The sequence below is a fragment of the Methyloferula stellata AR4 genome (assembly GCF_000385335.1).
GTDB lineage: Bacteria > Pseudomonadota > Alphaproteobacteria > Rhizobiales > Beijerinckiaceae > Methyloferula > Methyloferula stellata.
This window is the reverse complement of sequence record NZ_ARWA01000001.1, coordinates 455,656-570,998: the sequence shown is the minus strand read 5'-3', so window position 1 is coordinate 570,998 and position 115,343 is coordinate 455,656. Positions and strand designations below refer to the sequence as shown.

102 protein-coding genes and 3 tRNA genes (1 of these 105 running past the window's edge) are annotated in these 115,343 nt (G+C 59.2%); 66 read left to right on the top strand and 39 right to left on the bottom strand.

The features are described 5' to 3' along the window. Nucleotides 1-125: 125 nt before the first annotated feature. Genes A3OQ_RS0102830 through A3OQ_RS0102820 form a run of 3 tightly spaced genes read right to left on the bottom strand, consistent with a single transcriptional unit; the run spans nt 126 to nt 2,164 of the window. Nucleotides 126-737, bottom strand: a complete 612-nt coding sequence (locus tag A3OQ_RS0102830; protein WP_020173839.1) for a TPM domain-containing protein — start codon at nt 735-737, stop codon at nt 126-128. Beyond that, a complete protein-coding gene (locus tag A3OQ_RS0102825; RefSeq protein ID WP_020173838.1) occupies nt 737-1,558 on the bottom strand; it encodes a TPM domain-containing protein in 822 nt (273 codons plus the stop codon). Before A3OQ_RS0102825 ends, A3OQ_RS0102830 begins: the two co-directional genes overlap by 1 nt. Before the next feature lie 6 nt (nt 1,559-1,564). Continuing rightward, complete coding sequence (locus tag A3OQ_RS0102820) at nt 1,565-2,164, bottom strand: LemA family protein (RefSeq protein ID WP_020173837.1); 600 nt, start codon at nt 2,162-2,164, stop codon at nt 1,565-1,567. A 356-nt stretch (nt 2,165-2,520) separates the two neighbouring features. On the opposite strand from A3OQ_RS0102820, the gene A3OQ_RS0102815 reads away from it, so the two are divergent. Next, on the top strand, nt 2,521-3,282 hold the full coding sequence (locus A3OQ_RS0102815; protein WP_020173836.1) for a DUF1223 domain-containing protein: 762 nt from the start codon (nt 2,521-2,523) through the stop codon (nt 3,280-3,282). Nucleotides 3,283-3,486: 204 nt separating this feature from the next. Continuing rightward, nucleotides 3,487-4,149, top strand: a complete 663-nt coding sequence (locus A3OQ_RS0102810) for an invasion associated locus B family protein (protein ID WP_020173835.1) — start codon at nt 3,487-3,489, stop codon at nt 4,147-4,149. Nucleotides 4,150-4,203: 54 nt separating this feature from the next. Here A3OQ_RS0102810 and A3OQ_RS0102805 read toward each other — a convergent pair whose 3' ends face one another. Beyond that, the gene (locus tag A3OQ_RS0102805; RefSeq protein WP_020173834.1) at nt 4,204-4,704 is read right to left on the bottom strand and encodes a hypothetical protein; all 501 of its coding nucleotides are present in this window, start codon (nt 4,702-4,704) and stop codon (nt 4,204-4,206) included. Between the two features lie 220 nt (nt 4,705-4,924). On the opposite strand from A3OQ_RS0102805, the gene A3OQ_RS0102800 reads away from it, so the two are divergent. The 8 genes from A3OQ_RS0102800 (at nt 4,925) to A3OQ_RS0102760 (ending at nt 13,299) form a co-directional block, all read left to right on the top strand. Then, a complete protein-coding gene (locus tag A3OQ_RS0102800; RefSeq protein WP_020173833.1) occupies nt 4,925-5,602 on the top strand; it encodes a Crp/Fnr family transcriptional regulator in 678 nt (225 codons plus the stop codon). A 434-nt stretch (nt 5,603-6,036) separates the two neighbouring features. Beyond that, nucleotides 6,037-7,977 (top strand): acetate--CoA ligase, encoded by a 1,941-nt coding sequence (acs, locus tag A3OQ_RS0102795; RefSeq protein ID WP_020173832.1) that lies wholly within the window; start codon nt 6,037-6,039, stop codon nt 7,975-7,977. A 170-nt stretch (nt 7,978-8,147) separates the two neighbouring features. After that, nucleotides 8,148-8,690: a L,D-transpeptidase gene (locus tag A3OQ_RS0102790; RefSeq protein ID WP_020173831.1), complete on the top strand. Its 543-nt coding sequence runs from the start codon at nt 8,148-8,150 to the stop codon at nt 8,688-8,690. Nucleotides 8,691-9,111: 421 nt separating this feature from the next. Then, complete coding sequence (locus A3OQ_RS0102785) at nt 9,112-9,381, top strand: acyl carrier protein (protein ID WP_020173830.1); 270 nt, start codon at nt 9,112-9,114, stop codon at nt 9,379-9,381. After that, on the top strand, nt 9,382-10,605 hold the full coding sequence (locus A3OQ_RS0102780) for a beta-ketoacyl-[acyl-carrier-protein] synthase family protein (RefSeq protein ID WP_020173829.1): 1,224 nt from the start codon (nt 9,382-9,384) through the stop codon (nt 10,603-10,605). Between the two features lie 274 nt (nt 10,606-10,879). Continuing rightward, nucleotides 10,880-11,344, top strand: a complete 465-nt coding sequence (locus A3OQ_RS0102770) for a hypothetical protein (protein ID WP_020173828.1) — start codon at nt 10,880-10,882, stop codon at nt 11,342-11,344. Next, nucleotides 11,341-11,787 (top strand): MaoC family dehydratase, encoded by a 447-nt coding sequence (locus A3OQ_RS0102765; RefSeq protein ID WP_020173827.1) that lies wholly within the window; start codon nt 11,341-11,343, stop codon nt 11,785-11,787. Before A3OQ_RS0102770 ends, A3OQ_RS0102765 begins: the two co-directional genes overlap by 4 nt. Nucleotides 11,788-12,054: 267 nt before the next feature. Then, nucleotides 12,055-13,299 carry a glycosyltransferase family 2 protein gene (locus A3OQ_RS0102760; RefSeq protein WP_244427080.1) on the top strand — a complete coding sequence of 415 codons (1,245 nt, stop codon included), beginning with the start codon at nt 12,055-12,057 and terminating at the stop codon, nt 13,297-13,299. A gap of 3 nt (nt 13,300-13,302) precedes the next feature. Here the strand turns inward: A3OQ_RS0102760 and A3OQ_RS0102755 are convergent, their stop codons facing one another. The 3 genes from A3OQ_RS0102755 to A3OQ_RS0102745 all read right to left on the bottom strand — a co-directional run bounded on the left by A3OQ_RS0102755 (nt 13,303) and on the right by A3OQ_RS0102745 (nt 17,019). Further along, nucleotides 13,303-14,346 carry a fatty acid desaturase gene (locus A3OQ_RS0102755; RefSeq protein WP_020173825.1) on the bottom strand — a complete coding sequence of 348 codons (1,044 nt, stop codon included), beginning with the start codon at nt 14,344-14,346 and terminating at the stop codon, nt 13,303-13,305. Between the two features lie 139 nt (nt 14,347-14,485). Then, nucleotides 14,486-15,622, bottom strand: a complete 1,137-nt coding sequence (locus A3OQ_RS0102750; RefSeq protein ID WP_020173824.1) for a hypothetical protein — start codon at nt 15,620-15,622, stop codon at nt 14,486-14,488. A gap of 167 nt (nt 15,623-15,789) precedes the next feature. Next, nucleotides 15,790-17,019, bottom strand: a complete 1,230-nt coding sequence (locus tag A3OQ_RS0102745; RefSeq protein WP_020173823.1) for an aminotransferase class I/II-fold pyridoxal phosphate-dependent enzyme — start codon at nt 17,017-17,019, stop codon at nt 15,790-15,792. Nucleotides 17,020-17,902: 883 nt separating this feature from the next. On the opposite strand from A3OQ_RS0102745, the gene otsA reads away from it, so the two are divergent. From otsA to ruvA, 11 genes are all read left to right on the top strand, one after another. Beyond that, nucleotides 17,903-19,474 (top strand): alpha,alpha-trehalose-phosphate synthase (UDP-forming), encoded by a 1,572-nt coding sequence (otsA, locus tag A3OQ_RS21195; RefSeq protein ID WP_083931464.1) that lies wholly within the window; start codon nt 17,903-17,905, stop codon nt 19,472-19,474. A 22-nt stretch (nt 19,475-19,496) separates the two neighbouring features. Continuing rightward, complete coding sequence (gene glgX / locus A3OQ_RS0102735) at nt 19,497-21,596, top strand: glycogen debranching protein GlgX (protein ID WP_020173821.1); 2,100 nt, start codon at nt 19,497-19,499, stop codon at nt 21,594-21,596. A 56-nt stretch (nt 21,597-21,652) separates the two neighbouring features. Further along, a complete protein-coding gene (malQ, locus tag A3OQ_RS24605) occupies nt 21,653-25,891 on the top strand; it encodes a 4-alpha-glucanotransferase (RefSeq protein ID WP_020173820.1) in 4,239 nt (1,412 codons plus the stop codon). Next, a complete protein-coding gene (gene treS, locus A3OQ_RS0102725) occupies nt 25,888-29,145 on the top strand; it encodes a maltose alpha-D-glucosyltransferase (protein ID WP_020173819.1) in 3,258 nt (1,085 codons plus the stop codon). Before malQ ends, treS begins: the two co-directional genes overlap by 4 nt. Next, complete coding sequence (glgB, locus tag A3OQ_RS0102720) at nt 29,142-31,406, top strand: 1,4-alpha-glucan branching protein GlgB (protein WP_020173818.1); 2,265 nt, start codon at nt 29,142-29,144, stop codon at nt 31,404-31,406. The genes treS and glgB overlap by 4 nt, the downstream gene beginning before the upstream one ends. 138 nt (nt 31,407-31,544) lie before the next feature. Continuing rightward, nucleotides 31,545-32,093, top strand: a complete 549-nt coding sequence (locus tag A3OQ_RS0102710) for a Dps family protein (RefSeq protein ID WP_020173817.1) — start codon at nt 31,545-31,547, stop codon at nt 32,091-32,093. 190 nt (nt 32,094-32,283) lie between these two features. Further along, on the top strand, nt 32,284-33,057 hold the full coding sequence (locus A3OQ_RS0102705) for an enoyl-CoA hydratase (RefSeq protein WP_020173816.1): 774 nt from the start codon (nt 32,284-32,286) through the stop codon (nt 33,055-33,057). Nucleotides 33,058-33,182: 125 nt separating this feature from the next. After that, on the top strand, nt 33,183-33,449 hold the full coding sequence (gene rpsT / locus A3OQ_RS23905) for a 30S ribosomal protein S20 (RefSeq protein WP_083931462.1): 267 nt from the start codon (nt 33,183-33,185) through the stop codon (nt 33,447-33,449). 933 nt (nt 33,450-34,382) lie between these two features. Continuing rightward, nucleotides 34,383-35,864: a chromosomal replication initiator protein DnaA gene (gene dnaA, locus A3OQ_RS0102690; protein ID WP_020173813.1), complete on the top strand. Its 1,482-nt coding sequence runs from the start codon at nt 34,383-34,385 to the stop codon at nt 35,862-35,864. A gap of 305 nt (nt 35,865-36,169) precedes the next feature. Then, the gene (gene ruvC / locus A3OQ_RS0102685; RefSeq protein ID WP_020173812.1) at nt 36,170-36,682 is read left to right on the top strand and encodes a crossover junction endodeoxyribonuclease RuvC; all 513 of its coding nucleotides are present in this window, start codon (nt 36,170-36,172) and stop codon (nt 36,680-36,682) included. Then, nucleotides 36,679-37,287, top strand: coding sequence for a Holliday junction branch migration protein RuvA (gene ruvA / locus A3OQ_RS0102680; RefSeq protein ID WP_020173811.1), 609 nt, complete (start codon nt 36,679-36,681; stop codon nt 37,285-37,287). The genes ruvC and ruvA overlap by 4 nt, the downstream gene beginning before the upstream one ends. 140 nt (nt 37,288-37,427) lie before the next feature. On the opposite strand, the gene A3OQ_RS0102675 is transcribed toward ruvA, so the two are convergent. Further along, entirely contained in the window at nt 37,428-38,282 is an 855-nt protein-coding gene (locus A3OQ_RS0102675) for a hypothetical protein (protein WP_020173810.1), read from the bottom strand. Nucleotides 38,283-38,477: 195 nt separating this feature from the next. Here A3OQ_RS0102675 and ruvB point away from each other — a divergent pair, with 195 nt between their 5' ends. Then, nucleotides 38,478-39,524, top strand: coding sequence for a Holliday junction branch migration DNA helicase RuvB (gene ruvB, locus A3OQ_RS0102670; RefSeq protein ID WP_026595427.1), 1,047 nt, complete (start codon nt 38,478-38,480; stop codon nt 39,522-39,524). On the opposite strand, the gene A3OQ_RS0102665 is transcribed toward ruvB, so the two are convergent. Together A3OQ_RS0102665 and efp are read right to left on the bottom strand one after the other, a co-directional pair. Then, nucleotides 39,525-40,523 carry an MBL fold metallo-hydrolase gene (locus A3OQ_RS0102665; protein ID WP_020173808.1) on the bottom strand — a complete coding sequence of 333 codons (999 nt, stop codon included), beginning with the start codon at nt 40,521-40,523 and terminating at the stop codon, nt 39,525-39,527. 181 nt (nt 40,524-40,704) lie between these two features. Next, nucleotides 40,705-41,274, bottom strand: coding sequence for an elongation factor P (efp, locus tag A3OQ_RS0102660; protein ID WP_020173807.1), 570 nt, complete (start codon nt 41,272-41,274; stop codon nt 40,705-40,707). Between the two features lie 142 nt (nt 41,275-41,416). Between efp and epmA the strand changes: the two genes are divergently transcribed. The 5 genes from epmA to A3OQ_RS0102635 all read left to right on the top strand — a co-directional run bounded on the left by epmA (nt 41,417) and on the right by A3OQ_RS0102635 (nt 49,404). Continuing rightward, the gene (gene epmA, locus A3OQ_RS0102655) at nt 41,417-42,502 is read left to right on the top strand and encodes an EF-P lysine aminoacylase EpmA (RefSeq protein ID WP_026595426.1); all 1,086 of its coding nucleotides are present in this window, start codon (nt 41,417-41,419) and stop codon (nt 42,500-42,502) included. Continuing rightward, nucleotides 42,499-43,566 carry a lysine-2,3-aminomutase-like protein gene (locus A3OQ_RS0102650; protein WP_020173804.1) on the top strand — a complete coding sequence of 356 codons (1,068 nt, stop codon included), beginning with the start codon at nt 42,499-42,501 and terminating at the stop codon, nt 43,564-43,566. Before epmA ends, A3OQ_RS0102650 begins: the two co-directional genes overlap by 4 nt. Before the next feature lie 159 nt (nt 43,567-43,725). Further along, complete coding sequence (locus A3OQ_RS0102645; RefSeq protein ID WP_020173803.1) at nt 43,726-44,922, top strand: efflux RND transporter periplasmic adaptor subunit; 1,197 nt, start codon at nt 43,726-43,728, stop codon at nt 44,920-44,922. Between the two features lie 40 nt (nt 44,923-44,962). Continuing rightward, nucleotides 44,963-48,145 carry an efflux RND transporter permease subunit gene (locus A3OQ_RS0102640; RefSeq protein WP_020173802.1) on the top strand — a complete coding sequence of 1,061 codons (3,183 nt, stop codon included), beginning with the start codon at nt 44,963-44,965 and terminating at the stop codon, nt 48,143-48,145. Then, entirely contained in the window at nt 48,142-49,404 is a 1,263-nt protein-coding gene (locus tag A3OQ_RS0102635; protein ID WP_020173801.1) for a lytic murein transglycosylase, read from the top strand. The genes A3OQ_RS0102640 and A3OQ_RS0102635 overlap by 4 nt, the downstream gene beginning before the upstream one ends. A 149-nt stretch (nt 49,405-49,553) precedes the next feature. On the opposite strand, the gene A3OQ_RS0102630 is transcribed toward A3OQ_RS0102635, so the two are convergent. Then, the gene (locus tag A3OQ_RS0102630) at nt 49,554-49,973 is read right to left on the bottom strand and encodes a hypothetical protein (RefSeq protein ID WP_161607290.1); all 420 of its coding nucleotides are present in this window, start codon (nt 49,971-49,973) and stop codon (nt 49,554-49,556) included. Between the two features lie 245 nt (nt 49,974-50,218). On the opposite strand from A3OQ_RS0102630, the gene A3OQ_RS0102625 reads away from it, so the two are divergent. Both A3OQ_RS0102625 and A3OQ_RS0102620 read left to right on the top strand, forming a co-directional pair. After that, the gene (locus A3OQ_RS0102625; RefSeq protein WP_244427079.1) at nt 50,219-50,923 is read left to right on the top strand and encodes a hypothetical protein; all 705 of its coding nucleotides are present in this window, start codon (nt 50,219-50,221) and stop codon (nt 50,921-50,923) included. 52 nt (nt 50,924-50,975) lie between these two features. Next, nucleotides 50,976-51,800 carry a transporter substrate-binding domain-containing protein gene (locus tag A3OQ_RS0102620; RefSeq protein ID WP_020173798.1) on the top strand — a complete coding sequence of 275 codons (825 nt, stop codon included), beginning with the start codon at nt 50,976-50,978 and terminating at the stop codon, nt 51,798-51,800. A 152-nt stretch (nt 51,801-51,952) separates the two neighbouring features. Here the strand turns inward: A3OQ_RS0102620 and A3OQ_RS0102615 are convergent, their stop codons facing one another. Next, complete coding sequence (locus tag A3OQ_RS0102615) at nt 51,953-52,486, bottom strand: SCO family protein (RefSeq protein WP_425280300.1); 534 nt, start codon at nt 52,484-52,486, stop codon at nt 51,953-51,955. A gap of 281 nt (nt 52,487-52,767) precedes the next feature. Here A3OQ_RS0102615 and A3OQ_RS0102610 point away from each other — a divergent pair, with 281 nt between their 5' ends. The 5 genes from A3OQ_RS0102610 to A3OQ_RS24600 all read left to right on the top strand — a co-directional run bounded on the left by A3OQ_RS0102610 (nt 52,768) and on the right by A3OQ_RS24600 (nt 57,070). Continuing rightward, nucleotides 52,768-53,850: a CobW family GTP-binding protein gene (locus A3OQ_RS0102610; protein WP_020173796.1), complete on the top strand. Its 1,083-nt coding sequence runs from the start codon at nt 52,768-52,770 to the stop codon at nt 53,848-53,850. A 44-nt stretch (nt 53,851-53,894) separates the two neighbouring features. Next, entirely contained in the window at nt 53,895-54,908 is a 1,014-nt protein-coding gene (locus A3OQ_RS0102605; RefSeq protein WP_020173795.1) for a WD40 repeat domain-containing protein, read from the top strand. 147 nt (nt 54,909-55,055) lie between these two features. Then, entirely contained in the window at nt 55,056-55,592 is a 537-nt protein-coding gene (locus A3OQ_RS21185) for a DUF2937 family protein (RefSeq protein WP_020173794.1), read from the top strand. Nucleotides 55,593-55,865: 273 nt separating this feature from the next. Next, nucleotides 55,866-56,666, top strand: coding sequence for a bifunctional hydroxymethylpyrimidine kinase/phosphomethylpyrimidine kinase (gene thiD / locus A3OQ_RS0102595; protein WP_020173793.1), 801 nt, complete (start codon nt 55,866-55,868; stop codon nt 56,664-56,666). A gap of 185 nt (nt 56,667-56,851) precedes the next feature. Continuing rightward, a complete protein-coding gene (locus A3OQ_RS24600; RefSeq protein ID WP_161607289.1) occupies nt 56,852-57,070 on the top strand; it encodes a hypothetical protein in 219 nt (72 codons plus the stop codon). Nucleotides 57,071-57,259: 189 nt separating this feature from the next. Here A3OQ_RS24600 and A3OQ_RS0102585 read toward each other — a convergent pair whose 3' ends face one another. The 3 genes from A3OQ_RS0102585 to A3OQ_RS0102575 form a co-directional block, all read right to left on the bottom strand. Further along, nucleotides 57,260-58,528, bottom strand: coding sequence for a glycerate kinase type-2 family protein (locus A3OQ_RS0102585; protein WP_020173791.1), 1,269 nt, complete (start codon nt 58,526-58,528; stop codon nt 57,260-57,262). 4 nt (nt 58,529-58,532) lie between these two features. Beyond that, the gene (locus A3OQ_RS0102580) at nt 58,533-59,492 is read right to left on the bottom strand and encodes a D-2-hydroxyacid dehydrogenase (RefSeq protein WP_020173790.1); all 960 of its coding nucleotides are present in this window, start codon (nt 59,490-59,492) and stop codon (nt 58,533-58,535) included. A gap of 271 nt (nt 59,493-59,763) precedes the next feature. Then, nucleotides 59,764-60,954 (bottom strand): aminotransferase class V-fold PLP-dependent enzyme, encoded by a 1,191-nt coding sequence (locus A3OQ_RS0102575; protein WP_020173789.1) that lies wholly within the window; start codon nt 60,952-60,954, stop codon nt 59,764-59,766. A 562-nt stretch (nt 60,955-61,516) separates the two neighbouring features. Between A3OQ_RS0102575 and A3OQ_RS0102570 the strand changes: the two genes are divergently transcribed. Continuing rightward, entirely contained in the window at nt 61,517-63,403 is a 1,887-nt protein-coding gene (locus A3OQ_RS0102570) for a potassium transporter Kup (protein ID WP_020173788.1), read from the top strand. A gap of 134 nt (nt 63,404-63,537) precedes the next feature. Here the strand turns inward: A3OQ_RS0102570 and A3OQ_RS0102565 are convergent, their stop codons facing one another. From A3OQ_RS0102565 to A3OQ_RS21175, 4 genes are all read right to left on the bottom strand, one after another. Then, nucleotides 63,538-64,245: a 4'-phosphopantetheinyl transferase family protein gene (locus A3OQ_RS0102565; protein ID WP_020173787.1), complete on the bottom strand. Its 708-nt coding sequence runs from the start codon at nt 64,243-64,245 to the stop codon at nt 63,538-63,540. Between the two features lie 20 nt (nt 64,246-64,265). Continuing rightward, nucleotides 64,266-64,922 carry a CoA transferase subunit B gene (locus A3OQ_RS0102560; RefSeq protein WP_026595423.1) on the bottom strand — a complete coding sequence of 219 codons (657 nt, stop codon included), beginning with the start codon at nt 64,920-64,922 and terminating at the stop codon, nt 64,266-64,268. 67 nt (nt 64,923-64,989) lie between these two features. Further along, on the bottom strand, nt 64,990-65,697 hold the full coding sequence (locus A3OQ_RS0102555; RefSeq protein ID WP_020173785.1) for a CoA transferase subunit A: 708 nt from the start codon (nt 65,695-65,697) through the stop codon (nt 64,990-64,992). Nucleotides 65,698-65,942: 245 nt separating this feature from the next. After that, the gene (locus A3OQ_RS21175; RefSeq protein ID WP_020173784.1) at nt 65,943-66,662 is read right to left on the bottom strand and encodes a class I SAM-dependent methyltransferase; all 720 of its coding nucleotides are present in this window, start codon (nt 66,660-66,662) and stop codon (nt 65,943-65,945) included. 210 nt (nt 66,663-66,872) lie between these two features. Here A3OQ_RS21175 and A3OQ_RS0102540 point away from each other — a divergent pair, with 210 nt between their 5' ends. Together A3OQ_RS0102540 and A3OQ_RS23895 are read left to right on the top strand one after the other, a co-directional pair. Further along, nucleotides 66,873-68,213, top strand: a complete 1,341-nt coding sequence (locus A3OQ_RS0102540; protein WP_152428297.1) for a hypothetical protein — start codon at nt 66,873-66,875, stop codon at nt 68,211-68,213. Beyond that, complete coding sequence (locus A3OQ_RS23895; RefSeq protein ID WP_083931456.1) at nt 68,162-68,944, top strand: Imm52 family immunity protein; 783 nt, start codon at nt 68,162-68,164, stop codon at nt 68,942-68,944. The genes A3OQ_RS0102540 and A3OQ_RS23895 overlap by 52 nt, the downstream gene beginning before the upstream one ends. A 75-nt stretch (nt 68,945-69,019) precedes the next feature. On the opposite strand, the gene A3OQ_RS0102530 is transcribed toward A3OQ_RS23895, so the two are convergent. Both A3OQ_RS0102530 and A3OQ_RS0102525 read right to left on the bottom strand, forming a co-directional pair. Then, nucleotides 69,020-71,335, bottom strand: coding sequence for a xanthine dehydrogenase family protein molybdopterin-binding subunit (locus A3OQ_RS0102530; protein WP_020173781.1), 2,316 nt, complete (start codon nt 71,333-71,335; stop codon nt 69,020-69,022). Continuing rightward, nucleotides 71,332-71,793 carry a (2Fe-2S)-binding protein gene (locus tag A3OQ_RS0102525; RefSeq protein WP_020173780.1) on the bottom strand — a complete coding sequence of 154 codons (462 nt, stop codon included), beginning with the start codon at nt 71,791-71,793 and terminating at the stop codon, nt 71,332-71,334. Before A3OQ_RS0102525 ends, A3OQ_RS0102530 begins: the two co-directional genes overlap by 4 nt. Nucleotides 71,794-72,556: 763 nt before the next feature. Here A3OQ_RS0102525 and A3OQ_RS0102515 point away from each other — a divergent pair. Continuing rightward, nucleotides 72,557-73,288 (top strand): hypothetical protein, encoded by a 732-nt coding sequence (locus tag A3OQ_RS0102515; RefSeq protein ID WP_020173778.1) that lies wholly within the window; start codon nt 72,557-72,559, stop codon nt 73,286-73,288. Between the two features lie 35 nt (nt 73,289-73,323). Here A3OQ_RS0102515 and A3OQ_RS23890 read toward each other — a convergent pair whose 3' ends face one another. Beyond that, nucleotides 73,324-73,662, bottom strand: a complete 339-nt coding sequence (locus A3OQ_RS23890; RefSeq protein ID WP_026595422.1) for a hypothetical protein — start codon at nt 73,660-73,662, stop codon at nt 73,324-73,326. A 163-nt stretch (nt 73,663-73,825) separates the two neighbouring features. After that, a complete protein-coding gene (locus tag A3OQ_RS0102505) occupies nt 73,826-74,398 on the bottom strand; it encodes a hypothetical protein (RefSeq protein ID WP_152428296.1) in 573 nt (190 codons plus the stop codon). A gap of 490 nt (nt 74,399-74,888) precedes the next feature. On the opposite strand from A3OQ_RS0102505, the gene A3OQ_RS0102495 reads away from it, so the two are divergent. Continuing rightward, a complete protein-coding gene (locus A3OQ_RS0102495; RefSeq protein ID WP_020173774.1) occupies nt 74,889-75,113 on the top strand; it encodes a hypothetical protein in 225 nt (74 codons plus the stop codon). 106 nt (nt 75,114-75,219) lie between these two features. Then, nucleotides 75,220-75,687: a hypothetical protein gene (locus A3OQ_RS0102490; RefSeq protein WP_020173773.1), complete on the top strand. Its 468-nt coding sequence runs from the start codon at nt 75,220-75,222 to the stop codon at nt 75,685-75,687. 58 nt (nt 75,688-75,745) lie between these two features. On the opposite strand, the gene A3OQ_RS24595 is transcribed toward A3OQ_RS0102490, so the two are convergent. After that, a complete protein-coding gene (locus A3OQ_RS24595; RefSeq protein WP_020173772.1) occupies nt 75,746-75,907 on the bottom strand; it encodes a hypothetical protein in 162 nt (53 codons plus the stop codon). A gap of 237 nt (nt 75,908-76,144) precedes the next feature. Further along, nucleotides 76,145-77,422, bottom strand: coding sequence for an MFS transporter (locus tag A3OQ_RS0102480; protein WP_020173771.1), 1,278 nt, complete (start codon nt 77,420-77,422; stop codon nt 76,145-76,147). Nucleotides 77,423-77,817: 395 nt separating this feature from the next. Between A3OQ_RS0102480 and A3OQ_RS0102470 the strand changes: the two genes are divergently transcribed. From A3OQ_RS0102470 to A3OQ_RS0102440, 7 genes are all read left to right on the top strand, one after another. After that, nucleotides 77,818-79,446: an NAD(P)-binding protein gene (locus A3OQ_RS0102470; RefSeq protein ID WP_026595421.1), complete on the top strand. Its 1,629-nt coding sequence runs from the start codon at nt 77,818-77,820 to the stop codon at nt 79,444-79,446. 16 nt (nt 79,447-79,462) lie between these two features. Continuing rightward, nucleotides 79,463-83,110: a pyruvate:ferredoxin (flavodoxin) oxidoreductase gene (nifJ, locus tag A3OQ_RS0102465; RefSeq protein WP_051116011.1), complete on the top strand. Its 3,648-nt coding sequence runs from the start codon at nt 79,463-79,465 to the stop codon at nt 83,108-83,110. A gap of 17 nt (nt 83,111-83,127) precedes the next feature. Continuing rightward, entirely contained in the window at nt 83,128-84,126 is a 999-nt protein-coding gene (locus A3OQ_RS0102460; protein WP_020173767.1) for a dihydroorotate dehydrogenase-like protein, read from the top strand. A gap of 478 nt (nt 84,127-84,604) precedes the next feature. Beyond that, nucleotides 84,605-85,078, top strand: coding sequence for a nuclear transport factor 2 family protein (locus tag A3OQ_RS0102455; RefSeq protein WP_020173766.1), 474 nt, complete (start codon nt 84,605-84,607; stop codon nt 85,076-85,078). Between the two features lie 90 nt (nt 85,079-85,168). Beyond that, nucleotides 85,169-85,372, top strand: a complete 204-nt coding sequence (locus A3OQ_RS24785) for a hypothetical protein (RefSeq protein WP_020173765.1) — start codon at nt 85,169-85,171, stop codon at nt 85,370-85,372. Nucleotides 85,373-85,384: 12 nt separating this feature from the next. Next, entirely contained in the window at nt 85,385-85,990 is a 606-nt protein-coding gene (locus tag A3OQ_RS0102445) for a sulfite oxidase-like oxidoreductase (RefSeq protein ID WP_020173764.1), read from the top strand. Next, nucleotides 85,983-86,738 (top strand): FAD-binding oxidoreductase, encoded by a 756-nt coding sequence (locus A3OQ_RS0102440; RefSeq protein WP_020173763.1) that lies wholly within the window; start codon nt 85,983-85,985, stop codon nt 86,736-86,738. Before A3OQ_RS0102445 ends, A3OQ_RS0102440 begins: the two co-directional genes overlap by 8 nt. A gap of 11 nt (nt 86,739-86,749) precedes the next feature. Here A3OQ_RS0102440 and A3OQ_RS0102435 read toward each other — a convergent pair whose 3' ends face one another. Then, nucleotides 86,750-87,319: a hypothetical protein gene (locus A3OQ_RS0102435; protein ID WP_020173762.1), complete on the bottom strand. Its 570-nt coding sequence runs from the start codon at nt 87,317-87,319 to the stop codon at nt 86,750-86,752. A gap of 14 nt (nt 87,320-87,333) precedes the next feature. Then, nucleotides 87,334-87,795, bottom strand: coding sequence for a hypothetical protein (locus tag A3OQ_RS0102430; RefSeq protein ID WP_020173761.1), 462 nt, complete (start codon nt 87,793-87,795; stop codon nt 87,334-87,336). 327 nt (nt 87,796-88,122) lie between these two features. On the opposite strand from A3OQ_RS0102430, the gene A3OQ_RS0102425 reads away from it, so the two are divergent. After that, on the top strand, nt 88,123-88,791 hold the full coding sequence (locus A3OQ_RS0102425; protein WP_026595420.1) for a YoaK family protein: 669 nt from the start codon (nt 88,123-88,125) through the stop codon (nt 88,789-88,791). Between the two features lie 23 nt (nt 88,792-88,814). Here the strand turns inward: A3OQ_RS0102425 and A3OQ_RS0102420 are convergent. Beyond that, nucleotides 88,815-88,890: transfer RNA gene (locus A3OQ_RS0102420), tRNA-Glu, on the bottom strand. Between the two features lie 146 nt (nt 88,891-89,036). Here A3OQ_RS0102420 and A3OQ_RS0102415 point away from each other — a divergent pair. After that, nucleotides 89,037-90,461 (top strand): cytochrome P450, encoded by a 1,425-nt coding sequence (locus A3OQ_RS0102415; protein ID WP_051116071.1) that lies wholly within the window; start codon nt 89,037-89,039, stop codon nt 90,459-90,461. Between the two features lie 39 nt (nt 90,462-90,500). Here A3OQ_RS0102415 and A3OQ_RS0102410 read toward each other — a convergent pair whose 3' ends face one another. Beyond that, complete coding sequence (locus A3OQ_RS0102410) at nt 90,501-91,256, bottom strand: hypothetical protein (RefSeq protein WP_020173758.1); 756 nt, start codon at nt 91,254-91,256, stop codon at nt 90,501-90,503. Nucleotides 91,257-91,632: 376 nt separating this feature from the next. Here A3OQ_RS0102410 and A3OQ_RS0102405 point away from each other — a divergent pair, with 376 nt between their 5' ends. Next, complete coding sequence (locus A3OQ_RS0102405) at nt 91,633-92,886, top strand: cupin domain-containing protein (RefSeq protein ID WP_020173757.1); 1,254 nt, start codon at nt 91,633-91,635, stop codon at nt 92,884-92,886. A gap of 18 nt (nt 92,887-92,904) precedes the next feature. Here the strand turns inward: A3OQ_RS0102405 and A3OQ_RS0102400 are convergent, their stop codons facing one another. The 4 genes from A3OQ_RS0102400 to cysQ form a co-directional block, all read right to left on the bottom strand. Then, nucleotides 92,905-93,552, bottom strand: coding sequence for a TetR/AcrR family transcriptional regulator (locus A3OQ_RS0102400; protein WP_020173756.1), 648 nt, complete (start codon nt 93,550-93,552; stop codon nt 92,905-92,907). Between the two features lie 268 nt (nt 93,553-93,820). Further along, complete coding sequence (locus A3OQ_RS0102390; RefSeq protein ID WP_026595418.1) at nt 93,821-94,912, bottom strand: coiled-coil domain-containing protein; 1,092 nt, start codon at nt 94,910-94,912, stop codon at nt 93,821-93,823. 93 nt (nt 94,913-95,005) lie between these two features. Next, nucleotides 95,006-95,593: a DUF1134 domain-containing protein gene (locus A3OQ_RS0102385; protein ID WP_040580451.1), complete on the bottom strand. Its 588-nt coding sequence runs from the start codon at nt 95,591-95,593 to the stop codon at nt 95,006-95,008. A gap of 105 nt (nt 95,594-95,698) precedes the next feature. Beyond that, a complete protein-coding gene (cysQ, locus tag A3OQ_RS0102380) occupies nt 95,699-96,589 on the bottom strand; it encodes a 3'(2'),5'-bisphosphate nucleotidase CysQ (protein WP_020173752.1) in 891 nt (296 codons plus the stop codon). A 343-nt stretch (nt 96,590-96,932) separates the two neighbouring features. On the opposite strand from cysQ, the gene chpT reads away from it, so the two are divergent. The 4 genes from chpT to A3OQ_RS0102360 all read left to right on the top strand — a co-directional run bounded on the left by chpT (nt 96,933) and on the right by A3OQ_RS0102360 (nt 101,146). Next, nucleotides 96,933-97,601: a histidine phosphotransferase ChpT gene (chpT, locus tag A3OQ_RS0102375; RefSeq protein ID WP_020173751.1), complete on the top strand. Its 669-nt coding sequence runs from the start codon at nt 96,933-96,935 to the stop codon at nt 97,599-97,601. A 106-nt stretch (nt 97,602-97,707) separates the two neighbouring features. Then, nucleotides 97,708-100,245, top strand: coding sequence for a hybrid sensor histidine kinase/response regulator (locus A3OQ_RS0102370; protein WP_026595417.1), 2,538 nt, complete (start codon nt 97,708-97,710; stop codon nt 100,243-100,245). Next, nucleotides 100,242-100,763, top strand: coding sequence for a chemotaxis protein CheW (locus A3OQ_RS0102365; RefSeq protein ID WP_020173749.1), 522 nt, complete (start codon nt 100,242-100,244; stop codon nt 100,761-100,763). The genes A3OQ_RS0102370 and A3OQ_RS0102365 overlap by 4 nt, the downstream gene beginning before the upstream one ends. A 17-nt stretch (nt 100,764-100,780) precedes the next feature. Then, the gene (locus A3OQ_RS0102360) at nt 100,781-101,146 is read left to right on the top strand and encodes a response regulator (RefSeq protein ID WP_026595416.1); all 366 of its coding nucleotides are present in this window, start codon (nt 100,781-100,783) and stop codon (nt 101,144-101,146) included. 80 nt (nt 101,147-101,226) lie between these two features. Here the strand turns inward: A3OQ_RS0102360 and A3OQ_RS24590 are convergent, their stop codons facing one another. After that, nucleotides 101,227-101,379 carry a hypothetical protein gene (locus A3OQ_RS24590; protein WP_020173747.1) on the bottom strand — a complete coding sequence of 51 codons (153 nt, stop codon included), beginning with the start codon at nt 101,377-101,379 and terminating at the stop codon, nt 101,227-101,229. Between A3OQ_RS24590 and A3OQ_RS0102350 the strand changes: the two genes are divergently transcribed. Then, nucleotides 101,378-102,319, top strand: coding sequence for a CheR family methyltransferase (locus tag A3OQ_RS0102350; RefSeq protein ID WP_020173746.1), 942 nt, complete (start codon nt 101,378-101,380; stop codon nt 102,317-102,319). The two genes, A3OQ_RS24590 and A3OQ_RS0102350, sit on opposite strands and share 2 nt — an antisense overlap. A 170-nt stretch (nt 102,320-102,489) precedes the next feature. Here A3OQ_RS0102350 and ctrA read toward each other — a convergent pair whose 3' ends face one another. After that, a complete protein-coding gene (gene ctrA / locus A3OQ_RS0102345; RefSeq protein ID WP_020173745.1) occupies nt 102,490-103,191 on the bottom strand; it encodes a response regulator transcription factor CtrA in 702 nt (233 codons plus the stop codon). 516 nt (nt 103,192-103,707) lie between these two features. Between ctrA and A3OQ_RS0102340 the strand changes: the two genes are divergently transcribed. Beyond that, a complete protein-coding gene (locus A3OQ_RS0102340) occupies nt 103,708-104,109 on the top strand; it encodes a hypothetical protein (RefSeq protein ID WP_020173744.1) in 402 nt (133 codons plus the stop codon). Between the two features lie 375 nt (nt 104,110-104,484). Then, complete coding sequence (locus A3OQ_RS0102330) at nt 104,485-105,522, top strand: putative bifunctional lysylphosphatidylglycerol flippase/synthetase (RefSeq protein WP_020173743.1); 1,038 nt, start codon at nt 104,485-104,487, stop codon at nt 105,520-105,522. A gap of 112 nt (nt 105,523-105,634) precedes the next feature. Here the strand turns inward: A3OQ_RS0102330 and sciP are convergent, their stop codons facing one another. Continuing rightward, entirely contained in the window at nt 105,635-105,910 is a 276-nt protein-coding gene (gene sciP, locus A3OQ_RS0102325; protein ID WP_020173742.1) for a CtrA inhibitor SciP, read from the bottom strand. A gap of 340 nt (nt 105,911-106,250) precedes the next feature. Here sciP and mnmA point away from each other — a divergent pair, with 340 nt between their 5' ends. From mnmA to A3OQ_RS0102295, 5 genes are all read left to right on the top strand, one after another. Continuing rightward, on the top strand, nt 106,251-107,474 hold the full coding sequence (gene mnmA / locus A3OQ_RS0102320) for a tRNA 2-thiouridine(34) synthase MnmA (RefSeq protein ID WP_425280276.1): 1,224 nt from the start codon (nt 106,251-106,253) through the stop codon (nt 107,472-107,474). Nucleotides 107,475-107,481: 7 nt separating this feature from the next. Continuing rightward, nucleotides 107,482-108,171, top strand: coding sequence for a class I SAM-dependent methyltransferase (locus A3OQ_RS0102315; protein WP_020173740.1), 690 nt, complete (start codon nt 107,482-107,484; stop codon nt 108,169-108,171). A gap of 75 nt (nt 108,172-108,246) precedes the next feature. Beyond that, nucleotides 108,247-108,323: transfer RNA gene (locus A3OQ_RS0102310), tRNA-Met, on the top strand. Nucleotides 108,324-108,615: 292 nt separating this feature from the next. Next, nucleotides 108,616-108,691, top strand: a tRNA-Thr gene (locus A3OQ_RS0102300). Between the two features lie 164 nt (nt 108,692-108,855). After that, nucleotides 108,856-110,073, top strand: a complete 1,218-nt coding sequence (locus tag A3OQ_RS0102295) for a tyrosine-type recombinase/integrase (protein ID WP_020173739.1) — start codon at nt 108,856-108,858, stop codon at nt 110,071-110,073. Nucleotides 110,074-110,180: 107 nt separating this feature from the next. Here the strand turns inward: A3OQ_RS0102295 and A3OQ_RS0102290 are convergent, their stop codons facing one another. The 3 genes from A3OQ_RS0102290 to A3OQ_RS24780 all read right to left on the bottom strand — a co-directional run bounded on the left by A3OQ_RS0102290 (nt 110,181) and on the right by A3OQ_RS24780 (nt 111,111). Continuing rightward, nucleotides 110,181-110,420: a hypothetical protein gene (locus A3OQ_RS0102290; RefSeq protein ID WP_020173738.1), complete on the bottom strand. Its 240-nt coding sequence runs from the start codon at nt 110,418-110,420 to the stop codon at nt 110,181-110,183. A 174-nt stretch (nt 110,421-110,594) separates the two neighbouring features. Continuing rightward, entirely contained in the window at nt 110,595-110,825 is a 231-nt protein-coding gene (locus A3OQ_RS25310; protein WP_020173737.1) for a superinfection immunity protein, read from the bottom strand. A gap of 70 nt (nt 110,826-110,895) precedes the next feature. Then, on the bottom strand, nt 110,896-111,111 hold the full coding sequence (locus A3OQ_RS24780; protein ID WP_020173736.1) for a hypothetical protein: 216 nt from the start codon (nt 111,109-111,111) through the stop codon (nt 110,896-110,898). Between the two features lie 116 nt (nt 111,112-111,227). Between A3OQ_RS24780 and A3OQ_RS0102275 the strand changes: the two genes are divergently transcribed. From A3OQ_RS0102275 to A3OQ_RS0102260, 4 genes are all read left to right on the top strand, one after another. Beyond that, nucleotides 111,228-111,491, top strand: coding sequence for a helix-turn-helix domain-containing protein (locus A3OQ_RS0102275; protein WP_026595409.1), 264 nt, complete (start codon nt 111,228-111,230; stop codon nt 111,489-111,491). 245 nt (nt 111,492-111,736) lie between these two features. Further along, nucleotides 111,737-112,177, top strand: a complete 441-nt coding sequence (locus A3OQ_RS0102270; protein ID WP_152428294.1) for a very short patch repair endonuclease — start codon at nt 111,737-111,739, stop codon at nt 112,175-112,177. Continuing rightward, complete coding sequence (locus tag A3OQ_RS0102265) at nt 112,170-114,584, top strand: sensor histidine kinase (protein WP_020173733.1); 2,415 nt, start codon at nt 112,170-112,172, stop codon at nt 114,582-114,584. The genes A3OQ_RS0102270 and A3OQ_RS0102265 overlap by 8 nt, the downstream gene beginning before the upstream one ends. Continuing rightward, on the top strand, nt 114,581-115,343 hold the 5' portion of the coding sequence (locus A3OQ_RS0102260) for a DNA-binding transcriptional response regulator (RefSeq protein WP_020173732.1). Its footprint extends 167 nt past the window's final position; only the first 763 of its 930 coding nucleotides appear in the window; its start codon is at nt 114,581-114,583; its stop codon lies beyond the right edge, outside the window. Before A3OQ_RS0102265 ends, A3OQ_RS0102260 begins: the two co-directional genes overlap by 4 nt.

Here is a 115,343-nt window from a genome sequence, read left to right as displayed (position 1 = left end):
TCGAGACGCGTGCTGCGCACGCTCCTCAGGGTGAGGGTTGGGGGAGCCCTCATCCTGAGGAGCGCTCCGTTAGGAGCGCGTCTCGAAGGACGAGGGCTTCAAGCATTGCTGTGTTTTCGAACAACTCAGATCAAATAGATCCGGTCGGGCAGATCGTTGGTCGGTGCAGCGCTGACCGGAAAATGCTCGGCGAGCACGCCGGCGCATTGCTCCAAGGCGGCGATGAAACCGTCGGCGATCCTCTCTTCGCGCATATGCGAAATGAGCGCGTCGATTGCGCCGCGCCAAACCGACTGATCGACTTTCGCGGTAATGCCCTGATCGGCGACGATGCGGGCATAATGTTCTTCGAGCGAGACGAAGATCAAAACCCCGGCGCGATTGGCTTTGCGCGACATGCCGCGGATCATGAATTGCTCCATCGCGGCGCGATGGGCGCTAGCGCGCTGCACCGGCCGCGGCACCAAAAGACGATGTATGGCAGGCACCGAAAACAGGACATAAAGACCGAGGAATAAAAGCAGCTGGATGAGCAGGACCCGCTCGACGGACAGCGCCGTCAGAGTGACGAGGAGCCAGGGCGCGATGAGCGCTGCCAGTGCCGACCAGGCGAGCGGATAGACCGCGTAATCGGACGACGACTTGGCGAGCACGCAGACGATCTCGCCCTCGGTTCTGGCTTCGGCCGCGCGGATCGCGGCACCGATGCGGTCTTGATCCTCTTTCGTCAGAACCATCACCAATCTCCCGAGGCGCCGCCGCCGCCCGACGATCCGCCGCCGCCGGAAAAACTATCGTCCGACCCGCCGCCGCTCCATCCCCCGCCGCCTCCGCCTCCGCCGCTGCCGCCGCTCAGCAGCATTCCGGCGATAAAGGAGAGAATATCGCTGCGATGCGAGGAGCGCAGGATCAGGATGACGATGATCACGATGACGATGAGCGCGATCAGCGGCGTATATTGATCGGTCTGGCCTTGCTTGACGGCCCGCAGCTCCGGCCGTTTTTCCCATTCGGAGGAATCTGTCGTCAGCACGGTGATGATGTCGTCGACGCCGCGTTCGATGCCGGCTCCATAATCGCCGGTCTTGAAACGCGGGATCATCGCATTGGTGATGATCACCTTGCTCAGCAGATCGGTCAGCGTGCCTTCGAGCCCATAGCCGACTTCGATGCGGGTGCGGTGCTCTTTCGGCGCGACCAGCAGAAGCACGCCATTATTCTTGGTTTTTTCGCCGAGTTTCCAGGTACGAAACAATTCGTTGGCGTAAGGCTCGATCTCCTGGCCATCGAGCGAGGCGACCGTTGCGACGACGAGCTGAATGCCGGATTTCTGTTCGAGATCCTTGAGCTTCGTCTCTATTGCCGTGCGGGTCTGCGGCGGGATCACATTAGCCTGATCGACGATGCGTCCGGTCAACGCCGGAAAATTTTGTGCAAGGCTCAAGCCGCAAAAACCGACAAGCGCCAGGATCGCAAGGATAAGCCAGCGCGGCGGCGCGTGCCGATCTGTTACGACCGGCGGTCGCCGCTCTGCCGCCCGTTGCGGGATCGGGATCATTGTCTTTTAGAACTTCACTTGAGGCGGCGTCTGCGCGGCGTCATTGGCGGTGAAGTCCGCCATCGGCTTATTGCCGCGAAACACGGTCGAAGCCCAAAGGATGCCGGGGAAGGTCTTGAGTTCGGTATTATAGGCGCGCACCGCCTCGATATAATCGCGGCGCGCGACGGCGATGCGGTTCTCGGTGCCTTCAAGCTGCGATTGCAGGGCCAAAAAATTCTGGTTCGATTTCAAATCGGGATAATTTTCGCTGACGGCCAGAAGCCGGCCAAGCGCGCCCGACAATTGCGCCTGGGCATCCTGGAACTGTTTGATCTTGTCCGGATCGGTCAATTGCGAGGCGTCGATCTTGACGGAGGTCGCCTTGGCCCGCGCCTCGACGACTGAGGTCAGGACGTCCTTTTCCTGCTTGGCATAGCCTTGCACGGTCGAGACGAGATTGGGAATGAGATCGGAGCGGCGCTGATATTGGTTTTGAACGTCGGACCATTTCGCCTTCGCCTGCTCCTCAAGCGTCGGGATCGTATTATAGCCGCAAGCCGAAACGCTCAGGCTGACGAGAACGACCGCAAAGAGCGAACGCAGACGGGAAAAGGTCAAGCTCATGTATCAGTCCTTTTGAGTTCGGATCGGCCGCGCTTCGGCCTGAAGATTTAATCTTTGAAGAACGATTTCGTGGGGTCTTTCGAAGAAGATCGATGCTTTATCCGAGGGTCAAGGTAAAGCGTCTCGTAGGAGGAGGAAAGAGCGCTTTCTCAAGAGAATATAGGGTCTGGATGATAGGCCCGTGTCACATCGCGATTGCGGTTGAGCATGCTCAATGCGGCCTTTCCAAAAGTGGTATCGATGCTATCACAAGCTCATGAACTCACCCCGAATTGAAGTGCGTGTCGCGCGCTTATCACTACCTATGTGTCTCCGACGAACCCTGGGTATTCCTTGGCACCTAACTGGCACCTGACATGAAACCTTCGCTTCGACATTTCATTCCGACGGGCGTTTTCGCGGCCGCGCTCGCGGCTGGCACGCTTGCGCTCTATGCCGAGCCGCAGGCCGATACGGGTCCGAAAGGTGTCGTCGAATTATTCACGAGTCAGGGCTGTTCGTCCTGTCCGCCGGCGGACAGGCTGGTCAGCGCAATGGCCCGCAATCCCGGCCTGATCGCGGTCTCCTTTCCCGTCGATTATTGGGACTATATCGGCTGGAAGGATACTTTGGCTTCACCGCATTTCACGGCGCGGCAGAAGGCCTATGCTTCGGTTCGTGGCGACGGCCATGTCTATACGCCGCAAATCGTCGTCGATGGCCGTTCCGATGTGGTCGGCAGCGATGAAGACGGCGTCAAGGAAGCGATCGACGCCAACAAGGGTAGCGGCGGGGCGCTTACCGTGCCGATGCGGTTGAAAGATGCCGCCGGCACTTTGCATATCGAATTGGGCGCCGGCACGGGCGATCTGGCGCGGACTTCCGCCGGCGTCTTCATCTTGCGCGTCGCACATACGCGCACCGTGACGATCGAACGCGGCGAGAACAAAGGCCGCAGCATCACCTACACGAATGTCGTACGCGCCATGCGCAAGATCGGCGAATGGCACGGTGAGGCGGCGAGTTTCGACGTGACCGAATTGAAAGCCGAAGACGAAGGCTATGTCGTATTTCTCCAGCAAGGCACGCTGGAGCAACCGGGCACAATTCTCGCCGCAGCCAAGAGCACCGGCCTCTAGCGGCCCGCCGCCGTCGGCCCCCCTTGATCGAGACCGCAAACCCGTCTGAATTTTGCCGAGATCGGCGGCTTAATGCTTTTTGAACGCGAGCGGTGGATTTCTTTCAAGAGTCCACGGCTCGAGGATTTCAGGTTATAGGATGCCTGTCTTGCCCAGTTGCAGGTCCTCTCGCCTTCAACGGCCGGCAGGGAGTATTATTGTTCTATGATTCGCATGCACGCCTTGGCGCTTTCAGGCGCATTTGCCCTTATTTTTGGTTGCTTTTGCGCTGCGACGGCGGTGGCCGCGCCAAGCAATACCACCAGTACCAAGACGACAGTCGCCAAGGACAGCAAGGCCAAGGACACTAAAGCGAAGTCCAAAACCGACTCCAAGAAATCCGACGGCAAGAAAAAAGACGCGAAGGACAGCGACCACAAGGGCGGGGCAAAGCCCGTCCAGGTTGGGAGTTTTGGCGACTGGGGCGCGTTTCTGGCGCAGAGCGGCAAAGAAAAAACCTGCTATGCGCTTGCGAGCCCGAAAGACCGGGTGCCATCCGGCCTGCCGCGCGATCCGGCCTATGTCTTCATTTCCAACCGGCCGGCGGAAAATGTCCGCAATGAGATCTCGATCATCATGGGCTTTCCCATGAAGGACGGCGCCGAGGCGCGTGCCGAAGTCGGCAATCTTGGCTTCGATCTCGTCGCAAAAGGCCCGAATGCATGGGTCAAAAACCCCGCCGAGGAAGGCCAATTCATCGAGGCCATGAAGAAAAGCGCCAAACTCGTGGTCAAGGCGCCCTCGATAAAGGGCAATGTGACGACCGACAATTATTCGCTGACCGGCTTCTCGCAAGCCCTCGACAAGGTGCAGAAGGAATGTCCCTGAGCATGATCCCGAAAAGGTGCAGGCGTCAATTTTGATCCCGGTTCAGGGCCTGGGTCAGTGCAGCGTCGGACCGCTCAGATAGGGTTTGGTCGCCAGTTTTTCCCATTCGCCGGCCATCCGAAGGAAGTGAGCCTTTTGGTCGGGCTTGGACACATCCTGAGCCAAGCCCCTACACTGCGCGGCCAGGCGCAGGCACTCCAGAGCGTGATTTTGTAGATCTTGCGACTTGGACATAGTGACCGCCTGACATTCTGATGAGCGCGGCGCATTCCGGAAAGTCCGTGGCGAAATGGATTGAACCCACTTAAGCAGCTTCTGCAAGCGCCGCTTTATCTGATTCTGGAGCCTATTTGCGCGTTCCTCGGCATTGTCGAGAACACCGGCAAGTGTTTGCCGCAACGCGCTATTCATGCTCCTTAAGCCGCGAGAGGTTCGAGCGCTCATTAATGTGCTGTTTAGGTCGTCTGGTTGCATCTGCGTAAGATCGCGGCGCGTGCCGATACGCGTCTTCCAGGAGGCGTATGCAGGAACTCGCTCGCGCGCGATGAGCATCATCCTATGTATCTGGCGGAATTCTTGGTAGAGGCCGAGCCGGAACCGTCAGAAACCGTACATTTCGGATTTATGGGTTGTGCTCCGGCTCGTTCCGGCGCTACGTCGATCATCGCTTGGAAGTGATTAGGGCCTCAGCGGCAGAGAGAGACGTAAGCTCCCGCCCCAAAATGATGGGACGGTCATGTCTCCCCCGGATCAGGGCACTCTGCGAAATCGGCTATTGGCCGCTCTTTCGCCGGACGATTACCGGCTTGTTCAACCGCACCTTGAGCCGCTTGTGTTAGAGCGCGGTCACGTCCTCGTTCATCCCAACCAGCCAAACAGCCATGTGCATTTCCTCGAAAGCGGCCTTGCTTCGCAGATTGCCGTAACGCTGGATAATCGGAAACTGGAGGTGGGAATCTACGGCCGGGATGGCATCGGCCCGACCTCGAGTATTCTCGGCGTCGATCGCACGCCGCATCAGCACATCATCCAGATGGAGGGGGAAGGGTTTTTGATCGCCGTCAAAACCTTTGCTCTTATTCTTGAGAAGAGCCCGGCTCTTCGCGCCTTGCTCATGCGCTATATTCAAGCCTTCACGATTCAAACCGGCTACACAGCACTCTCCAATGGCAGCGGAGTCATTGGCGAACGCTTGGCCCGCTGGCTGCTCATGTGTCACGATCGAGTGGATGGTGATGATCTGACCATTACCCACGAATTTCTCGGCATCATGCTCGGTGTGCGCAGGTCCGGCGTGACAGACGCGATCCATATTTTGGAAGGCGTGAATATTATTCGTGCGACACGGGGCAAGATTCAGGTGCTCGATCGGGAGAGATTGGAAGAAACAGCAGGCGACAGCTATGGCGTCCCCGAAGCCGAATATCGAAGGCTCGTCGGCTCCTTCGACTGATGGGAAAATGGCGCGTCAAATTCGCCTTTCCCAGCTCGGAGGATCTCTAAGGCTGTGCTCTCAAGCTCCGCTAGCGCTCGTATTGCGGAGGAAGAAGCCGGGGCAAGTCATTATCCCGCGGCGCTTTCGTTCAATCGATTCCTCAGCCGTATCGCAATGCAGCAGGCCCTGAACCTGGCGGCGTGTCGCCCCGTTCTGAAAGGTTGTCTAAGCCATAATGGCTTGATTTCACGCCTATAATTGTTTCAATTGGCGTTCCGCCAGATGCGCGGGTCGATCTTTCCCGTCCATTTGAGTTCTTGCAGCGCAACACGACGCTATTTGACCAAAGGACAAGATCGCGGCGCTTGTTCGCGTCTCTGTGGCCCCGCATAATGGACAGTGAAAGCGCGCCCGAAATCCGAGTTTCAAGAGCGCCGCTGCGGGAGGAAGCTATGTCTGACACAGTGCATCCGGTCACGGCCGATTGGCAAAAGCGCGCTTTTATCGACGCGGCGAAATATAACGTCATGTATGCGCGTTCGATCGCCGATCCCGAAGGTTTTTGGGCTGAGGAAGGCAAACGCATCGACTGGATCAAGCCCTTTACGAAAGTGAAGAACACCAGTTTCGGTCCGGGCAATGTGTGGATCAAATGGTTCCAGGACGGCACCACCAATGTCGCGATGAATTGCCTCGACCGGCATCTCGCAACCCGCGCCGATCAGGTGGCGATCATCTGGGAGGGCGATGATCCGAAAGATCAGAAATTCATCACCTATAAGGAATTGCACGAGGCGGTGTGCCGCCTCGCCAATGTCCTGAAGGCGCATGGCGTCGACAAGGGTGACACCGTGACGATCTACATGCCGATGATTCCGGAGGCGGCTTACGCCATGCTCGCCTGCGCACGGATTGGCGCGATCCATTCGGTGGTGTTCGGCGGCTTCTCACCGGATTCGCTCGCCGGCCGCCTCATCGACTGCAAGTCCAAAGTGATGATCACATCCGACGAAGGTCTGCGCGGCGGCAAAAAAGTCCCGCTCAAATCGAACGCCGACGAGGCGATCAAAAAAGCCGACGACATCGTCAAGACCATGATCGTCGTCAAGCGTACTGGCGGTGCGATCTCGTGGGTCGAAGGCCGCGACATCTGGTATGACGACGTCGTCCCGCAGGCCTCGGCCGATTGTCCGCCGGTCGAGATGAATGCCGAAGACCCTCTGTTCATTCTTTATACGTCCGGCTCGACCGGCATGCCGAAGGGTGTCCTGCACACGACCGGCGGCTATCTGGTCTTCGCGTCGATGACGCATCAATATGTTTTCGACTATCACGACGGCGATATCTATTGGTGCACGGCCGACGTCGGCTGGGTCACCGGCCATAGCTATATTCTCTATGGACCGCTCGCCAATGGCGCGACGACGCTGATGTTCGAAGGCGTGCCGAATTACCCATCCGTGTCGCGCTTCTGGGAGGTGATCGACAAGCACAAGGTCAATATTTTCTATACGGCGCCGACGGCCATCCGCGCCTTGATGGGTGCCGGCGACGAGCCGGTCAGGAAAACGAGCCGCGCCAGCCTGCGGCTGCTTGGCTCTGTCGGCGAACCGATCAATCCGGAGGCCTGGACCTGGTACTATCACGTGGTCGGCGACGGCCGCTGCCCGATCGTGGATACGTGGTGGCAGACCGAGACGGGCGGTCACTTGATCACGCCGCTGCCGGGCGCAACGCCGCTGAAGGCCGGCTCGGCGACGTTGCCCTTCTTCGGGATCCAGCCGGAGATCGTCGATAGCAATGGCGTGGTGCTCGAAGGGGTTTGCTCAGGCAATCTCGTCATCGCCGATTCCTGGCCGGGCCAGATGCGCACCGTTTTCGGCGATCATGAGCGCTTCGTGCAGACTTATTTTTCGGCCTACCCTGGCAAATATTTCACCGGCGACGGCTGCCGCCGCGACGCCGACGGTTATTATTGGATCACCGGGCGGGTCGACGACGTCATCAACGTGTCGGGTCATCGCATGGGCACGGCGGAGGTCGAAAGCGCGCTTGTCGCCCACATCAAAGTGTCCGAGGCAGCCGTCGTCGGCTATCCGCACGACATCAAAGGGCAGGGCATCTACGCATATGTAACCTTAATGAGCGATGCCGAAGCCACGGACGAGTTGCGCAAGGAGCTCGTTGCCTGGGTGCGCAAGGAAATCGGACCCATCGCTTCACCCGATATTATCCAATTCGCACCCGGCCTGCCGAAAACGAGATCGGGCAAGATCATGCGCCGCATCCTGCGCAAGATCGCCGAAAACGAGTTCGGCGCTCTCGGAGATACATCGACTTTGGCGGACCCGACCGTCGTCGACGATCTCATTCGCAATCGCCCCGCAGGTTAATGCATAACCTTAAAAAGCCGCACCCTTTCGGGGTGCGGCTTGGATGTAACGGATACAGAGCATATTAACTCAAGTTGAGGTTTTCACTCGGCTTTATCCGCACCCTTGGTATTGTTCAACCTAGTGACGCGAGCATCGCGTCCGGTTGTTTCATTTGTTTCGAGGGTGTCATGGACAAGACTAGACATGGCCGCTGCCTCACTTGGCTTGTGGCAGGTTGCGCGGCGTCATTTGGGGTTTTTGCCGCTCTTTCGCCGGTCGTTGCCGAAGCGCGTGAATCGGTTTCTTTCCCAGCCAATTATCCGGCCGGCATGATCGTCATCAAGCAGCATGAGCGCCGGCTCTATCTGACCGAAGGCAATGGCACCGCCATCCGCTATCCGATCGCAATCGGCATGGCGGGCCGGGCCTGGAGCGGCGAGACTTCCGTCGAGGGCAAATACATGGCGCCGGATTGGAAAGCCCCCGCCGTTGTGCGCGCCGTCCATCCGAACCTCAAATCCGTCATCCCGGGCGGCTCGCCGCATAATCCGATGGGCGCCGCGGCGATCACCTTGAGATTGTCGGAAGTCGCGATCCACGGCACGACGGCGAGCATGCGCCGCTCCGTCGGCACGGCCGCCTCCTTCGGCTGCATCCGCATGTATAACGAGGATGTGCTCGACCTCTACCAGCGCGTTTCGGTCGGGACGCCGGTCGTCTCGATCCCCTGAATCCGGGCTGCCTTTTGAAATTCAGGCTTTGCCCCGGGCCAGGCCATTTGACCGAAAATGCTGCAAGGGTTTCCGTTTTCGCCAGAAACGGGAACCCTTTCGCATGTTTAGCCGCTATTTTGGCCGGCCGTTGGAAAACCTTTCCAGCTACCTTTGATTTTAATGATAGATTGGATTAACGAAGGGCTTCGCGTCTGACCCTGCGAGGGTCGCCGTGGGTTGGCTCGCACCCTTGTCCGATTTGCTGGCAAGTCATGGTGCGATCCCCTATGGTTCGGACATCGGAAATATGGGCTGGGCCAGTCCTAGGTCTTTCTGCCTTGGCCGGAGAGACATAATCTGTGGCCGGGCCTAAATGTGGCGGCAACAACGTGCTGCCAGACCTAAATCGCTGGGAAATCTTGCGTAACGGGAGTGACGGGTGGAAACCAAAGTTCTCGACCAAGCGGAACTCGTCAATCAGATCACCGAGGTGATCATTAGCGAAGGAATGGTGGATCGCGAAAAGGTCACTATGGACGCAACGATCGAGAGTCTGGATCTGAAATCGATCGATATCGTGATGATTTTGACGGCGATCGAAGAAAAATTCGACGTCTATATCCCGATGGATGGCCCGTTCCATGAAGCCAAGGACGTAAAGAGCCTGATCGACGCGATTGCCGCCTATATCATCAAAGAAAAAAGCTGAATGGATTCGACAAGACGGGTCGTTATCACCGGCATGGGCGCGGTTTCCGCGGCCGGTGTCGGGGCAAAACCTCTATGGCATGCTACGCGGGACGGGCGGTCGTGTGTGGCGGAAGCCCGGTTTCCACGGCCTCACAAGGGGCGCATTAAAATCGCGGCGCAGGTCCGTGATTTCGATCCGGCAACCTATCTCGACGCCAAGCTGATCGCGTTCCTGGATCCAGTCACGCAATATCTGCTCGTCGCCGCGGATGAGGCCGTTGCCCAATCGGGCATCCCGCGCGACATTCTCGCAGGACCGCGGACCGCCGCCATCATCGGAACCGGCATCGCCGGGATGACGACGATCGAAGAAGGCCATCATCAGATCTTCATCAATAATAGCCGGCCCGAACTTCTGACGATTCCGAAACTTATCCCGAGTTCCTGTCCGTCCAATGTCAGCATGCGCTTTGGAACGACGGGACCATGTCTCGCGGTCGGCAGTGCCTGTTCCTCGGCCACGCAGGCGATCGGCCTCGGCGCTCAGATGATCCGCTTCGGTCTCGTCGACCGGGCGATCGTCGGCGGTACCGAGGATTGCATCACGAGCGGCACCATGCTGGCCTGGGAGGCCTTGCGTGTCCTCAGCCCGGATTATTGCCGACCCTTTTCGAAAAACCGCAATGGCATGGTCATCGGCGCCGGCGCCGGCGTTTTCATTCTCGAAACCGAGGAACTTGCACGCGCGCGTGGTGCTGTGCCCATCGTCGAACTGGCGGGCTATGGCACATCGAGCGACGCCAAGGACCATGTCCGTCCGGATGCTTTCGGTGCCGCGTCCGCGATGCGCTATGCCTTGCAGGATGCCGGCATCCCCCCTGATGCGATCGACTACGTCAATGCGCATGGCACCGGAACCGTCATCAATGATCTGACCGAATCCGAAGCGATCGGGATGGTCTTCGGCAAGAAGGCGCCAGTGCTTCCGGTTTCGTCGACGAAACCCATTCATGGCCATGGATTGGGTGCGGGCGGCGCGCTTGAACTCGCGGTCACGATCAGCGCCGTTTTGGACAATGTGGCGCCGCCGACGATCAATTGGGCCGTGCCAGACGAAAAATGCCCGGTCGATGCGATCCCGAATGAAGCGCGGCCTCTGCCGATTCATTTTGCCATGTCGAATTCTTTCGCCTTCGGCGGGATCAATGCGGTCCTCGTCGTAAAGAAGATTGAGGCAGCATGATCCCGAAAAGTTGCAGACTTTTCGGGTGAGGTCATGCGGCGAGAGAAGACATGATCCCGAAAAGTTGGTTCGCTTTTTCGGAGAAGATCATGCGTTTAAAGAAACCCGATTTTGAAGTGGACTTGCCTTTTTAGGAAGGCTCATGCGCCGATGCATAAAGGCGCAGTGACTCTAAATAAGTCGCCGTCTCCCCTGTAAAATAAGGCGACACAACAATTTGAAGCATGGCGGCAGTCCGATATAATGCCGCGTAGCTTCAGACCGAGGACCGTCGATGCAGGACGCTACGAATATGCATTCCTCCGGGGCGCCGGACCCGGAGGGCTCGGGCGCTTTGCGGCTTGGTCCCTTTCGCGTCTCGACGGCCTGTGCCGATATCGAAGCCTTCCGCTGTGAGACGGGCTGGTCCGTCGACGACTGCTCTGCAGAGGGCCGGGCGAAGTCTATTCAGGTACCGCATACATTTCCGATGCGCTGGCTGACTGTGCCCGAGCTTTGGCGCGTCCTCGAAATAAAATTGAAGGAAGCCGGCGGCATCGCCGTTCATGAATCGCAAAGCTTCACTTACGAGACCCCACTCGATGCGGATCAAGATTATCTGATGACCGCCGACATCGATCATCAGATGAATCCGGAGCGCTTGATCGTGCGGACTTCGGTCGTCACCGCCCGCGATGAGCCTTGTCTTCGAATGGAGACGATCCTGCGGATCATCAGCGCGGCGGGGAGCGCGCCATGAACGCCAATCATGCGTGTGCCGCGGCGATCGATTGGCCGCAGGTCGGCGAGCAACTGCCCAAGCGCTGCTGCGGTCCCTTTGACGGTGATGCGCTCGCCCGCTATGCGCGTGCCTCCGGCGACGACAATCCTTTGCATCTCGATCCGGCCATCGCGCGAAGGGCCGGACTTGAGGAGCGGCCGATCCACGGCATGCTCATGATGGGCCATTTTGAGCCCTTGATTCTGGCATGGCGGCCGGATCTGGCGCTGGTCAATCTTTCCGCGAAATTCCTGCGGCCGGTTCTGGCTGGGCAGACTTTCGAGGTTTCCGGCCGCGTGATACGGGTCACCACGGGCGAAAGCCCCGGCATCATTCTGCGTTTGATGGCGCATGGCCAGGGACGCGATCTGGCGCTCGTCGCCGAGGCCAAGCTTTTGCCGCATCGCAGTCCGTCCGTGTGAGCATTGGCGCGCGCGTCAATGTGAATGGGCTCGCGCCCTGGACATGGTTATAATTGCGGATGATCGAGGCCCTATTCGGATCATCGACCTTTGTCGATGATCCGTGATATACCCCGGCGGAAGCCTGCGACGCAGGGACGAGAGCGGGATGAGGCAAAGTGCGAAGCGTTTCGCTCGCAGCCCGCGCTGAATTATCTAATCGGACCAACCGGGGGGTCGCGGCCGTTGATCGTAATTGAGCTCATCCGATTGGTTTTCGAGATCAGTTTGACGATTTCGATCCTCGGGCTTGTGATCGTAGCCGGTGCGTTTCTCGCACTGATCGGCATCAATCTGATGGAACTGGTCAGCGGCAGCGGATGGCGGAGCAAACCGCAGCCGAGCGGCTTGGCGGATGCGGATCTGCCGCATGTTCTCGTGCAGATTCCGGTCTTCAACGAACCGAATGTCGTCTCTGGCGCCTTGCGCGCGGCAGCGGCGCTCGATTGGCCGCAATCGAAACTGCATATTCAGCTTCTCGACGACAGTACGGATGAGACACCGAAAGTCGCCGCGGCTCTCGCGCAGGAATTGCGCGACAAAGGTTTCGACGTCCAGCATCTCTTCCGCACCGACCGGACGGGTTTCAAGGCGGGTGCGCTCGCAGCTGGATTGAAAGTCAGCGACGCGCCCTTCATCGCCATGCTCGATGTCGATTTCCGGCCGCCGTCCGATTGGCTGCGCACCATCGTGCCGGCGATGCTCGCGGATCCGAAGGCGGGCTTCGCGCAATCGCGCTGCGAATTTTCAAATTACAAAACCAATTGGCTGACGCGTGCGCAAGGCATGCTGCTCGATGCGCATTTTGCGATGGAGCAGGCGGCGCGCTTTCGCGGCGGCTGGCTGTTCCAGTTCAATGGGACGGGCGGCGTGTGGCGCCGCGCGGCAGTCGACGCGGCGGGCGGTTGGTCGGCGGATTCGCTTTGCGAGGATCTCGATCTCACCATTCGCGCCGGGCTTGCCGGATGGCATGGGCTCTTTCTGATGGAGCCGCCGGTTCCCGGTCTCGTTCCCGAACGCGTAAGGCATTGGCGGGTTCAGCAGAGACGCTGGTCGAATGGTTTCGTGCAGGTCGCGCATAAGTTGATGACGCCGATCTGGACAAGCACAAGCTGGTCCTTCGGCCGCAAGCTCTCGGCGACCTTTTTGATCCTCGTGCAGGCTTTCTATCCTTGCGTCGCGATCGCCACGGTCTCTCTTATCGCATGCCTGCTGCTGCGCGGTGGCGACCCGAGAGTCTATCTGCCGGTCATCGGCTTTCTGTTTGTCCTGATCTTCTTCGTCGCCGTCGGCCTGACGCTGATGCCCTATATCGTCCTGCGCCGCGGCACCTTGAAGGAATATGCGATCACCGCCGCGTCGCTGACGCCGTTGATGATCTATGTCAGCGTGTCGAATACGCCGAAAATCCTGCAAACGGCTTTCGGGCGCCGCGAGCAATTCAAGCGCACGCCGAAATCCACCCTGTCGTGATCTTTAAGGTTTCGGTCCGGCCGCTTGCGTTGCCTGGGCGCGCAGGCTGCTGCGATCGACCCGCGTGAATAGCGTGTAGCGAGGATCGACGATGAATTGCGCGAAGAGGCCGAACCAGGACGGATGCGTCCGCAGCCCGTCGTAATATTCCGGCGCGATCTTCTTCAAATCCGGCAGGCGGCGCCAGGGAATATCGGGAAAATCATGATGCTCGTTATGATAGCCGATATTGAGCGCGATGAGATTCAGCGGCCCGTAATAATCATTGGTTTCCTGCTCGGGATCGAAGGTGAAATGTTCCTGTACCCAGCGCGCCGCGAGCGGATGCAGCCCGCCGACTGAGAACCAGAACGACATGAACAGATAAAACAGCGCGTTCGGGCCAAAGAGCGCGAGGATCGCAACGTCATAGGCAATGATGCAGGCGCCGTTGATGAAGGTCCAGCGGCCCCACATCGGGACCGTGCCCCTGAGCCGGTTCAGACGAAACAGTTGCAGCGCCGGGAAGAAAAAGAACCAGGCAGCTTTTCCGAAGGCGCTATTGCCGAAGAAGCGGGCTTCCCAGCGGCTCGGCAGATCGGCATCATAATCATAATCGCCGAGATGCGAATGATGCTTCATGTGATAGCAGCGAAAGCCCATCGCGGTCGGAACCGCATTCGGCAGATCGGCGAGGATTGCGACCCATTTGTTCGCGGTATTGCCGGCGAAGACGCAATTATGGGTCGCGTCATGGATGACGACGAACATGGCGTGATTGGCGAAGGCGCCGACGCAATAAGCGAGGATCAGGGCCGCCCACCAATAGCCGGCGCCGAGATGACCGAGAAAGCCCGCGATCGCGGTTTGGCCGAGAACGACGGCGAGCGTGATGACGGCCGTGAGCGGGTCGTGGCCGATGAGGCGCTCGGCGTCGGGATGCGCCGCCAGAATCGCGCGCCGCCTTAAAGGGTGCGGGCGTTGCGGCTTCGCGGACAAAAACGTCAAAGCGGGCTTCGCGGCAGCCGCGCTGGGGGCAAAGTCAACGCTGTGAATGTTTGACTGCATTCTTCCGCCGCCTGTTTTCGGAGCCAATAAACATAAGACTCTGCGTAATCTTCTCCAACCGGGAGAGGGTTGCGCATCATCATTTCCTCGCTGGCACCATCAACCGAGAAAACCCTCCCGGGGATGATCTCGATCAAGGCTAGAGAGCCTTTTCGTAGACCCGGTGGATTTTGTCGGTCTTCCCGCCCGACATTTCGATCGGTTTGCGCATGCCCATATTGTTTTCAAGAATCCAGCCGAATTCGGCATGTTCGAATGAGACGTTCCTGCTGCGCCGCCGGCATTCCTCGATGAAAGCCAGAAGGACGACGCCGCCAATGGCTTTCTTTTGCAGGTCTCGACGGATACCGAAAAGGACAATGCGTCCGGACTTATACACGTGATTGCGCATTCGCGAGATCAGCCGCGGCAGTCCGAAGGGAAATAATTTGCCGTCGAGATCGGCCGTGATCTCATGCAGATTGGGAAGAAAGACGCCGAACGCTTGGGCTTCGCCGTCGAGCTCGATCATGAACCCGCCTTCGGGCGGCATGATATATTTCAATGAATCGGCGATCGACATAAATTCTTCGAGCGTGAAGGGCACGAAGCCCCAATTCTGGCTCCAGGCATCGTTGAAAATATCGACGATGATCTTGGATTCGGCCTTCAGGCTTTTCAAATCGAGCGTGCGGATCTTCAGCCTTTCGCGCCACTCCGGCCGTGCCATGATTTTTGATTCGGCTTCGCGATCGACCGGGCCGATATCATAACGATAGGAGACGACATCGCGCGCCTTGCGATAGCCTTGCCGTTCGAGCAAGGCCGGAAGATAGGACGGATGCCACGGGGTGAGAAACATGGGCGTCGCATCGAACCCTTCGACGAGCATGCCCATCTCGCCGTTGATCGACGGAGAAAAAGGTCCGTGGACGAGGGTCTCGCCGCGGGTTTTAAGCCAGGCTTCGGCCGTTGCCGTCAATTTGGCGACGACCTCTTCGTCTTCGATCGCATCGAGGCTGCCGAATTGCGCGCGCGAAGCTTCGCGCGGAACCATGCCATCCTTATAGACTTGTGCCGTGATGCGGCCGGCGAGCTTACCGTCGCGACGGGCAATCCAGGCTTGCTGATCGACGAGCTTGAAATGCGGGTTGAGCGGTTTGGCGTAAAGCGTCCAGCGTTCCGCATCGAGAGAGGGAGCGAAGCCGGTCATGCCGCGATAGATGACGCGTGGGACTTTGCAGAAGGCGAGAAAACTTCTCAGTCCATCGACAGGCGTGATCTCAATTATACTCATGTGCCGGTTTCGATCCTGCTCAAAGCTTCGGCTCGGACCCTTCACGCCTTTAGGCGCAAAATTATGTCAGCGCCAAGCATTTATGTGACGGCCGTAACATGGCAAAGACGGAAGGCTGCTTGGCCGCCGTCCGAGATCGCGGCCGTGCGGCAGAAATCGTCTCGCGGTCAGGTAGCGGCGTTGAGAGAATGGGTGGGCGCGGTATGGGCGCTCTCGCGTTTTGCGAGGAGGTCGATGACGCCGTGGATCTCGGCTTCCGTATGCTGCGCCGACAGAAAGAAGCGCAGACGCGGCTGATCTTTCGGAACGCCGATTTGGATGATCGGCGGCACGTAATAGCCATTGGCCATCAGATGGCGCGAGGCTGCGAGCGTCTCGTGACTATCGGAAAAGAGAATCGGAACGACGCCGCCGCCACCGATCGAGGGCCCCGTGTTCAACCCCGCCTCATGCGCCAATTCGATGAAGAGTTCGGCGTTGCGATGGAGCCGCGCGATCCGCCAGGGCTCCTTTTGCATGAGTTCCAGCGCGCATTTCGCCGCGGCGATGATCACGGGCGAGAGCCCGACGCTATAGACGAATCCCGGCAGTGTGTAACGCAGCCAGTCGATGACCTCGGTCTTGCCGGCGACGAAGCCGCCGCAGGAGGCAAAGGACTTGGACAAGGTGCCGATGATGAGATCGACGCGATTGGGATCGATGCCCGCATATTCGCAAAGGCCGCGGCCGTCGGCGCCGAGCACGCCGATCGAATGGGCCTCGTCGACGAGAAGCCAGGCCCCGTGACGCTCCTTGATCTCGACGAGACGGGCGAGATCGGTGATGTCGCCGTCCATGCTGTAGAGGCTTTCAGCGACGATGAGGACGTTCTTATAGTCCGCACGTTTCTGCGTCAGCAGATAATCGAGATGGTCGAGATCGTTATGGCGGAAGTGGATTTTGTCAGAAGAGGCGCTCTTGGCGCCGCTGACGATGCTGTTATGCGAGAGTTCGTCGAGGAAGAGGCCATCGCGCGAGCCCATGATATGGGCGATGACGGTCATGTTGGTCAGGTAGCCGCTGACTAGCGCCAAGACCGCCTCGGTGCCGACGAAGCTTGCAAGCGCATCCTCGAAAGGACGGTGGATCGACCGCTGGCCGCCGACGAGACGCGAGGCGAGGGCGCCTACGCCTTGCTTGTCGACAGCTTCGGTCGCGGCGGCCTTCACGGCCGGATGCGCGGAGAGCCCCAGATAATCGTAATTCGCGAAGCTGACGAAATGCGTTCCGCGCGCCTCCGCCGCCTGGCGCATACTGTCGATTTCCCAGAAGAACGGATCGCCCTTTTCGAGATAGGCTTTTCCGGCATGGCGAAAGCGTTTGTTTGCGAAGTCAGCGAGGCTGTTGATCTTGGTCACGAATATCCGCGTTCATTATAGAGGATCGGATGCGATTCCCGGCGATTACCTACCGCGCAATTGCCTACCGCGTTGGGGCCTTTTCAGGCGAAGGGCTCTGGCGTACCGTTCGAGATTTGCCCTTTCCGCAGGAAAGCGCGTTCGGACGAAACTCCCAAAGTCTTTGTCTGAATGTCTTTGTCTGAAAGCATCCCGGCGCCAGGGTTCGTGGCAAACCCATGACAACGCTCCAGCCATAGCATCCCCGAGTGGGCTCGGCAAAAGCTGATCGCCCAGCCATTCGTAAGAGGCCGCGCGCGGGACCCCTTTGTCGAAGCTGAACCGATTTGAAATCAAATGGTTAAGGCATTCTGTCAAATCACGTTACAAAGCGTTACACAGCGCCCGAACGGCCTTTTGCACGCGAGGTTTAGCAGCCGCGAATCTCTTTCGTCAAAGACGCGAACTGTGGCGCCCAAGTGGCAGAGGGGATCTGGAGTGGCGGAGGATCTGGCCGCGCGCTGCAGCTTCGCGCTTTTAAGCGCCGCTCCGGCGGGATGCGCGATCTAACGCTAGCGGCGATTGTTCATCGGGCCAGAAGGCCGATCACGCTACTTCCCTGCGGATTTCGCCGGAACGATTTATCGGGAATCCGTACCACACCGAGCCGGTGCGGCTGGTGTATAAGATCAAGTCGTTCGGAAAAGAAGCTTGGCCTTAAAAAGCCCGGTCGCGAGGGCAAAGAAGCATATCGGTTGAACAACCCGGAAAGTTCCCTGGTAAAAATAAAAATCTTCAAAAAAAACAATACGCTTTAGACAATTTTTCTTGGCCGGTTGTGGAAACGAAACTGCCTTAGCAGCGTTGGATTTCCGACCTTGTTCAGAAAAAGGCGTTCGCGACTATGGCTCATGTTGAAGCTTTGAAACAACTTCCGCTTACGGGCCGTGGCGGCACCAGTGGCAGATTGATTATAGTTTCAAACAGAGTCTCGGTTCCCTCAGCGAGCAGCGTGCCCGCTGCCGGCGGCTTGGCGGTTGCGCTCGAAGAGGCGCTGAAGACGCGCGGCGGGATCTGGTTCGGCTGGTCGGGTAAAATCGGCGCCGAAAACGATCCGCAACTGCAAATCCATACGCGCGGCGCGATCAATTACGCCGTCATGGATCTGTCACGCCGCGACGTCGACGAATATTACCATGGCTTTTCCAATCGCGTTCTTTGGCCGGTCTGTCATTACCGCCTTGATCTGGCGGAAATTTCGCGGCGCGATGTCGCCGGATATTTCCGGGTCAATGAAATGTTCGCCCGTAGGCTCGCCAAGCTGATCAAGCCGGAAGATATCGTTTGGATTCACGATTATCATCTGATCCCGGTCGCCGATTATCTGCGCCAGCTCGGCATCGCCAATCGCATCGGTTTCTTCCTCCATATTCCGTGGCCGTCGCACGAAATCGCGATGGCACTGCCGTCTCACGAGCGCATTCTCCGGGGCTTCGCCGCCTATGATCTGATCGGCGTGCAGACTCCCGGCGATGCGGAAAATCTCATCGGCTGCTTCACCCATGCAAAAGCGGGGCGCGTCATCGACGGCGGTCTCTGCGAGGCTTTTGGGCGGCGTTTCACCGTCGCGGCCCACCCGATCAGTATCGATACGGCCGGCTTCAGCCACGAAGCCCAGATCGCCGAACGCAATGCGATCGTCAGACGCATGCGCTCGAGCCTCGAAGGCCGCCAATTGGTGATCGGCGTCGACCGGCTCGATTATTCGAAAGGCATAAGGCGTAGGATCGATGCGTTTTCGACCTTTATCGAACGCTCGCCCGAAGCCGCCAAAGCGCGCATCACCATGTTGCAGATCACACCCAAGTCGCGTTCGGACATCCCGGAATATGTCGATATGCAGCGCGAAGTGGCCGAACATGTCGGCCATATCAACGGCAAGCTCGGCGATGTCGATTGGACGCCGATCCGCTACAGCAACAAGACAATGAGCCGCTCCGCCTTGGCCGGGCTCTTCCGGCTGGCGCGCGTTGGCCTTGTGACGCCTCTGCGTGACGGCATGAATCTCGTCGCCAAGGAATATGTCGCGGCGCAATCGCCGGACGATCCGGGCGTCCTCATTCTGTCGCGCTTTGCCGGCGCGGCCTATGAGCTGAAGAGCGCTTTGATCGTGAATCCTTACGATATCGAGGCGACGGCGACGGCGATCGCTCGCGCATTCGAGATGCCGCTCGACGAGCGCAAGGCGCGTTGGACCGAGGCGATTGAGATCTTGCGCCTCAACACGGTCGACACCTGGGTTCAGCGCTTTCTGGAGCAGCTTGGCGGAGATAGCAGCTTGGTTGGGCCTGTCGAACCTGCCGCGTTTCTGAAAGACGGTCTTGCGCCTGGAATCGCCAATGAAAATGGCACGGTGGAAGAAGGCGCCGGCTCCTGGCTCGCCAGCGCGCTTCACAGGTTCTCGCTGAGCCACTGATACCTCTCTCCGGATTGCCTAAATGCTGATGGTCGAGGAGGGCAGCCCCGCTCCGTTCGGAGCGGTGTGGGATGGTAAGGGCGTCAATTTCGCTCTGTTTTCGGCGCATGCGCAAAAGGTCGAGCTCTGCCTGTTCGAGCCTTCCGGCCGCCGCGAAACGAAACGCATCTCGCTGCCGGGCCGCACGGACCAAGTCTGGCATGCCCATGTGCGTGGGATAAGACCTGGTCAGCTTTACGGCTACCGCGTTTATGGTCCTTATGATCCCGCGGCCGGGCACAGGTTCAATCCGCATAAGCTCCTTCTCGATCCCTATGCGCGGCAGATTTTCGGGCGCATTCATTGGCACGATGCGCTTTATGGCTATCGCGTCGGCGCGCCGCGCGGCGATCTCGCCCCCGACCGGCGTGACAGCGCGGCCATGATGCCCAAAGCGGTCGTCGAAGATCCCGCCCAGACGTGGGATGGCGATCGCCGACGCCTGCTGCCGTGGCGCGATACGGTCATCTACGAAGCCCATGTCAAAGGGCTCACGCAACTGCATCCGGATCTGCCGGAGGAATTGCGTGGCACCTATTCGGCGCTTGGCCATCCGGCCGTGATCGATCATCTGGTCAAGCTCGGCATCACCGCGATCGAGCTCTTGCCGGTCCATGCTTTCGTCGATGACCGCTTTCTCGTCGAAAAGCAGCTTCGCAATTATTGGGGCTATTCGACGCTTGGCTTTTTCGCGCCGGAGCCGCGCTATTTCGGCGAGGATGGCGTACTCGGCTTCAAAGCCGCGATCGCGTCTTTGCATGAAGCCAATATCGAAGTCATTCTCGATGTCGTCTATAACCATACATGCGAAGGCAATCATCTTGGGCCGACGCTCAGCTTCCGCGGTATCGACAATGCGAGCTATTACAAGCTCGCGCCCGACAATCCCCGCTTTTCATGGGACAGCACGGGATGCGGCAACACGCTCGATCTCGCGCATCCCCGCGTGCTGCAAATGGTGCTCGACAGCCTACGCCATTGGGTCGAGGCCTATCACGTCGATGGCTTCCGCTTCGATCTGGCCTCGACGCTCGCGCGCGACCCTTATGACTTCACCGATCGCGCCGGTTTCTTACGCGCCATCGGTCAGGATCCGGTCCTATCGCGCGTGAAGCTTATCGCCGAGCCTTGGGATCTCGGCGAAGGGGGCTATCGCGTCGGCGGCTTTCCGCCCGGCTGGGGCGAATGGAACGATAAATATCGCGACACGGTGCGGACTTTCTGGCGCGGCGATCCCGGCAAGCTGCCGGATCTCGCGGCGAGGCTCGCGGGCTCGGCCGAGCTTTATGCCTATGCCGGGCGCAGGCCATGGGCCTCCGTCAATTTTATCGTCTCGCATGACGGTTTCACGACACAGGATCTCGTCAGCTACAACGAGCGCCATAATGAAGCCAATGGCGAAGATAATCGCGACGGCCATGGCAATAATCTCTCATGGAATTGCGGCGCCGAAGGCGAGACGGAGGATCCGGGCATTCTTGCCTTGCGAGCACGCCAACGGCGTAATCTTCTCGCGACGCTGTTGCTTTCGACCGGCACCCCGATGTTCGGCATGGGCGACGAGTTCGCGCGCAGCCAGAAAGGCAATAATAATGCCTATTGCCAAGACAATGAATTGAGCTGGATGAACTGGTCCGACGCCGGTGACTCCGAGCTCCTCGCCTATGTCCGCAATCTCCTGGCGCTGCGGCGCCGGTACGACGCATTTCGCCACCCCACATTTTTCACCGGCGAAACCCTGGCAGGCAGGGATCAGAGAGATATTTACTGGCTTGCGCCGGAAGGACGCGAGATGAGCCAGGACGATTGGCTGGCCGGGGATCGGCGCGTTTTGGGGCTGCAATTTGGCAATGATGCGCAAGACCGCGAACGTTTTCTGGTTCTCTTCAACGCGGCGCCCGAGGACGTGACCTTTCAACTGCCGGTGGACTTTCCCTGTGACGGTTTCATGCCGATTTTTCATTCAGCCGAGCCGGAAGGGCTCGTCAAGAAACCGGGAGCGCTTCTGAAGGCAGGCGGATCCTTTCCGCTCGCTTCGCGTTGCCTGATGCTCTTCCAGCATGTGCCCGCGGCACGGCCTTGAACGTCAGGCCGGAACACCCGAACCGGGCTTCGCCCGACAATGATCGAAAGCAGTGCGTGACCAACGAAACAGACCTTCTGTGGCGGCTTGCGGAACAGGCCGGCGTGGCGCGGACCTATAGGGACGCCTTTGGCGTCGGCTTCGATCCGGGCGAAGAAGGCGTCAGAGCGGTTCTTGCCGGATTGGGATTTGCCGTCGAGACCCAAAGCGACCTCGAGGACTCTATCGCGCGTCTGGAAGTATTCCGGAGTGCTTTGATCGCACGCGTCATTCCGTGCGAGGCCGGTGAAAGAACACGCGTCGCGGTGGTCAATCCGCCGGATGCGATTCTCTCCTGGCGGGTCACGCTCGAAACGGGAAAGACGAGCGAAGGTTTGGCGACGATCGCGTTCGAAGATGGCGCGGCCTCATTCGAGCTTCCGGGCTGCCCGGCCGGCTACCACGACCTTCATGTCGAAGCCGGGCGGCAGAAGGCCAAAGCGCTTTTGATCTCGGCGCCGCGGCGCGCCTATCTGCCGCAAGCTTTCATGGAAGGCGCCTGCGGCTTCGGGCTTGCCGCGCAAGTCTATGGTTTGCGCTCGGCGCGCGATTGCGGGATCGGCGATCTTACGGCCATCGCCTCGCTTGCCGAGGCGAGCGGAACCTATGGCGCGTCCTTTCTTGGGCTCAGCCCGTTGCATGCACTTTTTTCCGCCGATCGCACCAAGTTTTCACCCTATTCGCCGTCGTCGCGCCTGTTCATCGATCCGATCTTCATCGATCCGCGCGAGGTGCCGGGTTTCGCGCAAAGCGCGGCGGCTCATTATCTTCAGGAGCCCGATGTTGCGTTTCTCCTCGAACAGATTCGCGAAACACCTCTGGTCGATCATGCCTCCGTCTGGGCCTTGAAGCGGCAGTTGCTCAACCGGCTGTGGCGGGACTTTTCAGAAACCACGAATCCGGAGTTCGAAAGCTTCCGCCGCGAGGGTGGCGAGGGTTTGGAGCTTCATGCGACTTTCGAAGCGCTCGCGCACCGGTTTCGCGATGAAGGCCTGATGTGGCTCGGCGAATGGCCGGAAGAATATCGTCAGGCCCAATCATCGACCGTGCGCCAATACAGGAGCGAAGCAGCCTCCGACATCGCCTTCCACATTTGGCTGCAATGGCTGGCCGATCGGCAGTTGGGTGCCGCGCAGGCCGCTGCCAAGGCGAGCGGCATGGAGATCGGGCTTTACCGCGATCTTGCCGTCGGCGTCGATCGCGGCGGTTCGGAAGTCTGGGCTTCGCCCGAACGTTTCGCGACCAGTCTTTCGGTCGGCGCACCGCCGGATCCGCTTGCCACTCAGGGGCAGGATTGGGGTTTGCCGCCGCTCAATCCGCTCATGCTCGAAGCGGACGGCCTCGCCGCCTTCCGGAGTTTGATTGCCGCCAATATGCGTCATGCCGGCGCGATACGGATCGATCATGCGTTTCAATTGCAGCGGCTGTTTCTGATCCCGCTCGGCGCGCCGGCAAGGCTTGGCACTTATGTGGATTATCCGTTCGAGGCCATGCTTGCCGTTCTGCGGCTTGAAAGCCATCGTGCGAAATCGCTCGTGATCGCAGAAGACCTCGGCACCAGCCCGGAGCATTTCTCCGAAGCGATCATGCAGGCAGGCATTCTGAGCTATCGCGTGATGCCTTTCGAACGCGAGGCGGACGGCGCGTTCAAACGGCCCTCCGCCTATCCGCGCGACGCGATTGCGACATTCTCGACGCATGATCTGCCGACTTTTGCCGGCTGGTGGCACGGCGTCGATGTCGGTGTCCGGCAGTCCGTCGGTCTTTACGACCCGGCGACGGCGGAGCGTGAACGGGCTCAGCGGGCGCATGAATTGGAACAATTTTGCGAAAGTTTGAGTGAAGAAAATTTATTGCCCTCGCCCGCCGTTCCGGCCGATCCGCCCTTTGAAGCGGCCATGCGCTATCTCGCCCGGACGCAATGCTGCCTTGTCGCCGTGCAATGCGAAGACGTCTCGGCCGAGGTGAATCAGGCCAATCTCCCGGGCCGCGACCTTGGCCATCCCAATTGGCGGCGGAAATTATCGCATCCGATCGAAGGCATTATGCAAAAGGATGGTCCTTTTGCCCGGATCGCTGCGCTTCTGAAGATGGAACGGCAGAAAATCGCGCGAATGGTGAAGCCAAAGGCCGAGAATGTTTTATCAGGCGGTAACCTGGCTCTGCGAACCTTATTTCTCGGCGACACTGCGGCAGGGGTCATGAGCAAAGATAAAAAGGCCAAGGATAAGCCTGACAAAAAAGACAAGGGCAAGAAGACCAAGTCTTCGCCCGACGCGATGCGGCCCGTGCCCGATGCCGAAGGTCGCGTTGTCGTCGAGGCCGTCACGCCGGAGCTTGACTGCGGCCGTCACAAAATCAAACGCGTCGTCGGCGACCTTGTCGAAGTCTCCGCCGATATTTTCACCGATGGGCATGAAAAGATCGCCGCCGATATTTTGTGGCGCACGGTGGATGAGGCGTCCTGGCAGCGCGCGCCGATGCGTTTTATCGACAATGACCGCTGGGGCGGGACGTTCACGGTTCAGGCTATGGCCGAACATCGCTTCACGATCGAGGCTTGGCGCGATCCCGTCGCGACGCTGCTCGACGCGATGGAGAAGAAACGTGCCGCCGGGATCGCCGTCGATGTGGAAGCCGCGGAGATTCTGGCTTTGCTCGACACGCCCGAGGCGGACAACCGCGATGCGCAAACCCGCGATCCGCAAACCAAGGATAGATTGCAAGCGCTGCTTGCCAAAGCCGGAGCGGCTGATCCGGCCCGCATCGATCTTTTCTCCACGGATGAGACGCGCCTGCTGATGGCGAAGATCGGTCCGCGCAGAAACGTTTCGGTCTATGGCCACGAGATTGCCGTCGAGGTCGATCGTCGCAAGGCGAATTTCTCGGCCTGGTACGAACTCTTTCCGCGCTCCGTCACCGACGATGTCAATCGCCACGGTACGTTTCGCGACGTGATCGCGCATCTGCCTTATGTTCACGAGCTCGGCTTCGACGTGCTCTATCTGCCGCCCATTCATCCGGTCGGCAAGACGAACCGCAAGGGCCGCAACAATGCGCTTACCGCCGGCAAAAGCGACCCTGGCAGCGTCTATGCGATAGGCAATGAATTAGGCGGCCATGATGCTATCCATCCGCAGCTCGGCGGGATCGAGGATTTTCGCGCGCTCGTGCGGGCCGCGCGGGACTATGACATGGAAATCGCGCTCGATTTCGCGGTTCAATGTTCGCCCGATCATCCGTGGATCAGGCAGCATCCAGAATGGTTCGCCTGGCGCCCCGACGGCACGATTCAATATGCCGAAAATCCGCCCAAAAAATACGAAGATATCGTCAATGTCGATTTCTACGGCGCAGGCCTGCCGGCGCTGTGGGAGGCCTTGAAGGATATCGTCACGTTCTGGGTGCGTGAAGGCGTGCGGATTTTCCGGGTGGATAATCCGCATACGAAGCCTTTGCCCTTCTGGGAATGGCTGATTGCGGAGGTCAATCGAGAAGACCCGGATGTCATATTTTTGGCAGAAGCCTTCACACGGCCCAAAATGATGAAGAGCCTCGCGAAAATCGGCTTCCAGCAGTCCTATACCTATTTCACGTGGCGCAATACCAAGCCTGAGATCATGGCCTATATGCAAGAACTCGCGGGCGAGATGGCGGATTATTACCGGCCGAATTTCTTCGTGAATACGCCGGATATCAATCCCATCTATCTGCAGACGAGCGGCCGCGCGGGTTTCATCGTGCGCGCGACTCTCGCTGCGACCCTGTCGAGCAATTGGGGACTTTATAGCGGCTTCGAGTTTTGCGAGGCCCGCGCCTTGCCCGGCAAGGAAGAATATGCGGACTCGGAAAAATACGAGATCAAGCCTTGGGATTATGACCGTCCCGGCAACATCAAGGCGCATATATCCGCGCTCAATCGCATCCGCCGCGAAAATCCGGCGCTGCACGATTTCCGCCAGTGCCTGTTTCTCAATGCCTGGAACGATGCGATCGTCGCCTACGCGCGATTTTCACCGGATAAATCGAATTGCGTGATGGTGATCGTCAATCTCGACCCGCATTATCGCCAGGATTGCACCTATGAAGTGCCGCTTTGGGAATTCGGCCTGCCGGATCAAGCCTCGATCGAGGCGGAGGACCTTCTGAACGGCGGCCGGTTCACGCTCTATGGCAAGACCCATCAAATCGCGCTCGATCCGGCCGAACGCTCGGCCGTCATCTGGCGCATCATACCGCCGAGAGTTGCGCCATGATCGATCGCGACGATGTACAATGGTATCGCGATGCGATCATCTATCAATTGCACGTCAAATCCTTTTTCGATTCGGACAATGACGGCATAGGCGACTTCATCGGCCTGACGCAGAAGCTCGATTACATCAAGGATCTCGGCGCAACCGCGCTCTGGCTGATGCCGTTTTATCCCTCGCCCCTGCGCGACGACGGCTACGATATTTCGGATTATCGCGGGATCAATCCTTCCTATGGCACGATCCGCGACTTCAAACATTTCGTGCGCGAGGCGCATGAGCGCGGGCTTCGCGTCATCATCGAGCTCGTCATCAACCATACGTCGGATCAGCATCCGTGGTTTCAGCGCGCCCGCAAGGCCAAGGCCGGATCCGCCTTCCGCAATTTCTATGTCTGGTCGGATACGGATGAGCGTTACACCGACACGCGCATCATCTTTCTCGACACGGAGAAATCGAACTGGACCTGGGACGAAGAGGCCAATGCCTATTTCTGGCACCGCTTCTATAGCCACCAGCCGGATCTCAACTTCGACAATCCGCGCGTCATCGAGGCCGTCCTCGATGTGATGCGCTATTGGCTCGACATGGGCGTCGATGGGTTGCGGCTTGACGCCATTCCCTATCTGATCGAGCGGGAAGGTACGAGTTGCGAAAATCTTTTCGAGACCCATGCGGTCATCAAGAAGCTCCGGGCCGCCGTCGATGCCAGCTATCCGGATCGCATGCTGCTCGGTGAGGCCAATCAATGGCCGGAGGATGCGGCGCGCTATTTCGGCGATGGCGACGAATGCCACATGGCGTTTCATTTTCCATTGATGCCGCGCATTTATATGGCGCTGGCACAAGAGGACAGGCACCCGATCACCGATATCATGCGGCAGACGCCCGATATTCCCGAAGGCGCGCAATGGGCGATCTTTCTGCGCAACCATGACGAGATGACCCTCGAAATGGTGACCGACAAAGAGCGCGACTATCTTTGGACCTCTTATGCCGCCGATCAGCGCGCCCGCATCAATCTCGGTATCCGCCGCCGCCTATCGCCGCTGTTGCAGAAAGACCGCCGCAAGATCGAGCTTTTGAATTCGCTGCTCTTTTCCATGCCGGGCACACCGGTCCTTTATTATGGCGACGAGATCGGCATGGGCGACAATATCTATCTCGGCGACCGCGACGGCGTGCGCACGCCGATGCAATGGTCCGTCGACCGCAATGGCGGGTTCAGCCGGGCCGACCCCGCCAGGCTGTTTCTGCCGGCGATCCAGGACCCGATCTATGGTTTCAGCGCGATCAATGTCGAAGCGCAATTGGCGAGCACGTCGAGCCTGATCAACTGGACGCGGCGCATGATCGCGGTTAGGCGCAACTATCGCGCCTTCGGGCGCGGGACCTTGCGGTTTCTCTATCCCGCCAACCGCAAAGTGCTGACCTATTTGCGCGAATTCGAGGATGAACGCATTCTCTGCGTGGTCAATATTTCGCGCGCGCCGCAAGCGGTCGAGGTCAATCTCTCCGAATTCAAAGGCGCTACGCCGGTCGAACTGACGGCGGGCAGCGTCTTCCCTCCGATCGGCACATTGCCTTATCTGCTCACTTTGCCGGCCTATGCGTTCTACTGGTTCAACCTCGAACCGGCGACCACGGAGCCTATTCGCTACGGGCCCACACCGTCGCCCGAATTATTCACACTGGTTTTGACCGAAAAACTCGAAAGCCTGTTCTCCGGCCGCGAGTTGGTTGCTTTCGAGTCCACGATCGCGCCGGCATTCCTGGAGGCGCGGCGCTGGTATGCGGCGAAAGGCGCCCAGATCAAAGAGGTCAAGGTACGGGATTTCACCGTCCTGCGCGATGGCATGGAAGGCAGGTTCGTCTTGCCGCTTCTCGACATCGATCTCGCTCGCGACGGGCGGCAGACCTATTTCACGCCCTTGGCCGCCGAGGAAGACGGCGACAATGAAAATAAGCTCGCCTATGCCATCTCACTGCTGAGGCGGGGCGCGCGGACGGGCATTCTCTATGATGCCGACGCCAGTCCGGCCTTCGGCGTCGCCATGCTGGGCGCTATCCGAGATGGGACCGTCTTGAAAACCAATGCGGGCGGCCGGATCGTCTTTTCGCCCTCGCCCTCGTTTCCGGAAGAGGAACTGATTTCGGTCGCGGACGTCCAGCGCATGGGCGTCGAGCAGAGCAATTCCTCGCTCAATCTTGGCAGCCGCTTCGCACTCAAGATCTACCGGCGCTTGCAGGAGGGGGAGAATCCGGAAATCGATATCGGACGTTTTCTGACCGAGGTCGCGGGCTTTACCAATACGCCGCCCCTCTACGGCACGATCGAATATGTCGATGCCGAAGGCCATCACACGGCGCTCGGCGTGCTGCAGGGTTTCGTGCGCGGCCAGGGCGATGCCTGGCGATGGACGCTTGATGCCTTGAAGCGCCTTCTGGAAGATTTGACGCTTGCCCCGGCGGAGGCCGAGGCCGTGGTTCCAGACAGCTTTTCCTCTTATGTGCCGCATATGCAAAGGCTTGGTCTGCGCACCGCCGAGCTGCATAAAGCGCTTGCGACGCCGACCGACGACAAGGCTTTTGCCGTGGAGCCTTTGACCCATGCGGATCTTTTGGAGGCGGCCGACGATGCGCGGGCGATGGCGGAGCGCGCCTTCGGGCATCTGACCCGGCTGGGCGAGCGCGCCAACGAGACGGCTCATCTGCTGGCTGACCGGCTATTGGGCAGACGCAAAGAATGTTTCGCTTTGATCGAGTCGCTGTCCATCGAACCGATTGGCGCCGTCAAGACGAGAATCCATGGCGATTATCACCTCGGCCAGGTGCTTGTCGTCAAGGATGACGTGATCATCATCGATTTCGAAGGCGAACCGTCGCGGTCGCTGGCGCAGCGGCTGGCCAAGAGTTCGCCCTTGCGCGATGTCGCAAGCATGCTGCGCTCCTTCGCTTACGCTGTGGCGACGGCGAGGCGCGACTTGTCGCAACGTCTGCCGGACACATCGGCCACTGAACTGCACGACAAGCTGGTGCAATTTTCACATATTTTCGTCGAAACCTATATGGAAGCGGCGCGCGGCAGCCCGATCTGGATCGAAGATCAGCCGACACGCCAGCGTCTTCTGCTGTTTTTCATCCTGTCGAAGGCGCTTTACGAAATAAATTACGAAGCAAGCAACCGGCCCGACTGGATCGACATTCCCATTGAAGGGGTTCTCGCAATCCTCGATTTGGCACGGGAGATCGTATGAGCAAGACGGGCGGATTGGCGAAGCTTGAAAAGAATTCCGCTGAGCCTGCCACCCGCGGTCAGGCGGTCGCGGAGCTCGATAAGGGCGCCATCGAAGCGATCGTTTCGGCCTCGCATGGCGACCCTTTTGCCGTCCTTGGGCCGCACGAGGTTGCACCGGGCCTATGGGAAATCCGCGTCATGCTGCCTGGGGCCGAAAGCGCCGAGGCGCTCGCGGTATCGAACGGGGCTGTTCTCGCGCCCTTCGAAAAGCGCCATCCGGGCGGCTTTTTCATCGCCCGTTTTTCCTGCCAAAACCGGCCGCATTATCGACTGCGCATCAAGGATAAAGCCGGCGAAAGGCTGGCTGAGGATCCCTATGCCTTCGGCTCGGCGCTTGCCGGTTCGGATCTCTCGGCCATCAGGGATCGTATTAGCGACGCCTTTTATCGCGTCCTCGGCGCGCATTGCATGACGCACGGCGGCTGCAAGGGCGTGCGCTTCACCGTCTGGGCACCCAATGCGCATAATGTCAGCGTCGTCGGCGATTTCAACGGCTGGGACGGGCGGTGTCATCCGATGCGGCTGCATCACGCGGGCGGCCTCTGGGAGCTTTTCGTGCCGGGCCTTGAAAAGCGCGAGCATTATAAATTCGAGATCAAGGGACCGTCGGGCGAGCGCCTGCCGCTGAAAGCCGATCCTGTCGCTTTTTCAACGGAATGTCCGCCCTCGACCGCCTCTGTGACGCATGGCCTGCCGGCCTTCGATTGGCATGATGACGAGTGGATCATCGCGCGTGGCACCGGCGACCTCCGCAAAAAGCCGGTCGCGATCTATGAATGCCACCTTGGATCATGGACGCGCGTGCCCGAAGACAATTATCGCTCGCTCTCCTATCGCGAACTTGCCGAACAGCTCGTGCCTTATGTCCGCGATCTCGGTTTCACCCATATCGAACTCTTGCCGATTACCGAATTTCCCTTCGACGGATCTTGGGGCTACCAGCCCGTCTCGCTTTTTGCGCCGACGAGCCGGTTCGGGACCCCTGAGGATTTCGCCTCTTTCGTCGAAGCCGCACATAAAGCCGGTCTCGGAATCATCCTCGATTGGGTGCCGGGGCATTTCCCCAATGACGCGCACGGGCTAAGCCTCTTCGACGGGACCCATCTCTACGAGCATGCCGATCCGCGGCAAGGCTTTCATCAGGATTGGGGCACCTATATTTATAATTATGGGCGCGAGGAGGTCGCGGCTTTTCTCGTCACCAATGCGCGGTTCTGGCTGGAGCAATATCATCTCGACGGGCTGCGCGTCGACGCCGTCGCCTCCATGCTCTATCTCGATTATTCGCGCCGCGCCGGCGAATGGATTCCCAACCGCTTTGGCGGCAACGAGAATCTCGAAGCCATCGATTTCCTGCGGCACATGAACGAGATCGCCTATCAGGCGGCGCCCGGCGTCGTGACCATCGCGGAAGAATCGACCGCCTGGCCGGGCGTCTCGCGGCCGACCTATGCCGGTGGTCTCGGGTTCGGCTTCAAATGGAACATGGGCTGGATGCACGACACGTTGCGGTTCATGTCGGATGATCCGATCCACCGCAGCTATCACCATCACGATATGACTTTCGGGCTGCTCTATGCCTTCAGCGAGAATTTCATCCTGCCTCTGAGCCATGATGAAGTCGTCCACGGCAAAGGCTCGCTTTTAGCTAAAATGCCGGGTGACACATGGCAGCGTTTTGCCAATCTGCGGGCCTATTTCGGCTTCATGTGGGCGCATCCCGGCAAGAAGCTGCTCTTCATGGGCGGCGAGTTCGCCCAAATGCGCGAATGGAACCATGACACCGCGCTCGATTGGCATTTGCTTGACGAGCCGAATCATCGCGGCGTGCAGATTTTGGTGCGCGATCTCAATGTGCTTTATCGTACCACGCCGGCGCTTTACGAGCGCGATTGCGAGGCGAGCGGGTTTCGTTGGATCGTCGGCGACGATCGGAACAATAGCGTCTTTGCATTCGCGCGTTTCGGCGAAACGCCGGACACGGTCGCGATAGCGATCTCCAATTTCACACCTGTGCCGCGTGAGAATTACCGGATCGGGGTTCCATTAGAAGGTTTCTATCGCGAAGCCGTGAACACTGATGCTGCCCTTTACGGAGGCAGCAATATGGGCAATCTCGGTGGACTATATGCAGAAGCCCGGCCCAGCCATGGCGAGGCTTTTTCAATTTCTGTGACGCTGCCGCCGCTCGCCACTGTGATCTTGATCCGCGAGCCCTAATTCCAGGGGCGCCGTGTCAATTTGCGCTCCAAATAGGCAGCAAATGGCGGAACCTTGGCCGGGTCGCAGCGTTCTTCGCACGAACAAAACGGCAGCCACCGTTTATCGTAAAAATCCCCCGCAAAATGGAGTTTGATCATGGCCACCAGCACAGCAGTAAAACTGGAAAAGGCAGGCCGTCCGGCCGCCGCTCCGCTCGACACCCCGACCGATCTGCCGGCCGATGGGGTCGCCAAGATCTGCGCACAGCTCAATGCCATCATCGCAGATGGATTTGCGCTCTATCTCAAGACCAAGAATTTCCATTGGCATGTGAGCGGCCCGCATTTTCGCGATTATCACCTGCTGCTCGACGAGCAGAGCGATCAGGTTTTCGCGTCCATCGATCCGCTGGCGGAGCGGGTGCGCAAGCTTGGCGGCGAAACGCTCCGCTCAATCTCGCATATCAGCAAGATTCAAACGATCAAGGACAACAACGAGGAATTCGTTTCGCCCCTCGATATGCTCCGCGAGCTCATGGATGATAACAAGCACATCGCCGCTGCGATGAGGAAGTGCCACGAGTTGACCGATGACGTCGGTGACGCCGGCACCGCGGGTCTGTTGGAGACGACGATCGACGAAACCGAGCGCAGGACTTGGTTCCTCTTTGAGGCCAGCCGTGCTGGCGACAAGTCGGGCCACTAAGACCAGCTTGAATTCTGACGCGAATTGTAAAAGGCCGTCCTTCGGGGCGGCCTTTTATTGCGTCATAGCGCCTCGATCGGAATGCGTCCGCGCGCCGCCGTATAAAATAAAGCGAGTCTCGCAGCCTCTGTCTTTTGGCGGTGTTCGGGATCGCGTAACCATCACGCATAACATCCGGGGAGACAGCGCCATGGCCTATGAAAATATCGAAGTCGAGACGCATGGAAGGGTCGGTTTGATCCGTCTCAACCGGCCGCAGGCCTTGAATGCGCTGAGCCTGCCCTTGATCCATGACCTCAACGCGGCGCTCGACGCATTCGAGAGCGATCCGGGGATCGGCGCCCTTATTCTCACCGGGTCTGCTAAGGCCTTCGCCGCGGGAGCCGATATCAAAGAAATGCAGTCGAAGACATTCATCGAGGCCTATCTCGAAGATTTTATTGGTCAATGGGAACGGCTGTCGCGGGCCCGCAAACCGGTGATCGCGGCCGTCGCCGGATTTGCTTTGGGGGGCGGCTGCGAACTGGCCTTGATGTGCGACATGATCATCGCCGCCGACACGGCGAAATTCGGTCAGCCTGAGATCAAGCTCGGCATCATCCCCGGGTCCGGCGGTTCGCAACGGCTGACACGCATCATTGGCAAATCCAAAGCCATGGACCTCTGCCTGACCGGCCGGATGATGGACGCAGCGGAAGCCGAGCGGGCCGGACTTGCCGCCCGCGTCGTCCCGGCCGAACGGCTGATCGATGAGGCTTTGGAGGCGGCGGCGGCGATTGCGTCCATGTCCCTGCCTGCCACGATCATGGCGAAAGCCAGCGTTAACAGGGCCTATGAGACCACCCTGGCCGAGGGGGTGAGGTTCGAACGCCTTTCATTCTATTCCCTTTTTGGGACGGAAGATCAAAAGGAAGGCATGGCGGCGTTCCTCGAAAAACGCGCGCCAATATTCAAAAACCGTTGAGTTTCAACATGTCGTTGACGCACATGGCCTTTGCCGACTATAAGCCTCCCTTCTTGAGCTTTGGATGCTGTTTTCGTCGGCGTCATGCTGCTCACCTCAATCACCTCGTTGCCAGGATCTTTTAAATGGCGAATACACCATCGGCCAAAAAGGCCGTTCGTAAAATTGCGCGGCGCACTTCCATCAATCGGTCGCGCCGCAGCCAAATGAGAACATACGTCCGCAAGGTCGAGGAAGCGATTGCTTCCGGTGACCAGGAAGCCGCCGCCGCCGCTTTGCGGGCAGCAGAGCCGCTTGTGATGCGCGCAGCGCAAAAGGGAATCGTCCATAAGAATACGGCGTCGCGAAAGGTCTCGCGCTTGTCGCGCCGTGTCAGTGCCTTGGCGAAATAAACCTCTCTTTCGAGATATTTTTTCGGATAAAAAGCCCGGCACGTAGCCGGGCTTTTTTTATGATTCATTCGCATCAGTAGAAGTGCTCATTGGTTTCGTTCCTAACAGCTCTGTCGGGCGAACGTAGAAGTGCTGAGTGGTCACATTTGAACACACAGTCGTATATTTTTCCGTGCTGCATGCGGCCGCTCAATCAAATTCCAAACGAGTCAACGGCTTGCTCATAAAGCTCCGGAGGAGCACTGCAACATAGCGCTTGACGATAAGAGGCGACTCGTTTCGGCCGTCAAACGTCGGTTGGCGCGACTGTCATGTAGCCGATAAAAATCTGACGTGATGATCCCAGATTGGTGATGAATCAGATGCTTAACATCGGCGTCGGGAAGGTGCTCGGAAACCGCACGATTCGCACGATTCAGAGAAATGACGAATCCATAACGATGATGTTGCGCAAGGTCGAACCTATGCTAAAGTTTCTTCGTTGGGCACGCAGCACCGCCGTTGTCCTTCAACATCGCACATGTTCTCCTGCAATAGAGTTTCTCTAGCGTTTTTCTGCGCCTGGGAAACGTGTGCCCTGAGTTCTCCGGCGCGTTCTTGTCGGCGATGAAATGCGTTTGTTGGAGCGACCGTGGATGCGGCGAACCCGTTCCGGCATAAGGGGGGATCTGAAACTATGAAACAGTCCGTCAGAACTCCATTGGCCATCTCCTGCCTTGGAGGGACGCTCTGGTTGCTGGCGCAGATGGCCCCAATGCGATATCGAACGCGCCTCATAAACTAGCCGATCGGCACGATCGTTTTTCTTTCAGTTACAAATAGAATGGTCCGGCGTAAGCACGGCAGGCGAACTATTGTCTGCGGGGCGCTTTCTCCGGCTTGTTGATCGTCCTTTTTGATGTTGGAACGCAAATGTTAAAAGAGCAGCCACACATGGATGATACGCCTCACGAGGCATGGGCACGTATTTGCCGCCGCTTGCGCGCGGAGCTTGGCGAAGATGTTTTCACCTCTTGGTTCGGGCGTCTGGAACTTGATCGGCTCGCCGAACCGATCGCTTATCTTTCGGTGCCCACGAAATTTCTGAAGAGCTGGATTCAATCTCACTATACCGACCGCCTCGCGGCGGTGGTCGGCACAGAATTCAGCGGGATCAAGCAAATCGTCGTCGACGTGCGCTCGTCCTCGCGTCCCGGCGGCACGCGCTCCGTCCGTGCATCCGATTATCTGCGCGCCGTGCCGCTCGACGGCATGCAGGGTTCGCAGGAAGGGGCGGTGTCCCGTCCGTCCGATCCGCGCGCCGAGGCTTACGCGTCCGACGCGCATAAGCAAGGCACGCCGCATGCGCACGAGTCCAAGGACGTCGAGAGTCTCGGCGGTTCGCCGCTCGATAAAAGACTGAACTTCAATAATTTCCTTGTCGGCCGCTCCAATCAATTGGCGCATGCCGCGGCGCAACGCGTCGGTACGGCCTCCGCTGGAGAGCCGCTGCTTTATAATCCGCTTTACATCCACGCCTCCGTCGGGCTCGGCAAAACCCATCTTCTGCAGGCGATCGCCCACGCGGCAAGCGACGTGAAGCGCCGCGTCATCTATCTGACGGCGGAGAAATTCATGTATGGCTTCGTCTCCGCTCTCAAGGCGCAGACGGCGATCGCCTTCAAGGAAAAGCTCCGCGCGATCGATGTGCTCGTCATCGACGATGTGCAATTCCTGCAGGGCAAATCGATCCAGCAGGAATTCTGCCACACGCTCAATTCGCTGATCGACGCGCGGCGCCAGATCGTCATCGCGGCGGACCGGCCGCCGTCCGAGCTCGAATCCCTGGATGAGCGGGTCCGCTCACGTCTGGCCGGCGGGCTCTGCGTCGAAATGGGTCCGCTCGACGAGGCTTTGCGCATCAAGATCCTCGAAGCCCGCATCACGGCGGCCCGGCAGATCCATCCGAACTTCACCGTGCCTCCGGCCGTCGTGTCCTATGTCGCAAGCGTGATCGAAACCAATGGCCGCGATCTTGATGGCGCGATCAACCGGCTTCTCGCGCATACGTCCTTGACGGGGGCGGTGCTCACGGTCGAGACGGCCGAGACGGCGATCCGCGATCTCGTACGCACGCGCGAACCCAAGCGCGTGAAGATAGAGGATATTCAAAAGCTCGTCGCGACCCATTTCAATGTGAGCAAGGCCGATATCCTATCGTCGCGCCGCACCGCCAATGTCGTGCGTCCGAGGCAGATCGCCATGTATCTCGCCAAGGTCCTGACCTTGCGGTCCTTGCCGGAAATTGGCCGGCGCTTCGGCGGGCGCGATCATACGACGGTGCTTCACGCCGTGCGCAAGATCGAGGCCCTGTCCAGCTCAGACGGCAATCTGCATGAGGAAATCGAGCTTTTGAAGCGGATGCTGTTGGATTGAGCGCCATAGCTGGACTTGCTCGACGGCTGTCCGATCAAGAGAAATCGGGCGGCTTTCGCGTTCCAAAGGCTGCTATTCATCTCTTGGCGGCTAGCATGGCGAGCGGATCGCTTTAGTCAATGATCGCTTCGCGACCGCCTACGGCGGCGAGCCGAAGGCTCGTCATTGACAAAAGCGCATCCGCCTCGCCGAAAATGGCCGCTGTGGGATGAATGGCGAGATCTGCTCAGTGTCCGCCGGCCATCCACGCGGCGGCTGCCGTAATAGCTTCCCATCTCAGGCGGATCGAGCGTAGCTTCATCCGCATGAACTCTCCGATTCGCATCCTCGGCATTGATCCGGGCCTCCGCCATATGGGCTGGGGCGTCGTCGAGGTTTTGGGGTCGCGGCTTTCCTATGTCGCCTGCGGTGCGATCCATTCGGACGATAAGGCCGATCTTGGCCTGCGCCTGCGCGCGCTGCACGAGGGCCTCGCCGCGATCGTGGCCGAATATGCGCCTCAGGAAGCGGCTGTCGAAGAAACCTTCGTCAATCGCGATCCGCGCTCGGCTTTGAAGCTTGGACAGGCGAGGGGAATAGCTATCGTGGTGCCAGCCTTGGCCGGCCTGCTCGTCGCCGAATATGCCGCCAATCTCATCAAGAAGACGGTGGTTGGATCGGGCCATGCCGAAAAAGCGCAGATCGCCATGATGGTGAAAGTGCTTTTGCCGAAATGCGAGCCGGGCAGCGTCGATGCCGCCGATGCTTTGGCGGTCGCCATCACCCATGCGCAACATCGCGGCCAGACGGCCGCGGCCTTGCTGCGGGCTGTGCGATGATCGGGAAACTCACGGGCCTTGTCGATTCCGTAGGCGAGGATTTCGTCATCCTCGACGTCCATGGCGTCGGCTATGTCGTGCAATGCTCGTCGCGGACCTTGCAGCACTTGCCCGGCGCTGGCGAACCCGTGGCGCTCTCGATCGAGACGCAGGTGCGCGAAGACGCGATCCGCCTTTACGGTTTTGCGAGCGACATCGAGCGCGATTGGTTCCGGCTCTTGCAGGGCGTGCAGGGTGTCGGCGCGAAAGTGGCTTTGGCGCTGCTTGGCATTATGAGCGCGGCGGAGCTCGGCCAGGCCATCGCCTTGCAGGATAAGACGGCGGTGTCGCGTGCGCCCGGCGTCGGACCGAAGCTCGCGGCGCGGATTGTTGCCGAATTGAAGGATAAGGCGCCCGCGGCGGCGGCCTTCGAGCCCATCGCTTTGACGGCAGGCGTAGGGACGGCGCTGCCCAATGGCGCCGAGGATGCGGTCTCGGCTCTGGTCAACCTCGGCTATGGACGGCCGCAGGCCGTGGCGGCGGTGGCGGCCTCGGTCAAGGCGCTGGGCGCGGAGGCCGAGGTCGGCGCATTGATCCGGCATGGGCTGAAGGAATTGGCGCAGTAAGCGGACGTTGGACTCCAACTCCGGCCGTCATGCCCGCGCTTGTCGCGGGCATCCACGCGATGAAGCTACACCAATCAAAGACGTGGATGGCCGGGACAAGCCCGGCCATGACGGCGTTTATGGTTTTGCCAAGTCTGGTTCTACCGATACAGCTCGCTTTTGCCGTTCCCGAATGCGTCGAGAAAACGCCGCGCCTTCTTGCGATCGTCGCGCGCTGTCCCGTTCATCGAAAGATTGACCGCGCTTTGCTCCAAAGCCCGGAAATCGATGAGCTTCGACCAGCGCCGGACCGGGATCACGTCATATTCTTCCTCGGGCGTCGCGACGCGATAAACGATCTCGTCAAGCAAAGCCGGCAGCGCCTTGGCGTCGCCCATGGCGTCCTTGATAAAGGCATAGACGCGCTGTTCCTCGCCGCAGGCCCACCAGAACCAGAGGATGGCGGTGGGGGAGCCCTGGGTCCAGAGCGTGCCTTTCTTGGCTGCCAATTGGACGCGCGCAAAAAGCATGTCGCGCAAGGCCGCGGTCGAAGCGCCGAAATAGGTCTCTTCTGGCGGCCGTGCCGCGTGGTCGGCCGCCCAATTGCCTTCGACCATGCGGAACAGCTCGCAGATCAGCGAAATCTCCGCGAGGTCCGGCAGGACGGCGATGACGAGCGAACCGCGCTCGGATGCGGGTTTTGGGTCCAAAGCTTTGATAAGCAGCCGGCTCAAGCGCTCTTGGATGGTCGGCGCCTCGGGATCTCTTCGGGTTTCCTTGACGCGCAGATAGACGGGGCTGCCTTGAAGGAAGGTTCTGAGCCCTTCTCGGGTCGCGAGCGCTGCTTGAGTCGCCGCGGGCGTTGCCTCGAGCCCGTCGAGGATGGTCTGCCTGAGACCGGCGCGGTCCGGCTCGGGGCTTCTGGCCAGGACCGCGCCAAGCGCCGCGAAGGCCTGCGGCAGGCCGTCCGACCGCAAAAGGGCGGGGATATTAGGTGGATTGAGCGTGTCGGACATGGCCTCTGGAAATTGAAATAGAGTTCTAAGTGTGGAAGCTCATACCATGCCAATAATCCCGGGCGGCGCGTATAGCGAAATCTGATTTTTGGACCTCAAGGTCACGCTATTCGCCTGCCGACGTTCGTTCGGCCTATAGTCTTTGGAAAGTTGGTCGATTCGTGACCCGCTGCTTCCGCCGTCCGGGATGACCCTTTGCCGTCTCCGCCACCCCGCCTTGTGACCCCCGAAAAACGCGAAGACGACGCGGAGCTTTCGCTGCGTCCGCTCTCGCTCGATGATTTCACCGGGCAGGCGGCGGCGCGCGCCAATCTCAAGGTCTTCATCGAGGCCGCGAAAACCCGCCGCGAGCCCTTGGATCACGTACTCTTCGTCGGGCCGCCCGGTCTCGGCAAGACGACGCTGGCGCAGATCGTCGCGCGCGAGCTCGGCGTCAATTTCCGTTCGACCTCGGGCCCGGTCATCGCCAAGGCGGGCGATCTCGCGGCGCAATTGACTGCGCTTGAGCCGCGTGACGTGCTTTTCATCGACGAAATCCATAGGCTCAATCCGGCGGTTGAGGAAATCCTCTATCCGGCCATGGAGGATTTTCAGCTCGATCTCATGATCGGCGAAGGGCCGGGCGCCCGTTCGGTGAAGATCGATCTGGCCAAATTCACCCTGGTCGGAGCCACGACCCGCGCCGGCCTCTTGACGACACCTCTGCGCGACCGGTTCGGCATTCCGATCCAGCTCGATTTCTATAGCGTCGCGGAGCTTGAAGTGATCGTGCGGCGCGGCGCGCGCGTGCTCAACATCGGCATGACGGATGAAGGCGCGAACGAGATCGCCAAGCGCGCGCGGGGCACACCGCGTATCGCCGGGCGCCTGTTGCGCCGGGTGCGGGATTTTGCGATCGTCGATGGCGACGCCGAAATCACCCGCAAGAGCGCCGACCGCGCTTTGAGCCTGCTCGAAGTCGATCATATGGGCTTCGACAAGATGGACCTGCGCTATCTCAATCTCGTCGCTCTGTCATTTGGCGGCGGCCCGGTCGGGATCGAGACGATCGCCGCGGCCTTGTCCGAGCCGCGCGATGCGATCGAGGAAATCATCGAGCCGTTTCTCATGCAGCGCGGCTTCATCCAGCGCACGCCGCGCGGGCGTGTGCTGACGCTCCATGCGTTCAAGCATCTCGGCTTGAAAGAGCCGGTGCGCGATGCCTCGCAATTCGGCCTCTTCGGCGAGGATGCGGGAGATTAGCTAATCCAGCGGTACGTCGAAAAATTCGCCGGGCCGTTTCACTTGAAAGTGATCGGCTGGAATGCCGGCGCGCTCCAAGGCTATGGCGAGGCGTTTCGGCGGCTCGTCTATGGCCTCATAGGCCAATTGGAACGTGCCCCAATGATGCGCCAGCGCGTAAGCGGCACCGCAATCTTGAAAAATCGCGACGGCCTCTTCCGGATCGATATGGTTATCGCGCATGAACGAACGCGGCTCATAGGCGCCGATCGGCAATATGGCGAGGCGGACAGGCCCGTGTTTCACCCGTATGGCGCGAAAAATCTCGCCCTTGGAATAGCCCGTGTCGCCGATGTGATAGATCTTGCCGCCGGATGTCTCGATGACGAAAGCCGCCCAGAGCGCCATGCGGCGGTCGCGTACGCCTCGTGCCGACCAATGATAGCAAGGCTCGAAATGCACTGCGACATCGGCTGACAGGCTTACGCATGCGTCCCAGTCGAAGGCCTGCGCGGCAATCGCGCTATTGTGGTTTTGCATGATCTTGTCATTGCCCAGCGGCGTCAGCACTGGGCAGGCGCGATGCGCAGCGAGATGCGAAAGGCTCGCCAGGTCGAGGTGATCGTAATGGTTATGGGTGACGAGGATCGCATCGAGGGGCGGAAGCTCTTCGAGCGAAAGACCGGGGGCATTGACGCGCAAGGGTCCGGCGAAGGTGACGGGGCTCGCGCGTTTCGAGAAGACCGGATCGACCAGCAGGTTCAACCCCTGCGTCTGGATCAAAACCGTAGCATGGCCGATGAAGGTGACGCGGAGAGCGTTGCCCGCGATCCGCTCCGCGACAGGTTCGGTGCGCGGCGGATTGGCGACACGCTTCGGCCAGCGCCTGCGTGCGCCGCGCTCCGACAGAAAGCGAAAGAGATCGGCGGAGCTTTTGTCGCTTGCAAAGCCCGGCACGAAGAAACGCGTGCCGTCGAAATGATCGGAGACTGGCCCGGCATGATAGGGATTGCGCGGCATGGGTTATGTCAGATCGGTGTGCGCGAACCCTCTCCCTGTGGGAGAGGGTGGCTTATGAAACAAGCCGGGTGAGGGGTTTCGATCCTGCATTGAGAGGCTGTAACCCCTCATCCGTCCCGCTTCGCGGGCCACCTTTTCCCTCAGGGAGAAGGTTCGCACGCGATCCTTCGGCATTAAAATCTCAATCCTTCGCGCGCTCGACATAGGAGCCGTCTTCGGTCAGGACGACGATGCGCGTGCCGGGCGCGATATGCGGCGGCACCATCACGCGCGCGCCATTCGTGAGCTTCGCCGGCTTATAGGATGACGAGGCCGTCTGGCCTTTCATCGCGGGCTCCGTCTCGGTGATTTCGAGCGTGACGCGGGCCGGCAATTGAATACCCACCGCCGTACCGTTGAAGATCGACAGGATGCAGGCCATGCCTTCCTGCAGCCATTGCGCCTGATCGCCGATGACGTCGGGCGGCACGATCACCTGATCATAGGTGTCGGTGTTCATGAACGTATAGCCGTCGGCATCCTGGTAGAGATAGCTGAAGTTCAGATCTTCGACGAAGGCGCGTTCGACCTGTTCGGTCGTCTTGTAGCGATCCGTGGTCTTCACGCCGTCCGAGAGCCGCCGCATGTCGATTTGCGTGGTTGGCGTGCCCTTGCCGGGGTGGAAGCTCTCGGCCGTCAAAACGACGTAGAGCTGTCCGTCCTCCCGCTCGATAATATTGCCTTTGCGGATCGAACTGGCGATGACTTTCACGAAACGTTCCTCTTAAGGGATGAATGCCCGCGCGGCGGCCGGGCTTGCGAAATGATGCGGATCGCACGATAGGCGTAGTGAGACAAGATATCTCGTATCTGGCTATCCGCCTTCTAGGCCCTTTTTCAAGCGAAATGACGCAATGACCGCAGCCTCGTCCGGGTTAGCCTCGTCCAGGTCAGCTTCGCCCTGGTGGCGGCCGGATATCCATGCCGACCGGCGCAGCTTCCTTCTGAGCCGCGTCAAGGCCATGGCAGCCGTCCGGGCTTTCTTCGCAGCAGAGGGCTTCCTGGAGGTCGATACGGCCATTCTACAGGTCTCGCCCGGCAATGAGGCGCATATTGCCGGGTTTGCGACGGAGTTTTGTGCCCCGGATGGGACGAAAACACCATTCTACCTGCAATCTTCGCCGGAATTCGCCTGCAAGAAGCTGCTGGCTTCGGGCGAACCCCGGATTTTCAGCCTCGGCCATTGCTTCCGCAACCTTGAGCGCGGGCCGTTGCATCACCCCGAGTTTACCATGCTCGAATGGTACCGGGCCTATGAACCCTATGAGACTCTCGGCCGCGACTGCGGCGCGCTTCTCAGCGCCGTGGCCAGAGCTTTGGGCGTCAAAAGCTTGACCTTTCGCGGCGTTTCGGCCGACCCTTTTCTCGAGCCCGAGCGGGTGAGTGTCGCCGCCGCCTTCGAGCGCTATGCGGGGATCGATCTTCTCGCCTGCCTCCCTGGCGACGGGAACGGCCGCGAACGGCTCGCGGCGGCGGCGGGCAAGGCCGGCGTCCGCGTGACCGAAGACGACACATGGTCCGATCTCTTCAGCAAGGTTTTGAGCCAATTGGTCGAGCCGCATTTGGGCCATGGCCGCGCCGTGCGTCTCGACCAATATCCCGCTTGCGAGGCGGCACTGGCGCGGCTGCAGCCGGATGATCCGCGTTTCGCGCAGCGCTTCGAGCTCTATGCCTGCGGTGTCGAGCTCGCCAATGGATTTGGCGAATTGACCGATCCCGTCGAGCAAAGGCGGCGCTTCGAGCTTGAGATGGCGGAACGCCAGGCGCTTTACGGCACGTCCTATCCGATCGATGAGGATTTTCTTTCGGCGCTCGCCATCATGCCGCAAGCCTGCGGCATCGCGCTTGGCTTCGACAGATTGGTGATGCTAATGACGGGCGCGGCCCATATCGAGCAGGTGATCTGGACCCCGCTCGCACCGACGGATGGCGCGCCGTGACGAAAGCCGTCTCGCTCCATAGTGTCGGGGACCTGATCGGCGCCGGTCTCGTCGACGAGGCGAGCCAGGCCGTGATCGAAGCCGTCGGCGCGCGTTATGCCATAGCGCTGACGCCAACCGTCGCCGATTTGATCGATCGGCACGACAGGCACGATCCGATCGCACGGCAATTCGTGCCGAGCGCCGCCGAGCTCGAAACGCAGCCGGACGAAAAAGAAGATCCAATCGGCGATGAGGCTTTTAGCCCCGTCGAAGGCGTCGTGCATCGCTATCAAGACCGCGTCTTGTTGAAGCTTCTGCATGTCTGCCCGGTCTATTGCCGCTTCTGTTTTCGCCGCGCCAGCGTCGGACCGCAGGCCGAAACATTCCTGTCGGCCACTGCGCTCGATGCGGCTTTCGCCTATATCGAGGCAAAGCCGGAGATCTGGGAAGTGATCCTGACCGGCGGCGACCCGCTCACTCTATCCGTGCGGCGGCTTGAAGATGTCGTGCGGCGGCTCGCGGCCATCGATCATGTGAAGATCCTGCGCATCCATACGCGCATTCCGTGCGTCGATCCGGCGCGGGTCACACCGGAGCTCATCGACCTGCTGCGAGGCTGCGGCAAAACGGTCTATGTCGTCCTGCATGCCAATCACCCGCGTGAGCTGACGCCCGAAGCGCGCGCGGCCTCGGCCGCCTTCGTCGATGCCGGTATTCCTATGCTCAGCCAGAGCGTGTTGCTGTGCGGCGTCAATGATGATGCCATGACTCTTGCCGCTCTGTTCCGCAGCTTTGTCGAATGCCGCATCAAACCCTATTACCTGCATCAGCTCGACCTCGCGCCGGGCACTTCGCATTTCCGGGTGCCGATCGAAGAGGGGCAGGCTTTGTTGCGCGGCTTGCAAGGCAGCGTCTCGGGCCTCTGCCTGCCCCGCTACATGCTCGATATTCCGGGCGGCTATGGAAAGGTCCCGATTGAACTCGGCCATTTGGCGGGAGACGGCCATGCCGGGACCTTTCGCGTCACGGATCATCGCGGCGCGGTTCATGCCTATCCGCCGGGCGGGGACGCAACGGACTAGCCCTGAAAAAGTCCGGATTTAAGGGGCTAGGGGCTGAAATAACTTGGAAATTTGCGGGCTGAGGCATAGGAACCGCGGCGAGCTTATGCTAAGCCTACATTTGCTCAGTTGCCCGCCCCTCGGGTAGTTTCGAGTCTGGCGCAAGAGCGTCTTCCATTCATGGATCAAAGGACCTGCTTCGTGGCCTTTGTCGGCAAAATCTTCCTTTCTGCTTTTCTGGTTTTGGGTGCGTCGGAGGCAGCCTTAGCGCAAGCCGCTGCCCCGCCGCCGCCGGCCGTCGGCGTGCAAAGGGCGGAGAAGAAGCCGATCACCGAAAAGGACGAGTTCAACGGCCGTATCCTGGCGATCAACCGGGTCGATATCGTCGCCCGTGTCACGGCCTTTGTGGACAGCGTCGAATTTAAGGACGGCCAAGAGGTCAAGACGGGCGACATTCTCTACCGTCTCGAACGGCCGCCTTTTGAGGCCGATCTCGAAGCCAAAAAGGCTGTCGCCGAGCAGTATCAGGCGCAATTGGTGAACGCGAATGCCGCGCTCGATCGCGCGCAGACCTTATTGAAGGGTCCCGCCGGTCTGCAGTCGAACTATGATTCCGCGCTCGCGACGCAAAAGAGCTATGCGGCGCAATTGCTCGGCGCGCAGGCGGCCGTAAAGCAATCCGAGATCAATCTCGGCTACACGCAGATCGCATCGCCCATAGACGGCAAGATCGGCCGCACGGCGATCACGCTCGGCAATGTCGTCTCGCCCAGCAGCGGCGTGCTCGTCACGATCGTCGGACAGGACCCGATGTATGTGCTGTTTCCGGTCTCGGTCCGTACCCTGCTCGCTTTGCGCAACCGTTATGTGCCGCTCGGCGGATTCAATGCGGTGGTAATCCGTGTCACCTTGCCGAACGGCCAGATCTACGATCAGACCGGAAAGCTGACCTTCGTCGACAACACGGTGCAGACGGCGACGGATACCGTCATGATGCGCGCGACCATCGCCAATCCGCCAATCCTGGATAGTGCAAACAAGCAGGGGCAAAGCGTCGTCCGCCAGCTTACGGACGGCGAGTTTGTTACGGTCAATCTCGAAGGTGTTCAGCCGGTCCTGGTGCTGTCCATTCCGCGCTCGGCGGTCCTCACCGATCAGCGCGGCGATTACGTCTATGTGGTCGATGCCGACAACAAGGCGCAGCGCCGCGATATCCAGCTTGGACAATCGACGCCCGCCGACGCCTCCATCATCTCCGGTCTGACGGAAGGCGAGTTGGTCGTCGTCGAAGGCATCCAGCGCGTTCGCGCGGGAGAGCTCGTCTCGCCGGGTCCGCCGACGCCTGGTCCGGCGGCCTCCTCTACCGTGCCAAAATAATCATCGGCTTTCGAAGGCAGGCGTCTAGGAACACGGGTTCATGTTTTCAGCGACATTCATCGACCGCCCGCGCCTCGCCATCGTGATCGCCATCGTCATCACTTTGGCGGGGCTCATCGCGCTGTCGCGCATTCCCGTCGCGCAATTTCCCGATATCGTGCCGCCGCAGGTCCAGGTCACGGCCACCTATCCGGGCGCCTCGGCCGATGTCGTCGAAGCCTCCGTCGCGCAGCCGCTCGAAGCGCAGATGGTCGGCGTCGATAAGATGCTCTACATGAAATCGACGAGTGGCAATGACGGCAGCTATAATCTCACCGTCAGCTTCGCGCTCGGCACCAATCCCGATATCGACACGGTCAACGTCAACAACCGCGTGCAGACGGCTTTGTCGCAATTGCCGACGCAGGTGACGCAGCAAGGTCTCACCGTTCAGAAGCGCTCCTCGGCGATTCTGCAATTCGTTCAATTCTATGCGGATGAAGGCCATGACGATCTCGATACGCTCTTCATCACCAATTACGTCACGATCAATGTGCTCGACGAGATATCGCGCACTTTCGGCGTCGGTCAGGCGAATCTTTTCGCCCTGCAGAAATATTCGATGCGCATATGGTTCGATATCCAGCGCCTGACGAGCCTGAATCTCGCGCCGTCCGACATTATCACGGCGATCGAGACCCAAAATGTTCAGGCCCCGATCGGTCGCATCGGCTCGCGGCCGATCGGCGATGATCAGCAGTTCCAATTCAATCTCCAGACGCAAGGGCGGCTGACGACGCCGGAGGAGTTCGGCAATATTGTCGTCAGGGCTCTGCCCGACGGTTCCGTCCTGCGCATCAAGGATGTCGCGCGGGTCGAGATGGGGGCGCAAAACCTCGATACCGAGAGCAGGCTTTCCGGCCGTCCCGCCGTCGCGCTTGCGACTTATCTTTCGCCCGGCGCCAATGCCGTGGACGCGGCGGCGGCGATCGCCAAAGTCTTGGAAAAGGCCAGCAAACGATTTCCGGCGGGCCTCAAATATAAGGTCGTCTACGATTCGACGACCTTCGTGACCGACACGATCAAAGAGGTTTTGAAGACTCTCGCCGAAGCCTTTGTCCTCGTCGTGCTCGTGGTCTTTCTCTTCCTCGGCAGCCTGCGCGCGACGATCATACCAGCGGTCGCCGTGCCGGTCAGCCTGATCGGCACTTTCGCGGTCCTGCTCGCTGTCGGCTTTTCGGCTAATACGGTCTCGCTGCTTGCCATGGTGCTTGCGATCGGCATTGTCGTTGACGACGCGATCGTCGTCGTCGAAAACGTCGAGCGCGTCATGGAAGAAGAGCCGGATCTGTCGCCGGCTGACGCAACCAAGAAGGCGATGGGGCAGATCACCGCGCCGATCGTCGCGATCACGCTTGTTCTTCTATCGGTCTTCGTACCGATCGCCTTCATTCCAAGCGTATCCGGCCAATTGTTCCGGCAATTCGCCGTGACGATCAGCGTCGCCATGCTGATCTCGGCCCTCAATGCTCTGACCCTGTCGCCGGCGCTTTGCGCTGTCTTCCTGCGCCACAGCGGGCCGAAGCGCGGCGTCATGAGTTACGTGCTGAGGGGCATCGACTGGGTGCGCGACGGCTATGCCGCGGTCGTGACGAGGCTCGTGCGCGTCGCCGTGGTCGGCGTCGTCGTCATCATAGGCTTCGGCATAGCGATCTACGGCACCGCCTTGCACACGCCGACCGGGTTCCTGCCGGAAGAAGACCAGGGCGGTTTCTTCATATCGGTCCAATTGCCGGATGGGGCGTCCGTCGCGCGGACCAGCGCGACGATGCGCGATGTCGAGAAGCTGATGCTCGGCATGCCGCAGGTTCAAGACACGTTCACGGTCGTCGGCTTTTCGATCCTGGATTCCGCCAATGAGCCGAATTACGGCTTCATGTTCGTCAAGCTGAAGCCCTTCGAAGACCGCCAAAGCGCGTCGGACTCGGCGCAGGCCATCATCCGGAAGGTGTTCGGCGCGGCCCAAAGCATCAGGACAGCCTCGGTCATCGCCTTCAATCTGCCGCCGATCATCGGTCTCTCGACCTCGGGCGGCTTCGAATATCAATTGGAAGCGCTCGAAGGCCAGCCGCCGACCCAAGTCGGCAGCGTGATGCAAGGTCTGGTCGCCGCCGCCAATCAGGATAAATCCCTGTCGCGTGTGTTTTCGACCTTCACGGCAACGAATCCGTCACTTTATCTCGACATCGACCGCGATAAAGCGCAATCGCTCGGCGTCGGCATCAGCGATATTTTCTTGACGCTCTCCGCTACGCTCGGCGGAAATTACATCAACAACTTCAATATTTATGGCCGAACCTGGCAGGTGAATATCCAAGGCGAGGCGCAAGACCGCCGCGATATTTCCTCGATCTGGCAGATCTACGTCCGCAACAAGGACGGGCAAATGGTGCCGATGGCGTCCTTGGCTTCGCTCCGGATCGTGCAAGGCCCGCAAGTCATCACGCGCTACAACAATTACCGTGCGATCACGGTTAATGGCTCTCCTGCGCCGGGCGTCTCATCCGGCGCGGCTCTCGCAGCCATGGCCTCCATCTCCGCCAAGACATTGCCGGCAGGCTATGGCTTCGAATGGAGCGGCACGGCCTATCAGGAACAGGCGGCCAGCGGCCAGACGGGCATCATTCTCGCGCTTGCCGTGCTCTTTGCCTATCTCTTCCTGGTCGCGCTTTACGAGAGCTGGATCATTCCGATCCCGGTGCTTTTATCCGTGGCCGTCGGCGTGTTCGGCGCCTATTTCGGGGTCTACTACCTAGGCCTGCCGCTCGATCTCTATGCGCAGATCGGGCTTGTCGTCTTGATCGCGCTCGCGGCCAAAAACGGCATTTTGATCGTCGCCTTCGCCAAGGAGCAGCGCGAAGAGGGCCGCAGCATTGTCGAAGCCGCGATCCTCGGCGCCGAGCAGAGGTTCCGCGCGGTCATGATGACCTCGATCGCCTTTATTCTCGGCCTCGTGCCGCTGGTGACGGCGCATGGCGCGGCGCAATTGTCCCGCCGCGGCGTCGGTACGCCGGTCTTCTGCGGCATGATCGCGGCGAGCCTCGTCGGCATTTTCGTCATCCCCATGCTTTATGTGAGTTTCCAAAGGCTGGCCGAAATGCGCACGGCCGGAAAGACGCAACAGCCGCCGGCCGAGCCGCCGCCCTCGGAGCCCCCGCGTGGCGGTGCGCCCGAGGCTGTGTGACGCCTATCTTCGCCTCTCGCGCGATCAACCGGCGCGCCATCCTGCAAGGCGCGGCCGCTTTCGCGGTCCTTTGCGTAAATCCGCGATCCGCCGCCGCCCAAATGCCGCGGGACGCAGCCGAAGCCTCCGGCGGTTTCACGATCTTTCTGCAATCGCTTTGGCCGCTCGCCGAGGCGAAGGGCGTGCGCCGCGAAACTTTTGAGGCAGCCGTCGCCGGGCTCAGCTACGATCCGTCGACGCCAAGCGGCGCAAGTGCGCAGCCTGAATTCGATCGGCCCTTGCACGCCTATCTCGCCGCTGCCGTGACGCCGCAACGCATCGCGCAAGGCCGCGCGCAAGCGGCGCGCTGGCAGACGGAATTGGCGGCAATCGAAAGACGTTTCGGGGTTCCCGCGCCGATCCTGCTCGCCGCCTGGGGCATGGAGACCGATTTCGGACGCAGCACGGGGGGAAAGGACATCGTCCGGTCTTTGGCCTCGCTCGCTTTTCGCCGCGACGACCGCAGCCTCTTCGCCGATGAATTCGTGGCTGCGCTGGTCATGCTCGAGCGTGGCGTCCCGCGCGAGGCGCTTAAAGGCTCATGGGCGGGCGCCATGGGCAATCCGCAATTTCTGCCCTCGGCCTATCTCAAATATGCGGTGCGGTTCGAAGGCTCGGGTGCGCCGGATATCTGGACCTCGGTGCCCGACAGTCTCGCTTCGATCGGCCATTTTCTGCGCGATTCCGGCTGGCGGCCCGGCCTGCCATGGGGCATTGAAGTCATGCTTCCCGGCGATTATGATTTTGCATCGCTTCACATGGCTTTTCCGGCCTGGGCGGCGCTTGACGTGCGACCAGCCGGCCAGCAGGCTTTGCCGTCCACGGGCGATGCCGCCTTATTTCTACCGTCGGGTGCCGGCGGCCCGGCCTTTCTGCTGTCGGATAATTATTGGGTCCTGAAAGCCTATAATAATTCGGATTCCTACGCGCTCTCGCTGGCGCTGCTCGCGGATCGGCTGGCGGGCGGCGGCGGGGTCCGCGCTGCGTGGCCCGCGCAGGAAAAAATGCTGAGCCGGACGGAGAAGAACGAGGTCCAGCACCTTTTGACGGCGCAGGGCTTTTATCACGGGACGATCGACGGAAAATTCGGCCCCGCCTCGCGCGATGCGATCCACGACTTCCAAAGGTCGGCCGGGCTGCATCCGGCCGACGGCTATGGCTCGGCTGAGGTTCTGCACGCGCTTCGAAGCGCTGGTACGACTCCACATAAAGCGCAGTGACACCGTTTTCGTACCGGTCCGACACCAAACCCTCATGCTGAGGAGGCCGAAGGCCGTCTCGAAGCACCGAGGGTTTGTAAAAGCCGCTAAGCCCCCGTCCTTCGAGACGCGCTCCTGCGGAGCGCTTCTCAGGATGAGGGCTCCCGCTGCTACTTGGGTATCGCGCTCGGAAGCGGCGGTTCCTTGATCGGCGATGTATCGGGCGAGCCGGTCGGCTGATTGACATCCCGCGACAGGGCGGCACCGGTCTCGTCGCTCATTTCAAGGCAGGTCAGGATTTCGACATAGCTCGGGGCGACGATCTCGCCTTGCGTCACGCAATCCACCCGATCCTTGATCTTATATTGCGACCAGTTCTTGGTGAGGAGCGATTTGGCGCGATTTTCGTCCTGCAGGCAGCCCTGGAAGGTTTTGTCGCGATCTTCCATGACGTCATAGGCCTCGGCCGCCTTGCAGGAGCTTTTCACGTCGAAACTCGGGACGTGATCGGTGATCGCGAAGGCCGGCCGCATCAGCGACATCAGCACAAGGCAGCTCGACAGAGCCGTGATTGTCTTCATGGATGGCATGCCCAGGCCCCTATCATTCCTAAATCTTCGCTTGCGCCAAGCTGACGGCTCCAGCTTGCGTCAGATTGCCTTTTGAACCGCTCAACCGCAGGATTCCAACATGATTCGATCCCGTGCCGCGCTCAACCAGACATATGTAAACTAGCGCGGCCTCACCTTTAAGGCCAGTCATGACGGAAACCGCAAAAAGACCGATGGTATTTATCGCCACGCCGTGCTTTGGCGGTCTCGTTTCGCAACATTACATGCAATCGATCATTAGCCTTATTCAATATGCCGGCCAAGCCGGGTTTGATGCGATGCTCGCGCTGCTTGGACACGATTCTTTGATCACGCGCAGCCGAAACACGCTGGTTTCGCAATTTTTAAGCACGTCCGCCACGCATCTTCTGTTCATCGATGCCGATATTTCCTTCGAGCCGGAGCAGGTCCACCGCATGCTCTGCTTCGATCGCGAATTCGTCGCGGGCATCTATCCGCTGAAGGTCATCGATTGGGGCCAAAACGCAATGCGGCGCGCCACCATGGGCGAAGCCTTGACCTCGGCGCCTCTGCTTTACGTCGGCACGCTTTGCGAAGGCGACGAGCTTGAACGCGAGGGCGCCTTCGCGACCGGCGTTTATTGCGGCGGCGGTTTCATGCTGGTCAAGCGCGAAGTGATCCTGCGCATGATCGAAGCCTATCCGGAGAGCCGCTACAACAAGGTCCACGCCTTCAGCAACGCCAAGGCGGAGGAAAATTACGCGCTCTTCGAATGTCAGATCGATCCCGAAACCAAGGCCTATATCAGCGAGGATTTCGGCTTCTGCCAGAAATGGCGCGACATAGGCGGCAAGATCTGGCTCGACACCGAAGGAAAGCTGACGCATATCGGATCCTATCATTTCCAAGGGGACCCGCGTCTGCGCTATGCTCCTGCTCCTCCCGTCATCCAAGCCCTCACGGCCTAAAGCCGTAAAAAACAGCCGCGAAGGGGTTTCGCGGCGCGGGACGATCGCGTCCTTGATCCTTGGTCTGATGCTTGGCCTTTCGAGCCTGCTTGGGGGCAGCGCGACGGCCGAGGATTCCGTTTTTCTGCCGAATTTCTGGGACCCGCAACATCGGCTTGAAAAGCCGGATCTCGTCGGGATCCACACTTTGCGCTTTTTGACGGAAGACGATTATCCGCCGTTCAATTTCACGCTGACCAATGGGACCCTGGCCGGTTTCAACATCGATCTCGCCCGCGCGATCTGCGAAGAATTGAAAGTCACCTGCACGGTTCAGGCTAGGCGCTGGGACACTTTGATCGACAGCCTGAACGATGGCCATGGCGACGCTCTGATCGCTTCGTTCGAAATCAATGCCGAGACAAGGTCCAAGCTCGATTTCACCGCGCCTTATTATAAAACGCCGGCGCGCTTTGTCGTGCTCGCCAATGCGCCCTTGAAAGATTTCTCACTCGAGGGATTGGCCGGCAAGGCGATCGGAGTCGAGGCCAATAGCGCGCATGAGGCCTATCTGAAAACCTTCTTTCCCGCCGCGATCCTGAAGACGGACCAGCCCGCAAATCTGCGGGCCGCGCTCAAAAAGGGCGAGATCGACGCGCTCTTCGGCGATGGCGTGACGCTCAGTCTTTGGCTCAATAGCGCCGATGCGCAGAATTGCTGCGCCTTTCGCGGCGGCCCTTACACCGAAAGCCGGTTTTTCGGCGAAGGTGTCGGCATCGCTGTGAAAAAAGGCAATGTCACTTTGCGCCACGCGCTCGATTATGCGCTCGCGGCGCTGGCCGAGAAGGGCGTCTATGCCGATCTCTATCTAAAATATTTTCCGGTCGGGCTTTATTGAGGCTGAGCAAAACCCTCTCCCTGTGGGAGAGGGTGGCTTGCGGAGCAAGCCGGGTGAGGGGTTTCGATCTTCGTTGAGGGAGAGGTAACCCCTCATCCGCCTCGCATTCGCTCGGCACCTTCTCCCACAGGGAGAAGGTTCGCTAACTCCCGCTACAGATACCGTTCCAGATCCTTGGCGGCCTCTTGCGGCGTGCGCTCGAGGTTGAAGGCGTTGACGAAGCGGCCTTGCTTGTCGAGCAGATAGACGATGGCCGTATGGTCCATCGTATAATCGTCGCCATGCGCACCCGGCACTTTCTTCGCGTAGACCCGGAAGGCTTTTTCGACCGCCTTGGTCTGGGCCGGATCGCCCGAGAGCCCGACGATGCGCGGATCGAAGCTCGACAGATAGTCTTTCATCGTCTCAGGCGTATCGCGCGCCGGATCGACCGTGATGAAGAGAGCCTGGACCTTTTTATCCGGGCCCATGGCCTTGAAGACTTCCGAAATCTCGAAGAGCGAGGTCGGGCAGACGTCCGGGCAATGCGTATAGCCGAAGAAGACCAGCAAGGGCTCGCCCTTGAAGGCGGCGTCCGTTACCGTCTGGCCGTCCTGCCGCACCAGGGTAAAGGCCCCGCCTATGGCCGAGGCCCGCGGTGCCGACTTATCCGGCGTGACCACATAGGCCGTCGCGGCAAGGGCCATGAGGCCGAGCACGATGACGGAAAGGGGCAGAAGAAGACGGCGTGAATCTTTGAGCATGATCGCATTTTAGGCTTCCTTCGCGCTTGGGGCCAGAGCGAAGGTCAGGATGTCTCACCTTGACCAGGCTCGATTTTCCCCGTCTGTGATATTATATCGCATAGCTGAAGGTCACGCTTTCCCATCCGACCGGCGCGGGTGCCGGATATTTGACTTGAAGGCGTGTGAGAGATGATTAGCTGGGGTTAAGCTGGGCCCGCTCAGGGCGCCCTTTGGAGCATCATATGGCAGAGAAAATTCCCGTGACCGTGCTCACCGGCTATCTGGGCGCGGGCAAGACGACACTGCTGAACCGCATCCTGACCGAGCCGCATGGCCGCAAATTCGCGGTGATCGTCAACGAATTCGGCGAGATCGGCATCGACAACGAGCTCGTCGTCGGCGCCGACGAAGAAATCTTCGAGATGAACAATGGCTGCATCTGCTGCACGGTGCGCGGCGACCTGATCCGCATCATCGAGGGCCTGCTGAAGCGCAAGGGCAAGTTCGATCAGATCATCGTCGAGACGACGGGTCTCGCCGATCCGGCGCCGGTCGCGCAGACCTTTTTCGCCGATGCCGATGTCAAGGAAGCGGCAAGCCTCGATGCCATCGTGACGGTGGCCGATGCCAAATGGCTGTCCGACCGCCTGAAGGATGCGCCCGAGGCGAAGAACCAGATCGCCTTCGCGGATGTGATCCTGCTCAACAAGATCGACTTGGTGAGCGCGGAAGAGCTGGCCGAGGTCGAAGGCCGCATCCGGGCGATCAATCCTTATGCGAAACTTCACAAGACCACGAAAAGCAATGTGCCGATCGACGAGGTGCTCAACCGAAACGCCTTCGATCTGCAGCGCATCCTCGAGATCGAGCCGGATTTTCTGAACGTGGAAGACGAGCATGATCATGGCCATCACGATCATGGGCACGATCACCACGATCATCATGGGCATGACCACGGTCATCATCATGGCCACGATCATGGACATGAGGCGCATGGACACGGCCACGGCCTGAAACATTATCACGACGAAGAGATGCAATCCTTGTCGATCACGCTCGAGGGCGATGTCGATCCGGAAAAATTCCTGCCCTGGGTCAACGACTATGTGCAGAAGGAAGGTGCCTCGATCCTGCGCTCGAAGGGCATTCTCGCCTTCAAGGACGAACCGAAGCGCTTCGTCTATCAAGGCGTCCATATGATGCTCGACGGCGATCTTCAACGCGAATGGAAGCCGGACGAGAAGCGGGTCAGCCGCATCGTCTTCATCGGGCGCCATTTGAAGGAAGACGAGATCCGCTCCGGGTTCCTCGCTTGTGCCGCGTGATAATCATGCGGCACATATGTGATTATTTTGATATTTGATTGATCATGGCCGCGACAGACACAGCCTCTTCCCTCACCCAGTATGTCACCAAGATCGAGGCCGGCGCCTATGTGACGGCGGCGGCTTTTCTCGGGCGCACGCCGGTGCTGGCTTTGGGCGACGGGCAAGTCGTCCTTGCCGAGATCGGCCAGGAAAAGCGCATCGCCGCGCATCCGGATGCGGGCATTCTCTCGGCAGCCAAGGGGCCGCGCACGCTCGTCACGGGCGGCGATGACGGGCGCGTTGTCGAGATCGCGGCCAATGGCACGGTGACCGAAATCGCCAAAGAGAAAACCGGCTGGATCGATGCGCTCGCCGTGCGGGACGATGGCTCGATCAGCTGGGCCTCCGGCAAGACCGTGCGGGCGCGCAGCGCCAAGGGCGAGGTCAAATCGATCGCCGCGCCTTCGACCGTGCGCGGCCTCGCCTTCCTGTCGAAGGGCTATCGCCTTGCCATGGCGCATTATAATGGCGCAAGCCTGTGGTTTCCGAATACGGATGCCGGGCTCGACCTTTACGAATGGAAGGGCTCGCATCTCGACGTGACCCTGTCGCCGGACGGTCGCTTTCTCGTCACCTCGATGCAGGAAAACGCGCTTCACGGCTGGCGGCTCAGCGACAAGCAGAACATGCGCATGAGCGGCTATCCGGCGAAATCGCGCTCGCTTTCGTGGTCGAGCGATGGCCATTGGCTCGCGACCTCCGGGGCGGATGCCTGCATCGTCTGGCCGTTCAAGGAGAAAACCGGCCCGATGAACAAGGCGCCGCACGAATGCGGCGTGCGCGAATCGCGGGTGTCGCAGGTGGCCTTTCATCCCAAGGCGCTCGTCATCGCGGTCGGCTATGACGATGGCTGGATTCTGCTGTGCCGCTTGACGGACGCAGCCGAACTTCTGGTGCACCGTCCCGGCGAGACGCCGGAAGGCGCGATCACGGCTTTGACCTGGGATGCGGACGGGCGGCATCTGCTTTTCGGCTCGGCCGAAGGTTTTGCCGGTCTTCTGACAATGCCCACTTGAAACGGGTCGCCGTCTGCTAAAAGCTGAAGCTTCAGGAACCTCGGCGGATGCCATCGGTTCTGCGCATGATCCCGAAAGTTGCAGACTTTTCGGACGAGATCATGCGAAATTCAAGATGCACCAAACGGCTTTTGAGGCAGCGCGTCCATGATCATGCTCATTCGCCGGCTGGCGTTGTTTTTCGCGATGATCTTCGGCGTGATCGGCGCGCAATTTCCGGAATATGCGCAGCAATACCGGCAAAGGCTCGGCGGCGCGATCGACGAATTGAATACGATCATTGCGCGCTTCGACCAGGATACCGCCCAGGCAGGGTTGTCGGAGCCCGAGGGGATCTCGCGCCTTCAACATAATCCCGATGTTTTCGTGCAAGGCCGCGGCGACCAGATGCGCGAGATCGTGGCGCGGCGCGACAAGCTTCAACGCCAGGCCCAGGTCTATGCCGACTCCGGAAACATCAAGCGCGTCTGGGAGCTTGCGACGCAAGCCGATCCCTATATCGCCTGGCGCGCCTATGAGACCTTCGAGCCGGCTGTGCCCGTCACGACGGAAGGCATTATCAGCGCTGTCATTGGTTTCGTCGTGGGCTGGGGACTGATCCGCCTGCTCGGCTGGCCGATCGAGAGGCATCACCGCCGTCGCCAGCGGATGCGCACGCTGCCGGAAAGCGGCTTCGCGGCTTAGGGTGATGATACCGGCGATCGTTCATATGATAACCCATTCATCTGACGGCGGCGATTTTCGGCGAGACGGATACGCTTTGGTCAAGGACGCATCTTCGATGCGCCGCCGAAGGCGGTGGCCCGAAGGGCCATCCTTGACGAAAGCGATCCGCTCGCCATGCTAGCCGCCAAGAGATGAATGGCGAAGGATGATGAATCGCCGCTGTCCCGGACTCGGTCGTTTGTATGAAGACCTGTGCCGGAACAAAACCGAGGCGCAACGATTGTGAGTGCCATGATCCCCAATGTCCTTTCGATCGCGGGCTCCGACCCGAGCGGCGGCGCCGGCATTCAGGCCGATCTGAAGACCTTTGCCGCGCTGGGCTGCTACGGGATGGCGGCGGTCACAGCCTTGACGGCGCAGAATACGCAAGGGGTCGCAAGCGTGCATGTGCCGCCGGCGGATTTCGTCGCGCTTCAGATCGCGGCGATTTTTGCCGACATCGACGTGGCTGCGATCAAGATCGGGCTTTTGCCTTCGGCTGAGATCGTCGGGGTGGTGGCAAAGGAACTCGCACGGCATAAAGCCTGTCCGATCGTTCTTGATCCCGTCCTTGTTGCGACAAGCGGCGATGCGCTGAGCGCCGATGATGTGCCGGCCGCGCTCGTCAAATATCTCTTTCCGCTCGCGACATTGGTCACCCCCAATATTGCGGAAGCCGCGCGTCTTGCCGATTGCGCCTTGCCGCTGGATCTCGCGGAGGTGCGGTTGCTGGCGCCGAGCCTTTTGGAAAAAGGCGCCCGCGCCATACTGCTCAAGGGCGGTCATCTCGAAGGCGAGAGCGCCGACGACCTTCTCTTTGACGCGGCGGGCGAGACCTTGTTTTCCGTGCCGCGCATCGCGACGAAAAACACCCACGGCACGGGCTGCACGCTGGCTTCCGCGATCGTAGCCTATCTCGCCAGAGGTCACGATCTCATCGAGGCGATCAAGGCCGCGAAGATTTTTCTGACCTGTGCTTTAAAGGGCGCGGATGCTCTGAGCGTCGGTAAAGGCCACGGGCCCTTGAATCATTTCCACAAAGGAAAAGATTGATCGCGAACGCGTTTCGATTTTGGAATTCTGCTCTCGGCGGGACGCTGATACCAGTATGAAATCGGCATCGTCACTGTTATTGGAACGTATCAAAAAGCGAGCGGCCGAAAAACCGCGAAAGCCCGATTGCCCCGTCCTCCAGGCCTAGTTAAGCTGTAGATCCTTGCTACAAGGGGGACATCCAAATGCGTTCAATCTTGATTGCGGGCGCGTTCCTCGCGCTCTTCGGGGGCGTTGCCGCGCAAGCGGCAGATCTCGCCGCTCCGCCGCCGCCTGCGCCGGTCGTGTTCGTGCCGCCGCCACTGGCTCTCTTCGATCCGATCACGCCCATCCTGACGGCGATCTTCGCGCCGCTGCCTCCGCCTCCGCTCGCTCCGCCGCCTCCGGTCGTCCGGAAATACTGAGATCGCGATAGAGCGGGATGAGGAAAAGTGTGTAGCGGTTTTCCGGCCGCATCCCGCTCTAAACTATTAGAATCGATCATGTTCATGATTTTGGATCGATTCGATCCAAAATCATCGTGATCTAATGTGATCGAGCGAATGGCAGGCCTAGCGCCTGCCATTTCGTTTTGGACCTCATCTGCCGATCGCTCAGCTTTTGTCGATCAGGATCGCGCGGAAGTCATTCACATTGGTCAGCGTCGGTCCGGTGACGACAAGATCGCCGAGCGCCGAAAAGAAGCTATAGCCGTCATTATTCGCGAGATGGGCTTTGGCACTCGCGCCGATCGCGGCCGCTCGCGCGAGCGTATCAGGCGCGAGCATCGCGCCGGCATTGTCTTCCGTCCCGTCGATCCCATCTGTATCGCCCGCGATGGCATGAATGCCTGCATGGCCATCGAGCGCGACGGCGAGCGCCAGCAAAAATTCGGCATTGCGGCCGCCGCGGCCTTTGCCGCGCACCGTGACCGTGGTTTCGCCGCCCGAGAGAAGCGCCAAGGGCGCGGCGCCGGGCTGGCCGTAATGCGCCACCTGCCGCGCGATCGCGGCATGAACGAGCGCCACATCGCGCGCCTCGCCCTCGATATCATTGCCAAGGATCATTGGCTGATAGCCATGCGCTTTCGCAATCTCCGCCGCGGCTTCGAGCGAGGCTTGCGGCGTCACGATCATGCGTAATTCGTTTTTCGAGAAACAGGCGTCGCCCGGTTTCGGCGTCTCATTGGCCGGAAGACCAAGCACGGCTTTGACCGAGGCCGGCACGTCGATCTTATATTTCTGCAGAATCCCCAAAGCGTCGGCTTGCGTCGTGGGATCGGCGACGGTCGGCCCCGAGCCGATGACGGACGGGTCGTCGCCGGGCACGTCCGAAATCATCAAAGTCACCATCCGCGCCGGCGTCGCCGCCGCCGCGAGGCGGCCGCCCTTGATCGCCGAGAGATGTTTCCTCACGCAATTCATTTCGGTGATCGTCGCGCCGGATTTCAAAAGCGCCTTGTTGATCTCCTGCTTCTCGGCGAGCGAAATGCCCTGCGCCGGTAAAGCCAGAAGCGCCGAGGCGCCGCCGGAGATGAGGGAGAGCACGAGATCGTCGGAGGTGAGCCCTTTCACAGAGGCAAGGATGCGCGCGGCGCCCGCCATGCCGGCCGCGTCCGGCACAGGATGCGCCGCCTCGATCACTTCGATCGTCTTGCAGGGCACGTTATGGCCGTAGCGCGTGACGACGAGACCTTCGAGGGGCCCGTCCCAATTGTCCTCGACGGCTTTCGCCATGGCAGCGGCGGCTTTGCCCGCGCCGATGACGATCGTGCGGCCCTTGGGCCTCGGCGGCAGGTTTTGCGGCAAGCAGACCGAGGGTAGGGCGCGATGGATCGCTGCGTCGAACAAAGCCCGCAGCAGGTCTTTATGGGCAGAGGCCAAGCGCTTATTCCGTCACGAGATTGCGCGGTGTGCCTGCGACCCAAAGCTCGATATTTTCAACAAGCTGGTTGGCAAGGCCGGTCATGGCCTCGTGGCTCGCCCAAGCGACATGCGGCGTGATGATGAGATTCGGCAGATCGGCGCCTTGATCGAGCAGCACATTGCCGTTCTTCGGCGGCTCGACAGTGAGTACGTCAAAGCCGGCGCCGCCGATCTCGCCCGTCTTCAAGGCATCGACCAGAGCCGCTTCGTCGACGAGGCCGCCGCGCGCCGTGTTAATGAGGATCGCGTCCTTCTTCATCTTTTTCAATTCGGCCGCGCCGATGATGTTGCGGGTGCCATCGGTCAAAGGGCAGTGCAGCGAGACGATGTCGCTTTCTTTCAAAATCGTGTCGAGATCGACCTTGCCGGGAAAATCATAGACGTCGGTCGCGATGACTTTCATGCCGAGCGCTTCGGCGCGTGTCGCGACCGATTTGCCGAGCGCTCCATAGCCGATGAGGCCGAGCGTCGAGCCTGAAATATCGCGGATCGGATGATCGAAATAGCAGAATTGATCGATCGTCTGCCATTTGCCTTTGCGGACGTCGAGCGTGTAGGGGATGAGGCTGCGGCGCAGCGCGAAGATGAGCGCAAGCGTATGTTCCGGCACCGTGTTCACCGCATAATTGCGGATGTTAATGACGGGTATGTTGTGCGCCTTGCAATAGGCCTTGTCGACGCAATCCGTGCCGGTCGCGGCGACGGCGATCATTTTCAGCTTCGGCAGTTTTTCGAGCGAGGCCGTGCGCACCTGGACCTTGTTGATGATGGCGATGTCGGCATCGGCGAGGCGTTCGACGATCTGCTCGGGCGACGTCGCATCATATTCCGTATAGCTGTGCGGGAAGCTCGGCTCGCGCAGCGGGACGCCGAGGGTGCCGCGGTCCAGGAAAACGATTTTCAGCGGTGCCTGATCTGCCATGGACTCCCCTCCCTATTCGAACGCTTGGATTTTCGAGTTAGCCATCTTCTTACGGACGGTTCCGGCCGCAGACGCATTGGATTTTTATAGAAAAATCACAGTGCGCGAATCCCTTCTCCCTGTGGGATAAGGTGCTCAGCGAATGCGAGGCGGATGAGGGGTTACATTCTTCGAATGTAGTTCGTAACCCCTCACCCGGTCAGCTTCGCTGACCACCCTCTCCCACAGGGAGAGGGTGCGCATACCTAGAGCAAGTGCACTGACTCGATATTTATTCCGCGGCGTTGGCGATGACGCTGTTCGAGCTGCGGAAATAATTTTGCGCCGCGGCGACACCGCTGCCGGGCTCGATCTTGATGCCGATATCGAGCATGGACATTTCGGCACCCGCGAGCGCGCCGAGCACCATCAGCTCGTTGAGATCGCCGAGATGACCGATGCGGAAGACCTTGCCCGCGACCTTTGCGAGACCCGCGCCGAGTGCCAGATTATAGCGGCGATAGGCGGTGGCGATCACGTCGGCGCCATTGAAGCCTTCCGGCACGACGATCGCGGTAACCGTGTCCGAGAACCATTTGGGCTCGGTCGCGCAATTCTTCAGGCCCCAGGCGGAGACCGCGGCGCGCACGCCGCTCGCGAGATAATGATGGCGCTGGAAGACGTTTTCCTGGCCTTCCTCGAACATCATCTTCATCGATTCGCGCAGGCCATAGAGCAGCGGCAGCGACGGCGTATAGGGGAAATAGCCGGTCGCATTGCTCTTGATCATGTCTTCGAAGTTGAAGAAGACACGCGCGCATTTCGCGGTGTGGCGCGCTTCGAGCGCCTTCTGGCTGGCGCCGACGATGGCGAGACCGGCCGGCAGCATGAAGCCCTTCTGCGAGCCTGCGACCGCGAGATCGACGCCCCATTCGTCCATGCGGAAATCGATACAGCCGATCGAGGAGACGCCGTCGACATAGAGAAGAGCCGGATGCTTGGCCGCATCCATCGCCTTGCGCACGGCGCCGACATCGGAGGTGACGCCCGTCGCGGTCTCGTTCTGGACGACGAGCACGCCTTTGATCTTGTGCTCCTTGTCGGCCTCGAGGATGGCGTGAATATGCTCGGGATGCGTGCCCGTGCCCCATTCTTCGTCGATGACCTGCACATCGAGGCCGATGCGCTGGGCGAGATCCGTCCAAAGCGCGCTGAACTGGCCATAGCGCGACACGATGACCTTATCGCCGGGCGACAGCGTGTTCGTCAGCGCGGCTTCCCAGCCGCCGGTGCCGGTCGACGGATAGACGAAACATTGGCCGGTCGTCGTCTTGAAGATTTTCTTCAGGTCTTCGAGAATCGGTTTTGTCAGATCCGGAAAGGTCGGATTCCGGTGATCTTCCATCGGCACATGCATCGCGCGAAGGATCCGGTCGGGGACATTGGTGGGGCCAGGAACGAATAGAAAGTGGCGGCCGGGCATTCTTGAGATCCTCCTATTGACCAGCGTTCCGGTGGGCTGCACCGGCAGGCCTTCCTCATATGGTTTGGCCGGATGGCCGTTCGGCTGGAGCCGAAAAGGGCTAGATCCGGCCTTGCACCGGACCTTTTCAAGGACTGGCTGTCGAAACGTTCAACCGCCGTCCATGCTCATTCCATTTGCCGGAAAAGCGTCCAGCTAGCTCCTTTGCCGGTCTCGGATCGGACTCGTCAAGCGGCAGGTGCCAAAATATTGGTACCCCGGCCGTTTAAATCGGCGCAATGGGACATTTTGTGACTTAAAGTAAAAAACTGCGGGCCGGATCAAATATTCTTTGGTCAGCACCAAATAAATTTTCGGATTTGGTGCAATGCAAAATGCAACGGCTGACAGCATCGATTCTAAACCAAAGCGGCGGCTCTTGAAACTCTCGGCCTTCTGAACGGCAAGGGAGCCTCCTTGCCGCGGATATTGCAAGGAAAATGTAACTTTCTTAAATCCTTCGACTTTCCCTTGTAGGCTTCCAACGTGATGCTACGCCCCCGTTCGCAAAGAGATTTCCCGTATGGCAAGCCTATCAAATCGCATTCACCCGGTCGCCGGGGCAAAGCCGCCGCGCTTTAGCGCCTTGGTGCTGGGGGCGCTGGGCGTCGTCTATGGCGATATAGGCACGAGTCCGCTCTACACGATGAAGACCGTGCTCGATCGCGCCGGCGATTTGTCTACGCCGGGCACCGTTCTCGGCATGTTGTCGCTGATCGTCTGGACGCTTTTGATCACGACCTCGCTCAAATATGTCGCCGTGGTGATGCGGGCCGACAATGAAGGTGAAGGCGGCATCCTGGCGCTGATGTCCCTGTTGAGCCGCAAAGAGGGCACGCGTATCGGCATCGTCAGTCTCGGCATTCTCGGTGCGGCTTTGCTCTACGGCGATGGCGCCATCACGCCTGCCATATCGGTCTTGAGCGCGCTCGAAGGATTGAAGGCCCCGATCCCGAGCATCGAGCCTTATATCGTGCCGATGGCCGTCGTGATTTTGGTCGGCCTTTTCGCCTTGCAATCGCAGGGCAGCGCGCGAATCGGCAAATTATTCGGGCCGGTCATGGTGATCTGGTTCGTGTTGCTCGGTCTGTTGGGCTTGATGGGCATCGTGAAGCATCCGGCCGTCTTCGAGGCTCTCGATCCGCGCTATGGTCTCACCTATCTTTTCACGCACGGGTTCGAGGGGTTTCTCGTGCTTGGCGCGGTCTTTCTCTGCGCCACGGGCGCCGAAGCGCTTTATGCCGACATGGGCCATTTCGGGCTGAAGGCCATCCGCGGCGCCTGGTATGGCCTCGTCCTGCCGATGCTTCTTTTGAACTATGCCGGGCAGACGGCCCTCGTTCTCGATGGCGGGGTCGCAAACGGCGAGAATCCGTTCTTCGTGCTTTGCCCGGCGGTGCTGCAAATTCCTCTCGTGATCTTGGCGACTCTGGCGACGATCATCGCAAGTCAGGCGATCATCAGCGGGGCGTTTTCGATGACGCGTCAGGCGATCCAGCTTGGCCTCTGTCCGCGCCTGCATATCACGCAGACTTCGGAGGGAGGCTATGGCCAGATCTATGTCGGCTTCGTCAATTGGGCCTTGATGGCGCTGACTTTGACGCTGACGCTCACCTTCCGCTCATCCGACAATCTGGCGGCCGCCTATGGCATCGCTGTCGCGCTCACGATGCTCTTGACCTCGATTTTGATCTTCCACGTCATGCACGAGATTTGGCGCTGGAGCCTGCCTTTGAGCGTTTCCATCGCGGGTCTTTTCATTCTTGTCGATCTGGCTTTCGTGACCGCCAACATGACGAAGATCCTGGAAGGCGGCTGGATTCCGCTGGCTGTGGCGACGGTGATTTTCGCCTTGATGTCGATCTGGCGCGACGGCCGCGCTTTGCTGGTGATGAAATTGGAGCGCGATACGCTGCCGCTCGAGACCTTCATCCATCAGATGCACAATAAGCCGCGGGTGCATGGCACGGCGGTCTATCTGACCAACCGTCTCGATGTCGTGCCGGTGCCCCTCCTGCATAATCTCAAGCACAATAAGATCCTGCATGAGCGCATCGCGTTGATGCAGGTCGTGACCAAGAATATTCCGCACGTGGCGCAGGCCGATCGCGTCGAGGTGCATCATCTCGCCGATAATTATCACACGATCACCGTCAATTACGGTTTCATGGAATCGCCGAATATTCCGCGCGCCTTGGACGATTGCGCGATGAAGCAATTGCGCTTCAACATGATGGATACGTCCTTCTTCGTCGGACGTTTCACGATCGTTCCGAAGAAGCGGGCAAAATGGCGCAAGATCGAAACGAAGATCTTCGAAGCCATGCATCGCAATGCCTTGGCGGCGACGGAATTCTTTCGCATTCCCCCCAATCGCGTGATCGAACTCGGCACGCAGGTGGAGGTGTAACGCCGAGACTCAAGCAGTTGTCATTGCGAGGAGCGGAGCGACGAAGCAATCCATGCCATTGTCGGGGAGCGGTTGCCCTGGATTGCTTCGCTTCGCTCGCAATGACGGTCTGCAGATCGCAGAATGAACGTGGCCTAAAGCACCATGACCCGCGTCACCGCGGCAAGCTCGGTCGCCCAGGCCGCGCAGCAGCTCGCATCGGAAAGAAAATGCGCGGCGGCTTTCAACTCATAGCCCTGATGCGAGAGCGACCAGCCGTCCTCCGTCGGCCGCGGATAAAGCCGATAGGGCGGCGTCGAAAGACCTTCGCCCGTCGCTTTCAGAAAGGCCTCCTTGAGACACCAGAGTTGCAGCGCGGCGCGGCTCTGCCCCGAGGCGGAGAGCTTCTGAAGCGTCGCGATCTCGTCCTTATGCAGATAGGCGCGGCTGACCGCCTTCCAGTCGAAGGAATCGGCTCCCTCCTGCACGTCGACGCCGATCCGGCCCGCGCGGGAAATCCCCACCGCGATCCAGCGCCTGCCGTGGCTGAGATTGAAGTCCCAGCCTTCGACATCGGCGAGAAAGGGCCGGCCCTTGGCGTCGCGCGTGAAGACCAGACTTTCCGGCGCACGCGACAGAAAGGTGCCGAGGCAATGGCGCAGCAGCCCATGCGCGGCGCGGCGGGCCCGGCGGTCGTCTTCCTTTTTGTAGCGGTGGATGCGCTCGGCTTCGTTGCGTGGCAAAGCCAAACGTTCCGCCGGCAGAGCGCTTAAAACATCAGCGGCCTTCACCACGAGAATCAGGCTCTCGTTTATGTTCAAACTCTGCGGCAAGCTTGCGATGGCGCCAAGCTCAGGCGGCATTTGCAGGCCCCGGCTGATAGTCAGGCAGCCTTAGAGAGTTCTGGCGCAACCGTAAAGGCGGCTTCCGTCTTGGCGGTGATTTCTTCGAGCGTCACGCCGTCGGCCAGCTCGATCAAAACCATGCCGCCGCCATGCCGGTCGACCGAGAAGACGCCGAGATCGGTGATCACGAGATCGACGACGCCCGCGCCGGTCAAAGGCAGGGTGCATCGCTTGAGGAGCTTCGGGCCATCCTTGGCGCAATGTTCCATGACGACGACCACATATTTGACGCCGGCGACGAGGTCCATCGCGCCGCCCATGCCTTTCACCATCTTGCCCGGAATCATCCAATTGGCGAGATCGCCGTTTTCCGCGACCTGCATGGCGCCCAGGATCGAAATGTCGATATGGCCGCCGCGTACCATGCCGAAACTATCGGATGAGGTGAAATAGCTCGTCGTCGGCAATTCGGTGACGGTCTGCTTGCCGGCATTGATGAGGTCGGGGTCTTCCTCGCCCTCGAAGGGGAATGGCCCCGTGCCGAGCATGCCGTTTTCGCTCTGCAATTGGACATTCACGCCCGGCGGAATGTAGTTCGAGACGAGCGTCGGTATCCCGATGCCGAGATTGACATAATAGCCGTCGCGCAATTCCTGCGCGGCGCGGGCGGCCATTTGTTCTCTGGTCCAGGCCAAGCTGTTTCCCCGTCACTAAAATGTTGATTTTAACGTCCGGAAATTCTGCACCTTTTCGCGGGCTTGCTCAAGCCGCGGCGCGCGGGCGGGTGGTTCTTTTCTCGATGAGCTTTTGCGCATTCGGCACATGCACGATGCGCTGCACGAAAATCCCCGGCGTATGGATGCAATCGGGGTCGATTTCGCCGGGCTCGACGAGATGCTCGACCTCGGCGATCGTCACGGTCGCGGCCGTCGCCATCATCGGATTGAAATTGCGCGCGGTCTTGCGATAGACGAGATTGCCTTCGGTATCGCCTTTCCAGGCATGGACGATCGCGACATCGCCGAAAAGCGAGCGTTCCATCAGATAATCGGCACCGTCGAAATTGCGGACTTCCTTGCCTTCGGCGATCAAAGTGCCGACGCCGGTCTTGGTGAAGAAGGCGGGGATGCCGGCGCCGCCGGCGCGGATGCGCTCGGCGAGCGTGCCTTGCGGGTTGAATTCGACCTCGAGTTCGCCCGCGAGATAGAGCTTCTCGAAAAGCTTGTTCTCGCCGACATAGGACGAGATCATTTTTTTGATCTGGCGGGATTCGAGCAGGATGCCGAGACCCGCGCCATCGACCCCGGCATTGTTCGAAACGACGGTGAGGCCCTTCACGCCGAGATCGCGGATCGCCTCGATCAGGCTCGTCGCAATTCCACAGAGGCCGAAGCCGCCCGACATCACGAGCATATCGTCACTGAGCACATCTGCGAGCGCCGTCTTGGCGTCGGGATAGAGTTTTTTCATCTGCGTGGGCCTTAAGCGCGCGGTTTCCGCAAGATCTAGGACGCCGCCGATGGCAAGGCAAGATGCGCCTTCGGCCGGGGCCTTGAGGCTTTGGACCCAATTATCTGATCCCTCACCCTGAGGAGCACGCCAGTAGGCGTGCGTCTCGAAGGGCGAGGGATCGGCGTCGCAGCTTCGACTCCAAACCCTCGTCCTTCGAGACGCGAGCGCAGCCCGTTGCTTCGCAACGTGCTATGGCTCGCTCCTCAGGATGAGGGTTTGGTTGAGGCCGGGCCTTTCGTCCTCCTCCAGCCGGCCATCACCGCGAAACGCCAGGCTTTGAAGAGGCAATCGGCCTCTGCGAACCCCGCTTCGCGCAGCCAGGCGATCTGGTCTTCAATGGGCGCGCAGCGGTCGGTCGCCATGCGCAGCGCCGCGGCTTCGAGATCGGCCGGCGTCGCGCCAAGCGACTGTGCCTGATCCCGCCACATCTTTTCATAAAGCGCGTGAATGGCGGGCGTCGGCCCCTGGACCTGTTCGGCATTGATGAAGAGCCCACCCTGTTTCAGGGCGTCGAAAATGCGCCGGTAGAGCAGTTTCTTTTCGTCGTCATAGAGATGATGGATCGCGACCGCCGAGACGATAACATCCCAGGGACCGGCAAGATCGGCTGTGCTGAATTCCGCGCATTGAAAGCTCAAACGCGGATTGCCGGCGAAACGATCCCGCGCCTGTTTCAGCATCTCGTTCGAACCGTCGAGAAGATGGATATGCGCCTGCGGCCAGCGCCGCAGGACATGCTCCGACAGCAGGCCCGTGCCCGCGCCGAGATCGAGGATGCGGGCGTCTGGCGCAAGGCCGTGCTCTTCGATGAGCGTGATCACCGTGCCGTAGAAAAGATCGTAGCAAGGGATGAGCTTGCGCCGCAGCGCATCGTAATCCGCTGCATCCTTGTCGAAAGCTTTGATCGTCGCGGCATGAGACATGAGGGAGCCTTGAAGTGATGGAACATCGCTTCGCAAGGAAGCGCGGCTCTTATGGCATGATTGCGCAGATCACCGAAGAGCGGCCTGCGGACTGTTCGTATCTGTTTTCCTAGACGCATTGACTGTTTTATGTTCATGATATGTTCTTAACGCAGGCAAGGCTCGTTTTTACGATGCGACCCCATCTGGTCTTGAATTCCAGAGGGTCGCTTGCAGGACATTACAGATTTTCGAGAGAAATTTGAGCGACGCGTCAGATCGCGGCCGCTGCGCTCTGTGCCTGAGATGACAGATCACGGCGTCGTTCTCGGTGTTGATACGGTATTGTTCGCGGTGGATGCGCACGTTACGAGGCACCAGCCAGATCATGCAGATCTCCGCCTCTTGGCGTTGCTCGGCGTCGCCTGCAAACGCCGCGTCGCATCCGATGTGATCAAGCATGTCAGAAAGGCATCGATGCAATGGGCATCGGGGAACAAATCTCTGGCGCGTATCCACTTGGCCTTCGCAAGTCTGCCGCGATTGGAGGGCCGCGAAGACGCGTTCCAGCTCTTTTGGGCCGATGAGCTCATGGAGGCAGGCGTCGCGCCAAGCGCGCTTTTGAAGGCTATCGATCTTAATGCAGGCATGCTCGACCTGCGCAAATTCAATCCCAACCAGCCGCGTGTTCCCGCCGGGAATGGGCGCGAGAGCGGCCGTTGGGGATTGGGCGGAAGTTCGGTCAGCTTCGCTACTGGACCGACCGATGATCCAGATGGCTCTACGCTGGTTTCAGGCAGAAGCGCTGCGCGCACCTCCATTCCCAACGAGAGTCTTATCCAACCCATTTTCTACGACAGCAAGGCCCATGAACGCCCAAAGACCGAGGATTTAGAATACGAGGAGAGACGGCACTTCGGAACTGAAACGCCCGAAGAGGATGTTGAGCACGGCAATCCGATTCCGATCGCGCCGCAATTGGTTATTCCTTTCGCCGTCGCGCCGCCACGAGCCAAAGAGGGTTCCGGCCAGCGACCGCCGGGCAATCCGCCGCCGCCAAATGATGATGATAAAGAACCGAAGCTCTGCCCGGATCCAGGTCCCGATCACGGCGGTGGCCGCAAGGAATTCGATCTTCGTTATCAGCAATATGTCGGCTCGGTCGTTAATCCGCAGATTGTTCCGCCATTGTCGCCTTATCTTGGCTACAGCCTGCCAAATCCAGATGGTGGCAAACCGGTCGTTTTCGATCATTGCCAATATTCAGACGGGGCTATGATCGATGCCAAAGGACATTATGAAGATTTTACAGACGACGATTTTATGAAAAGGATCATCACAAAGGAATGGCTTGATCAAGCTGCCCGTCAGGTCGCCGCGGCACGCGCTGCGGGCAATCGGCGGGTCGAATGGTGGTTCTACGAGCAGTCTGCTGCTGACTTAGCCGCGAAGGAATTCAGTAAGGATCCGAACCTCAAAGATATCATCATTCGCCAGTTGGATTATCCAGGCGATGCGCGATGGCCTTATCCAGCAAGCGCGAGATGGGCGAAGGGGAGGCAAAAACAATGACCCTCTCTCAATATACGATTTATAGTCATTGGGGTGCGCGCGCGGAAACGCCTGAAGTCCTAGCCGCACGCTTTATTCGGCTCATTGAGCGATTGGCGGCGCTCCATCCTGCCTTTAGCAATTGGACTTGGGTCGGCAGAGAGCGTGTGCCAAGAGCTTTCGAGTCGCAGCGCGATAGCCTGCCGAGCGCTATTGCCGCGAATGTCTCCCGAAGCGACTGGGACACGCCAGAGCCCCACATGGGGTATTATGCGGGGGTGACCAACACGATCAGAAAGACGACGCCTCGCTCGCTATCTGTTGCAACGAGAGGAGGTGCTCAATACCAAAGTTGTGCTGCCAATCACGCCTATATTACGACTGGCTGGCGCGTCGAGCCGGATCCATCGATCGTGACTTACGCAGTCTTCAAACCGGCATTGCTTGCGGTGTCTGAAATTTACGACGTCGATTGGTGTTCCGCCTATCCAGATGACATCATGGAACTCTGGCCGCGCGATCAAACCTACCGCATGCCATGGATGTGCTACATCAAGCCCGCCTGGGCGCCGCTGATCACACCGCCGAAGACAGCGATCGTCGAGCATAGGCCAAACGGCGCGCTTTTCATGTCGGCAACCGACGAGACATTCGTTACCGCCAATCCTGCACATCTTGCCGTCGCGCGTGACATAGAAGCCGCGCTTGCGCCGCTCAATGCGTTGCCGGAAAATGATGGCAAGTCAGCATGAAATTATATTGCCAAAGAAAAAGCACCGTCTCGGCTGAGACGGTGCTCTTGATGATAAGGCCGATGAGTCCGACTTTTACCCCGCGAGCTGATCCCTTATCGGCAGGTTGCGGATGCGTTTGCCGGTCGCGGCGAAGATCGCATTCGTCAGCGCCGGCGCGACCGGCGGGACCGCCGGCTCGCCGACGCCGCCCAAGGGCTTCGAATAGTCCTTCGACCCAAGCTCCATGATATGAACATGGATCTCGCGCGGCGCCGCGTCGATGCGGGTCACCTCATAGCCGTCGAAGTTGGTTTGCACCGTGCGGCCGTTCTTGAAGCTAATCTCGCCGAGCGTCGCAAGGCTGATGCCCTGGATCACGGCGCCTTCGAGCTGCGAGCGGATACGCTCCGGATTGACCACCGGCCCGCAGTCGATGCCGATATCGACACGCGGAATCGAGATCTGCCCTTCCTTCGAGACGGCGACATCGACCACCGCCGCCGTGTAGCTCGCGAAGCCGCGCAGGCCCGCGATGCCGAGCCCGCGGCCTTCGATCGGCTTGCGGCCCCATCCGGCTTCCTTGGCGACGCGCTCGACTACGCGGCGCAGGCGGCCGGTGTCGTAAGGATAGCGCTTCGGATCTTCGCCATGGTTCCAATCGTCGGCCTGATCGTGCGGGTTGACGATGCGGTCCGGCCCGATCAGTTCGACCAGAAACTCCTTCGGATCGCGTCCTGCCGCCGCCGCGAGTTCGGCGATGAAGGACTGGATCGCGAAGCTATGCGGGATGTTCGACACCGAACGGAACCAGCCGATGCGCGTATGCGCCTCGACGCCGGGATTTTCGACCCTAAGGTTTGGAATATCCCAAGGCACGTTGACGGCGCCCATGCCGAGTTCGAAAGCCGCTTCATGCGTCTGATCGGGCTTGAAGATCGAGATGATCGTCGGCGCCACGGTGCGATGCAGATAGGCGATGGGCTTGCCCGAGGCATCGAGACCCGCTTCCAGATGTTCCACCGAGACCGTGTGGAAATAGGAATGCGAGAGGTCGTCCTCGCGCGTCCAGGTCACTTTGACCGGCTTGCCGTCGACGGCCTTGGAGAGGAGCGCCGCTTCGACCACGTAGTCCGGCTTCGATTTGCGCCCGAAGGCGCCGCCGAGCAAAGTCACGTTGACCTTCACGTCATCGTTTGAAAGCCCGAGCCTTTTGGCGACACGCTCGCGTGCGGCTTGCGGCGACTGCACGCAGGCCCAGGCCTCGCATTTGCCGTCGACGATGCGTGCGACCGCGGCTGGCGGCTCCATCGGCGCTTGCGCCAGATGCGGAATATAATATTCCGCCGTGATCTTCTTCGCAGCCTTGGGCAGAGCGGCATCGACGTCGCCTTGATTGCGCACGACGAGGCCGGGCTTGCGGGCCAAGCCCTCAAGCTCGGTCTTATAGGTGGCCGAGTCGTAGCTCGCGTTGGGGCCATCGTCCCATATGACCTTCAGCTTCTCGCGGCCCTGAATCGCGGCCCAGGTGTTGGTCGCGACGACGCCGACGCCGGCGAGCGGCATGAACTCCGATGGAATGGGCGTCGGGTCGATGACGACCACTTTGATGACGCCGGGCACTTTCAACGTCTCGGCAGCATCATAGGATTTGATCGTGCCGCCATAGACCGGCGCGCGCAAAACGACGCCATAGAGCAAGCTGTCGAGCTTGGTGTCTATGCCATAGCCGGCCCGGCCCGTGACGATGTTGAACCCGTCGACGATCTTCAAATCGTCGCGCCCGATATAGCGGAACTTCGCCGGATCTTTGAACTTCAACTGGTCGCGTGGCGGCACCGGCAACTCGCTCGCTGCGGCGGCCAAAGTGCCATAGCCCAATTTGCGATTGCTCGGCCGGTGCAGAACCTCGTGATTGACGGCCTCGACTTCCGAAACGGGTACCTTCCATTGGTTCGCCGCGGCTTGCTCGAGCATCTGCCGCATGGCGGCGCCCATCCGGCGCAGCGCCCAGAAATGGTGCCGCGTGGTGCGCGACCCATCCGTATCCTGATTGCCCCATTTGGGCTCGTCGCCGTCCGCCTGCTGAACCTTGAGGCGGGACAGATCGGCTTCGAGCTCATCGGCGACGATCATCGGCAGGCCGGTGCGCACGCCCTGGCCCATTTCCGAGCGGATGCAGATGAAGGTCAAAGTGCCGTCGGGTGCCAGCGAGAGGAAAATGCGCGGGTCGTCGCGCAGACCGTTGGGCATGCCTTCGCCGGCATATTTCTTGTCGGCGCCGCCAAGCGATTCGTCGGCCTGCACTGGAAGCTGCAGGGCAAGCACGAAGGCAGCCGTGCTGAGACCGAGCAGGGCCGAGCGGCGGCTCATATTTGCAATGTCGAGGGGGAGGCTTTGATCGTGGATCATTGCGAAGCTCCGAGGCTTGCTGCTTCCTTGATGGCGGATCTGATTCGCGTGTAGGTCCCGCAGCGGCAGATATTGCCGCTCATGGCTTCATCGATTTGCGCCTCGCTCGGATGCGGCGTCTCGCGCAGCAGCGCTGCCGCCTGCATGATCTGGCCGGGCTGGCAATAGCCGCATTGCGGCACATTGGCGTGCTGCCAAGCGACCTGCAGCGGATGCGTGCCTTCGCTCGAGAGGCCTTCGATCGTCGTGATCTTGTGGCCGGCGACATCCTTCAGCGATGTCTGGCAGGCGCGCACAGCGGCGCCGTCGAGATGCACCGTGCAAGCGCCGCAGAGACCTGCGCCGCAGCCGAATTTCGTACCCGTCAGGCCTTCGATATCACGCAGATACCAAAGCAGGGGCATGTCCTGGTCGCCGTCGAATTGAAGGGCGTGTCCATTGACCGTCAAACTGATCATTGATCGACTCCAAGGGGGATGGCGAGGCGCTTGCGAAGCGCACCGCTAATCGATGTCGAGCAAGCCTGTTTCGCGCCGAATTGGTCCAGTGGCATTGAGGGGCCGGTCGCTCACGGTCTCCTCAAACCGGAAGCAGATCCGATATGCCACGGTTGCTGGCAGCACTTCGTCTTGGCGCGAGGCAGCATGCCTTGACGACAGACTAGAGCCAAGCCCGCCTCAGCGGCCATAGGCTTTTCGGGAGTGGCTGGCAGGGGATGCGCTTTGTCGATTCAAATTGCTATATCGTGTTTTATCTCGTTGATTCAACGCTAAAACTTATATCATGTTCAAATTCATCTATTTGCAAATGCGGGCGTCTTTGAGCGTGGCAAAAAGCCAGGTACTTATCGGAATAGCAAGCGACGCGCCTTCACGGAAAAGTGAGCATTCCGCCTTTCGCGCTTCGACACCGCAAAAACATCGACCGCCTTTTGAACCTCGCCTGCGCTATTGGCAACGAAGAGGGGCAGGCCGGATCGCCGGCCCTCAACCCTCGGAGAAGATCAATGATTCGCAAGACCGCCCTTACGCTCAGCACCTTCATCGCGTTCTGGCGGTTTCAATAAGGGACGGCTGATCTCTGCTCAACTATGGTCGATTGAGAAAACCTCGCTCTTCACCGGGCGGGGTTTTTCGTTTCGCGCCCGCTGCAACTTTGGCGGCGATGCCGCGTTTGGCAGTGCCAGCTTTGCTGTAAGACGGACAACCCGCACAGGTCCCCATGCAACATGTCAAATACCGTCTGATCGATCCGCGCCTGCGGCCGCGTCAGACCCGCGTTGAAGTCCCAGGATGGGCGGGTGCAAAAGAGCCGCGCGCGGACGGGTCTCAAGAATATGCCTGGCATTGCCTTCCGTTCACGGAAGGCGCGCAATATGGCGTCGAGATTTTCTACCCCTATGACAATGAGCTTCGTGTCACGACGCGGGGCGGCCAGCCGGTCTTCGAGGGCGATCTTGGTCCCGACCCCGACACTGGCATTATGTGGCCGCCGTTTCGCTCATTCGGGAGCGCCTTTTACACTTATCAATTGCTTCTCGATCTTAAGGTCGAAGCCGGATTCGCGGTGAGGACGGAACCGCATCCGCGCTTTTATACGGATCCGACCGACACGGTGCCGATCGCGGTTCCGGCGTTGATCCGCAATTGGTGGCCGATGATTTTCTTCATGGTCTTCAAATCGCCGGCCGAGGGCCGCACGCATATTTTCCGGCCGGGCGAGCCGATGGCGCAGCTCCTCATCATTCCGGAAGAACCGGATTTCGACTTGGTCGAGATGGGAGAAGAGGAAGCTGCCGAACGTGAATTGCAGGCGCGGCGAATCTACGAAAGCCGCAAGACCCTCGGCGCGCAAACGCAATGGACGTCAGCGACCAATACGGTCTTTGACGGAACCTACCGTCACATTCTCGGAGCTGCGAAAGCCAAAAACAAGCGCGACCCCGGTGCTTAAAAAAAGGCGCGCCATGAAAGACGCGCCTCGAATCATCAATAGTGATGGTGGTGGTGATGGTGCCAAAAGTGGTGATGGTGATGATGATGCCACCGGCGCCAATGATGGTGATGATGGTGGTGGTGATGATATTGGGCGAGCTCGACGTTCGCCGGGTCGTCGCTGTCGCCAGCGGCTTCCTTTTGGGCCTTTATAGCTGCGTCCGATGCCTGAAGCAGCGCGACCGCATTGGGAATGGGCTGAAGCAGATCCGCATAGCTCCGCACTTCCATAACATCCGCGGCCGCGGGTGCTTGAGCCGGCGCGGCGGTGGCGGTGCCCGCGCCGCCCAGAGCCGCCAGGGCGCCGACGATGCCCACAATTTTTTTGTCCATGAACACTCCCATTTCAAACAAGCAGAGGACGTTTGCCTTCGCGCGGTAAGCCTTGACCGTGACGCAGCTCAAAGGCTTAGGCAGACGTTACCGCAACGTCTCGCCGTTCGAGGGGTTCCAAGCTTGAGTGCATGGGAGAGGGATTTGGGGCGCGGCCCTTGGATTAGATAGGCCGGTCGCCACGTGCGTAAAAATCAATGTAGATTTTGTGATCGCTAAAGTCGGAACTGTCGATCGCGTTTCGCAGATAAATCGTGTCGATCCCGAGCTTAATGTAGGACGGGTCATATTCCTTATACACGATCACATCGATCGGTATCATGTGGTAGCGGCTGTCGATACGGGCGGCGACGACGAGCTGACGATTATTGCCCGGCAAGATGCATTCGATATCGAATGCCTTGGTGATGTCCATGTCTTGATATTCGGCCGGCAACAAGTGAATGGCGACGTTGTTCTGGTCCAGGATCGCAAGCGCATGTGTTTGGCCGTCGATTACCAGAACCGTGCTGGCGATGGGCGTTGGTAACGGCGAATATTTCGCGAAGCCCGTCATGGGCGTGGCCGTGATGCCGATGAGCAGCGAGAGCCCTGCCATCAGGTTCGATCTCATCCTCGCCGCTCCTTGTTGTTGGTTCACACGCTGCTTCGCGATGCCGCCAGAAGGTGTGCCGCTGATTCTGGCCCGGCCAACGATAAAACGATGCGATCGAAACCGCCATATGATGCCGGGCAAGTCTTGGCGCTATCTAGGGCGCGACTGTAGTCCGACACCTGCATAATACGTATGAAATAAAAATACCGGGCGCGACGTAAAGAAATACCGCATGATTTCCGGCAGATACGCGTAAAACTCCAGAAATCCCGCCATGAAAAAGGCAAAATTTTTGCTTTTTTTTCATATGATGTTCAAAATTGACCAGGGATTTTTACTTAGCGGAGCTATTTTTATTAAGCTGGCTCTTCAGCATTTGAACGCCTAACCTTTAGCTTCGGCCCCGGCCGAACGTAGGTTTTTTTTGTGCCTTTTTCAGCTTGATGGAAAGCAAATGTTCTGCTTATGTTCTTATCACGCGGGGCGCGGTGAAGACAAAGCTATGATTGGCTGGCCAAAAACGCCGGCGGTGGAATTTTTCGTCCGCCCTCACTACGGCCTGCGCGCCAGAGTAAAGGCAAAAACGCGGGCTCAGCTTGGGAAAAGACAGTCGATCTGAGGGGGGACGGCAATGGCTTCGCGGTTTTATGTGATTCCGGTCGCGGCGGACGGCTTTCTGCCGGAAGAGCCGCAGATCCTCGACAGCAAGTCCGAGGCGCTCGAGGCGGCGATGCGCATCGTCGATCGCCATGCGGGCCTGGTCATCGCCGAAGAACCTGGACCGTATCAGGAGCTGGAGCTGATCCGCATTGTAGGTCATGTTGACGTAGATGTGCTGAACGGCCTCGTCGACTGAGTTTTGGAGTCACCTAAGCCCCGCCGTAAGCCGCTTTCAATGCGCCTGGATTGACTTAACATATGCCGCTATCCATAGCTTGGCAGCTTTGTCGGAGGAGTGTGGCATGCGCATAGGTTTTGTCGGGGCTTTGGGTTTTGCCTTTGTTTTTCTGGGCTGTATGCAAGACCGATTGCCATCGGCTTTGCAGGTGCTCGGAAGCCGCGCGGCGGCGGCGGAACAGCAAACAGCGCCAGCTTCGCCCGACTGCCAGAATTACGCGCCTCTCCCAGGGCAAGGACGGGAATACGACGTCTTCAAGAATTTGGCCGCTGCTACGCGCGGTTGCGCGTCACCATCGCCGGTCGTCTACGAAAAAAATGATGGCGGCGGCCACTCCGTGCCGTCTCAACAAGAAGAGCTCGACCGTGCCGCCTGCCGAAGCGAAGGCGAGCGCGCCGCGACCACGGCCAACGGCCTTCGGCCGGGGGAATATGACATTTTTAAAAGCAACGGCGCACTGCATGGCGGAGACGTCGAAAAGATCGAGCAAAGCTGCATGATGCAAAAGGGCTACAAGAGCGTAGCGAAGTAGACCGGCCGCAGCGCTTTTTTAAAGCGCGCGCCGATCGTCGCTGCGGCCGGCTTCGGCGTCAGGCGGCGAGCCGCGCGGGCGGCGCCATGAATTCCGGGCCGACTGGCGAGCGGACATTTTCCAAAACAATGCGCTCGATCTCGGCCAGGGCGGAGGCATCGAGCTTCCAGCCCATGACGTCGGCGACAGGATCGAGCTGACCCGAATCCGTGCACCCCAAAGCACGATACTGAGCGGCTGTTCGTCGAAGATACAGCGTACCGCCAGATGCAGCACGCGTTTGCCGTAATTCTCTTGCGCGAAGGCATCGAGCTTTTCAACCGCGGCAACATGTTGCGGAGATGAACGGCCCAGCGGCGCATTTAAAGTCCATAAATTTGCTTAAAAAGCGCCGCCACGAGCCCAGCCTATTCCATGGCACGACGGGCGCCGCTGTCAGCGCCCGTCGATATCTGGATCATCCTTGCGCTTTTCGTACCGCCGATCCGGTTTCCTTGATGAAGAAGGCAGCAAGGATGGCGATCACGATCGCCACGATGCCGGTCGCGCCGCCCTTGGTGAAGGTGTCGAGCGTCAGCGCGCCGCCGCCGGCGAGCTTTTGCAGCAGCCAGCCATAGGCCGGCGCGGCAAAGGCGCTCATCACGAAGACGAGGAAGTTGATTGCGCCGGTCGCGCTGCCCTTCACTTCATCCGGATTGACTTCCTTGATGATCGAATAAGGGATCATCGCCGCGCCGGAGCCGATACCGAGCAGAAGCCCAAGCAGATAGTGAGGCGCGCTATTTGGCGGCAGATAAAGAATCGCCAGCGTCGCGGCGAGCATCAATGCCATCCCAGCAAAGAGAACGGGCTTCCGGCGGCCGATGCGATCGGCGATATAGCCGAGCAATGGGCAGCCGATGACCCAGCCGAGCGGCACCATCGAGGCGCGATTGACCGCTTCGGCATAATCGATGTGCCAGCCCTGCCGCAAGAACGAAACGCCCCAGATCATGTCACCGACGGTCGTCGGCAAAAATAAAAGCCCGGCGCATAGACCACACAAATAAGATTGCGGATTGGTCAGCACCGTCTTGTAAGGCGCGAACATGTGCCAAATGCTGGTCTTCGAATGTTCGGATGCATCTTGCCGCGGTGTCATGACGAACAAAGCAATGCCCGTCGCCAGAGTCACGATGCCGGCATAGATCCAGAATTGCTGCCAGTTGATCGGTCCATGCACCAAGGGGCCGACAACGAATTGTCCGGCGGACCCGCCGAGCATGCCGATACATTGCGTGAAGCCGATTGCCGTCGCGAGATAGCGTGCCGGCAAGCCATGCGCTGCGAGATAGACGGCTCCGACAAACGCAAAGGCAGCGCCCGCGCCCTGAAGCAGACGGCCGAAGCTCGCCACCCAGCTAATGCCGAGACCGAACATGATGATGCCGGCGGCGAGAAAAAACACGCCGATTGGAATCGTGTATTTCGCCCCCCATCGATCGAGTGATGCTCCGGCGACGATCGCGAAGGTCGAATAGGTGTAATAGTAAAGTCCAAGCAGCGAGCTGACGCCGAGCGTGGTCAAGCCGAAGGCCGCCGTCAGTTCCGGAACCATTACGCTCGGTGCCGAACGCACAGCATATTGCATGAAATAAAATAAAAGGCTGAGAATCCAGGCGACGATAAATGCCGCGTGGAAGCCGCTTATGGTTGATGTCTTTCCCGCAGGAATTGGAATGGCCTGGCTGGTCATGGATTCCCTCCCTCGCCAGGCATTCATGCGCCAAGCTCGCATCAAAAATAACGAGAAGGAGTCCGTCTACATTGATGCGCGTCAAGCGATGTTTCGTTTTCGTGTGACAGTTTTAAGAAGCGCGGTTCATTGATCATCGGTGATGACTCTGTTCGCACAGCTTGAGCGCGACGAAGCTGTTCACGGTTTCGTGTTCGATCTGATCGATCAGTCAAATGCGCGAGACGTCATCGTCTTTGATACGAATCAAAGCGAGTCTCATGGCTCCTGTCTAGAATGAGTTCGATTCGAAGATGCGGGCGGAAATGTTTGAGAAGCGGCGTGTAACGATGAGCCGCTCCTTTCGTTCGTGAACCCGCAAGGCAACTTCACCAGAGCTGACAGGAGCTGATGCGATGAACGTTCCTCCCAGGGATATGAGTCCGGTGGTCGATATGACCCGCCGGCAAGCCGTAGGGCCGACGCGCACCAGTCATCCCGCCTATGTCGATCTTCTGCCGCCCTGTAATCATGCTTGTCCCGCGGGCGAAGATATCCAAGGCTGGCTAAGCCTCGCGCAGGCGGGCAAGTTCAGGCAGGCGTGGGAACATTTGATGCAGGAAAACCCCATGCCCGCGGTGCATGGGAGGGTTTGCTATCATCCCTGCGAAGGCGACTGCAATCGCAACGAACTCGACAGTCACGTCAGCATTCACGCGGTCGAGCGCTTCCTGGGCGATAAGGCAACCGCGGAGGGCTGGACGCTTCCCCCTGCCGCCGCCGCGAGCGGCAAGCGCGTTCTCGTCGTCGGTGCTGGTCCGAGCGGTCTTTCGGCAGCCTATCATCTCGTGCGCCTCGGACATGAGGTCGAGATTCATGAGGCTGGTCCGCTGCCGGGCGGAATGATGCATTTCGGTATCCCGGCCTATAGGCTTCCGCGCGATATCTTGATGCAGGAGGTCGCCAGAATCGAAGAGACGGGTGTTCGCATCTTTCTCAATCACAAGGTCGAGGATGTTCTCGCCGAGAAAACCGCAGGCAACTTCGATGCGGTCTTCGTCGCCATCGGCGCGCAGGCGGCCAAGCATATAGATATTCCGGCGCGCGACGCCGCTCGCGTCGTCTCGGCCATTGGTTTGCTGCATGAGGTCAGCGAAGGCGCCGCACCGAAGCTCGGCCGCCGCGTCGTCGTCTACGGCGCGGGCAATACGGCGATGGACGCGGCACGAACGGCAAAGCGTCTCGGAGCCGAGGAAGCGCTGATCGTCTTTTTCTCGGATCGCGCTCATATGGAAGCCGATACGATCGAGGCCGAAGAGGCTTTGAGCGAAGGCGTAAAAATCAAATGGCTGAGCAGCATCCGCGACATTGGCGCGGGCGACCTGCAGGTCGAAGTAATGCAGCTCGACGATAAGGGTGTGCCGCAACCGACCGGCCGGTTCGAGACGCTGCAGGCGGATTCGGTCGTGCTCGCTCTTGGCCAGCAGGCGGAAAGCAAGTTCCTCGGCAAGGTTCCGGGCGTGGCCCTGAAAGCCGACGGCACTGTGATGGTCGGGCCCGATATGATGACGGGTGCCGAAGGTATCTTCGCCGGCGGCGATCTCATCCCAGGCGCGCGCACGGTCACGACCGCGGTGGGACATGGCAAGAAGGCCGCGCGGCACATCGATGGTTGGCTCAGACGCCGGCCTTATGTCGCGCCGGCCCAAGCCCCGATCATCGACTTCGCCGGGCTGCATCTTCCGATCTACAGCGACGCGATGCCGTCGCAGCAACGAGAAGTGCCGCCGGATCTGCGCGAAGGATTCGCAGAAGTCATGGCCGGGCTTTCGGAAGCACAAGCACTTCATGAGGCGCGTCGCTGCCTGTCCTGCGGCAATTGCTACGAATGCGACAATTGTTTTGCCGCGTGCCCGGAGCAGGCGATCGCCAAGCTCGGCATAGGACGCGGCTATCGGGTCGATCTCATGCTTTGCACCGGATGCGCCGCCTGTTTCGAACAATGCCCCTGCCACGCAATCGATATGGTTCCCGAGCGGGCCTGAGCCTAAGGACGAGATCATGAGCACCAGGACCACGATGGACGGCAATACGGCCGTTGCACATGTCGCCTATCGCGTGAACGAAGTTTGCGCGATCTATCCGATCACGCCGTCTTCGACGATGGCGGAACTCGCTGACCAGTGGTCGGCAGATGGACTCACCAATATCTGGGGCAATGTCCCGGTGGTGCAGGAGATGCAGAGCGAGGGCGGCGCGGCCGGCGCGGTGCATGGCGCACTTCAATCGGGAGCGCTCACGACCACATTCACCTCGTCTCAGGGGCTGATGCTGATGCTCCCGAACATGTTCAAGATCGCGGGCGAACTGACCTCGGCAGTCTTCCACGTCGCGGCGCGCTCGCTCGCGACTTCCGCCCTATCCATCTTCGGCGACCATTCCGATGTGATGACGGTTCGCACGACGGGCTTTGCCTTGCTCTCCTCCGCCTCGGTGCAGGAGGCACATGATTCGGCTCTCATCGCGCAGATGGCGACGCTCGAATCGCGTATTCCTTTCTTGCACTTCTTCGACGGCTTCCGCACCTCGCATGAGTTGAACACGCTCGAGCTTCTCTCCGATGCCGATATCCGCGCGATGATCGACGACGATCTCGTCCGCGCTCATCGGAACCGTGCGCTCAATCCGGAGCACCCTTTCGTGCGCGGCACGGCACATAATCCAGATACTTATTTCCAGGCACGGGAAGCCGTGAACCCCTATTACGAATGCGTGCCAGGCATTGTCGAAGCCGCGATGAAGCGCTTCGGCGATCTCACCGGCCGCTTTTACCAAGTGTTCGAATATGACGGTGATCCCGAGGCCGAGCGCGTGCTGGTGCTGATGGGATCGGGGGCCGAGACCGCGCGTCAGACGGCGGCGGTCCTGCGGGCGAATGGCGAGAAAGTCGGCGTCCTGCAGGTGCGTCTCTATCGCCCCTTCTCGACGGCTCATTTGCTCGCGGCATTGCCGCTTTCTGTGCGCCGTATCGCCGTGCTTGAACAGACGAAAGAGAGCGGCGCCGTCGGCGAGCCGCTCTTCCAGGATCTGGTGACGAGCCTCGCCGGTGCCGTCGGCCGCGGCGAGCGGCCGAGCATGCCGATTGTTGTCGGGGGCCGCTACGGGATCTCATCGAAGGATTGCTCCCCGGCCATGATGAAGGCCGCGTTCGACGAACTGAAATCCGACAGGCCGCGCACCAGCTTTACGCTTGGCATCAACGACGACCTGAGTCACATGAGCCTTGCGATCGACCCTGCCTTCACAATCGAAAAGCCCGACCTTACGCGCGCGCTCTTCTACGGTCTTGGTGCTGATGGCACGGTCGGCGCCAATAAGAACAGTGTGAAGATCATCGCCGAAGACGCGGGCCTCTATGCGCAAGGCTATTTCGTCTACGATTCGCATAAATCCGGCGCGCAGACCGTCTCGCATCTCCGCTTTGGACCCCAGCCGATCAAGGCGCCCTATCTCATCGCGGAAGCCAGTTTTATTGCCGTTCATCAGTTCAGCTTCCTGGAACGGCAGGATATGCTGCGTCTCGCCGCGCCAGGCGCCACCTTCCTCCTCAATGCGCCTTACGAGGCGGATGAAGTTTGGGATCACCTGCCGCGGCCGGTTCAGCAAACCATCATTGAAAAGAAGCTCAGATTTTTTGTGATCGACGCCTCCGCCGTCGCGCGGAAAGTCGGCTTGGGAACCCGGACGAACACCGTCCTTCAGACCTGCTTCTTCGCCATCTCGGGCGTCCTGCCGCGCGAGAAAGCGATAGCGCATATCAAGGAATCGATTCGCAAGACCTATGGACGCAAGGGCCAGTCGGTCGTCGACGAGAATTTCGCGGCGGTCGATGGAACATTGCTCAATTTGCATGAAGTGAAGGTGCCGGCCAAAGTGACGAGCACGGCGGAACTGCCGCCGCTTGTTCCAGCCGGCGCGTCCGCCTTTGTGAAGGACGTCACCGCGCGGATGTTCGCGGGCCTTGGCAACGAAATTCCTGTCAGCCTGATGCCCGCCGATGGGACGTTCCCCTCCGGCACCAGCGCCTATGAAAAACGCAACATCTCCGACATCGTGCCGGATTGGCGCGAAGATCTTTGCGTCCAATGCGGCCAATGCGGCTTCGTCTGCCCGCATAGCGTCATCCGCGCGCGCTATTACAATGAGGATAAACTCGTAGGCGCGCCAGAAGGCTTCAAATCTGCGCCGGTCAATGCGCGCGGCTATCCCGAAGCCCGCTTTACCTTGCAGTTTTATGTCGAGGATTGCACCGGATGCGGTCTCTGCGTCGAAGCCTGCCCCGAGACCAGCCCGCGTGAGCCCGACGTCAAAGCGATCAACATGACGGATAAACTTCCGATCCTGGAGCGGGAGCGCACAAGCATCGGCTTCTTCGAGACTCTGCCGGTCAACGACCGGGCGCGCGTCGATTTCGCTAATGTGCGCGGCGTGCAGTTCCTCGAGCCTTTGTTCGAGTTCTCCGGCGCCTGCGGCGGCTGCGGCGAGACACCTTATCTCAAACTCCTCAGTCAGCTCTTCGGCGACCGGCTGCAAGTCGCCAACGCGACCGGCTGCTCTTCCATCTATGGCGGCAACCTGCCGGTCACGCCATGGACCAAGGATCGTGAGGGCCGCGGCCCTGCCTGGTCGAACTCGCTCTTCGAGGACAACGCCGAATTCGGTCTCGGCTTCCGGCTTGCCGCGGATAAGCATCTCGATCTTGCATTGGCGCTGCTCGCAGGGCTCGCCGACAAGGTCGGACCGGACCTCGCTCAGGCCATCGCGAAAGCGCCGCAGATCCAGGAATCGGAGATCCGGGCCCAGCGCGTCAGGGTCGCGGAACTCAAAGTCCGGCTTCTGACTTTGCCGGAACCGGCGGCGCTCGATCTGCTCTCCGTTGTCGATCATCTCGTCCGGCGCAGCATTTGGGCCGTCGGCGGCGACGGCTGGGCCTATGATATCGGCTATGGCGGCCTCGATCATGTGCTGGCCTCCGGCCGCAACGTGAACGTGCTGGTGCTCGATACGGAAGTCTATTCCAACACGGGTGGTCAGGCCTCCAAGGCGACGCCGCTCGGCGCGGTCGCGAAATTCGCGGCGGCCGGCAAGCGGACCGCCCGCAAGGATCTGGCCTTGCAGGCCATTGCTTACGGAAATGTCTATGTCGCGCAGGTTGCGATGGGCGCCAATCCGCAGCAGACGCTCGAAGCCTTCCGCGAGGCCGAGGCCTATGAAGGAACGTCCCTGATCCTTGCCTATAGCCACTGTATCGCGCATGGCATCGATATGCGGCTCGGCATGAAGCAGCAGGATCTTGCAACGGCAAGCGGCTATTGGCCTCTGTTCCGCTTCAATCCGAAAATGCGCACGATCGGCGAAGCGCCGTTCCGGCTCGACTCGCCAAGGCCGCATATCCCGCTGAAGGACTATGCCTATAATGAGATTCGTTACCGTTCCTTGGCGCAATCGCGACCGGCGGAAGCGGCGGAACTGCTCGCCATGGCGCAACGCGGCGTCGATGAGAAATACCGGCAATATGAGGATCTCGCGAGACGCGATGGCAGTCGCTTCAATGTGGAGGCACATCCTGCGCCGGAAAACGAAGGCGCCGCCGCCGTTTCGTTCGGCTCGGATGCAAAGCCTCTCCTCACGCCCGAAACTGTAGCCTGAGACCAAAGGAGAATCCTATGCCGCTTGCTACGAAATATCTCGGGCTCTCGCTGAAAAACCCGCTAGTTGCCTCGGCATCGCCGGCCAATGCGCAGATCGATCATTTGCGCCGTTTGGAAGATGCCGGCGCCGCCGCCGTCGTGCTGCCCTCTTTGTTTCAAGAGCAGCTCGAGGCCGAGGATGCCATCGACGCGCTTATCCTCAATAAAACGGCGTATATTTCTCCTGAAGCCATGAGCTATTTTCCGGAAGTCCGCGACGGACCTTATGGCGTTGGGCCGGACGTCTATCTCGATCTGATCCGGCGTGCCAAGGAGGCGCTCTCCATTCCGGTCATCGCAAGCCTGAACGGCTCTTCGGAATCGGGTTGGGTCACCTATGCTCAATCGATGCAGCAGGCGGGTGCCAGCGCCGTCGAATTGAACATCTATTTCGTTCCAATCGATATGGCGCTGACGAGCCAGGATGTCGAAGACCGTTACGCGAGCATCGTCCGCGCGACGCGCCGCGCCGTCAGCATTCCCCTTTCGGTGAAACTCTCGCCCTATGTCAGTGCGCTTCCCAATCTCGCGCAGCGGCTTCATGCCGAAGGCGCCGATGGTCTCGTCTTATTCAATCGCCTGCTGCAGCCCGACTTCGACCTCATGACCTTGCAAATGGTTGAAGGGGTTCACCTCAGCACGCCTGATGAAATATCGCTTCCTCTGTCGTGGATCGCGCTTCTCGCAGGGCGGACGGGCGCCTCCCTCGCGGCCTCGACCGGCGTCGAGACCGACGACGATGTCGTAAAATATCTCCTCGCCGGCGCGGACGTCGTGATGACGACCTCCGCTTTGCTGCGCCATGGTCCAAGACATTTGAGGAAGCTTTTGGGTGGCCTGAAAGTCTGGATGGAGCTTCGAAACTTCACCTCGGTCTCGGAGATGCGCGGCTTGATGAGCTGGGCGAGATCGCGCCATAAGGAGCTTTATGGACGCCCGAGCTACATCAAGATGCTCGAGACCGGCGTCGTCTGACGCAAGAAGCCAATCGCTCAATTGCCAATACCGTTTGCGTCGCGGCGCAGAATTGTTTTCGCTTCTGGCGTTCCCGCTGTTTAGATCACGATGGTTCTGGATCTCCCAACTCGGCTTGCCCGAGTTGGGGATTTTCAGGTTCAAGTCGGCAGGCCAGACTTGAATCGATCCAAGACAGGAACGTGATCGATTCTAATAGTTTAGAACGGAATGCGGGCGGAATCCGGTACCACTTTTCCTCATCCCGCTCTAGCAACTCTAATCTTCGCGCCGGCCATCGTGCGGCGTCTTCTTTTGTTTGCAGCTTCCATTCGCAAGCTTTGGCGCTAATTATCCGGGCGCATCGCCGCGCGCGCCGCGCCATGCCTTCTTGCAATCCTATGTGCGAACCCGGAAGACCTGACGCGCCCGCCATTCCAAATTCCTGACGTATCTCGGCCCTGCCAGCCGGTGGCCCATCAATCGAGGATCAAAGACCATGTCGGAAAGCCGCCCGCCATTTCCACCTTTCACGCATGAAACCGCGGTTCAAAAAGTCCGAGGCGCCGAGGACGGCTGGAACAGCTGCGATCCGGCACGCGTCGCGCTTGCCTATTCGGTCGACAGCTATTGGCGTAACCGGGCCGAGTTCGTTCAAGGACGTGAGGCCATCGTCGCGTTCCTCACGCGGAAATGGAATCGCGAGCTCGACTATCGCCTCATCAAGGAACTTTGGGCCTTCACCGATAATCGGATCGCCGTGCGCTTCGCCTATGAGTGGCACGACGATTCGCGCAATTGGTTCAGATCCTACGGCAACGAGAATTGGGAGTTCGGCGAGGACGGCCTGATGCGGCGGCGGTTCGCCTGCATCAACGATCTTCCGATCACGGAAAGCGAACGCAAGTTTCATTGGGATCGCTCCGGTCCGCGTCCGCTCGATTACAAGAGTCTTTCGGATCTGGGCCTCTGACGCAGCCTCTCGAATTCGGATCAGCAAGGTCGAGACGGCGCGGCGGATCATATCACGCTCGTCTTCATCGGGTCCGGTATAGCGATTATATTGCCGATCGTGATCGCTTATCTCGGCCATGCCTATTGGGTGTTTCGTGGTAAAACAGCTTCGGCCAATGAGGATCTCGATGCGGAGGTTGCGCCATCGCCGGCGGGCGGCATTCCACATCGCTGCAGACCGATCTGCATCTCAATTGAGAACATGGGCTCTTGTGAGAACATGGGCTCTTGGGCGGCGGCGCGCAGCGGATGAGAGGAGAGGAACATGGTTACACGCGGCTTCACGGGGCGGCCCCGCAATGATGAATTGGCGGATCGCATTCCGCCCGGACAGCATCTGGTCACCGACTTTCCCGTCCTCTCCGCTGGCCCGACGCCGCATGTCGCGCCTGAGACATGGAATTTCGCGCTGAAGGCCGGCCCTAAGCCGGTCAAGACCTGGAATTGGCAGGAGTTCAACGCTCTGCCGCAAACCAAGATGACGCGCGACATTCACTGCGTGACGACATGGTCCAAATTGAACACGGCATGGGAAGGCGTGCTCGTCGACGACATATTGGCGGATGCCGGTATCGTGCCGCCGACCGATTTCGTCCTGGCGCATTCAATCGACGGCTATTCGACAAATGTGCCCGTCGCCGATCTGACAGGCGGCAAGGCTCTGGTCGCTTTGCGCTATGAGGGAAAGCCATTGACGGCCGACCACGGGGGACCGGCGCGGCTGCTTGTGCCGCATCTCTATTTTTGGAAATCCGCCAAATGGCTGAACGGTCTGCAATTCACCCAGAAGGACGAAGCCGGCTTCTGGGAACTGCGCGGCTATAATATGTATGGCGATCCGTGGCGCGAGCAGCGCTATACGAATGATTGATGCGCCGCCGCTAAAGCCGCCCGCGGTCGAGTGGCAGATTGCGACGGTCGTCGAAATTCGCCAGCAGACGCCGCGCATCAAGAGTTTCAGTCTGGGGCTGTCGAAGCCCTTCCCGTTTGAGGCTGGACAGCACATCGATTTGCGGCTTGTGGCGCCCGATGGCTATCAGGCCATACGCAGCTATTCGATCGCGTCAGCGCCAAGCCCGACGAACCGGATCGAAATCGCAATCGAGCTTCTGGCCGATGGAGAAGTCTCTCCGTTTTTTCATGAGGTCGTCGCGGTCGGAGACGAGATCGAGCTTCGAGGTCCTCTCGGCGGCTATTTCGTCTGGTCGGGAAATGACGGCGGGCCGCTGCTCTTGGCCGGCGGGGGCTCCGGCATCGTTCCCTTGATGGCGATGATCCGCCATCGGCAAATGGCGGCGCAAGGCGTGCCGGCGCTTTTGGTGCTCTCGAAGCGCCATGCGGCCGATGTGCTCTACCAAGATGAACTCCTCGATTTGGCCGGCCGGAAGGATGGTTTCGAGCTTGTCCTTGCCTTGACGCGAGAGCCTCCGATGCGTCCTGGCGATTACGGCCGAAGGGTCGATGGCCCGATGATGACGGACGCCGTAAAACGTCTGCCGTCGCCGCCCAAACATGTCTTCGTCTGCGGCTCGAATGGTTTCGTCAACGCAGTGACGGAAGCGATGATTGCCGCGAGCGTGCCGGCATCGATCATCCGAACCGAACGCTACGGCGTTTGAATGCCGTAGGCTCATTTTTTACGGCAATCGTGCAGAAGCTCGCATTGATAGGCCGGAAGACGCGTGAACACGGCTGGTGCAAATCTCGCATTGGATGAGAACGGCACTCGAAGTCCCGACCGGCGAAGCGCCTCGCCTGCCATGCTGTTGGAGTTCTGACTCGTCGGCGAATAGGTGAGATCCATTTGCCCGATCGCGGCATACATCTTGACGATGGTCTGCCATTTGGCCGAAAGGTCCGGCCCTTCGAGCACGGTCGCGTGCGGAAATTCCTTTCCCTGATAATCTTGCGTGTAATAATCGTTCATCCGGCCCTTTTCGAAGGGCGTGTTGTTATGCGGATCGGAGATGAGCGTACCGAAGTCGGACGGTTCGTTCTTGTCGAGGCTGTTTAAAGCGCTGATCGCGTTTTGCGGCGTCTGCAAGGTGCTTTGGATCGAAGGGCCGGAACTCACGCCGAAACTTTGTCCGGCGCTGTTCGTGTAGACGATCGCCATATGATGCGCCAATCCCAACCCGACATAGGCAATGATGCGCGTCGATGCGAGAGGCGTAAAATAAACGACAATGGTTTCTATCATTGTACCGAACCCGATTACATGCTTCCCCCGCGGAGGAAAGCTCGGATCTTCTTCACGACCATGTCCGATTCCGAGCTGCCCGCGAAGTCGAAGTGCAGCACGACGTAGACTTCAGAGTACATGCCAAGCATCAAGGTGAATCTCGTCACATACATCGTCCCGGCGTCGGCATCCTGTTTGCCTTCAAATCTCTGCAGGGTGCCGAGGTCTTCGTCGTGAAGAATCTTTTCCGTTTCGGAGAAACGCTGCCCCGGCGGAAAATAGGGTGCGAGAATGGCCGTGACATCATCTTGAAACACGCCCTGGCGCGTATCGTTCATCGAATAGAACTCGCTCATAAGCTTGCCCATGAGAGAGTTGCGCGGGCCTTCCCTCAGGAACGTGGCCGCTGTCATTCGATGCGACGAGTCGCCGATGCCGGTACGGGCCTGCGCAGGCGCCGACAAGACCATCGATACGAGAAGCGCCGTGAGCAAATGTTCCTCCGAGCCTCGCAGCCAAACGCCAAGTACATCTACTGCCTGGGAGAAAGTACTAAAAGGCATGGGCTGAAACAATAATGAATCGCCGATCACCTTTAAGGAGGCGGCTTTTAGCCGGGCAAGTCCCGCGCGCACGAATCTGGACGTGGCTTTCGCCCGGCACGATCCGCCAAACCATGTGCCGACAGGTTTAGTCCGAAGCAGCCTTCATGTAAGGAAAATGGATCAACGCGACATCCGGCGCAGGCGCATACCGAGCTCGAGCTGGGCGCGTGAATCCACTCCTGTGCCGGAGGCCGCAATTTGCGCTCTTTGCAATCTATGGCGAAACGTCAAGGACGATTGGCGGCGATCCTCGCCTTGATCGCCGGAAGCTTGGATGCCTACGGCTTCATTATGTACCAAACCTATTTGTCGTTCATGAGCGGCAATACAACGCAAACCGGCTCCGCGCTTGGGCAAGGCGAATGGGGCTTGGCTTTGCCTTCGGGTCTGGCGATCGCATTCTTCGTCTGCGGTTGCTTTGTCGCGACGCTGCTGGCGTATTCCGCGCTGCGCCGGACACGGCGGCTTGTTTTTGTGATCATCGTGGCAACGCTGGCGTTGATCATTTTCATTACCAAGCTCGGCATTTTATACGCCGGCCTCCACATAGCCGCGATCAGCTTCTCCATGGGCCTCATGAATACGGCACTGTCGCGGGTGGGCGCGCAATCGGTGAACCTGACCTTCGTGACTGGAACCTTGAGCCGGTTCGGGATGCATCTCGCTCTGGCCGTCAAGCGGGCACCGCTTTCCGACAGCCAGGGAGCATGGGACACGCATTGGGGCAGAGCGCTCGCTCTTGCGACGATCTGGGCCGGATTTCTGACCGGTGCGGTCCTATCCGGTGCCGCGACACCGCGCTTCGGCGTATGGGTCCTGCTGGCGCCGCTGCTCGCCCTGTTGGTGTTGGCGGCGCGCGATCAGGAGGCGGACACGCCGGTCTGATCTCTGGTAACATATTGAATTATTGGCGCTCCCTACCGGAATCGAACCGGTGTTTTCGCCGTGAGAGGGCGACGTCCTAGACCGCTAGACGAAGGGAGCGAGCGCAGCGCGCTTTCTATAGCCTGGGCGAAGGCCAAGCAAGCCTGATCGCTGCGCGGGATAGCGCCGCACAGGGGCAAGGCCACGCGGTCTCCGCATTTGCCCTATAATCTCCCATTGAAGAGACAGTGCTTCAGGAGTTTCTCATGCACGGCAGCGGTTCGATCGAGACGGCAAAAGCCGGAGGTGGAACGCCCGACCTGCCGCGTCCGCCTTCGCCGCGTCCGCAAGAGGCGCCGCTGGGTCCGCTCGCCACCCTGTTCGTGCTGCGGCGCAATCCAGTCGAGACCTGGACCAAGGCGCATTACGAAAAGCCGATTCTGCTCGGCAATTCGATTCTCGGCATGACGGCGGTCGTCACCGATCCCAAAGCCATACGCCGCGTGCTCAGCGAAAACGCCGGCAATTACCGCAAGGACTGGCTGCAGCGCCGGGTTCTGTCGCCTGGCCTGGGCGAAGGGCTTTTGACGGTCGAGGGCGAGGCCTGGAAGGTCCAGCGCCGCACGCTGGCGCCTTTGTTCACGCCCAAGACCGTCGCTGGCTTCACGGACACGATGGTCGCGGCCAGCGAGACGCTGATCGCGCGATGGCAGCGCCAGCGCCCCGGCCGGGTCATCGACGTTCATGCCGAAATGGGCCGCGCCACGCTCGACGTGCTGAGCCGGACGATTTTTTCCGATGGAATCGGGGAGAAGCCGCAGGAGTTCATGCGAATCTTCTCCGATTATCTGCAATCGATCGGATCGCTCGATCCGGTCGATCTTTTCAACCTGCCGTCCTTCGTGCCGCGCATGAACCATTTGAAGAATCGCGCCGCCCTCGGCTTTTTCAAAGAGGCGGTTGAAGCGATTATCGTAAAGCGCCGCGCCCGGCTTGAATCGGACCCGCAATCGACACCGCGCGATCTCCTCACCTTGCTGCTTGAGGCCGCCGATCCCGAAACCCAGGATCATCTGAGCGAGGATGAAGTCTACGCGAATGTGCTGACCTTCATCGGCGCCGGACATGAAACCACGGCCAATGCGCTGACGTGGAGCCTCTATCTCCTGTCGCTCGCGCCCGATTGGGGCGAAAGGCTCGCGGCCGAAGCCGATGCGGCTTTCGCAGGGCCGGCCGAGACGCTCGTCGACCGGCTGGTGCAAACCCGTGCCGTCATCGAGGAAGCCATGCGGCTTTATCCGCCGGTTGCCAGTCTTACGCGCGAGGCGATCGACGCCGACGATCTGTGCGGACGCCGTATTCGCAAAGGCACATTGGTGATGATGCCGCCCTGGCTCCTGCATCGCCACCGGCTTTTGTGGGACAATCCCGATCATTTCGATCCGCGCCGCTTCCTGCCGGGCGCGCGCGAAAAAATCGATCGTTTCGCCTATCTGCCGTTCGGCGCCGGACCGCGCATTTGCATCGGGGCGACATTCGCTTTGCAGGAGGGCTGCATTTTGCTCGCAGCCATCATGCGGCATTTCCGGCTGGAGCATGTCGAAAGCCATGAGGTCGTCCCGGTGCAGCGCGTCACTCTGCGGCCCAAGGACGGCATGCCGATGATTTTGAGGCGGCGCGTTAGAGCATGATCCCGCAACGTTCCACTGATGTTTGTGGGATTGGAAGACCTATAGAATTTGGCACGCTCCTTCTTCGGCGCCGACGATTATTTCTGTCTGTTTCTTGAGTGCAACCGATGTTTCTGAATTTGGATCGACCGGCATCAATCTCATTATAAGGCCGAGTGGGTCTGGTATATCCATAGACATCGTAACAAGTAGCTGCAAACCGGCACGCCTGATTTCGTAGACGACCCGGCTCACTCCGCCCGCCCTTATAATTGTCTCCGGAGTTTTGGGTGTGATTTCCATTTTCACACCATGCGGTATCTCGGCTGTCTCTATGGTGAGTCCGAGAGCATCACCTCTTGCGTCAAGCTCCCCCTTAGATCGAGACAATTGGTCTTTCACAGAAACTTTGTGGGCAGGGGGAGGAACATTGCATGAAAAAATATATTTGGAAGCCTTCGATTGAAGTTTGTCGTTGAGCAGGAAATTTTTTTCCTGGCCATCAACATGATGTACGGCAGGAATCGCTTTTTGTGGCCAAAAATACCAAGCGGCCGGGCCGCCGAAGATGAGCATCACAGCGCCCACTATTAATGTTGGCTGCAAAAGCCTTTTTTTATTTCCTTCTTCGCAAGCAGAAAGAAATGCGACTACCAAGATAGTCAGCAAAAAGACGGCTATTCCGGCCCAAAAAAGAAAAGCTGAATATGGTGGCGAGAGTTTGAGGTAATCAGGCGCTGCCATCATAGCCAGCCCGAAAGCTGGTCCGGCGATCCACCCTGCTTGGAGCGCGATATGACGATCAACATTTAACATTGACCGCATCCTGGTCGGATGCGCACTTTATTGCAATGCTGACAGGCGGCGAGTGCTACCTAATACCGGGCTTTTTTGGATGCGATTGGCGCTCAATAAACGGACACAAAAAGTCGGCTCACTTTTCAGATGAGCTATGCTCCGAAACAAAAATACGATCCGGAAAGTTTGGTTCTGCCTTTCACATTTAGTTGGCTGTTAGGCGGCGCCTCGGGTTGCGGCCGATTCAATCTTAAGTGATTGCGCAAGGGAATATTCGAACCCGTCTGCGCGACCTATTTCCCGTTACGAATGCAATAGAATAACGTCGGCTCGCTGCCGCGTATGACGCTGTTTGGCATCAAAGCGATTTCACGCGTAACAAGAGGTATCGCACATGGATTCTTTTTCCCGTCGCAGCATGCTTGCCGCCAGCGCGGCCGGCGCAGCCCTTGCTGCTGCCACATCGGCCGCGAATGCCGCCACGTTCGGCAATCCGGATGAGCCGCCGCAAGGTAAGATCAATGCCAATGCCGGCAGCTTTCGCGATCCGGGCCCGCAGAACCCGGCGCTTTCCTCGCAATTTCCCGACGCGACCGATCCGCCCGCGACCGATCTCGGCGATCTGCCGCAGTTCTGGGCCTCCTTCAACAATTCGCATAAGCGCATTCAGAACGGTGGCTGGGCGCGCCAGGTGACGCAGGCCGATTTTGCCATTTCCGACACGTTCTCGGGCGTCAACATGCGGCTCGCCGCGGGCGGTATCAGGGAGCTGCATTGGCACCTCGCGGCCGAATGGGCGATCATGACCTATGGCCATTGCCGGGTCACGGTGCTCGACCAAAAAGGCCGTCCTTACGTGCAGGATGTGAAGGAAGGCGATCTTTGGTATTTTCCGGCCGGATTTCCGCACTCGTTGCAAGGGCTCGGGCCCGATGGATGTGAATTCGTCATCGCTTTCGATGATGGCAATGCATCCGAATTCAATACATTGCTGGTGACCGACTGGTTCGCGCATACGCCGCCAAGCGTTCTCGCGAAAAACTTCGGCGTCGCCGAGGAAACATTCAAATCGATCCCTTTGACCGATCTTTGGATCTTCCAGGGAAAGGAGCCGGGGCCTTTGGCCGAGGCTCAGGCTGCCGTTGCGAGTGCGGCCGGCGCGCCGCCCTTTCCCTTCACCTTCTCATTGTCGGGAATGAAGCCCTTTCGCGACAATAAGAGCGGCAAGATCCAACTTGCTGACAGCACGGAATTCAAGGTTTCGCAGACGGTCGCAGCAGCACTTCAAACGATCAAGCCCGGCGGATTGCGCGAATTGCATTGGCATCCGAATGCCGACGAATGGCAATATTGGATCAAGGGCGAAGGGCGCATGACGGTGTTCAATGCCGGACCGCGCGCGCAGACGCAGGATTTCAAGCCGGGCGATATCGGCTATGTCAAACGTGCCGCCGGCCATTATATCGAGAACACAGGATCGACGGATCTCGTGATGGTCGGGGTATTTAGAACGGCGGAATATCAGGAAGTCTCGTTGTCGGATTGGCTGGCGCATACGCCGCTCGAGCTTGTGGCGCAGCACCTCAACATCGACCCGTCGGTTCTGGCGAAATTTCCAAGAGAAGCGCCCGGGCTCATGCCAACGTAAAGCGGCGCTGGCGGTCCGTCATCGCCTGGGTCCGTAAGCCCGCATGAAAACCGAGACGGCGGCGCCGACAGTATGCTCGACTTCGGCGTCGCTGATTTTGTCGTCGGGACAAAACATCAGGCGCTTATGAATGTCGCCGAGGCAAAGCTGGATGAAATGAATGGCCGCGGTATCCGGCTCCGGCGCCTCCAGCCGTCCGGCCTCCGTCTGTCTTGCGAAATAGGCGGAAAGCCGGCCGAACCCATGTTTCGGGCCGGTCTCGTAAAAGGCACGGCCGATGCGCGGGAATTTCGCCGCGACCGCGATGACGGTGCGGACCTGCGCGATGATTTCAGGCGTCATCATCATTGTCAGAAGCGAGCGGCCCAGTTCGGTGAGCGCGCCGGCTATGTCCGCGCTATCTTCGTCAATCGCCCAGCATTGCTCGACCTGTTGCTGGCGCTCGGCCCGGATCAGGGCCTCGAACAAGGCTTCCTTCGAGTCGAAATGGAAATAGATCGTGCCCTTGGAAACACCGGCCGCGCGGGCAATGTCGTTCATGCTCGCGCCGTCGAAGCCCTGCGCGAGAAAGACGCGCCTTGCGCCGTCGAGAATTTGCCGCGCCTTGTCGTCGTCGAGCGAGGACGGGGTCGGAAGCTCGGGATCTTTTGTGGAAATAGACGCCATAGGCATGTCATGCGATCTGCCGGCGCACCGGCCGCAGGAACGTCCAGAGCGAGAGGAGGAAACCGCGCCGCGGTTTTCTGCCTGTGTCCCGCTCTAGGCTATTAGAAGCGATCCCGGTCATGATTTTGGAATCGATTCGATCCGAAACCATCGCGATCTAGAGCAAACCTTTAAAATCCAACGGACTTCATGTCAATGTTGACCGAACCGTTCGGTATGGCCGCAGCCATCAATAGGCCGTGAAAGGCTTTGCCGCCGGCATGCATTGTCAGGGCTTGGAAGCCGTCGGCCAGATCGGACGCAGCAGGCGCACCTGCTGCTCTTCGGGTTCATCTGGGCGCGTCTGACCCAAGTCCGAAAGCTCGCGTGACAGGCTCGCGCATTCCTGGCGTGCCGCGTTAAGCGCCCCTTGCAAAGCTGCGTTTTCGGTGCGCAGCCGATCGATGCGGTCGATAAGCCCGCGCTCGACGGTGCGCATGCGTTCGACGAGGCCGTCATGTTTCAGGCGGAGGTCTTCTTCCGTTTGCGCGGCTTGACGCAATTCGGCGTCATGCGCTTCAAGCTTCGTGGCCAGGGTGCGCAGCCGTGTCAGGCTTTCGCTATGCGCAGCGTGTGCATCCTTGAGCCTTCCTTCGAGATCGGCGACGCGGAAGCCCTGCCGTTCATATTTCTCGATCGCCGAGACACGCGCCGCATCGCTTGCATGAACCTCGTCGCGGGCGCGCTCCAGATGGCTCGCGAGCAAGCTGGCTTCCGCTTCCTTGTTGCGCAGCAACGTCTGCGTTGATTGCAAAGTGCGCTCGGTATCCGCGAGGCGCGCTTCAAGCGCTGCCCCGCAGGCCGAAAGCGCGGCGAGCGTTGCCTTTTGTTCGTCGGCCAAACCCAGCGCGCCATTATACTCATGCATGAGGGCGTTGTATTTTTCTTTGTCGCGGACTCGCAGACCGTCGAGATCGAAAAGCTCTTTGGAAAGAGCCGAGGCCTCGGCAGACAGCTCGGCATGAGCCCGGCTCAATTTCGCGACATCGAGGCTGAGTTCGCCGTTGGTCTGACGCAGCCCGGCAATATGTTCCTGCATTTGGTTGATGCGTGCGCCGCGGCGCCCGAGTTCGGCGAGATTGGCCGCCCGCGCTTCGTTAAGAGCCTCGGCCTTGAGTTCGATGCGTCTCTGCTCGACCGCCGCTTCGGCCCGGACCTGATCGAGGTCGGCGAGAATTTCCCGCATCGATAATGGCAATTGCATCTCGATACGGCGCACAGACAGCCGAACGGCTCGCGCCCAGAATACCGGCGCGAACGCAAGCGCCACGAGTCCCGCAATCAGGAACCCGAGCGCGAAAACCATCACCTGTTCGATCACGAAAACACGCCGAGCCCAGGTCGAAAGGAATTTCGACTATGCCATGACCCGGGGCCAAGAGCAAAAGCCGTTAAAGCCTCTAGAAATCAATGGTTAAAAAGGGTTCCACGTGGCGTGGTTGGTAAATTTGAGGTAACCGAGGTTAAGCCCAAGCCTGGCGCCGAGGCCCGAGCGAATCGGAACGACGACGATATTATTGGCGCCGAGCGCCGTCATGCCGAAGCCGCCGACCAGATAGGCGGAGCCGTCGATCCCGCCGAACCGCTGAAAAATCGCTTCAGTGGCCGGCAGGTTGTAAACGAGCATCATGGTGCGGTCGCCGTCGGCGCCGGCGTCGAAGCCGAGCGACGGACCTTGCCAATAGAGCTTCAGATCGCCGGCATTGCGGGTATACATGATGCCCTCGCCGTAACGCAGGCCGCCGACAAAGGCGCCGCCCGCTTCCTGGCCGAGGATATAGCCGTTCGGACGTCCCCACTGCTTGGTGGCTTTCTCAACCACCTGGGCGAGGCCGCGGGAAATCGTACCGAAAAACTGATGGCCGCTGCGGATCAACTCGTCCGAGGAATAATCTCCAGGCCGCTCGGGGCCTGGATCCGCCCGAACTTGGGTCGCAGCGAGGCTGGAAAGGCCCAGACCGGCGGTCAGAATTGCAAAATCTCGGCGCGAAATCGGTGGCATGGGTCTCTCCGCAAAGCAGCCCGGCCGGACGCGAAAGGGCAATCCAAAATCATCATGATTGAGGATATCGCCGCGCATTCTGGGACAAGTAAGGTTAACAGAAGCTTAATTCCGCGACGCCTTGCTCAGGGAGGCGAGGGTCTTCGGAGAAAGTTTCGGCGTGGTTGCGATGGCCGGATCGCCCCAAGCGATGAAGGGTCCGTTTTTGAATTGCTCCTTAGCTTTGCCGTAGCGCAAGGGCAAGCCCGCCGCATCGAGAACGATCCCGCCGGCGGCGCGCAAAATCGCATCGCCCGCCGCGGTATCCCATTCCATCGTATTGCCGAACCGCGGATAGACGTCGGCCCCGCCTTCGGCGACAGCGCAAAATTTCAAGGATGAGCCGGCGCAGCGGCGCTCATTGATCGGGAGCCCCGCCAAAAATGCGTCGGTTTCGGCGTCGGCGTGCGAACGGCTTGCAAGCGCCGTCCATCCCTCGCGCGGCGGCTGACGCACATGAATGGGTGTGCGCTCCTCTAACGGGGGCAGGGGCATTCCGGGTTTGACATTACAGGAATAAGCCTTCGCTCCGGCCATCCAAAGCCGGTCGATCGCCGGTGCATAGACGACGCCGGCGCAAGGGACCCCACCGAGAATCAGGCCGATATTGATGGTGAATTCGCCATTGTGGCTCAAGAATTCGCGGGTGCCGTCGACTGGGTCGACAAGAATGAATGACCCGCCGCAGGGTGGCTTATGTCCATGTGCCGCCGCCTCTTCCGCGAGAACGGGCAATTGCGGCAATTGCGTTGCCAGGCCCTCGAGAATGATGGCTTCGGCATATTCGTCGGCGTCGCAGACCGGGCTTTTATCGGGCTTGCTGCGGGCATGGCTGTCGGTGTCATAGACTCGCATCACCGCGACAGCGGCGCTCAGAGCCAATTGTGCGAAAATTTCCGCGATCGCATCGCGATCGAAAGATAATGGGCTGGCGCTTAGCCGAGTTTTTAAAGACATTTCGTCTATAGGTCCCAACCGGCGGTCATCCTGACCGGAAAGCCGCCAGTATTCAAGCCGATCCCTCGAATTCGGCGCGGCTGTTACATGGAAGCCACCTAGATGATGGCTCCGGTCGCTTTGTCGCAGGTCTTCGCCGGGGGCCGAAGGCCTGAAACGGGATGTTTAGACATCGGTCCTATCCGAGGCGGCATGATCCCGATCAAACCGGCAGATCGTATGTATGAGTTTGCATTGTGACTCTGCAAGAGTATCAAAATAACTTCGATCGGCGGCTTCATGCTGATTCGGGCTTCTTGCGTGTCCAGATGCGTCCCTTCGCTTGGTCAAACCTGGAGGACCTATGACGGCCTTTACACTCGATTCTCTCGATCTCGCCGCGTTGCTGTGTTCCCGCGTCTGCCATGACGTGATCAGCCCGGTCGGCGCCATCGTGAATGGGCTTGAGGTCCTCGAAGAGGAAAAAGACGCCGAGATGCGCGGAATAGCCCTCGACCTCATCAAGAAGAGCGCCGAGACGGCCTCGGCCAGGCTGCAATTCTGCCGTCTCGCCTTCGGCGCGGCGGGCTCCGTCGGCGCCTCGATCGATACGGGAGATGCCGAGCAGGTGACGCGCGGGCTTTTTGCCGATGGGCGCACGCAGCTTGAATGGAACGGTCCGCGGATCCTGCTCCCGAAAAACAAGGTCAAGCTGATCCTCAATCTTTGCCTTGTCGCGGCGGGCGCCATTCCGCGCGGCGGCGTCGTCAGCGTGACATTGGCTGGAAGTGAGACGGACACCAAGATCAGCGTCGAGGCGAAAGGTGCCAATGCGCGGCTCCCGAGCCATGTTCCGGGCCTCCTCTCTGGAGCGCCGGAAAGCAATACCGTCGATGCGCAAGCAATCCAGCCTTACTATACCGGCCTGATCGCGCGCGCGGCCAATATGACGCTTGAGCTTGCGATCTCCCCCGACTCCGTCGCGATCGAAGCGGTTCCGGCTTCGGTAGCGGCCGTGGCGGCGATGGCGTAGTCATCGGTTTCAACCGCCGTCACTCATAAAAGATCTATCGCCTTCAAGGCTCTTTAACGATCCAAGCGATACCCTCCGGGCGCGTAAGGCGTGGCCGGATCGGATGATGGACGAACTCCTCAATGATTTTTTGGTGGAAACGGCGGAGCATATCGATGCCGCCGCCACACAACTCGTCCTTTTCGAGAGAAATCCCAGCGATAGAAGCATCATCGGCAGCATTTTCCGGCTGCTTCACACGATCAAGGGCACCTGCGGCTTTCTCGGCCTGACACGCCTCGAGCTTCTGACCCATGCGGCGGAAGCCTTGATCAGCCGCCTGCGCGAAGGTGTGCCTGCGACCTCCGAAATGGTCTCGTTGATTCTTGAGGCCGTCGATCGGGTCAAATATATTTTGAACGAATTGGAAGCGCACGCCCGTGAACCGGGCGGAGACGATGCGGACCTTATCGAATCGCTCGAAGCGCAGATCGCGCGGTCTTATACAAATGCGAGCGAAGCCGAGATCGTTTCGCGGCTCGAAAGGGCAGCGAGAGTTCCGGATCCGGTCGCTGCGCAAGCTGCCGGCACGCCGGTCGAGGCATCGCCGCGGCGCACCGAAACGATCCGTGTCGCCGTCGGCGTGTTGGAGCGCGTCATGCTCCTCGTGTCGGAGCTCGTCCTGACCCGAAATCAGCTTTTGGACCTGAGCCGCCGTCAAGAAGACGAAACGACGAAAGCGCCCTTGCAGCGCCTTTCGACTTTGACGACCGATCTGCAAGACACGGTCATGCGCGCCAGGATGCAGCCGATGGGCCGGCTCTTTGCGAGCCTGCCGCGGCTGGTGCGCGATCTGTCTCTCGAACTCGGGAAAAAGCTCAATCTCGTAACCGATGGCGGGGATACCGAACTCGATCGCCAATTAATCGAATTGATCCGCGATCCGCTGACCCATCTTTTGCGCAATTGCGCCGACCACGGCATCGAGCCAGGAGCTGAACGAATCGCTGCGGGCAAGCCCGAGGCGGGCACCATTCAGGTGATGGCCTCGCATGAAGCGGGCTATATCACGATCGAAGTTTCGGATGACGGCCGCGGGCTCGATTTGGCGCGTATCCGCACCAAGGCCCTGATGCAGGGGCTCGCGACGCCGGCGGAACTCGCCGCCATGTCGGACGATGAGCTTTGCCGCTTCATCTTCGTGCCTTCTTTTTCGACGGCGGATACGGTCACGAGCATTTCCGGCCGCGGAATCGGCATGGATGTCGTGCGCGACAATATCGAAGAGATCGGCGGTTCCATCTCCTTGACGACGACAGCCGGCAGGGGAACCCGCTTCTCGATGAAGATCCCGCTGACGCTTGCCATTGCTCCGGCACTCATCGTCCAGGTCGGCTCACATCGCTTCGCCTTGCCGCAGCATTCCGTCGTCGAAGTCGTCGGCATTGGGACTGACAGCCAGCATCAAATCGAAAGCATCCGCGGCTGTCTCGTCTTGCGTCTGCGCGACGAGGTTTTGCCGCTTCTCGACCTCGAAGTGATGCTCGACATCGTCGACGACGAGGCGGAGGTTGTGCTCGAACGGCGTGTCGTCGTCATGCGCGTCGGCGCGCATGCGTTCGGCGTGATGGTCGATTCGGTTGCCGACGTTCAGGAAGTGGTCGTCAAGCCGCTTGGCGCCTCACTGGCCCATCTCGCGGTCTTTTCGGGTCATACGATCCTCGGCGACGGATCCGTTGTCCTGATCCTCGATCCGGCCGGATTGGCGGCAGGCCTGGGGCTCGTTCAGTCGAATGATTACACCGTCGTGCCCGCGATCGAGGCACCGGTCGCGCCGAAGGGCATTCGCCTGGTTCTCTTCAAGGCGGGATATGGGTGTGTGAAAGCGATCCCGCTTTCCCTCATTGCGCGGATCGAGGTGGTGACCGCGGCCTCGCTCGAGCGCAGCGACGACATGTTCGTCATGCAGCACCGTGGTCAATTGATGCTGCTGCTTCCGGTCGGCAATGTGGAATTCGCGGCCGAGCATCCGGTTCTTGTGCTTGGCGTCGGCGGCGAAAACATGGGGCTTATCGTCGAGGAAATCCTCGATATCGTAGAAGAGCCTTTGGATCTCGAAATCGCCAGCACGACGCCCGGCGTGATCGGCTCGGCTCGCATCCGCGACACGATCGTCGAGATTCTCGATGTCGCGCATTTCATGCGCATCGCCCGCCCGAACGCTTTCGCCCGGGCCTTCACGAAACGCTTTCAAGTGCTGCTCGTCGACGACAAGCCGTTCTTCAGAGACATGCTGTCGCCCGTTTTGAGCGCCGCGGGCTATCAGGTCACGACCGCGGAATCGGGTCACGAAGCTTTGAATCACTTTAGCAAGGGCCGCAGCTTCGATGCGGTGATTACCGATCTCGATATGCCCGATATGAGCGGCTATGCGCTTGCGAGCTCGCTTGCCGGCGATCCGCGTTACGCCCAAATCCCCGTGCTTGCACTTGCGGCACATGCGGCGCCGGCGATCGAACAAGCCGCGGCCGTCAGCGGCATGCGCGGCGTGGTCGGGAAATTCGACCGCGCGGCCTTGCTGCAGACCCTCGAAAAGATTCTCGATATCCGGGAGCTTGGAGAACATGATCTCGAAGCGCGGATCATGGGAGGTTTGGCAGCATGAAATCCGCGGGCGCGCATCATTTCGGATCGGCCGATTCGCATGAGGGGATTCTTCCCGGCGACGAAACCCGTTGCTTCACGGTCATCGTCGGCGGCGAGACCTTCGGTCTGCCGGTCGAGGCCGTTCAAACGATTTTCCGTATCGACGAGGTCACGCCCATTCCGCTCGGTCCCGAGGAAATTTTGGGTCTCGTCAACCTGCGCGGCAAGATCGTGACGGCCGTCAGCCTTCGGCGGCGGCTGCGCATGAAAGAAGAAAAGCCTGCCCGCGGGTTGCTTGCGATTGGCATCGAACATCGCAGCGAAAGTTTCGCGCTCGTCGTCGACGAGGTCGGAGATGTGATCGTTCTCGATCCCAAGTCCCGCATTCCGTTGCCGCCGCATCTCGATCCGCAGAGTATCTCTTTGACCAATGCGGTTTACCGGATCGAGACGGAAATCCTTCCGATCCTCGATATGGCATCCGTCTTCGATTTCCAGCGCCGTGGCGGGTCGAACGAACAAAGCTTCGATAAATAGTCTTCTAGGAGAGTCTGTTGAAACAGATATTGGTCGTTGATGATTCTTCCGTCATTCGGAAGGCAGCCAAGCGCATTCTCGAAGGATTGAGTCTGCAATCCAGCGAGGCCGGCGACGGCAAGGAGGCGCTGGTTCATTGTGCGTCGTCGATGCCGGACGGGATCTTGCTCGATTGGAACATGCCGATCATGGATGGTCTAGAATTTTTGCAGAAGCTTCGCAAATTGCCGGGCGGCTCGAAGCCCAAGGTGATTTTCTGCACGACGGAGAATGACGTCGTTCATATAGCGCGAGCTATTCATGCCGGAGCCGACGAATATATCATGAAGCCATTCGACAAACAGATTGTGCAATCGAAATTTGAGGAAATCGGCCTCCTCTGATACCGCGTTTACGCTTTTAAAACATGTTTAAACCATCTCATTGCGGGTCAATTTTATAGATGAACAAGCCATTGGAAGTTTTAATACATCACGAATGGGCGGATGCCGAAGGCGCTGCGTTTTTCTTCAAGCCTCCCCAAGCCATGTCTTTCGAAGCCATGTCTCCCGAATTCATAGTCGCCGCGATGCGCGGCGCATTGTTGCGCCCGATGATGATCGGAGGCTTGTGCCATGTCCTCTGATCTTCAAGAGCTCAAGCAATTTCTGCGTGAGACGAGCGGCCTCACCTTGGACGCCAATAAAGCCTATCTGATCGAAAGCCGCCTATCGCCTCTCATGCGCCGTGCGGGCATCGCCAATCTTTCGGAGCTTTTGAAAACCGTCAAAAGCGGAAAGGATGCGAGCCTGAAGCAAAGCGTCGTCGATGCGATGATGACGAATGAGACTTTCTTTTTCCGCGACCGGGCGCCGTTCGATAATTTCCGTAACTTCATCCTGCCGAAATTGATGGAAGCACGGCAAGAGGAACGGCGCATCAGGGTCTGGTGCGCGGCGGCGTCGACCGGCCAGGAGCCCTATTCGCTTGCGATGATTCTCGATGAGGAGATGAAGAAGCTTGCCGGCTGGAACATCGAGATTCTGGCGACCGATCTTTCAAGTACGGCCGTTGCTACGGCGCGGACCGGACGCTACACGCAGTTCGAGGTTCAACGCGGCCTGCCGATCACGCATCTCTTGCGCTATTTTCGCAATGAGTCCGATGGCTGGAGAATCAACGAATATCTGCGCGCCAGAATCCAGTTCGAGGAGTTCAATCTCCTGTCGAATTTCGAGGATTTTGGACAATTCGACATCATCTTCTGCCGCAATGTCCTGATCTATTTCGACCTCGAAACGAAGAAGGATGTTTTGCATCGCCTCGGCGGCGCGCTTGCGAAAGATGGCTTTCTGACCATGGGGTCGGCCGAGACCGTCGTCGGCCTGTCGGACAGGCTCATGCCGCATCCATCGTTGCGGCTGACCAGCGTTCATCGGCCCGAGCCCATCGTCCAGACACCACCGCCGACCGTCAGCATTCCCGTTCAAAGCCGGCCGCTCGTTCCGGCCATGCCACGCCAGGCATCAAAGGCGATTTCGATCGCAAGTCCGATTTTCCTGCGGTCTCTCGCATGATCCCGAAAAGTTGCAGACTTTTCGGACAAGATCATGCGACCGGCAGAGGATGATCTCGAAAAGTTGCAGAGTTTTCGGAGAAGATCGTGCTCCAAAAGCAAATCGGGAAGCCATGGTCTACGGCTTCCCGATTTTGAATTTCTGAAGATGGATTAGAGGTCAGCTCCGCATCAAGCGATGCTGCGTTCCTCTTCATCGCCCGGCTCGCGCAGGACATAGCCGCGGCCCCACACGGTCTCGATATAATTGCGGCCATTGCTCGCATTGGCGAGTTTCTTGCGCAATTTGCAGATGAACACGTCGATGATCTTCAGTTCCGGTTCGTCCATACCGCCGTAGAGGTGGTTGAGGAACATTTCCTTGGTGAGGGTCGTGCCCTTGCGTAAGGAAAGCAGCTCCAGCATCTGATATTCTTTGCCGGTGAGATGCACGCGGGCGCCGGAGACTTCCACCGTCTTCTGATCGAGATTGACGATGAGATCGCCCGTTGCGATGACCGATTGGGCGTGGCCTTTGGAGCGGCGCACGATGGCATGGATGCGGGCGACGAGCTCGTCTTTGTGGAATGGCTTCGTCAGATAGTCGTCCGCCCCGAAACCCAGCCCTTTGACCTTATCTTCGATGCCGGCGAGGCCCGAGAGGATGAGGATCGGCGTCTTGACCTTCGCGACCCGGAGATTGCGAAGAACTTCATAGCCGGACATGTCGGGAAGGTTCAAGTCGAGAAGGATGATATCGTAATCGTAAAGCTTACCGAGATCGATGCCTTCTTCGCCGAGATCCGTCGTATAGACGTTGAAATTCTCGGACTTGAGCATCAATTCGATGCTCTGTGCCGTAGCGCTGTCGTCTTCAATCAGTAGCACGCGCATGTAAGGTCCCCACCTTTGCCCCGTCGGCTGCCCTAATGGCGTTAAACCCTTGTACACATTACCGCGAGACCACCGCGCGTCGCCGCGGTACGGAGAGCGGAAGAACGAATTTCGTAACCATAATGCGCATTGGTTAACAATTCATTCTAACCACCGGCTTCTCTCTTTGATCCGATTGACCTTTACCGGCCTGGCCACACGATTTCCACGCAAGCCCAGGCGGAGCTTTGCGTGAGGACCGTTACGCGGCACCTCGTCCGGCAAAGCTAGGTTGGTTCAAGCAATGAAAGCTGCACCGCTGAGAACGGTGAGAGAAATAAAACGTCAGGCTCGGCCGAAGCCATCCCTGCGAATCAGTTATCAATCATACACCGGCAAGGCTGATCCGAAGCTGATTTCATCGGTGGGCCTTAAAGGTAAGAAAGCAGCAACTTCGAAAGTGCATATTCGCCAAGTCTCGCGGTACCCATCGTCTCATTGAGGTTGAATATCGACCGGCGTCTTGGAGTTTGAAGAATGAAGTCGCGGGATACCCTTGTGCGCCTCAAGCGCTTCCACGTTGAAGAAAAGCGCCGCCGCGTTTTGCAGATCGAAACGATGATCGGCGAATTTGCCCGTATGGCCGGCGATCTCGATCGCGAAATCGCGGTAGAAGAACAGCGCGCCGGCATCGTGGATATGGGTCATTTTGCTTATCCGACCTATGCGCGTGCCGCCCGCGCGCGCCGCGACAATCTTCTGCGCTCGGCTGATGAGCTCAAAGGCCAGCTCGACGAAGCCCGTTTCCATCTTGAGGAAGCGACGGCTGACCTCGCGAAAGAGCAAAGCCTCGAAGTGCGCGAAAAGATCTCCGACCGGCTGAGCGATCTGACCGCACCGGATCTGACCCTCGGCGGCTTGCGCGCCGTTCAAGCCTGAGCGCTCAAGCCTCTCCCGAAACACCTCAGCTTGGTCTCTTTCGGAAGGTTCATCCGAAAGACACACAAGGCCTTTAGCGAAAGGCCTGCGCATATTTGGCCGTGGTCCTGACTCGGGGCCTTGCGGTCGATTTGCTCACGCGGCTTTCGAGCCGCGTCCTCGCCTTTCATTTTGCCTGATCCTCATAGCTTTAAATGAAGGGCAAGATTTCGAGCCTGACCCGGCTTGGCCGCTTGGCCCGGCCTTTTGCGCGATGCCCGGTTGGCCCTTGAATTAGCTTCATAAACGCATAAAAACAAAGGGATAGAGTGTTTTCGCGATTGCGTGTAGTCTATTCTCGCCGCCACTCATTGGCTTCGACCCGACGAAAGATCGATGAAACGTTTTCTTGAGTTGTTTTGGCCCTTAGTCGGGCTCGTCGCGGTCGCAGTGTCGGCTTGGTTTCTGTACCGCGAATTTCGGGGCGAGTCGGTTGGCCATCAAGTTTGGGCCGAACTCAAGGCCTTGACGCTGAAACAATATGCCTTGGCGATCCTATCGACGCTCGTCGCCTATGTGGCGCTTGCCTGGTACGATCGGATCGCGCTGCTGCATCTGGGCGTTCGCCACATATCCTGGATTTTCGTCGGGCTCTGCTCGTTCACGACTTATGCGCTTGCCCATAATATTGGGGCTTCGGTCGTCTCCGGCGCCATGGTGCGCTACCGCGCCTATACGTCGAAGGGGCTCAGCGCCGCCCAGATCGCCGTGCTGGTCGCGCTCTGCTCGCTGACCTTCGGCCTCGGCACGATTCTGCTCGGCGGCATTGTCTTGATCATCGAGCCGGAAAGGTTGAGGCGCCTCGGCGGCATATTGCCGGGCCTTTTGACGGACCCGCGCTCGGCGCGGATCATCGGCACGATTTTTTTGGCTGCGGTCGCAATTTATATTTTGGGCTCGGTGTTCCGGCTGAAGCCTTTGGTGATCGGCGGGTTCCGGGTCGAATATCCGCGGCCGGGCATCACGGTCCGGCAGTTGATCGCGGCGCCGATGGAGCTCATCGGCGCGGCCGGGATTATTTATTTTGCCCTGCCGGAAGCCGGAAACCCGGGCTTCATGGTCATATTGGCGATTTTTCTAGCGTCCTTTTCGGCCGCGCTCGTGTCCAATGCGCCGGGCGGGCTCGGGGTCTTCGAGCTTATATTTCTGAAGGCCCTGCCGGCGCTGCCCCAGGTCAAGGTCCTGACGGCCTTGCTGGTCTTCCGGCTTTTCTATCTTTTGATCCCGCTCGCTATCGCGATCGTGATCGTCATCCTCTTCGAACGCCGCAAATTGGATGAGGCGCTGCATCGCAAAGAGGGGGAAGGCGGCGAATCAATTGCCTGCGAGGGCGACGCAAAAGCCATCGCGCCCGAGAACGCCGGTCTTTTATGACAAGCCGGCTCTCGACCTCAAGACGGGCCAAGATCAAGATGAGATGATTGGATTAGAACGTGATTACTATGTCGAATAGTCATCGCGTTCCGAGCTTTAAAGGCCGCGGCTTTTAGTGCCTATATTGCTGAATCCGTGTGGTTCGCAGGCCGGCCAGTCCATGCTGTTCGATCGACATCTGCCAGGACAGAAACTCGTCCACCGTCAAAGTATAGCGGCTGCAAGCTTCTTCGAGCGACAAAAGTCCTCCGCGCACCGCCGCGACCACTTCCGCCTTGCGGCGAATGACCCAACGTTTCGTCGAAGCGGGAGGCAGATCAGCTATGGTCAAGGGACTCCCGTCTGGCCCGATCACATATTTCGCCTTTGGACGGTGCATTTCGGTCATATTTCAAACTCACAACTCAACTGACCCTGTGAGTAAGGAAAATGAGCCATTCAGTTTAAGATTTGACTAAACGAACAGGTTGATTTTGCTAACGAATAGTTTGTAAAGCTGGCTCAATATTTAAAAAATAGGAAATTTATGAAATTTGTTCCTTCTTGATACAGGTTACCACCGGCGCTGAGGTAACTTGAACTAGGCTGGATGGCCCCGGCGGGGTGCCAAACGTTAAAGACATCTTTCGGTCTTTCATTGCATCCGCGGACCGGGAATGTTTTAGATGGTGGCGGCTGGAGAGCCGCCGCGGCTCTTCGGCCGGAAAAGCTATTCGGACGCATGGCGCATGAGTGACAGGTTTGAGACTGGCAACGGCATGAATTCACTGGGGCTCGCAAAGCCGCCGGCGGAAACGCGCGTGGTCGTCGCCATGTCCGGCGGGGTCGATTCGTCGGTCGTCGCGGCGCTTTTGAAGCGCGAAGGCTATGACGTCATCGGCGTGACGCTGCAGCTCTATGATTATGGCGAGGCGGTTCACCACAAGGGCGCCTGCTGTGCCGGCCAGGACATTCACGACGCGCGCCTCGTCGCGGCCCGCCTCGGCATTCCCCATTACGTCCTCGACTACGAAGAGCAGTTCCGCCAGAAGGTCATCGATCCTTTCGCGCAGAGCTATGCGACGGGCGAGACGCCGATTCCTTGCGTGTCCTGCAACAGCGACATTAAATTCGCCGATCTCTTCGAGACCGCGAAGGATCTCGGCGCCGATGTCCTGGCGACCGGACATTATGTCTCCTCGCGGCCGGATGGGCAGGCTGGGCGCCAGCTCTATCGTGCCTTCGACGCGTCGCGCGACCAGAGTTATTTCCTTTTCGCGACCACCAAGGAGCAGCTGGCCCTTTTGCGCTTTCCGCTCGGCGAAATGGAAAAGACCGAAGTGCGCGCCGTTGCGCGGGACTTTGACCTGATTGTCGCCGATAAGGACGATAGCCAGGACATTTGCTTCGTGCCCTCCGGCAAATATGCCGACTTCATCGCGCAGGTCTCGCCTTCCGCCGCCGTGCCGGGCGAGATCGTGCATTTGGACGGGCGCGTTCTTGGCCATCATGCAGGCGTCATTCATTATACGATAGGGCAGAGGCGCGGCCTCGGTCTCGGCGGGTTCGGCGCCGAGCCGCTCTATGTTGTGCGTCTCGATGCGGCCGCGGCGCGCGTCGTCGTCGGGCCGCGCAGCGCGCTCGCCACGCGCATCGTCCATCTGCGCGGTTTGAATTGGCTGGGCGACGGATCGCTTGGTGATATCGCAGCCGATGGTCTCGAGCTTTGCGTGCGGGTTCGCTCGACGCGCGCGCCCGTACCGGCTTTTCTGCATGCCGCGGGCGGCACGGTCTGGGTCGAACTCGTCAGCGACGAGGACGGCGTATCGCCGGGGCAGGCTTGCGTCTTCTATGCCTCGGCCGATCCGCAGGCGCGGGTTTTGGGCGGCGGCTTCATCGCCTCGACGCAAGCAGCAACGCAAGGACTGGCGCCGCGCGCAGCCGATCCCATGCTGGCCGCGGCCGGACGTTGAGTCGCGCGTGAGCGAGGATAAGGCGCAGGCGGCGGCGCTGCCGCGCACCGAAGCGCCTCTCAAAAAGACGCTCGATAATGCGCATGTCGAAGAGGCCTATGCGCGCTGGGCGCCCATCTATGATCTCGTCTTCGCTGCGGTGATGCGGCCGGGCCGCAAGGCGGTCGCGACGGCTGCCAACAGGCTCAAGGGTTCGATCCTCGATGTCGGTGTCGGCACCGGGCTCGAACTGCCGATGTTCGATCGGCACCTGCACCTTGTCGGCGTCGATCTCTCCGAGCCCATGCTGCGGCGTGCCCGCCGGCGCGTCGGCGCCAAATCGCTGCATCATGTCGCGGGATTGGTCTTGATGGATGCGATGCATCTGGGCTTTCCCGATGACTCATTCGACGCCGTCGTCGTGCCCTATGTTTTGACTGTGGTGCCTAGCCCCGCGTCCTGTCTCGACGAATGGCTGCGGGTCGTGAAGAAGGGTGGCGAGATCATCCTCGTCAATCACATCGGCGCCGAGACGGGCCTTATGGCGCTGCTTGAGGCCTGGCTCGGCAGGCACAGCGCCTCTTTGGGCTGGCGGCCGGAATTTCCCTGGTCCGTCATCGGCGATTGGATCGCGGCGCATCCGCAGGTAGCGCTTGCCGAGCGACGCGCCTTGGCGCCCTTCGGCATTTTCACTTTGGCGCGAATCGTGAAGCTTTGATGGGCTTGCCTTGACACTCGCGAAGGCTCGCGCCTATATCGCCCCGCCTTGGCATGCTGCGATGCGGCCAGATGGGGCGGAGTAGCTCAGCCGGCTAGAGCAGAGGAATCATAATCCTTGTGTCGGGGGTTCGAGTCCCTCCTCCGCTACCAGCTACAGACCCGCCATGCCGGTCGGGGAGCGCATCGCGGAAATCCTGCTTGCCGCGAAAAGCCGCGCCGATCATGGCCGTTTGAAGCTCGCAAGGAGCTTGATCCGGAAAGCCAAAGCTCAAAGCAAAAAGGCCATTCGGCCTTTGGCGTTCACAGTCGCGAAGGGGCAGAACCGCCGGGCGAAGTCAGCCCATGTTGCCAAGCGGGGGCAACCTGACTTATGGAGAAGCCCATATCGGCCGATGGCCGAGTCGAGCCCGGGGTCCACGAGCGACCGAAACCGGGCCTGTGGGCCGCAATAGCTCAGTTGGTAGAGCATCTCATTCGTAATGAGAGGGTCGGGAGTTCGAATCTCTCTTGCGGCACCACTTCACAGTCCGTTATGATCCGGTAACGTCCATATCATATTGTTATTGAAGGTATTTACCGCAAATGCTGTCCATGACGGTCCATTAGCGGCCGTTGGTATCCGGTCAGAAACGTTGGTATAAGCGTTGGTATAAGCCAAATACCAACATTGTAAGTACCAACAATGGCTCTCACCGATGTCGAAATTCGTAAGGCCAAGCCGAGTGATCGTCTGATTAAGCTTTCGGACGGAGGAGGCCTTCAATTATGGATTACGCCCGATGGCGCGAAACGATGGCGGCTAGCTTACCGTTTTGGGAGCGGCCAAAAGCTACTCGCCATAGGCGTTTATCCCGGCATCAGTCTCAAAGACGCTCGTGAGGCAAGGAATGAGGCCAAACGCCTCCTTGCCAGTGGCCAAGATCCTTCATTCGCCAGAAGGGTTGCAAAGGCAAAAAGGGCTATAGCATGCGCTAACACCTTTGACGCCGTCGCCGCCGAGCTTTTGGAGAAAAAGCGGCGGGAGGGGAAGTCGGAACGCACCATTGGAAAGGCCCAGTGGCTTTTGGGGCTCGCGAGCGGCGCTATCGGCCCTAGGCCCATCTCCGAAATCACTGCGCCGGAAATCCTTGGCGTGCTTCGCATCGTCGAAAATCGAGGGAAACTCGAAAGCGCCAAACGACTTCGAGAGACCATCGGGCAGGTCTTTCGCTATGCGGTTGCCACCGCACGCGCGGAAAATGATCCGACGGCCGCTCTAAGGGGCGCGATTGCTACGCCGGTCGTTCAGCATCGTCCCGCCATCATCGACCCGAAGGCCTTCGGCGGCCTGCTTCGAGCGATTGAAACATATGAAGGCGCTCCAGAAACGCGCGCTGCATTGGAGTTGCTCGCTTTGACCTTCGCTCGCCCCGGCGAACTTCGCTTCGCGGAATGGAAGGAATTCGATCTTGATGCCGCAGTCTGGTCTGTACCGGCAGAAAAAATGAAAATGAAGCGTCCGCACCGTGTCCCGTTGGCTCCACGTGCCGTTGCGATCTTGCGCGAACTGCAAACAATAACTGGCCACGGGAAATATCTCTTCCCTTCCATCCGAACGCCTCTGAAGCCCATCTCGGAAAATACGATCAATGCCGCGTTGCGGCGCATGAACTACTCGAAAGAGGAAATGTGCGGGCATGGCTTCCGCGCCGCTGCCAGCTCAATGCTAAACGAAAGCGGCAAGTGGAATGCGGACGCTATTGAAGCCCAACTGGCTCACGTCGAGAACAGTGCTGTGCGCCGCGCTTATCAAAGGGCAGAGTTTTGGGAAGAGCGAGTTCGAATGATGACGTGGTGGTCTGAGCACTTAAACCACCTTCGCAAGACAGAGAAAAACGAGGCGCATCACAACGTCACCTAAACATTAAATCGCGAGCCTTCTCGACGATGGTCTGCATCGAGACCAATATCTGGGACAACCAGAAGATACCTATCTGAGGCTCGCGGGTTAGGTTTGCATTGGAACATTCATTCTTTAGCGGCAGTGCCGGTTGTGCGGATCGCCCGATCCCGTGCGAAGGAATCGCAAACTTCTTTCAGGGCCGCGGTGAAGTCTTCCGCAAGTTGCAAGAGGCCATTCCTATCTGCATGGCTCGATATTTCCGCGCCCTTGATTGCACATCGGAATCCTAGGAAACGATCTCGAACGGCGGCGAGAGCGTCGTAATGATCGATATCAGAGGTGGGTGAAGCCTCGGCGGGTTTCATCGGACGCCTCGAAGGGGAAGACCTATCGGAGCATTGAGTACCAAGGCCGCCCGTAGGGCGGTGTGATCTTCTTGGAGTCGAAGTGCCATATCAGATGACCATCGTCGTTCTGACCGAATAAAGTCAAAAGTCCCGAGTGTCCTGGCGTCCCGTGCAGAGTCTCAAACATAGAGATCAGCGCGTTGGCCGAGGTGCAAGTGCCCAAACTGCAGCGAATACCCAAAAGATAAAAGTGTAGCCCAAAAAGATATTCAGGGCTCCAATTTGCCATTTGCTCGGATGACCCCGAAAGAAAGCGAGGTATGTGGGCAAAGGGTAAATCACAAACACAAAGATTAGAATAAATAGAGCGAAGGGGTTTACTGGCGAATGAGCCAAGAAGCCGTTCAGTGAGTTAGCGTCCATTGTGAGTTATTCCAGCGTTGATATACGAAATTCAATTAAGCCAAAGCGAAGTTAACCGAAGAGGCCGGGATCAGCGCTGCCCGTCGGCCTCACCTTCGATGCCGTAAGCGTCATAGACGGAGTGATCGGTAAGGGCGTGATCCGAAACGCCCCAGATAATCGCCGTCACCGTCGAGCAGCAGGCCAAAGTCGAGAAAGGTGCGCCCGCCGTTTGCTGCCAGCTCGACGCGGTTCCGTCGATCTCAACCGTTCCCCGATGGATTTTGACCCTCACCGCTTGCCCCATTCTCGATGACGCCGGCGACCCAACCGACTTGTGACCAGAAAGTCGGAACGTAAGCTAAGCTAATATGATGGCTATATCCAGTGGTTTTATAGCCTCCCTAATGCTGCCCTTCGTTCATGAAGGGCCGGGCGCTTGTGGCGCGAAATCTCAGACGGATTCGAGTGAAGCAAGGTATCTCGCAAGAGAAACTTGCGGCGGATGCGGCTGTCGATCGCTCTTATCTTGGCGGGCTTGAGCGGCAGGAGGAAAATCCGACCGTCGATCTGCTCGACAGAATCGCCGCGGCGTTGTCGGTCACGATCTCGGAACTGTTCGCACCGCCTGTGCCGGGAGAGAAAGCGCCCAAACCTTTACGAAGCGGCAGAAAGCCGGGCGCCTAACAGGTAGTTCCGGCGAGTAAAAACGCCAAAAAGCCAAAGATTCTAGCCGCATGGCCTTGGCGACGGCCTATCTTGACGGCATCCATAAGCTGGATGCTCCCGTCCGGGGTGACTCAGTTATCTGACTTATTTCGGCAAGAAATTGGCTGACGGCCTCTTTTGCGCTGAGAATCCCGAAAAGGCTTATGGACACAAATGGGAGTCAGCGGCACCCTATGCGGTACCCGGAAACTCGAACAAAAAGCATGGATACCCTTTCAAAAAAAGAACGAAGCGCCCGCATGGCCTTGATCCGCAGCAAGGATACGAAGCCGGAAATGATCGTGCGCTGTTCATTGCACCGGCTGGGTTATCGTTTCCGCCTTCACAGGCGGAGCCTGCCCGGAGTTCCTGACCTAACATTCCCATCTCGAAGGAAGGTCATTTTCGTGCATGGTTGCTTTTGGCACGCCCATGAAGGTTGCAGCATCGCCAATATGCCGAAGAGCAGGCGTGATTATTGGGCGGAAAAGTTCCGGCGAAACAAGGAGCGCGACCTTTCTAATATCCAGCTCCTGCGACAGGACGGGTGGAAGGTACTGACGCTTTGGGAATGCGAAACAAAAGCACCTGAGCGTCTGGCAAGGAAGCTGACTCATTTCCTTGGCCCCGTGTCTAACATCGCAGGGAGTCCCATGCATGGTTGACACCAGCGTTAAGGAGACGGCCAGGGGCCGCGCCGGCACCAAGAGGCTGCATTTTGATGTAAGTACCGGCTTGAAGCGGGTCCTTGGCCGAGAGCTTATTACCGACGACGAAGTCGCCATCTTCGAGATGGTCAAGAACTCCTATGACGCGAACGCCACCGAAGTCTGGCTCTTTTTCGGGGAGAGCAGCGTCGTCATTGCCGACAATGGGTGTGGCATGTCGCTTGAGGACATCCAAAACAAATGGTTGTTCGTCGCCTATTCTTCAAAGCGTGAGGGGCGCACCGGTAAGGATTTTAGGGATGTTGCGGCGGACCGTTCCCACTACGCTGGAAGCAAAGGCGTAGGGCGCTTCTCGTCAGACAGGCTCGGGCAAGAACTCATCCTGCAATCACGGCCCCACGGAACTCGCGCAAAGACTGTGCATCTGCTCACGGTTGATTGGCAACGGTTTGAAAAGGACGACAAAGAGCACTTTGAACAGGTTCCGGTGACTTACGCCGAAGCTGCTGAGTTCGAATTGCCAGCAGAAATGCGCCGATTCGGCAATAAGCTTCGCCACGGCACGGTTATCGAACTGAAGCGGCTACGGGTTCACTGGGACCGGCAACGCCTACTTGAACTCAAGGCTTCATTGGCAAAACTCATTAATCCATTCGGCGATGGCGCCGACAGTTTTTCCATAACCATCATTGCTCCTGGTGAACGACAGGGGGACAAGCAAGCCGAGGCTAAGGCAAGCAAAGACGATGAGGACACAGTTGCAGGCCAAATTGTAAATGGCCAAGTTGGAAACTTCATCTTCTCCGCCTTGCGGGAAAAGACGACATTTATACGCGTCGATATCGAAGACGGTCACATAAACACTATGCTGACCGACCGTGGCGAGATCGTCTACAAAATTCGGGAGCCAAATCCCTACAAGCGCCTAAACCATTCCGGGTTCAGGGGTGAAATCTATTATTTGAACCGTTCCGCAAAAGTCACCTTTGCCCGGCGAGTCGGACTACCCTCGGTCCAATTCGGTTCCGTCTTCGTGTTCAGGAACGGCTTTCGAGTATATCCGATAGGAGAAGATGGCGACGATTGGTTTGGCTACAACAGGCGCAAGCAACAAGGACATAGTCGCTTCTTGGGTTCTCGCGAAATCATTGGTCGGCTAGATGTTTTCGGTTCTGACGAAGATTTCCAAGAAGCCTCAAGCCGAAACCAAGGTCTCATAGACTCGCCTGCTGTCAGAGAGTTGCGTGAGGCCTTTATGGAATATTGTCTCAAGCGACTTGAGAAGTATGTTGTTCCTGTCTCTTGGGTTGATAAGGGCGAGTCTGATACCGACGACCTTTCTCGCCTCCTGACAGACGATGGCCGCGCCAGGGTGTCTGCTGCTGTTGCAAGCCTTGTCGACAATGATGATGTAGAGCTTCTTCAATACAGCAAGCGTCTCGTCGGCTTACTTAACGAGCGCTCTGAGCAATTTGAGTCTTCCTTAGTTAGCCTTCGGTCGATCGCCGAAAAAGTTGGAGATGCCTCGCTATTGCGCAGGCTGGAAGGCGCTGAAAAGCGCTTCGAAGAACTGAAGAAAGCAGAAGCCGAGGCAAGGAAGGTTGCGGACCGAGAGCGTGAGGCGGCAGAGGCGGCGACAGGCCGTGCCGTCATCGCAGAAGCCGCGGCAAAGCGGTCGGAAGCGGAGGCTGAGACCGAGCGGCGGCGATCAAGCTTCCTTGAAAGTGTCGTAAGCTTGGATGTGAAGACGATACTAAGCCTTCACCACCAAGCGACCATTTATGCCGTCGCGATACATCAACAAATCGAAAACCTTCTTGCTGCAACAGCCGACAAGAAGTCGATTCCTAGGGAAGACGTGTTGAAGGCTGTGGAGCAGATGGCTTTCCTAAACCGGAAGGTCATGGCGGTAACAAAGTTCGCTGCACGCGCCAATTTTGTCTTAGACTCTGAAAAGATCAAAGCGGACTTTCCGGCCTTCATCGCCGACTATATTGACCAGATTGCCCGTACTTCTGGCAGCGCTCGCCTCAAAATAGAGTTGGTCAATGAACATCCTGGCTTAGAGATGACGTTCAACCCGATGAACGCTGCTATCATTGTCGATAACCTCATCAGCAATGCGAGGCGCGCCCGGGCCACCCGGATAAAGTTCGAGCTGTCTCCGCTGGAACGTTCCGGAATGGTCATGAAAGTGAGCGATAACGGAAACGGAATTGCAACGGGTGCGAATAAAAAGCGTCTTTTTGAAATGGGCTACACTACGACCCATGGGTCCGGCCTTGGCCTCTATCACGTACGGCAAGTTCTGGGCGAAATGGGGGGGACCATCGAACTCGATGAAGACACAGAGCGTGGAGCCGCCTTTATTATTAAAGTCATTGGCGGAAAGAAACCAAAATGAGACTCGATTTCAACGTCCTTTGGGTCGAAGACCAGCCGAACTATGTCGAGCCACAGATCACCCCTATTAAGCAACGGATGCGCGAAGAGGGATTCGAATTTAATCCCATACTTTGCCAGTCAATAGAACAGGTGCGCGATAAGATCGCCGACGAGGTATTTAAGGATGAAGTCGATTTACTGTTGGTGGATTTCGACCTAGGGGCTGGAGTCCAAGGTCAGGATGCAATTGCCGAAATACGAGGTACCGTACCTTATAAGGACGTTATTTTTTATTCTGCAAACAACTCTGCCGACACACTGCGACAGCTCGCGTTCGAGAATAATCTTGAGGGAGTCTTTTGCGCTGGCCGAAACGACCTTATCGAAGAGGTCATGGGTGTTTTTGAATCTCTCGTGAAGAAAGTTCTCGACCTTGACCACACGCGCGGCATCGTCATGGGAGCGACTGCGGACATTGATCAAATGGTCAATGAGTGCCTTCTACTCATGCACGAACAATTAGATGCGGGTGGCAGAGCAAGTCTACTTAAAGACGCATTGAGGCATATCGAAACTCAAATAGCCAAGATGAATAAAATCTATGCTGAACTCCAAGCCGCCACGCATATATCAAATTTTTCCGAAGCCCATCTAATTTTCACGGCATATGATCGCCTGCGAGTCTTGGCCGGTCTGCTTAAACAAAAGCCTTTCGAAGCGCACAAGCAATATCGGACTTCAGTTGTCGATTACCAGCAGAAAGTGGTACCTGGGCGGA

Excerpts from the sequence above, each read along its gene's own strand:
- A3OQ_RS0102495 (WP_020173774.1), top strand. The coding sequence starts at position 74,889 with ATGGCTTCGCGGTTTTATGTGATTCCGGTCGCGGCGGACGGCTTTCTG.
- A3OQ_RS0102530 (WP_020173781.1), bottom strand. The coding sequence starts at position 71,335 with ATGATCCACGATCAAAGCCTCCCCCTCGACATTGCAAATATGAGCCGC.
- A3OQ_RS0102415 (WP_051116071.1), top strand. The coding sequence starts at position 89,037 with ATGCACGGCAGCGGTTCGATCGAGACGGCAAAAGCCGGAGGTGGAACG.
- A3OQ_RS0102365 (WP_020173749.1), top strand. The coding sequence starts at position 100,242 with ATGAAATCCGCGGGCGCGCATCATTTCGGATCGGCCGATTCGCATGAG.
- A3OQ_RS0102815 (WP_020173836.1), top strand. The coding sequence starts at position 2,521 with ATGAAACCTTCGCTTCGACATTTCATTCCGACGGGCGTTTTCGCGGCC.
- A3OQ_RS0102625 (WP_244427079.1), top strand. The coding sequence starts at position 50,219 with ATGCAATCGATCATTAGCCTTATTCAATATGCCGGCCAAGCCGGGTTT.
- A3OQ_RS24600 (WP_161607289.1), top strand. The coding sequence starts at position 56,852 with ATGCGTTCAATCTTGATTGCGGGCGCGTTCCTCGCGCTCTTCGGGGGC.
- A3OQ_RS0102480 (WP_020173771.1), bottom strand. The coding sequence starts at position 77,422 with ATGACCAGCCAGGCCATTCCAATTCCTGCGGGAAAGACATCAACCATA.
- chpT (WP_020173751.1), top strand. The coding sequence starts at position 96,933 with ATGACGGCCTTTACACTCGATTCTCTCGATCTCGCCGCGTTGCTGTGT.
- A3OQ_RS0102750 (WP_020173824.1), bottom strand. The coding sequence starts at position 15,622 with ATGAGTATAATTGAGATCACGCCTGTCGATGGACTGAGAAGTTTTCTC.
- A3OQ_RS0102435 (WP_020173762.1), bottom strand. The coding sequence starts at position 87,319 with ATGATAGAAACCATTGTCGTTTATTTTACGCCTCTCGCATCGACGCGC.
- A3OQ_RS0102400 (WP_020173756.1), bottom strand. The coding sequence starts at position 93,552 with ATGGCGTCTATTTCCACAAAAGATCCCGAGCTTCCGACCCCGTCCTCG.
- A3OQ_RS0102645 (WP_020173803.1), top strand. The coding sequence starts at position 43,726 with ATGGATCAAAGGACCTGCTTCGTGGCCTTTGTCGGCAAAATCTTCCTT.
- A3OQ_RS0102825 (WP_020173838.1), bottom strand. The coding sequence starts at position 1,558 with ATGATCCCGATCCCGCAACGGGCGGCAGAGCGGCGACCGCCGGTCGTA.
- A3OQ_RS0102640 (WP_020173802.1), top strand. The coding sequence starts at position 44,963 with ATGTTTTCAGCGACATTCATCGACCGCCCGCGCCTCGCCATCGTGATC.
- A3OQ_RS0102580 (WP_020173790.1), bottom strand. The coding sequence starts at position 59,492 with ATGGCAGATCAGGCACCGCTGAAAATCGTTTTCCTGGACCGCGGCACC.
- A3OQ_RS0102270 (WP_152428294.1), top strand. The coding sequence starts at position 111,737 with ATGGATACCCTTTCAAAAAAAGAACGAAGCGCCCGCATGGCCTTGATC.
- A3OQ_RS24780 (WP_020173736.1), bottom strand. The coding sequence starts at position 111,111 with ATGGGGCAAGCGGTGAGGGTCAAAATCCATCGGGGAACGGTTGAGATC.
- nifJ (WP_051116011.1), top strand. The coding sequence starts at position 79,463 with ATGAGCACCAGGACCACGATGGACGGCAATACGGCCGTTGCACATGTC.
- A3OQ_RS21185 (WP_020173794.1), top strand. The coding sequence starts at position 55,056 with ATGATCATGCTCATTCGCCGGCTGGCGTTGTTTTTCGCGATGATCTTC.
- A3OQ_RS0102565 (WP_020173787.1), bottom strand. The coding sequence starts at position 64,245 with ATGCCGCCTGAGCTTGGCGCCATCGCAAGCTTGCCGCAGAGTTTGAAC.
- ruvC (WP_020173812.1), top strand. The coding sequence starts at position 36,170 with ATGAACTCTCCGATTCGCATCCTCGGCATTGATCCGGGCCTCCGCCAT.
- A3OQ_RS0102425 (WP_026595420.1), top strand. The coding sequence starts at position 88,123 with ATGGCGAAACGTCAAGGACGATTGGCGGCGATCCTCGCCTTGATCGCC.
- A3OQ_RS0102665 (WP_020173808.1), bottom strand. The coding sequence starts at position 40,523 with ATGCCGCGCAATCCCTATCATGCCGGGCCAGTCTCCGATCATTTCGAC.
- treS (WP_020173819.1), top strand. The coding sequence starts at position 25,888 with ATGATCGATCGCGACGATGTACAATGGTATCGCGATGCGATCATCTAT.
- acs (WP_020173832.1), top strand. The coding sequence starts at position 6,037 with ATGTCTGACACAGTGCATCCGGTCACGGCCGATTGGCAAAAGCGCGCT.
- A3OQ_RS0102765 (WP_020173827.1), top strand. The coding sequence starts at position 11,341 with ATGAACGCCAATCATGCGTGTGCCGCGGCGATCGATTGGCCGCAGGTC.
- A3OQ_RS0102605 (WP_020173795.1), top strand. The coding sequence starts at position 53,895 with ATGGCCGCGACAGACACAGCCTCTTCCCTCACCCAGTATGTCACCAAG.
- A3OQ_RS0102780 (WP_020173829.1), top strand. The coding sequence starts at position 9,382 with ATGGATTCGACAAGACGGGTCGTTATCACCGGCATGGGCGCGGTTTCC.
- A3OQ_RS0102405 (WP_020173757.1), top strand. The coding sequence starts at position 91,633 with ATGGATTCTTTTTCCCGTCGCAGCATGCTTGCCGCCAGCGCGGCCGGC.
- A3OQ_RS21175 (WP_020173784.1), bottom strand. The coding sequence starts at position 66,662 with ATGTCTCATGCCGCGACGATCAAAGCTTTCGACAAGGATGCAGCGGAT.
- A3OQ_RS23890 (WP_026595422.1), bottom strand. The coding sequence starts at position 73,662 with ATGGACAAAAAAATTGTGGGCATCGTCGGCGCCCTGGCGGCTCTGGGC.
- epmA (WP_026595426.1), top strand. The coding sequence starts at position 41,417 with ATGACCGCAGCCTCGTCCGGGTTAGCCTCGTCCAGGTCAGCTTCGCCC.
- ruvA (WP_020173811.1), top strand. The coding sequence starts at position 36,679 with ATGATCGGGAAACTCACGGGCCTTGTCGATTCCGTAGGCGAGGATTTC.
- A3OQ_RS0102370 (WP_026595417.1), top strand. The coding sequence starts at position 97,708 with ATGGACGAACTCCTCAATGATTTTTTGGTGGAAACGGCGGAGCATATC.
- A3OQ_RS0102460 (WP_020173767.1), top strand. The coding sequence starts at position 83,128 with ATGCCGCTTGCTACGAAATATCTCGGGCTCTCGCTGAAAAACCCGCTA.
- A3OQ_RS0102515 (WP_020173778.1), top strand. The coding sequence starts at position 72,557 with ATGCAACATGTCAAATACCGTCTGATCGATCCGCGCCTGCGGCCGCGT.
- A3OQ_RS0102810 (WP_020173835.1), top strand. The coding sequence starts at position 3,487 with ATGATTCGCATGCACGCCTTGGCGCTTTCAGGCGCATTTGCCCTTATT.
- A3OQ_RS0102340 (WP_020173744.1), top strand. The coding sequence starts at position 103,708 with ATGAAGTCGCGGGATACCCTTGTGCGCCTCAAGCGCTTCCACGTTGAA.
- A3OQ_RS0102770 (WP_020173828.1), top strand. The coding sequence starts at position 10,880 with ATGCAGGACGCTACGAATATGCATTCCTCCGGGGCGCCGGACCCGGAG.
- A3OQ_RS0102630 (WP_161607290.1), bottom strand. The coding sequence starts at position 49,973 with ATGCCATCCATGAAGACAATCACGGCTCTGTCGAGCTGCCTTGTGCTG.
- cysQ (WP_020173752.1), bottom strand. The coding sequence starts at position 96,589 with ATGTCTTTAAAAACTCGGCTAAGCGCCAGCCCATTATCTTTCGATCGC.
- dnaA (WP_020173813.1), top strand. The coding sequence starts at position 34,383 with ATGGATGATACGCCTCACGAGGCATGGGCACGTATTTGCCGCCGCTTG.
- A3OQ_RS0102350 (WP_020173746.1), top strand. The coding sequence starts at position 101,378 with ATGTCCTCTGATCTTCAAGAGCTCAAGCAATTTCTGCGTGAGACGAGC.
- A3OQ_RS24590 (WP_020173747.1), bottom strand. The coding sequence starts at position 101,379 with ATGGCACAAGCCTCCGATCATCATCGGGCGCAACAATGCGCCGCGCAT.
- A3OQ_RS0102445 (WP_020173764.1), top strand. The coding sequence starts at position 85,385 with ATGGTTACACGCGGCTTCACGGGGCGGCCCCGCAATGATGAATTGGCG.
- A3OQ_RS0102805 (WP_020173834.1), bottom strand. The coding sequence starts at position 4,704 with ATGATGCTCATCGCGCGCGAGCGAGTTCCTGCATACGCCTCCTGGAAG.
- A3OQ_RS0102555 (WP_020173785.1), bottom strand. The coding sequence starts at position 65,697 with ATGAAAAAACTCTATCCCGACGCCAAGACGGCGCTCGCAGATGTGCTC.
- rpsT (WP_083931462.1), top strand. The coding sequence starts at position 33,183 with ATGGCGAATACACCATCGGCCAAAAAGGCCGTTCGTAAAATTGCGCGG.
- A3OQ_RS0102575 (WP_020173789.1), bottom strand. The coding sequence starts at position 60,954 with ATGCCCGGCCGCCACTTTCTATTCGTTCCTGGCCCCACCAATGTCCCC.
- A3OQ_RS0102295 (WP_020173739.1), top strand. The coding sequence starts at position 108,856 with ATGGCTCTCACCGATGTCGAAATTCGTAAGGCCAAGCCGAGTGATCGT.
- A3OQ_RS0102830 (WP_020173839.1), bottom strand. The coding sequence starts at position 737 with ATGGTTCTGACGAAAGAGGATCAAGACCGCATCGGTGCCGCGATCCGC.
- A3OQ_RS0102705 (WP_020173816.1), top strand. The coding sequence starts at position 32,284 with ATGGCCTATGAAAATATCGAAGTCGAGACGCATGGAAGGGTCGGTTTG.
- A3OQ_RS0102470 (WP_026595421.1), top strand. The coding sequence starts at position 77,818 with ATGAACGTTCCTCCCAGGGATATGAGTCCGGTGGTCGATATGACCCGC.
- A3OQ_RS25310 (WP_020173737.1), bottom strand. The coding sequence starts at position 110,825 with ATGGACGCTAACTCACTGAACGGCTTCTTGGCTCATTCGCCAGTAAAC.
- A3OQ_RS0102790 (WP_020173831.1), top strand. The coding sequence starts at position 8,148 with ATGGACAAGACTAGACATGGCCGCTGCCTCACTTGGCTTGTGGCAGGT.
- A3OQ_RS0102385 (WP_040580451.1), bottom strand. The coding sequence starts at position 95,593 with ATGCCACCGATTTCGCGCCGAGATTTTGCAATTCTGACCGCCGGTCTG.
- glgX (WP_020173821.1), top strand. The coding sequence starts at position 19,497 with ATGCTGATGGTCGAGGAGGGCAGCCCCGCTCCGTTCGGAGCGGTGTGG.
- A3OQ_RS0102820 (WP_020173837.1), bottom strand. The coding sequence starts at position 2,164 with ATGAGCTTGACCTTTTCCCGTCTGCGTTCGCTCTTTGCGGTCGTTCTC.
- A3OQ_RS0102525 (WP_020173780.1), bottom strand. The coding sequence starts at position 71,793 with ATGATCAGTTTGACGGTCAATGGACACGCCCTTCAATTCGACGGCGAC.
- ctrA (WP_020173745.1), bottom strand. The coding sequence starts at position 103,191 with ATGCGCGTGCTACTGATTGAAGACGACAGCGCTACGGCACAGAGCATC.
- A3OQ_RS0102490 (WP_020173773.1), top strand. The coding sequence starts at position 75,220 with ATGCGCATAGGTTTTGTCGGGGCTTTGGGTTTTGCCTTTGTTTTTCTG.
- A3OQ_RS0102275 (WP_026595409.1), top strand. The coding sequence starts at position 111,228 with ATGAAGGGCCGGGCGCTTGTGGCGCGAAATCTCAGACGGATTCGAGTG.
- otsA (WP_083931464.1), top strand. The coding sequence starts at position 17,903 with ATGGCTCATGTTGAAGCTTTGAAACAACTTCCGCTTACGGGCCGTGGC.
- A3OQ_RS0102265 (WP_020173733.1), top strand. The coding sequence starts at position 112,170 with ATGGTTGACACCAGCGTTAAGGAGACGGCCAGGGGCCGCGCCGGCACC.
- A3OQ_RS0102710 (WP_020173817.1), top strand. The coding sequence starts at position 31,545 with ATGGCCACCAGCACAGCAGTAAAACTGGAAAAGGCAGGCCGTCCGGCC.
- A3OQ_RS0102440 (WP_020173763.1), top strand. The coding sequence starts at position 85,983 with ATGATTGATGCGCCGCCGCTAAAGCCGCCCGCGGTCGAGTGGCAGATT.
- A3OQ_RS0102410 (WP_020173758.1), bottom strand. The coding sequence starts at position 91,256 with ATGTTAAATGTTGATCGTCATATCGCGCTCCAAGCAGGGTGGATCGCC.
- thiD (WP_020173793.1), top strand. The coding sequence starts at position 55,866 with ATGATCCCCAATGTCCTTTCGATCGCGGGCTCCGACCCGAGCGGCGGC.
- A3OQ_RS0102755 (WP_020173825.1), bottom strand. The coding sequence starts at position 14,346 with ATGCAGTCAAACATTCACAGCGTTGACTTTGCCCCCAGCGCGGCTGCC.
- A3OQ_RS0102615 (WP_425280300.1), bottom strand. The coding sequence starts at position 52,486 with ATGGCCCTTGCCGCGACGGCCTATGTGGTCACGCCGGATAAGTCGGCA.
- sciP (WP_020173742.1), bottom strand. The coding sequence starts at position 105,910 with ATGACCGAAATGCACCGTCCAAAGGCGAAATATGTGATCGGGCCAGAC.
- A3OQ_RS0102330 (WP_020173743.1), top strand. The coding sequence starts at position 104,485 with ATGAAACGTTTTCTTGAGTTGTTTTGGCCCTTAGTCGGGCTCGTCGCG.
- A3OQ_RS0102290 (WP_020173738.1), bottom strand. The coding sequence starts at position 110,420 with ATGAAACCCGCCGAGGCTTCACCCACCTCTGATATCGATCATTACGAC.
- mnmA (WP_425280276.1), top strand. The coding sequence starts at position 106,251 with ATGAGTGACAGGTTTGAGACTGGCAACGGCATGAATTCACTGGGGCTC.
- A3OQ_RS0102610 (WP_020173796.1), top strand. The coding sequence starts at position 52,768 with ATGGCAGAGAAAATTCCCGTGACCGTGCTCACCGGCTATCTGGGCGCG.
- glgB (WP_020173818.1), top strand. The coding sequence starts at position 29,142 with ATGAGCAAGACGGGCGGATTGGCGAAGCTTGAAAAGAATTCCGCTGAG.
- A3OQ_RS0102570 (WP_020173788.1), top strand. The coding sequence starts at position 61,517 with ATGGCAAGCCTATCAAATCGCATTCACCCGGTCGCCGGGGCAAAGCCG.
- A3OQ_RS23895 (WP_083931456.1), top strand. The coding sequence starts at position 68,162 with ATGGCCTTATCCAGCAAGCGCGAGATGGGCGAAGGGGAGGCAAAAACA.
- A3OQ_RS0102675 (WP_020173810.1), bottom strand. The coding sequence starts at position 38,282 with ATGTCCGACACGCTCAATCCACCTAATATCCCCGCCCTTTTGCGGTCG.
- A3OQ_RS0102455 (WP_020173766.1), top strand. The coding sequence starts at position 84,605 with ATGTCGGAAAGCCGCCCGCCATTTCCACCTTTCACGCATGAAACCGCG.